Origin of the sequence: Kosakonia sp. CCTCC M2018092, assembly GCF_003864115.1 — a bacterium.
Taxonomy (GTDB): Bacteria; Pseudomonadota; Gammaproteobacteria; order Enterobacterales; family Enterobacteriaceae; genus Kosakonia; species Kosakonia cowanii.
On sequence record NZ_CP034225.1, the window covers coordinates 3,722,619 to 3,837,961 of the forward strand.

Annotated in this window: 96 protein-coding genes, 4 tRNA genes and 3 rRNA genes (2 of these 103 cut by a window edge); 34 read left to right on the forward strand and 69 right to left on the reverse strand. The window is 57.3% G+C overall.

Going from position 1 to position 115,343, the window contains the following annotated elements; genetic code table 11:
• Together fadE and EH164_RS17740 are read left to right on the forward strand one after the other, a co-directional pair.
• On the forward strand, positions 1–1,927 hold the 3' portion of the coding sequence (gene fadE / locus EH164_RS17735; RefSeq protein WP_124969591.1) for an acyl-CoA dehydrogenase FadE. It extends 521 nt beyond the left edge of the window; only the last 1,927 of its 2,448 coding nucleotides appear in the window; its start codon lies off the left edge, out of view; the stop codon is at positions 1,925–1,927.
• A gap of 109 nt (positions 1,928–2,036) precedes the next feature.
• Positions 2,037–2,807, forward strand: a complete 771-nt coding sequence (locus EH164_RS17740) for an amidohydrolase (RefSeq protein WP_094419436.1) — start codon at positions 2,037–2,039, stop codon at positions 2,805–2,807.
• A gap of 684 nt (positions 2,808–3,491) precedes the next feature.
• On the opposite strand, the gene EH164_RS17745 is transcribed toward EH164_RS17740, so the two are convergent.
• From EH164_RS17745 to EH164_RS17790, 10 genes are all read right to left on the reverse strand, one after another.
• Positions 3,492–5,093: a gamma-glutamyltransferase family protein gene (locus tag EH164_RS17745; protein ID WP_124969593.1), complete on the reverse strand. Its 1,602-nt coding sequence runs from the start codon at positions 5,091–5,093 to the stop codon at positions 3,492–3,494.
• Positions 5,094–5,102: 9 nt separating this feature from the next.
• Positions 5,103–5,978 carry an ABC transporter permease gene (locus EH164_RS17750; protein ID WP_023479468.1) on the reverse strand — a complete coding sequence of 292 codons (876 nt, stop codon included), beginning with the start codon at positions 5,976–5,978 and terminating at the stop codon, positions 5,103–5,105.
• Complete coding sequence (locus EH164_RS17755) at positions 5,978–6,922, reverse strand: ABC transporter permease (RefSeq protein ID WP_023479449.1); 945 nt, start codon at positions 6,920–6,922, stop codon at positions 5,978–5,980. Before EH164_RS17755 ends, EH164_RS17750 begins: the two co-directional genes overlap by 1 nt.
• A gap of 23 nt (positions 6,923–6,945) precedes the next feature.
• Positions 6,946–8,460 (reverse strand): ABC transporter substrate-binding protein, encoded by a 1,515-nt coding sequence (locus EH164_RS17760; protein ID WP_192869613.1) that lies wholly within the window; start codon positions 8,458–8,460, stop codon positions 6,946–6,948.
• Between the two features lie 11 nt (positions 8,461–8,471).
• Positions 8,472–9,539: an ABC transporter ATP-binding protein gene (locus tag EH164_RS17765; protein ID WP_023479459.1), complete on the reverse strand. Its 1,068-nt coding sequence runs from the start codon at positions 9,537–9,539 to the stop codon at positions 8,472–8,474.
• Complete coding sequence (locus EH164_RS17770) at positions 9,536–10,549, reverse strand: ABC transporter ATP-binding protein (protein ID WP_124969595.1); 1,014 nt, start codon at positions 10,547–10,549, stop codon at positions 9,536–9,538. Before EH164_RS17770 ends, EH164_RS17765 begins: the two co-directional genes overlap by 4 nt.
• Positions 10,546–11,262: a FadR/GntR family transcriptional regulator gene (locus tag EH164_RS17775; protein WP_023479491.1), complete on the reverse strand. Its 717-nt coding sequence runs from the start codon at positions 11,260–11,262 to the stop codon at positions 10,546–10,548. Before EH164_RS17775 ends, EH164_RS17770 begins: the two co-directional genes overlap by 4 nt.
• 469 nt (positions 11,263–11,731) lie before the next feature.
• Entirely contained in the window at positions 11,732–12,994 is a 1,263-nt protein-coding gene (gene hpxK, locus EH164_RS17780; RefSeq protein ID WP_124969597.1) for an allantoate amidohydrolase, read from the reverse strand.
• Positions 12,991–14,232, reverse strand: coding sequence for an alanine--glyoxylate aminotransferase family protein (locus tag EH164_RS17785; RefSeq protein ID WP_124969599.1), 1,242 nt, complete (start codon positions 14,230–14,232; stop codon positions 12,991–12,993). Before EH164_RS17785 ends, hpxK begins: the two co-directional genes overlap by 4 nt.
• A 169-nt stretch (positions 14,233–14,401) precedes the next feature.
• Positions 14,402–15,241: a MurR/RpiR family transcriptional regulator gene (locus tag EH164_RS17790; protein WP_124969601.1), complete on the reverse strand. Its 840-nt coding sequence runs from the start codon at positions 15,239–15,241 to the stop codon at positions 14,402–14,404.
• Positions 15,242–15,356: 115 nt separating this feature from the next.
• On the opposite strand from EH164_RS17790, the gene EH164_RS17795 reads away from it, so the two are divergent.
• From EH164_RS17795 to hpxZ, 4 genes are read left to right on the forward strand one after another with little or no spacing between them, the layout of a single operon-like run.
• Positions 15,357–16,940, forward strand: a complete 1,584-nt coding sequence (locus tag EH164_RS17795) for a gamma-glutamyltransferase family protein (RefSeq protein ID WP_124969603.1) — start codon at positions 15,357–15,359, stop codon at positions 16,938–16,940.
• 9 nt (positions 16,941–16,949) lie between these two features.
• Positions 16,950–17,138: an oxalurate catabolism protein HpxX gene (gene hpxX / locus EH164_RS17800; protein ID WP_124971559.1), complete on the forward strand. Its 189-nt coding sequence runs from the start codon at positions 16,950–16,952 to the stop codon at positions 17,136–17,138.
• Positions 17,135–18,511 (forward strand): AtzE family amidohydrolase, encoded by a 1,377-nt coding sequence (locus tag EH164_RS17805; RefSeq protein WP_124969606.1) that lies wholly within the window; start codon positions 17,135–17,137, stop codon positions 18,509–18,511. The genes hpxX and EH164_RS17805 overlap by 4 nt, the downstream gene beginning before the upstream one ends.
• On the forward strand, positions 18,508–18,891 hold the full coding sequence (gene hpxZ / locus EH164_RS17810) for an oxalurate catabolism protein HpxZ (protein ID WP_094419427.1): 384 nt from the start codon (positions 18,508–18,510) through the stop codon (positions 18,889–18,891). The genes EH164_RS17805 and hpxZ overlap by 4 nt, the downstream gene beginning before the upstream one ends.
• Positions 18,892–19,491: 600 nt before the next feature.
• Here hpxZ and cysH read toward each other — a convergent pair.
• The 3 genes from cysH to cysJ all read right to left on the reverse strand — a co-directional run bounded on the left by cysH (position 19,492) and on the right by cysJ (position 23,823).
• On the reverse strand, positions 19,492–20,226 hold the full coding sequence (cysH, locus tag EH164_RS17815; RefSeq protein WP_094419426.1) for a phosphoadenosine phosphosulfate reductase: 735 nt from the start codon (positions 20,224–20,226) through the stop codon (positions 19,492–19,494).
• A 76-nt stretch (positions 20,227–20,302) separates the two neighbouring features.
• Positions 20,303–22,015 carry an assimilatory sulfite reductase (NADPH) hemoprotein subunit gene (gene cysI / locus EH164_RS17820; protein ID WP_124969608.1) on the reverse strand — a complete coding sequence of 571 codons (1,713 nt, stop codon included), beginning with the start codon at positions 22,013–22,015 and terminating at the stop codon, positions 20,303–20,305.
• Positions 22,015–23,823, reverse strand: a complete 1,809-nt coding sequence (cysJ, locus tag EH164_RS17825) for an NADPH-dependent assimilatory sulfite reductase flavoprotein subunit (RefSeq protein WP_124969610.1) — start codon at positions 23,821–23,823, stop codon at positions 22,015–22,017. Before cysJ ends, cysI begins: the two co-directional genes overlap by 1 nt.
• A gap of 304 nt (positions 23,824–24,127) precedes the next feature.
• On the opposite strand from cysJ, the gene queD reads away from it, so the two are divergent.
• Positions 24,128–24,487, forward strand: a complete 360-nt coding sequence (gene queD, locus EH164_RS17830; protein ID WP_023479478.1) for a 6-carboxytetrahydropterin synthase QueD — start codon at positions 24,128–24,130, stop codon at positions 24,485–24,487.
• A gap of 45 nt (positions 24,488–24,532) precedes the next feature.
• On the opposite strand, the gene queE is transcribed toward queD, so the two are convergent.
• Entirely contained in the window at positions 24,533–25,204 is a 672-nt protein-coding gene (gene queE / locus EH164_RS17835; protein WP_124969612.1) for a 7-carboxy-7-deazaguanine synthase QueE, read from the reverse strand.
• A 183-nt stretch (positions 25,205–25,387) separates the two neighbouring features.
• Between queE and EH164_RS17840 the strand changes: the two genes are divergently transcribed.
• Positions 25,388–26,329: a YgcG family protein gene (locus EH164_RS17840; RefSeq protein WP_124969614.1), complete on the forward strand. Its 942-nt coding sequence runs from the start codon at positions 25,388–25,390 to the stop codon at positions 26,327–26,329.
• Here the strand turns inward: EH164_RS17840 and EH164_RS17845 are convergent.
• On the reverse strand, positions 26,315–27,004 hold the full coding sequence (locus tag EH164_RS17845; protein WP_124969616.1) for an N-acetylmannosamine-6-phosphate 2-epimerase: 690 nt from the start codon (positions 27,002–27,004) through the stop codon (positions 26,315–26,317). The two genes, EH164_RS17840 and EH164_RS17845, sit on opposite strands and share 15 nt — an antisense overlap.
• Positions 27,005–27,398: 394 nt before the next feature.
• On the opposite strand from EH164_RS17845, the gene EH164_RS17850 reads away from it, so the two are divergent.
• Positions 27,399–28,508, forward strand: a complete 1,110-nt coding sequence (locus EH164_RS17850) for an SDR family oxidoreductase (protein WP_124969618.1) — start codon at positions 27,399–27,401, stop codon at positions 28,506–28,508.
• 51 nt (positions 28,509–28,559) lie between these two features.
• On the opposite strand, the gene eno is transcribed toward EH164_RS17850, so the two are convergent.
• The 5 genes from eno to rlmD form a co-directional block, all read right to left on the reverse strand.
• Positions 28,560–29,858 (reverse strand): phosphopyruvate hydratase, encoded by a 1,299-nt coding sequence (gene eno, locus EH164_RS17855; RefSeq protein ID WP_023479467.1) that lies wholly within the window; start codon positions 29,856–29,858, stop codon positions 28,560–28,562.
• Between the two features lie 76 nt (positions 29,859–29,934).
• Complete coding sequence (gene pyrG, locus EH164_RS17860) at positions 29,935–31,572, reverse strand: glutamine hydrolyzing CTP synthase (protein ID WP_124969619.1); 1,638 nt, start codon at positions 31,570–31,572, stop codon at positions 29,935–29,937.
• Positions 31,573–31,924: 352 nt separating this feature from the next.
• Positions 31,925–32,716, reverse strand: a complete 792-nt coding sequence (gene mazG / locus EH164_RS17865; protein ID WP_124969621.1) for a nucleoside triphosphate pyrophosphohydrolase — start codon at positions 32,714–32,716, stop codon at positions 31,925–31,927.
• A gap of 60 nt (positions 32,717–32,776) precedes the next feature.
• Complete coding sequence (gene relA, locus EH164_RS17870) at positions 32,777–35,014, reverse strand: GTP diphosphokinase (RefSeq protein ID WP_023479480.1); 2,238 nt, start codon at positions 35,012–35,014, stop codon at positions 32,777–32,779.
• 52 nt (positions 35,015–35,066) lie between these two features.
• On the reverse strand, positions 35,067–36,368 hold the full coding sequence (rlmD, locus tag EH164_RS17875; RefSeq protein ID WP_124969623.1) for a 23S rRNA (uracil(1939)-C(5))-methyltransferase RlmD: 1,302 nt from the start codon (positions 36,366–36,368) through the stop codon (positions 35,067–35,069).
• 57 nt (positions 36,369–36,425) lie between these two features.
• Between rlmD and barA the strand changes: the two genes are divergently transcribed.
• Entirely contained in the window at positions 36,426–39,197 is a 2,772-nt protein-coding gene (barA, locus tag EH164_RS17880; RefSeq protein WP_124969625.1) for a two-component sensor histidine kinase BarA, read from the forward strand.
• Positions 39,198–39,387: 190 nt separating this feature from the next.
• Here the strand turns inward: barA and EH164_RS17885 are convergent, their stop codons facing one another.
• From EH164_RS17885 to syd, 8 genes are all read right to left on the reverse strand, one after another.
• Complete coding sequence (locus tag EH164_RS17885; RefSeq protein WP_124969627.1) at positions 39,388–40,530, reverse strand: glycerate kinase; 1,143 nt, start codon at positions 40,528–40,530, stop codon at positions 39,388–39,390.
• 87 nt (positions 40,531–40,617) lie between these two features.
• On the reverse strand, positions 40,618–41,958 hold the full coding sequence (gene gudD / locus EH164_RS17890; protein WP_124969629.1) for a glucarate dehydratase: 1,341 nt from the start codon (positions 41,956–41,958) through the stop codon (positions 40,618–40,620).
• A 20-nt stretch (positions 41,959–41,978) separates the two neighbouring features.
• On the reverse strand, positions 41,979–43,319 hold the full coding sequence (locus EH164_RS17895) for an enolase C-terminal domain-like protein (protein ID WP_124971562.1): 1,341 nt from the start codon (positions 43,317–43,319) through the stop codon (positions 41,979–41,981).
• A complete protein-coding gene (locus tag EH164_RS17900; protein WP_094419414.1) occupies positions 43,319–44,674 on the reverse strand; it encodes an MFS transporter in 1,356 nt (451 codons plus the stop codon). Before EH164_RS17900 ends, EH164_RS17895 begins: the two co-directional genes overlap by 1 nt.
• A gap of 380 nt (positions 44,675–45,054) precedes the next feature.
• Positions 45,055–45,504, reverse strand: coding sequence for a flavodoxin (locus EH164_RS17905; RefSeq protein ID WP_023479490.1), 450 nt, complete (start codon positions 45,502–45,504; stop codon positions 45,055–45,057).
• Between the two features lie 5 nt (positions 45,505–45,509).
• Positions 45,510–46,304: a tRNA pseudouridine(65) synthase TruC gene (truC, locus tag EH164_RS17910; protein WP_054804276.1), complete on the reverse strand. Its 795-nt coding sequence runs from the start codon at positions 46,302–46,304 to the stop codon at positions 45,510–45,512.
• On the reverse strand, positions 46,304–46,633 hold the full coding sequence (locus EH164_RS17915; protein ID WP_042712751.1) for a YqcC family protein: 330 nt from the start codon (positions 46,631–46,633) through the stop codon (positions 46,304–46,306). Before EH164_RS17915 ends, truC begins: the two co-directional genes overlap by 1 nt.
• A gap of 630 nt (positions 46,634–47,263) precedes the next feature.
• Positions 47,264–47,809, reverse strand: coding sequence for a SecY-interacting protein (syd, locus tag EH164_RS17925; RefSeq protein WP_124969631.1), 546 nt, complete (start codon positions 47,807–47,809; stop codon positions 47,264–47,266).
• Between the two features lie 68 nt (positions 47,810–47,877).
• On the opposite strand from syd, the gene queF reads away from it, so the two are divergent.
• From queF to xni, 5 genes are all read left to right on the forward strand, one after another.
• The gene (queF, locus tag EH164_RS17930) at positions 47,878–48,723 is read left to right on the forward strand and encodes an NADPH-dependent 7-cyano-7-deazaguanine reductase QueF (RefSeq protein WP_124969633.1); all 846 of its coding nucleotides are present in this window, start codon (positions 47,878–47,880) and stop codon (positions 48,721–48,723) included.
• Positions 48,724–48,812: 89 nt separating this feature from the next.
• Positions 48,813–50,177, forward strand: a complete 1,365-nt coding sequence (ppnN, locus tag EH164_RS17935; protein ID WP_023479465.1) for a nucleotide 5'-monophosphate nucleosidase PpnN — start codon at positions 48,813–48,815, stop codon at positions 50,175–50,177.
• A gap of 457 nt (positions 50,178–50,634) precedes the next feature.
• Complete coding sequence (locus EH164_RS17940; RefSeq protein WP_023479482.1) at positions 50,635–51,924, forward strand: HAAAP family serine/threonine permease; 1,290 nt, start codon at positions 50,635–50,637, stop codon at positions 51,922–51,924.
• A gap of 57 nt (positions 51,925–51,981) precedes the next feature.
• Positions 51,982–53,349: an L-serine ammonia-lyase gene (locus EH164_RS17945; RefSeq protein WP_124969635.1), complete on the forward strand. Its 1,368-nt coding sequence runs from the start codon at positions 51,982–51,984 to the stop codon at positions 53,347–53,349.
• A gap of 112 nt (positions 53,350–53,461) precedes the next feature.
• Positions 53,462–54,214: a flap endonuclease Xni gene (gene xni / locus EH164_RS17950; protein WP_124969637.1), complete on the forward strand. Its 753-nt coding sequence runs from the start codon at positions 53,462–53,464 to the stop codon at positions 54,212–54,214.
• A 33-nt stretch (positions 54,215–54,247) separates the two neighbouring features.
• Here xni and puuE read toward each other — a convergent pair whose 3' ends face one another.
• The 3 genes from puuE to EH164_RS17965 are packed head-to-tail and all read right to left on the reverse strand — an operon-like array spanning position 54,248 to position 56,673.
• The gene (puuE, locus tag EH164_RS17955; RefSeq protein WP_124969639.1) at positions 54,248–55,189 is read right to left on the reverse strand and encodes an allantoinase PuuE; all 942 of its coding nucleotides are present in this window, start codon (positions 55,187–55,189) and stop codon (positions 54,248–54,250) included.
• Positions 55,190–55,219: 30 nt separating this feature from the next.
• The gene (locus EH164_RS17960) at positions 55,220–55,957 is read right to left on the reverse strand and encodes an aspartate/glutamate racemase family protein (protein WP_124969641.1); all 738 of its coding nucleotides are present in this window, start codon (positions 55,955–55,957) and stop codon (positions 55,220–55,222) included.
• Positions 55,954–56,673 carry a GntR family transcriptional regulator gene (locus EH164_RS17965; RefSeq protein ID WP_124969643.1) on the reverse strand — a complete coding sequence of 240 codons (720 nt, stop codon included), beginning with the start codon at positions 56,671–56,673 and terminating at the stop codon, positions 55,954–55,956. Before EH164_RS17965 ends, EH164_RS17960 begins: the two co-directional genes overlap by 4 nt.
• 146 nt (positions 56,674–56,819) lie before the next feature.
• Between EH164_RS17965 and EH164_RS17970 the strand changes: the two genes are divergently transcribed.
• Positions 56,820–58,292, forward strand: coding sequence for an NCS1 family nucleobase:cation symporter-1 (locus EH164_RS17970; protein WP_094419406.1), 1,473 nt, complete (start codon positions 56,820–56,822; stop codon positions 58,290–58,292).
• Positions 58,293–58,338: 46 nt separating this feature from the next.
• On the opposite strand, the gene EH164_RS17975 is transcribed toward EH164_RS17970, so the two are convergent.
• Both EH164_RS17975 and dnaQ read right to left on the reverse strand, forming a co-directional pair.
• Positions 58,339–58,415: transfer RNA gene (locus EH164_RS17975), tRNA-Asp, on the reverse strand.
• Between the two features lie 134 nt (positions 58,416–58,549).
• Complete coding sequence (dnaQ, locus tag EH164_RS17980; protein WP_023479454.1) at positions 58,550–59,281, reverse strand: DNA polymerase III subunit epsilon; 732 nt, start codon at positions 59,279–59,281, stop codon at positions 58,550–58,552.
• On the opposite strand from dnaQ, the gene rnhA reads away from it, so the two are divergent.
• Positions 59,235–59,807, forward strand: a complete 573-nt coding sequence (rnhA, locus tag EH164_RS17985; protein ID WP_161629337.1) for a ribonuclease HI — start codon at positions 59,235–59,237, stop codon at positions 59,805–59,807. The two genes, dnaQ and rnhA, sit on opposite strands and share 47 nt — an antisense overlap.
• Here the strand turns inward: rnhA and EH164_RS17990 are convergent.
• On the reverse strand, positions 59,804–60,511 hold the full coding sequence (locus EH164_RS17990; RefSeq protein ID WP_124969645.1) for a class I SAM-dependent methyltransferase: 708 nt from the start codon (positions 60,509–60,511) through the stop codon (positions 59,804–59,806). The genes rnhA and EH164_RS17990 overlap by 4 nt on opposite strands.
• A gap of 33 nt (positions 60,512–60,544) precedes the next feature.
• Here EH164_RS17990 and gloB point away from each other — a divergent pair, with 33 nt between their 5' ends.
• Together gloB and mltD are read left to right on the forward strand one after the other, a co-directional pair.
• A complete protein-coding gene (gene gloB, locus EH164_RS17995) occupies positions 60,545–61,300 on the forward strand; it encodes a hydroxyacylglutathione hydrolase (RefSeq protein ID WP_124969647.1) in 756 nt (251 codons plus the stop codon).
• 73 nt (positions 61,301–61,373) lie between these two features.
• Entirely contained in the window at positions 61,374–62,744 is a 1,371-nt protein-coding gene (gene mltD / locus EH164_RS18000) for a murein transglycosylase D (protein ID WP_124969649.1), read from the forward strand.
• A 60-nt stretch (positions 62,745–62,804) separates the two neighbouring features.
• On the opposite strand, the gene EH164_RS18005 is transcribed toward mltD, so the two are convergent.
• Positions 62,805–63,605, reverse strand: coding sequence for an endonuclease/exonuclease/phosphatase family protein (locus EH164_RS18005; protein WP_071789488.1), 801 nt, complete (start codon positions 63,603–63,605; stop codon positions 62,805–62,807).
• A 215-nt stretch (positions 63,606–63,820) separates the two neighbouring features.
• Here EH164_RS18005 and yafC point away from each other — a divergent pair, with 215 nt between their 5' ends.
• Positions 63,821–64,717: a DNA-binding transcriptional regulator YafC gene (yafC, locus tag EH164_RS18010; RefSeq protein ID WP_042717373.1), complete on the forward strand. Its 897-nt coding sequence runs from the start codon at positions 63,821–63,823 to the stop codon at positions 64,715–64,717.
• 35 nt (positions 64,718–64,752) lie between these two features.
• On the opposite strand, the gene dkgB is transcribed toward yafC, so the two are convergent.
• Positions 64,753–65,556 (reverse strand): 2,5-didehydrogluconate reductase DkgB, encoded by an 804-nt coding sequence (gene dkgB, locus EH164_RS18015; RefSeq protein ID WP_124969652.1) that lies wholly within the window; start codon positions 65,554–65,556, stop codon positions 64,753–64,755.
• A 184-nt stretch (positions 65,557–65,740) separates the two neighbouring features.
• Between dkgB and EH164_RS18020 the strand changes: the two genes are divergently transcribed.
• Positions 65,741–66,286 (forward strand): helix-turn-helix domain-containing protein, encoded by a 546-nt coding sequence (locus tag EH164_RS18020; RefSeq protein WP_124969655.1) that lies wholly within the window; start codon positions 65,741–65,743, stop codon positions 66,284–66,286.
• 2 nt (positions 66,287–66,288) lie between these two features.
• Positions 66,289–67,569, forward strand: a complete 1,281-nt coding sequence (gene fabF / locus EH164_RS18025; protein ID WP_124969658.1) for a beta-ketoacyl-ACP synthase II — start codon at positions 66,289–66,291, stop codon at positions 67,567–67,569.
• A gap of 84 nt (positions 67,570–67,653) precedes the next feature.
• Here the strand turns inward: fabF and EH164_RS18030 are convergent.
• The 7 genes from EH164_RS18030 to gmhB form a co-directional block, all read right to left on the reverse strand.
• A tRNA-Asp gene (locus EH164_RS18030) sits at positions 67,654–67,730 on the reverse strand.
• 55 nt (positions 67,731–67,785) lie between these two features.
• A 5S ribosomal RNA gene (gene rrf, locus EH164_RS18035) occupies positions 67,786–67,901 on the reverse strand.
• Between the two features lie 195 nt (positions 67,902–68,096).
• Positions 68,097–71,003 (reverse strand): 23S ribosomal RNA (locus tag EH164_RS18040).
• 178 nt (positions 71,004–71,181) lie between these two features.
• Positions 71,182–71,257: transfer RNA gene (locus tag EH164_RS18045), tRNA-Ala, on the reverse strand.
• Between the two features lie 107 nt (positions 71,258–71,364).
• Positions 71,365–71,441: transfer RNA gene (locus EH164_RS18050), tRNA-Ile, on the reverse strand.
• A 73-nt stretch (positions 71,442–71,514) separates the two neighbouring features.
• Positions 71,515–73,056 (reverse strand): 16S ribosomal RNA (locus EH164_RS18055).
• The 16S, 23S and 5S rRNA genes sit together here with 3 tRNA genes alongside, the layout of an rRNA operon.
• 367 nt (positions 73,057–73,423) lie before the next feature.
• A complete protein-coding gene (gene gmhB / locus EH164_RS18060; RefSeq protein WP_023480388.1) occupies positions 73,424–73,990 on the reverse strand; it encodes a D-glycero-beta-D-manno-heptose 1,7-bisphosphate 7-phosphatase in 567 nt (188 codons plus the stop codon).
• A 192-nt stretch (positions 73,991–74,182) separates the two neighbouring features.
• Between gmhB and metN the strand changes: the two genes are divergently transcribed.
• From metN to proS, 6 genes are all read left to right on the forward strand, one after another.
• Positions 74,183–75,214 carry a methionine ABC transporter ATP-binding protein MetN gene (gene metN / locus EH164_RS18065; RefSeq protein WP_023480497.1) on the forward strand — a complete coding sequence of 344 codons (1,032 nt, stop codon included), beginning with the start codon at positions 74,183–74,185 and terminating at the stop codon, positions 75,212–75,214.
• A complete protein-coding gene (metI, locus tag EH164_RS18070; RefSeq protein WP_023480461.1) occupies positions 75,207–75,860 on the forward strand; it encodes a methionine ABC transporter permease MetI in 654 nt (217 codons plus the stop codon). Before metN ends, metI begins: the two co-directional genes overlap by 8 nt.
• Positions 75,861–75,900: 40 nt before the next feature.
• On the forward strand, positions 75,901–76,716 hold the full coding sequence (locus EH164_RS18075; protein WP_023480346.1) for a MetQ/NlpA family lipoprotein: 816 nt from the start codon (positions 75,901–75,903) through the stop codon (positions 76,714–76,716).
• 107 nt (positions 76,717–76,823) lie between these two features.
• Positions 76,824–77,231, forward strand: a complete 408-nt coding sequence (gene rcsF / locus EH164_RS18080; protein WP_124969661.1) for an Rcs stress response system protein RcsF — start codon at positions 76,824–76,826, stop codon at positions 77,229–77,231.
• On the forward strand, positions 77,228–77,935 hold the full coding sequence (tsaA, locus tag EH164_RS18085; RefSeq protein ID WP_124969664.1) for a tRNA (N6-threonylcarbamoyladenosine(37)-N6)-methyltransferase TrmO: 708 nt from the start codon (positions 77,228–77,230) through the stop codon (positions 77,933–77,935). The genes rcsF and tsaA overlap by 4 nt, the downstream gene beginning before the upstream one ends.
• A gap of 109 nt (positions 77,936–78,044) precedes the next feature.
• Complete coding sequence (gene proS, locus EH164_RS18090; protein WP_042713892.1) at positions 78,045–79,763, forward strand: proline--tRNA ligase; 1,719 nt, start codon at positions 78,045–78,047, stop codon at positions 79,761–79,763.
• Positions 79,764–79,812: 49 nt separating this feature from the next.
• Here proS and nlpE read toward each other — a convergent pair whose 3' ends face one another.
• Genes nlpE through EH164_RS18105 form a run of 3 tightly spaced genes read right to left on the reverse strand, consistent with a single transcriptional unit; the run spans position 79,813 to position 81,507 of the window.
• Positions 79,813–80,508: an envelope stress response activation lipoprotein NlpE gene (nlpE, locus tag EH164_RS18095; protein WP_124969667.1), complete on the reverse strand. Its 696-nt coding sequence runs from the start codon at positions 80,506–80,508 to the stop codon at positions 79,813–79,815.
• 31 nt (positions 80,509–80,539) lie between these two features.
• A complete protein-coding gene (gene arfB / locus EH164_RS18100; RefSeq protein WP_124969670.1) occupies positions 80,540–80,965 on the reverse strand; it encodes an alternative ribosome rescue aminoacyl-tRNA hydrolase ArfB in 426 nt (141 codons plus the stop codon).
• Positions 80,962–81,507 carry a YaeQ family protein gene (locus tag EH164_RS18105; protein ID WP_023480349.1) on the reverse strand — a complete coding sequence of 182 codons (546 nt, stop codon included), beginning with the start codon at positions 81,505–81,507 and terminating at the stop codon, positions 80,962–80,964. The genes arfB and EH164_RS18105 overlap by 4 nt, the downstream gene beginning before the upstream one ends.
• 194 nt (positions 81,508–81,701) lie before the next feature.
• Here EH164_RS18105 and EH164_RS18110 point away from each other — a divergent pair, with 194 nt between their 5' ends.
• Together EH164_RS18110 and rof are read left to right on the forward strand one after the other, a co-directional pair.
• The gene (locus EH164_RS18110) at positions 81,702–81,902 is read left to right on the forward strand and encodes a YaeP family protein (protein ID WP_023480353.1); all 201 of its coding nucleotides are present in this window, start codon (positions 81,702–81,704) and stop codon (positions 81,900–81,902) included.
• Positions 81,889–82,149, forward strand: a complete 261-nt coding sequence (gene rof, locus EH164_RS18115) for a Rho-binding antiterminator (protein WP_023480196.1) — start codon at positions 81,889–81,891, stop codon at positions 82,147–82,149. Before EH164_RS18110 ends, rof begins: the two co-directional genes overlap by 14 nt.
• Before the next feature lie 25 nt (positions 82,150–82,174).
• On the opposite strand, the gene tilS is transcribed toward rof, so the two are convergent.
• From tilS to rpsB, 20 genes are all read right to left on the reverse strand, one after another.
• Complete coding sequence (tilS, locus tag EH164_RS18120; RefSeq protein WP_124971565.1) at positions 82,175–83,470, reverse strand: tRNA lysidine(34) synthetase TilS; 1,296 nt, start codon at positions 83,468–83,470, stop codon at positions 82,175–82,177.
• A 63-nt stretch (positions 83,471–83,533) separates the two neighbouring features.
• Positions 83,534–83,923 carry a VOC family protein gene (locus tag EH164_RS18125; RefSeq protein WP_124969673.1) on the reverse strand — a complete coding sequence of 130 codons (390 nt, stop codon included), beginning with the start codon at positions 83,921–83,923 and terminating at the stop codon, positions 83,534–83,536.
• Between the two features lie 58 nt (positions 83,924–83,981).
• Positions 83,982–86,120, reverse strand: coding sequence for a lysine decarboxylase LdcC (locus EH164_RS18130; protein WP_094419398.1), 2,139 nt, complete (start codon positions 86,118–86,120; stop codon positions 83,982–83,984).
• A 110-nt stretch (positions 86,121–86,230) separates the two neighbouring features.
• Positions 86,231–87,190 carry an acetyl-CoA carboxylase carboxyl transferase subunit alpha gene (gene accA / locus EH164_RS18135; protein WP_124969676.1) on the reverse strand — a complete coding sequence of 320 codons (960 nt, stop codon included), beginning with the start codon at positions 87,188–87,190 and terminating at the stop codon, positions 86,231–86,233.
• Positions 87,191–87,202: 12 nt separating this feature from the next.
• Complete coding sequence (dnaE, locus tag EH164_RS18140) at positions 87,203–90,685, reverse strand: DNA polymerase III subunit alpha (RefSeq protein WP_124969679.1); 3,483 nt, start codon at positions 90,683–90,685, stop codon at positions 87,203–87,205.
• Between the two features lie 37 nt (positions 90,686–90,722).
• On the reverse strand, positions 90,723–91,319 hold the full coding sequence (gene rnhB, locus EH164_RS18145) for a ribonuclease HII (protein ID WP_124969682.1): 597 nt from the start codon (positions 91,317–91,319) through the stop codon (positions 90,723–90,725).
• Positions 91,316–92,464 carry a lipid-A-disaccharide synthase gene (lpxB, locus tag EH164_RS18150; protein WP_124969685.1) on the reverse strand — a complete coding sequence of 383 codons (1,149 nt, stop codon included), beginning with the start codon at positions 92,462–92,464 and terminating at the stop codon, positions 91,316–91,318. Before lpxB ends, rnhB begins: the two co-directional genes overlap by 4 nt.
• The gene (gene lpxA / locus EH164_RS18155) at positions 92,464–93,252 is read right to left on the reverse strand and encodes an acyl-ACP--UDP-N-acetylglucosamine O-acyltransferase (RefSeq protein ID WP_023480511.1); all 789 of its coding nucleotides are present in this window, start codon (positions 93,250–93,252) and stop codon (positions 92,464–92,466) included. The genes lpxB and lpxA overlap by 1 nt, the downstream gene beginning before the upstream one ends.
• A gap of 3 nt (positions 93,253–93,255) precedes the next feature.
• Positions 93,256–93,711 (reverse strand): 3-hydroxyacyl-ACP dehydratase FabZ, encoded by a 456-nt coding sequence (gene fabZ / locus EH164_RS18160; protein ID WP_023480493.1) that lies wholly within the window; start codon positions 93,709–93,711, stop codon positions 93,256–93,258.
• Positions 93,712–93,884: 173 nt separating this feature from the next.
• On the reverse strand, positions 93,885–94,913 hold the full coding sequence (lpxD, locus tag EH164_RS18165; protein ID WP_124969688.1) for a UDP-3-O-(3-hydroxymyristoyl)glucosamine N-acyltransferase: 1,029 nt from the start codon (positions 94,911–94,913) through the stop codon (positions 93,885–93,887).
• A 3-nt stretch (positions 94,914–94,916) separates the two neighbouring features.
• The gene (gene skp, locus EH164_RS18170) at positions 94,917–95,411 is read right to left on the reverse strand and encodes a molecular chaperone Skp (RefSeq protein WP_023480303.1); all 495 of its coding nucleotides are present in this window, start codon (positions 95,409–95,411) and stop codon (positions 94,917–94,919) included.
• Positions 95,412–95,525: 114 nt separating this feature from the next.
• The gene (gene bamA / locus EH164_RS18175) at positions 95,526–97,940 is read right to left on the reverse strand and encodes an outer membrane protein assembly factor BamA (RefSeq protein ID WP_124969691.1); all 2,415 of its coding nucleotides are present in this window, start codon (positions 97,938–97,940) and stop codon (positions 95,526–95,528) included.
• A gap of 31 nt (positions 97,941–97,971) precedes the next feature.
• Positions 97,972–99,321: a sigma E protease regulator RseP gene (gene rseP / locus EH164_RS18180; protein WP_023480377.1), complete on the reverse strand. Its 1,350-nt coding sequence runs from the start codon at positions 99,319–99,321 to the stop codon at positions 97,972–97,974.
• 11 nt (positions 99,322–99,332) lie between these two features.
• On the reverse strand, positions 99,333–100,190 hold the full coding sequence (gene cdsA / locus EH164_RS18185; RefSeq protein ID WP_076768871.1) for a phosphatidate cytidylyltransferase: 858 nt from the start codon (positions 100,188–100,190) through the stop codon (positions 99,333–99,335).
• 12 nt (positions 100,191–100,202) lie between these two features.
• The gene (gene ispU, locus EH164_RS18190; RefSeq protein WP_124969694.1) at positions 100,203–100,961 is read right to left on the reverse strand and encodes a (2E,6E)-farnesyl-diphosphate-specific ditrans,polycis-undecaprenyl-diphosphate synthase; all 759 of its coding nucleotides are present in this window, start codon (positions 100,959–100,961) and stop codon (positions 100,203–100,205) included.
• A gap of 186 nt (positions 100,962–101,147) precedes the next feature.
• Positions 101,148–102,344, reverse strand: coding sequence for a 1-deoxy-D-xylulose-5-phosphate reductoisomerase (gene ispC, locus EH164_RS18195; protein ID WP_124969697.1), 1,197 nt, complete (start codon positions 102,342–102,344; stop codon positions 101,148–101,150).
• A 98-nt stretch (positions 102,345–102,442) separates the two neighbouring features.
• A complete protein-coding gene (gene frr / locus EH164_RS18200) occupies positions 102,443–103,000 on the reverse strand; it encodes a ribosome recycling factor (protein ID WP_023480286.1) in 558 nt (185 codons plus the stop codon).
• 150 nt (positions 103,001–103,150) lie between these two features.
• Positions 103,151–103,876, reverse strand: a complete 726-nt coding sequence (gene pyrH, locus EH164_RS18205) for a UMP kinase (RefSeq protein ID WP_023480331.1) — start codon at positions 103,874–103,876, stop codon at positions 103,151–103,153.
• A gap of 145 nt (positions 103,877–104,021) precedes the next feature.
• Entirely contained in the window at positions 104,022–104,873 is an 852-nt protein-coding gene (tsf, locus tag EH164_RS18210; RefSeq protein WP_023480457.1) for a translation elongation factor Ts, read from the reverse strand.
• Positions 104,874–105,013: 140 nt separating this feature from the next.
• Positions 105,014–105,739 (reverse strand): 30S ribosomal protein S2, encoded by a 726-nt coding sequence (rpsB, locus tag EH164_RS18215; protein WP_023480483.1) that lies wholly within the window; start codon positions 105,737–105,739, stop codon positions 105,014–105,016.
• A gap of 309 nt (positions 105,740–106,048) precedes the next feature.
• Here rpsB and map point away from each other — a divergent pair, with 309 nt between their 5' ends.
• The 4 genes from map to EH164_RS18235 all read left to right on the forward strand — a co-directional run bounded on the left by map (position 106,049) and on the right by EH164_RS18235 (position 111,039).
• Positions 106,049–106,840: a type I methionyl aminopeptidase gene (gene map / locus EH164_RS18220; protein WP_023480350.1), complete on the forward strand. Its 792-nt coding sequence runs from the start codon at positions 106,049–106,051 to the stop codon at positions 106,838–106,840.
• Positions 106,841–106,993: 153 nt separating this feature from the next.
• Complete coding sequence (glnD, locus tag EH164_RS18225; RefSeq protein WP_124969700.1) at positions 106,994–109,669, forward strand: bifunctional uridylyltransferase/uridylyl-removing protein GlnD; 2,676 nt, start codon at positions 106,994–106,996, stop codon at positions 109,667–109,669.
• 34 nt (positions 109,670–109,703) lie between these two features.
• The gene (dapD, locus tag EH164_RS18230) at positions 109,704–110,528 is read left to right on the forward strand and encodes a 2,3,4,5-tetrahydropyridine-2,6-dicarboxylate N-succinyltransferase (protein WP_023480482.1); all 825 of its coding nucleotides are present in this window, start codon (positions 109,704–109,706) and stop codon (positions 110,526–110,528) included.
• Between the two features lie 121 nt (positions 110,529–110,649).
• The gene (locus EH164_RS18235) at positions 110,650–111,039 is read left to right on the forward strand and encodes a DUF3461 family protein (protein ID WP_023480393.1); all 390 of its coding nucleotides are present in this window, start codon (positions 110,650–110,652) and stop codon (positions 111,037–111,039) included.
• Between the two features lie 261 nt (positions 111,040–111,300).
• On the opposite strand, the gene cdaR is transcribed toward EH164_RS18235, so the two are convergent.
• From cdaR to dgt, 3 genes are all read right to left on the reverse strand, one after another.
• Complete coding sequence (cdaR, locus tag EH164_RS18240) at positions 111,301–112,458, reverse strand: DNA-binding transcriptional regulator CdaR (protein ID WP_023480257.1); 1,158 nt, start codon at positions 112,456–112,458, stop codon at positions 111,301–111,303.
• Between the two features lie 162 nt (positions 112,459–112,620).
• The gene (gene degP, locus EH164_RS18245; protein ID WP_124969703.1) at positions 112,621–114,060 is read right to left on the reverse strand and encodes a serine endoprotease DegP; all 1,440 of its coding nucleotides are present in this window, start codon (positions 114,058–114,060) and stop codon (positions 112,621–112,623) included.
• Between the two features lie 135 nt (positions 114,061–114,195).
• Positions 114,196–115,343 carry the 3' portion of a dGTPase gene (dgt, locus tag EH164_RS18250; protein WP_124969706.1) on the reverse strand. Its footprint extends 367 nt past the window's final position, so only the last 1,148 of its 1,515 coding nucleotides appear in the window; the start codon falls outside the window, past its right edge — the gene reads right to left on this strand; the stop codon is at positions 114,196–114,198.

The following is a 115,343-nucleotide window of genomic DNA, read 5'->3' on the forward strand; positions in this document are numbered from 1 at the left end:
CGGGCTGGAGTTCTCTGCTTACGCGCAATCTCGCGTACTGCAAAAACTCTCCGGCGTCTCCGGCATTCTGTCGATCACCGTCGGCGTGCCGAACTCCTTAGGCCCGGGCGAACTGCTGCAACACTACGGCACACAGGAGCAGAAAGATCACTACCTGCCGCGTCTGGCGCGTGGGCAAGAGATCCCCTGCTTTGCGCTGACCAGCCCGGAAGCGGGTTCCGATGCGGGTGCCATTCCCGATACCGGCGTGGTCTGCATGGGCGAGTGGCAGGGCGAGCAGGTGCTCGGCATGCGTCTCACCTGGAACAAGCGCTACATTACGCTGGCACCAATTGCCACCGTGCTTGGCCTGGCGTTTAAACTCTCCGACCCGGACAAACTGCTGGGCGGTGCAGAAGAGCTGGGCATTACCTGTGCGCTGATCCCGACCTCGACACCGGGCGTGGAGATTGGTCGTCGTCACTTCCCGCTTAACGTTCCGTTCCAGAACGGCCCGACGCGTGGGAAAGATATCTTTGTACCGATTGATTACATCATCGGCGGCCCGAAAATGGCCGGTCAGGGCTGGCGTATGCTGGTTGAGTGTCTCTCCGTCGGTCGCGGCATCACCCTGCCCTCCAACTCGACGGGCGGCGTGAAATCGGTCGCGCTGGGTATTGGTGCTTACGCCCATATTCGCCGTCAGTTCAAAGTGGCGATTGGCAAGATGGAAGGTATCGAAGAGCCGTTGGCGCGTATTGCCGGTAACGCCTATGTGATGGACGCTGCGGCGTCGCTGATCACCTACGGCATTATGCTCGGCGAAAAACCGGCGGTGCTGTCAGCGATTGTGAAATATCACTGTACCCACCGTGGTCAGCAGGCAATCATTGATGCAATGGATATTGCCGGCGGTAAAGGCATTATGCTCGGCGAAGGTAACTTCCTCGCCCGTGCTTACCAGGGTGCGCCGATCGCCATCACCGTTGAGGGCGCTAACATCCTCACCCGTACGATGATGATCTTCGGTCAGGGGGCGATTCGCTGCCACCCGTATGTGCTGGAAGAGATGGCCGCCGCGCAGAACAACGACGTTGATGCATTCGATAAGCTGCTGTTTAAACATATCGGCCATGTCGGCAGTAATGAGATGCGCAGCCTGTGGCTCGGCCTGACGCGCGGTTTAACCAGCGCCTCACCGACCGGGGATGCCACTAAGCGTTACTACCAACACCTGAACCGCCTGAGTGCCAACCTGGCGCTGCTGTCGGATATCTCAATGGCGGTGCTCGGCGGCAGCCTGAAACGCCGCGAACGCATCTCCGCCCGTCTGGGTGATGTGTTAAGCCAGCTGTTCCTCGCCTCGGCGGTGCTAAAGCGCTATGACGATGAAGGTCGCCAGGAAGCGGATCTGCCGCTGGTGCACTGGGGCGTGCAGGATGCGCTCTATCAGGCTGAGCAAGCGATGGTCGACCTGCTGGAGAACTTCCCGAACCGTCTCGTGGCGGGCATGCTGAGCTTTGTCATCTTCCCGACCGGTCGCCACTATCGTGCGCCGTCCGACAGGCTTGATCATAAAGTGGCGAAGATCCTGCAAACGCCAAATGCTACCCGTTCGCGCATCGGTCGCGGTCAATACCTGACCCCGAGCGAGCACAACCCGGTCGGGCTGCTGGAAGAGGCGCTGGTGGATGTGATGGCCGCCGACCCGATCCATCAGCGCATCTGTAAATCGCTGGGTAAAAACCTGCCGTTTACCCGCCTGGACGATCTGGCTAACCAGGCGCTGGCAAGCGGGCTGATTAACCAGGATGAAGCGGCGCTGCTGATTAAAGCGGAAGCGAGCCGTCTGCGCACCATCAACGTTGATGACTTTGAGCCGGATGCGCTGGCGACACAACCGGTGATCCACACGCCGGAAAAGCTGCGTAAGCCCGAAGCCGCCTAAGCGCCTGACGGCTCCCCTCCTCCTTCGACAAAACCCGCAACCCTGCGGGTTTTTTTCGTTTTTTAGCGTGCTACAGTGTGCCGATGCTGTCTGAAGGGGAGTCGCAATTGTGCCTGGATTAAAAATTACGCTGTTACAACAACCGCTGGCGTGGATGGATGGCCCGGCGAACCTGCGCCATTTTGATGTGCAACTGGAAGGGATTAGCGGGCGCGATGTGATTGTCCTGCCGGAGATGTTTACCACCGGCTTTGCGATGGAAGCCGCCACGCGGTCGTTATCGCAGGAAGAAGTGATTAGCTGGATGCGCGACAAGGCGCGGCAGACTAACGCCCTGATCGCTGGCAGCGCGGCGCTGCAAACGGATCGCGGGGCGGTGAACCGCTTTTTGCTGGTCGAGCCGCAGGGCGAAGTGCATTTTTACGATAAGCGCCATCTTTTCCGCATGGCGGATGAGCATCACCACTATCAGCCGGGCGAGACACGCGTGATATTCGAGTGGCGCGGCTGGCGCATTATGCCGCTGGTCTGCTATGACCTGCGTTTTCCGGTCTGGTCGCGCAACCGCGATGAGTACGATCTGCTGCTCTATGTCGCTAACTGGCCTGCGCCGCGCTCCCTGCACTGGCAGTCGCTGCTGCTGGCCCGCGCGATTGAGAACCAGGCCTGGGTAGCAGGCTGTAACCGCGTTGGCAGCGACGGGAATGGTCACCACTATCGCGGCGACAGCCGGGTGATTAGCCCGCAAGGGGAGATCGTCGCCAGCGCTGACGCGCACCTGGCAACACGCATTGACGCCGAGATGTCACTCACCGCGCTGAAAGAGTACCGCACCCAGTTCCCCGCCTGGCAGGATGCCGATCCCTTTACTCTGGAATAATTCGTAGGCCGGATAAGGCGCAGCCGCCATCCGGCAATGAGCCACAATGAAAATGCCGGATGGCGCGTACGCTTATCCGGCCTACACGGTTCCAGCGGCTTCGTTACCGTAGGCCGGATAAGGCATAGCCGCCATCCGGCAATCGGTGCCGCGGAGAGAATGCCGGATGGCGCGTACGCTTATCCGGCCTACACGGTTCCAGCGACTTCGTTACCGTAGGCCGGATAAGGCATAGCCGCCATCCGGCAATCGGTGCCGCGGAGAGAATGCCGGATGGCGCGTACGCTTATCCGGCCTACGCGGTTTCAGCAGCAACGGTTTTTTATTCGATACCTATCTTACAGCGGCGGTGTTGACCCCCGCTGAAATCGGCGAACCGAAGCGTGAATGACAAGGTCTGGACGCCAGGGATGGCGGACAGAGGCGAACCGAGACAGGATGTCGAGTCGAGCCGGCCGCAGTCAGGTACGCGGGAGGTGAGCGCAGTGCGCAGCACCGATTTCCTTGCGGGGCCGCGGGGATTGACAAGGGGAGCGCGGCCGCTTCCCTTGTCCCGTTCACCGCATAAGAGGTCAATGAAACTCCGCCACGCATGGTGAACGGAACTGTTCCACAAAATGCCATATGCCAGGCCCATTGCCGGATGGCGCTCACGCTTATCCGGCCTACCGAAGCTGCGCCCCCTTAACTCACAAGCGCCTGCCCATCTTTGCGGCTCTCGGTGGCGGCAACATACTGCCCCTCCGGCATCCGGTAAATAACCTGCGCGCCGCCGAAATTGTACCCCGCCTGCGGATCCTCAACGGTAATCTGATGCCCGCGATCGCGCAGCGCAGCGATCACATTGTGTGAGAAGGTCGACTCGACAATCACCTCCCGCCCGCGCACCACGCGCCAGCGCGGAGCGTCAATCGCCGCCTGCGGATTCTGCCCGTGCTGCATAATGCGCAGCGCCATCTGCATATGCCCCTGCGCCTGCATCGGCCCGCCCATCACGCCAAAGGACATCAGCGGCTTGCCGTCTGCCCCCATCGCAAAACCGGGAATAATGGTGTGGAACGGGCGCTTACTGCCCGCCAGCGCATTCGGGTGTTTCGGATCGAGCACAAAGCCGCAGCCACGGTTTTGCAGGCTGATACCGGTCTCCGGCACCACCACGCCCGAGCCAAAGCCCATAAAGTTGGACTGAATAAACGACACCATCATGCCGCTGGAATCCGCCGTTGAGAGATAGACCGTGCCGCTCTGCGTCGGCGAACCGTAGACAAAATCGGAGGCTTTATCGGGGTCGATCAGCGCCGCGCGGGTTTTCAGGTAGCTGTCGCTGAGCAGCAGGTCAGCGGCAAACTCAAGGTGATCTTCATCGGCGATATAGCGATCGAGATCCGCCAGCGCCAGCTTCATCGCCTCGATCGACAGATGCAGCGACTGCACCGAATCCGGATCGTAGCGGCCAATATCGCACTGTTCGAGAATGCCGAGGGCAATCAGCGTCGCAATCCCCTGCCCGTTCGGCGGCAGCTCCTGCACCGATCCACCGGCAAAGTCGCGCGACAGCAGCGAAACCCAGTTGGCTTCATGATTCGCCAGATCCGCTTCGCTCAGGTGCGCGCCGTGCTGCTTTGCAAAGGCGGCGATCTTCTGCGCCAGCTCGCCGCGATAGAAGGCTTCACCATTAGTCTCAGCAATCAGCTCCAGCGTGCGCGCCTGCGCCGGGTTACGGAAAATCTCGCCGATTTTCGGCGCCCGGCCTTCAGGGGCAAAGCACTCGCTAAAGCCCGGCTGATCTTTCAGCTTGTCATAACCGCGCTGCCAGAGATGGCCAATCAGCGGCGAGACGGGAAAACCGTTACGGGCATACTCAATTGCCGGTTGCGCGAGCGTGGTGAGCGGCAGCGTGCCGAAGCGCTCTGCCAGCGCCACCCAGCCGGAGACCGCGCCGGGCACCGTCACCGCATCCCAGCCAATTTCGGGCACCGCATCAAGCCCGGCAAAGAGATCCGCATGCCAGCTGGCGGGCGAGCGGCCAGAGGCGTTCAGCCCGTGCAGCTCTTTGCCATCCCAGATGATGGCAAAGGCATCGCTGCCGATGCCGCAGCCGGTCGGCTCGACCACCGTCAGCGCCATTGCCGCGGCAATCGCCGCATCCACCGCGTTACCGCCCTGCTGCAACATACGCATTCCGGCCTGCGCCGCCAGCGGCTGCGACGTTGCCACCGCGTTTTGCCCAATCATCGGCGCGCGGCGTGAAGCGTAACCGACGCTAAAATCAATCGCTTTAGTCATGCAAACTCCTTAGTCGTGGCGCGGATCGAGCGCGTCGCGCAGCCCGTCGCCGAGTAAATTGAATCCCTGCACGGTGAGGAAAATCGCCACACCGGGAAAAATCGACATCCACGGCGCCTGCTCGAGGAACCCTTTTGCCGTGTTAAGCATTGCCCCCCAGGAGGGGTATGGCGGCTGCTGCCCGAGGCCGAGAAACGAGAGGCTCGCTTCGGTAATGATCGCCGAGGCGATGGCGAGCGTGGCCTGCACCAGAATCGGCGACATCACATTGGGCAGCACATAGCGCACGATGATCCAGCGGTCCGGCAGGCCGATGGCCCGCGCGCCGTCGATATACTCTTCATTACGAATGGCGATCACCTGGCCGCGCGTCAGGCGGGCAAAGATCGGCATCGCCGAGAGGCCAATGGCGATCATCGCGTTGGTCAGGCTTGGGCCGAGAAACGCGCCGAGGGCAATCGCCATAATCAGAAACGGGCAGGCGAGCAGCGCTTCGATAAAGCGCGAAATCACCCCGTCCCACATCCCCTGAAAATAACCGGCCAGCAGGCCGAGCGGCACGCCAATCACCACGGCGATCACCACCGAGACGCAGCCCGCCAGCAGCGAGGTGCGTGCCCCCCAAACCATGCGCGAGAGAATGTCGCGCCCCAGCTCGTCGGTGCCGAACCAGTGGAGCACCGAGGGGGCTTTACGCACCGCCAGAAAATCGGCTTTGACCGGATCAAAGGGTGCGATCCACGGTGCCAGCAGCGCGATAAGCACAAAGATGCCGACAATCACCGCGCCAAGCACCGCGCTTTTGTTGGCGAGAAATTTCTTCAGCACCCGGTTTTCATTGCGCGGCAGCGTAGCCGCCGCACCGACAGAGGTGAGTTCCGCCATTATTCGCTCCGCATTTTCGGGTTGATCAACACATACAGCACGTCGGCCAGCAGGTTGAGGGCGAGAAAACCGATCGCCACCACCAGCACCACGCCCTGCACCACCGCGTAGTCGCGGTTGAAGACGGAATCGACAATCATCTTGCCGAAGCCGGGGATGGTAAATACCTGCTCGGTGAGCACTGCGCCGCCGAGTAATTCGCCGAACAGCAGCGTTGTCAGCGTGATCACCGGCACCAGCGCGTTACGAAAAGCGTGCTTCATGATCACCGCTTTCGGCAGCAGCCCTTTGGCGCGGGCGGTGCGGATGTAATCAGCTTTCAGCACCGCAATCATCGACGCGCGAGTGTGGCGCATCAGCGTCGCCGCAAGGCCAGTGCCGAGCACCAGCGACGGCAGCAGCAGCGTGCGCAGGTTTTGCAGCGGATCTTCCGCAAAGGGCACAAAGCCGGAAGCGGGCAGCCACTGCAAATTGACCGAGAAGATAAGGATCAGCAAAATCCCCAGCCAGAAGTGCGGCACCGAAATTCCCGAGATGGCGACGAAGTTGGTGCCGTGATCGATCCAGCTGTTCTTATTCACCGCCGCAAGGATGCCCATGCTGATGCCGACCAGCAGCGCGATGATCATCGCCAGCAGCGACATCTCCAGCGTCACCGGCAGCTTGGCGGCAATCAGATGGGTCACCGGCTCCTGCGTGCGTAAAGAGACGCCCAGATCCCCCTGCAACGCGCGGGTCAACCAGTGGAAATACTGCACCGGAATCGGCGCATCCAGGTTCAGCTCCGCGCGCAGATGAGCGATCACCGCCGGATCGCGCTCCTCGCCGAGCATGGCGGTGATCGGATCGCCGGGCAGCAGCTTCTGCAACCCGAACACCATCATGCTCACCAACAGCAGGGTTGGCACCGCGAGCATCAGGCGTTTGCAAATCAGTTCCAGCATGGTCTCTCCTTACGGCTGACGGGTTATTTGGCGAAGCTCAGTCCCGCCAGACGCACAATGCCGTCCGGGTAAGGGGTAAAGCCCTGCACTTTTTTGTTCAGCCCGAACAGGCGCGGTTCAAAGTAGAGATAGGCAATCGGCATATCCGTTTGCAGCTGTTTCACCACTTTTTCGTACAGCGCCTGGCGGGTGGCGGGATCGTTCTGCGTCCGCGCCTCGGTCAGCCATGTGTCAACCTGAGCATTGCTGTATCGGCCATCGTTGAGTGCGCCTTTGCTGTGTACAAAACCAAAGATGCTGCCATCAGGATCCGGGCGGCCGGACCAGCCGGAGAAGCTGAGCTGATAATCACCGCTCTGCTGTCTGTCGAGCAGGGTGGCAAATTCGGTCATTTGCAGGTTGATGTTGAAGCCCGCTTCGGCGGTCATCGCTTGCAGCACCTGGCCCACCTGCTGCGAGGTCGGGTTATTCGGCACCAGCAGCGAGACGGTCAGCGGCGTTTTCACCCCGGCGGCCTGCAACAGCGCTTTTGCTTTCTCCACATCCCGCGGCGCAACCGGCAGCTTGACGTGATACGGGCTGACCGGCGAGAAGGCCTGATTTGCCGGGGTGTAAAGCCCCTCGAATACCACCTGGTTGAGCGCCTCGCGGTCGATAGCCAGCGAGAAGGCTTCGCGCACGCGCGCATCTTTAAACGGATCGTTGGCCGGCACTTTGCCGTTATTGATATTAAACGTGATGCCCTGATAACCGAGGCCGGTCACCTTCGCCAGTTGCAGCTTGCTGTCGCCCTGCACGGTTTTCACGTCGCTGGCAGCAACGCCTTCCGTCAGATCGAGATCGCCCGCACGCAGGTTCGCCAGCCGCACCGAGGCATCCGGGATCGGCAGATAGACCACTTTGTCGAAGTGGTACGCGCCTTTGTTCCAGTAGTTATCGAAGCGCGTCAGCACAATGCGATCCTGCGCGACGCGGCTGTCGAATTTATAGGGGCCGGAGCAGACCGGGTGCGCGGCGAAATTGGCTTTCTTTGCCGCTTCCGGTGCCAGCATCGCGCCAGCGCGGTCGGTGAGCTGCATCAGCAGCGCCGAGTCCGGCGTTTTCAGATGCAGGGCGATCTGCATCGGCCCGGTCACTTCAACAGACTCCACCGACGAGAGTTCGCTTTTGCGCAGCGAGCCTGGCAGCGTCAGGGCGCGATCGAGGCTGAATTTCGCCGCCGCGGCATCAAACTTCTCGCCGTCGTGGAAGGTGACCCCTTCGCGCAGAGTCATGGTGAGGGTTTTGCCATCTTCGCTCCATGTCCACGCCGTGGCGAGGCCCGGCACCACCTTCAGGTTGGCGTCGACATCCACCAGCCGATCGCAGAGCGAGGCAAAGACAAAGCGCCCGTAGTAGGTGCGCGCCAGATGCGGATCGAGCATATCTGGATCGGCGCCGAGGCCCACTTTCAGCACACTTTCAGCGTGGGTCGGCAGCGCCGCGCCCAGCAACATAACGCTTCCCAGAACGGTCAACAGAGAATTTCGCACAATCATTATTGTTTCCTTTAACGGGACGAGTGAGAGGCTGCCTGTTCAAACAGCGCACGGCGGCGCAGGAAGGCGGCGGAAGGTGGAGCAATCTGGATAACGCTGCGATCGCGGTTAATCTCCTGCCAGCGATGGCAGGCCACCTGGCGACCGCCGTCGAGCAGCTGGTTAATCGGCTCAAGCTGGCGGCACTCATCGCTGACATAGGGGCAGCGGGTGTGAAAACGGCAGCCCTGCGGCGGATTGGCCGGGTTAGGCAGATCGCCCTGCAACAGCGGCGTTTGCCGCTCAAGGCCCGGCTGCGTCTGCGGCGCGGAGGCGATCAGCGCCTGGGTGTAGGGGTGCAGCGGTGCATCGAAAATCTCTTCAACCGTTGCCATCTCGACAATCTGCCCGAGATACATCACCGCCACGCGGTCGCTCATATGGCGGATCACCGCCAGACCGTGGGCGACGATAATCATCGTCAGGCCAAACTGCTGCTTAAGGTTCTCCAGCAGGTTGACCACCTGCGCCTGCACCGAGACGTCAAGCGCCGACACCGGCTCATCGCCGAGCAGCAGTTTCGGCCCCGAAGCCAGCGCGCGGGCAATGCCGATACGCTGGCGCTGGCCGCCGGAAAACTCATGGGGGTAACGGCGCGCCCAGGCGGCGGGCAGCCCGACGGTGGAGAGCAGTTCCGCTACGCGCAGCTGGCGATCGCTTTTGCCCATCTTCTGGTGCAGCCACAGCGGCTCGCCGACGATCTGCTCGACGGTCATGCGCGGATTGAGGGAGGCAAAGGGATCCTGAAAGATAATTTGCAGTTCGCGGCGCAGTTGGTTAACGCGCGCGCCGCTGGCATGGGTGATCGCCTCGCCCTGGTAATACACCTCGCCTTCGGAGGCGGCCAGCAGGCGCAGCAACAGGCGGCCGAGGGTCGATTTGCCGGAGCCAGATTCGCCGACAATCGCCAGCGTTTCGCCGGGGTAAACCGTCAGCGAGACGCGATCGACGGCGGTGACATACCGTTTTGGTGCAAAGAGGCGCGACGGCCCGGCAAAGCGTTTGCTGAGATCGTGGGCTTCAAGAATCGGTGTGCTCATGCGGTTTCTCCCAGCGCGATATGCTGTTCAAGGGGCGCGCGGAAACAGGCCACCAGGTGACCTGGCCCCTGCGGCTGTAAGGTCGGTTTTTCCTGATGGCAGCGCGTCTGCGCAAAGGGGCAACGGGTGGCGAAGCGACACCCTTTCGGCATTGCTTCCGGCAGCGGCACCGCGCCGGGAATGGTGGAGAGCGGGCCTTTGCGCGCGCCGAGGGATGGGATCGAGCCCATCAGGCCAATGGTGTAAGGGTGCTGCGGATCGGCAAAAATCGCCTCGACGCTCCCCTGCTCCACCACCTGACCGGCGTACATCACTGCCACCTGCTGCGCCACTTCTGCCACCACGCCAAGATCGTGGGTGATCATCAACACCGCCGTGCCGGTCTCGGCCTTCAGGGTGTTGAGCAGGACGAGGATCTGCGCCTGGATGGTGACATCCAGCGCGGTGGTCGGTTCGTCGGCAATCAGCAGACGGGGGTTATTAATCAGCGCCATGGCGATCATCACGCGCTGGCGCATACCGCCGGAGAGCTGGTGCGGGTAGGCTTTGAGGCGCATCTCCGGGGCGGGAATTTGGACTTTTTCGAGTATTTGTAGCGCCGCCGCCATCGCCTCGCTGCGCGAGACGTTCTGGTGGCGCATCACCGCTTCACTGAGCTGATCGCCTAACGTGAATGCCGGGTTAAGGGAGGTCATCGGCTCCTGAAAAATCATCGCCAGCGCGTTGCCGCGCAGGTCGGCATAGTCACGCGGGGCGAGCTGGCGCAGATCCTGGTCGCGAAAGTGCATCTCGCCGCTGACAATCTGCGCGCTGGTGGGCAGCAGCCCCATTAACGCCAGCGAAGTAATACTTTTCCCGCAGCCCGATTCGCCCACCAGCGCCAGCGTCTCACCGCGTTTTACGCTCAGAGAGATGCCATCTAATACGCTGACCGGCGATCCGGCAAACTGCACCTTCAGGTTGGTTATCCGCAGCACCGGCGCGGGATCGTGAAACGGGATCGTCGTCATGGCATATCGTCCTCAATGTGGATGGCCTGGATCAGGGCGTATTGCAGATCGAGCAGGTGCTCGCGCATCGCCATGGCGGCCGCGGCCGGCTTGCGATCGCGGATCGCCTGCATAATGCGGTGATGATGATCGTTATAGCGGTCGACCTTCGCCGGGGTACGCGCCAGCTCGCGCAGGTGGTGCCAGGCGGGTTCGCGGCGCACGGCGTCGAGGGTGTCGAACAGGCCAAGCAGCAGGCGGTTGCCCGCCGCTTCGGCAATCGCCCGGTGAAAGGCGCTGTCCCACAGTTCATTGAGATCCGGATCTTCAGCGCTGACGTTATCGATGCGCTCAAGCATGCGCTGCATCAGCGCCAGCTGCTCCGGGCTTGCCCGCAGTGCCGCCAGCCGCGCCAGGCCTGGCTCAATCTGTAAGCGCGACTCCATCACTTCCAGCATATTGGTCTGCTGAACCAGCCCCTGCAGCGCAACGGGCGAGGCAGGCGCGGTGGGGCCGGTAAAGGTCCCTTTACCCTGCTTGCGCCAGATGCGCCCCTCCTCCTCCAGCACGTCGAGGGCGCGGCGGATTTCGCGCCGCCCGACGCCAAACATTTCAGCCAGCTCGCGCTCTGTCGGCAGAGGAGTCCCTGGTGTTGACTCATACTGGTGGATAAGGCCACGAAGCTGTTCAAGCGCTGTGCTGGAGTTCGCCAGATAGCGTGAGGGTTTTTCCATATTGGTTCATCCGCGTTTTGCGTTATCTTTTTATTTCATAACAGCAAGTTATAGTTTTTATGCCTGCTGCCACTCAGAGTTTATTAAGCAATTTGCGAACCAATAGATCATTGGTTCAGTTATATTTTTGAAATATTTGTTAATACATTGATTTAAAGATGTTTATTTTTTGCCAGAAGTGGCGGGAAAAGCAGCGCGTACGAGGTAGAAAAAGGGACGATGCACAGTTTTTGTGCAACGTGCGCACCAAAAAAGAGCAAAACGTTCACAAATGCACCGCCCGATGGTGCGGTGCCTGCGAGGGGAGCGGGAGTTTGTATTGCCCGATGGCGCTGCGCTTATCGGGTCTACGGGTGCGGTGCCTGGGTGAGCCGGGTGTGTATTGCCCGATGGCGCTACGCTTATCGGGCCTACGGGTGCGGTACCTGGGTGAGCCGGGTGTTGTAGGCCTGATAAGGCGCAGCCGCCATCAGGCAATGGCGGAAGGACGCACAATAAGCTGCCCGACCGCAAGGCTGAAGGCGCGCAGCGCCTGGGCGACATCCTCCTCTGACACGCTCTCCGCCGGATGGTGGCTGATTCCCCCCGCACAGCGCACAAAGAGCATCGCCGACGGCCAGCGTTCGGCAATGGCAATCGCGTCGTGCCCGGCACCGCTCGGCAACAACATCGTGCGCCCCTGCACTTCCCGCACCGCGTCGGTTAACTGCGCGCGCAGAGCTTCATCGCAGGGCGTGGCGGCAATGGTATAAAAAATCTCATGGCTAAAACTCACGCCGCGCCGCGTCGCAATCACCTCTGCCTGCGCCAGCAGGCGTTGCAGCAGCGCGTCGCGCGCTTCATCCTGCGGGCTGCGAATATCGAGCGTCAGGCTTACCGCGCCCGGAATGACATTCACCGCGCCGGGTTCACACTGCAAGGTACCAACGGTGGCAACGATATCCGGCGCGAAGGCCTGGGTGGTCTGCTCAATAAACAGCAGCCATTCGGCGGCGGCGGCCAGCGCATCGCGGCGATGGCGCATCGGCACCGTCCCGGCATGGCCTGCTTCACCGGTAAAGCGGGCGTGCAGACGGTGCGCGCCGTTGATCGCGCTCACTATGCCGAGGGCGAGATCCTCCTGCTCCAGCACCGGCCCCTGCTCAATATGCAACTCAAGGTAGGCCGAGAAATCCGCCACCGGGCGCTGGGCGGCAAAAATCGCATCGGCGCTCAGCCCGGCCAGGGCTAACGCCTGCGCCACGCTGACTCCCTGCGCATCCTCGCAGGCAAGCCACGACGCGGGCCAGCTACCGGTCAGTCCACGGCTGCCGAGCAGGGCAATGTTAAAGCGCGTTCCCTCTTCATCAGCAAAGCCGATAATCTCAATCGCCTGCGCCCCGCGCAGCCCGGCGCGATTTAGCGCATCCACCACTTCAATCGCCGCCAGCACGCCGAGCATGCCGTCGTAACGCCCGGCGTTGCGCACCGTGTCGAGATGCGAGCCGAGCAGCAGCGCCTGCGCGCCCGGCTGCGCGGCCTCATAGCGCCCGCAAATATTGCCGACCGCATCCTGCCAGGTGTTCATGCCCGCCTGCTGCATCCACTGCGCGACCAGCGCGTTGGCCTGCAAATGCTCCGACGAGAGATAAACGCGGGTCAGCCCCTCGCTGCTTTCGCTTAATTGCGCCAGCGCGTCGCAGCGCGCCATTACCCGACCGGCGGCGCAGGCGGCCTCCTCCTGACTTATCATGCGCGCGCTCCTTCATAGACATCCCACGCCGCCTGCATCGCCGCGCCCTGCACGGTGCGAAAACCGAGGCGGTTGAGCACCGCTTCCAGCGCGGTGAGGGTTTGCAGGACGCAATCTTTGCGTGCGTTATAGCCCATGGTGCCAATGCGCCAGATTTTGCCCTGTAGCGGGCCGAAAGAGGTACCAATCTCAATATGGAAATCGTTCAGCAGGCGCTGGCGCACCTCTTCACCGTGCACTTCAGGCGGGATCACCACCCCGAGCACGTTATTCATCTTGTGACGAATGTCGCCAAACACGCCCAGCCCCATTCCCTGGATACCGGCGAGCAGCGCGCGGCCGTGCAGTTCGTGGCGGGCAATCAGGTTATCCATCCCCTCCTCCAGCATAATGCGCGCGCATTCGCGGGCGGCGAAAAGCATGCTGGTGGCTTCCGTATGGTGATTAAGGCGCTCCGGCCCCCAGTAATCCATCACCATGCCGAGATCGAAATAGTTGGAGTAGATCATCTCCTCGCTGCCATCCTCGTGGGCCTCGGTGCGGATCCCCTGCTCAACGCAGCGGCGGGCGCGGATCGCCGCCTCCATGCGCGGGCTTAAGGTGACCGGCGCGCTGCCGGACGGTCCGCCAAGGCACTTCTGCAACCCGGCCGAGACGGCATCCAGCCCCCAGGCGTCGCTCTCCAGCGCGTTGCCGCCAAGCGACGCGGTGGCATCGGTGTAGAACAGCACATCGTGGCGGCGGCAGATCTCGCCCAGTTGATCGAGGGGTTGCAGCATCGTTGTCGAGGTGTCGCCCTGCACCGTCAGCAGCAGGCGCGGCTTAACGCGCTTGATCGCTTCTTCAATCTGATCCGGGGTAAAGACTTCGCCCCACGGCACCTCGATGGTATGCACCTCGGCGCGGCAGCGGCGGGCGATTTCACAGAGCAGGTGACCGAAGCGGCCAAACACCGGCACCAGCACGCGGTCGCCGGGGCGAATGGCGGAGACAAGGATCGCCTCGATGCCGGCGCGCGAAGTGCCATCCACCAGCATCGTCCAGCGGTTTTCGGTGCGAAAGACGCCGCGATAGAGCGCCATCACCTCATTCATGTAGCCGGTCATCACCGGATCGTACTGGCCGATAAGCTGGCTCGCCATCGCACGCAGCACGCGCGGATCGGCATTGATCGGCCCCGGCCCCATCAGCAGGCGTTGAGGCGGGTTGATTTGTGAACTGTGGGAGAGATCAAACATTGGCACGTCCTTCATCCGGTCAATGAAACAAAAGGTTCTTATTTGCTATTTCTGCAACTAATGTGCCATAGACGGAGGAGGCGGGACTGCGGGGTAAACCACAAAATCAGGGGCACAGCGTGCCCCGCGAGGTGTCATCAGCGTGGTGCGAAAGCACCAAAAAAGTGCATCAGCGCGGCTCGAGTTCGTCGAGATCCTGATAGAGCGCGGCGATAGTGTGAATGCGCTGGCGCCCTTCGCTGAGGGTGGTGTGCAGCAGCGCGTTGGCGAGAAGATTTACCAGGCTCATGGCACTGCTGTAGCTGTCGAACGCCGAGACGCTCTCCAGCGGCAGGCCGATATGCCAGCGGCTAATGGCGTTCAGCCCGCTGGCCTGCGCTTCGCTCAGTACCAGCACCGGCACGCCACGGGCTTGCAGCGTCTCCAGCAGCGGACGCACACCGCGCGGACGGCGGCGAAACGCCACCATCACCACCATATCTTCCCCGGTGAGATCGACAATCTCCTCCGCCAGCGTCTGCCCCGGCTGCGGCATTACTGCCACCTGCCCGCGGCTTTGCAATAACTGCTGGCGCAGATGCAGCGCCACCGGCGCGCTGTTACGAAAGCCGATAATCACCACCCGCCGGGCAGCGCTCAGGGCGGCGATAATGGCGGCAAACTGCTCCGCATCGAGGCTGTTGATCCACTGGGTCAGGTTCGCCATCTCCTGCTTATAGTGGCGCGCCAGCAGCGTGTTGCCCTGCACCGCCTCGCGGCTTTCCGCCAGCGGCATCCCGCTCTGGCGCAGGGTGCGCAGCTCATCGCGCATCGCTTTGAAGTTGTCATAACCGAGCCGGCGAAACAGGCGGCTGACGGTCGCTTTTGACACGCCGCTTAAGCGGGCAAGCTCCGCGCTGTTGTAGCTCACCAGGTCGTCGAAGTGGTCGAGAATAAAGGCGGCCACCCGCTGCTCCTGCGGCGAGAGGTGGTCGTAACACGCGCGTAAGCGCATATCGAGCTGCTGCATAACGCCTCCTGCAACTTTTGTTTCAGCTAAAGCTGACACAGTGAAACGTATCGCGTCAATCTGGAACAGCTCTTGCTTAGCACTCTGCTATACCCGCAAAAAAGGAAGCGTGACGATGCAGAGTAATATGGCCCCCTCCGGTATGGCGGTAACGCCCCACCACCTTGCCAGCGAGTCGGCGCTCTCGGTGCTGCGCCACGGCGGTGATGCGATTGAAGCGATGGTTGCGGCGGCGGCCACCATTGCGGTGGTCTACCCGCATATGAACGGCATTGGCGGTGACGGCTTCTGGCTGATCGTGCCACCGAACGGCGAACCGCTGGCGATCGATGCCAGCGGCGCGGCGGGCCAGCACGCGACTACCGCCTTTTATGACGGGCATGCGCATATTCCCCATCGCGGCCCGCTGGCGGCGTTAACCGTGCCCGGCACACTGAGCGGCTGGGAGGAGGCGCTGGCGTTCTCCACCTCACTCGGCGGCGGGCAGCTTCCCCTTTCGCGCCTGCTGGCGGATGCCATTCGCTATGCCGCCGACGGTATTCCCGTTACCCAGTCGCAGGCCAGCGCCACCCAGGCGAAATACGCTGAACTGGTCGATGTCCCCGGTTTTGCCGACACCTTTTTACCTGATGGCAACGCGCCTTTGGCGGGGAGCCGCTTTTGCCAGCCGAAACTGGCGCGCACCTTAACCCGGCTTGCCACCGAGGGGCTGGACAGTTTTTATCGCGGCCCGCTGGCAACGATTATCGCCGCTGAAATGGCGGCCTTAGGCCTGCCGGTAACGGCGCAGGATCTGGCTAACCACCGCGCCCAGCGCCGCGTGCCGCTGCGGCTCGCGCACAGCCAGGGCGAGGTGTTCAACATGACGCCGCCCACCCAGGGGCTGGTGTCGCTGGCGATCCTCGGCATTACCGATCACCTGGCGATGGAACAGGCCAGTGAAGTGCAGACCATCCACCGAATTGTCGAAGCGACCAAAAAAGCCTTTGGCCTGCGCGACCGCTATATCACCGATCCGCGCCACGTCACGCTGCCGGTGCAGAGCCTGCTGGAGCAGGCACCGCTGGAACAGCTCGCCGCCAGCATCGATGAGCATCGCGCCGCCCCCTGGGGCCCAGGCAAAGGGCCGGGCGATACGGTATGGATGGGCGTGGTGGATAAAAACGGGCTGGCGGTGTCGTTTATCCAGAGCATCTATCACGAGTTTGGCAGCGGCGTAGTGCTGCCGGAGAGCGGCGTGCTGCTGCAAAACCGCGGCGCGGCCTTCAGCCTCGACCCGCAACATCTGCTGGCGCTGATGCCGGGCAAACAGCCGTTCCACACCTTAAACCCGGCGGCGGCGCGGCTTAATGATGGCCGCACCATGGTCTACGGCACGATGGGCGGTGACGGGCAGCCGCAGACTCAGGCGGCGATCTTTACCCGCCATGTGTTGCAGGGAATGGGATTGCAGGAGGCGGTCTGCGCTCCGCGCTGGCTGCTCGGGCGCACCTGGGGGCAGACCTCCGACAGCCTGAAGCTGGAGAGCCGCTTTAGCGAAGAGACGGCGCAGGCACTGCGCGCCATGGGGCATGAGGTGGAGTGGCTGCCCGGCTTAAGCGAGGCGACCGGCCATGCCGGTGCGATTGTGCGCCATGCCAACGGCATGCTGGAGGGGGCGTTTGATCCGCGCAGCAACGGCAGCGCGGCAGGTTTCTAAGGAGCGATGATGAACAACGACGTAACAGACTGGCCGGCATGGATCCGGCTGATGGAGCAGATACTTGAGGTGCCGCTTGATGACGCGCGCCGCGCGGAGCTTGAGGTGCAGCTGGCGCGCATCGCGGCGATGGCGCAGCCGTTAATGCAGTTTCCCCTTCCTCCTCGTCAGGAAGGCGCGGGAGAGTACCGCTTATGAATCTGTCGATTGAGGATATTCAGCGCGGGCTGCGCGAAAAGTGGTTCAGTGCGCACGAACTGGCGCAGCAGACGTTATCGCGCATCGACCAGCTTAACCCGGGCATTAATGCCTTTACTGAAGTCACCGCCCCGCGCCTGCTTGCCGAGGCGGCGCAGATTGATCGCCAGATCGCCGGAGGTAAAACGCTGCCGCCGCTGGCGGGCGTGCCGTTTGCGGTGAAAAACCTGTTTGATATTGCAGGCGTGACGACGCTGGCTGGTGCGGAGTTGTTTAGCCACGATCCGCCCGCCGCGCAGGATGCTTTTGCCCTGCGCCAGCTTCATCGCGCCGGGGCACTGCTGGCCGGAGCGCTCAATATGGACGCCTATGCCTATGGCTTCACCACCGAAAATAGCCACTACGGCGCGACGCGCAACCCGCGCGATCGCACGCGCGTAGCGGGCGGCTCGTCCGGCGGTTCAGCGGCGGCGGTCGCGGCGGGGATGGTCAATTTCGCTCTCGGCACCGACACCAACGGCTCGATCCGCGTACCCGCTTCTCTCTGCGGCGTGAATGGCCTGAAGCCGACTTTCGGGCGTTTGTCGCGCAGCGGCAGCCACCCCTTTGTGCCGAGCCTCGATCATATCGGCCCGCTGGCGCGCACCGTCGACGATCTGACGCGGGTCTATGACGCCTTGCAGGGGCACGATCCGGACGATCGCGCCCAGGCGGATCGCCAGACCGAGGGGGCGCTTACGCAGCTTACCCGCGACGATCCACTGCGCTGTGCGGTGCTGGAAGGGTTCTTCACCACCTGGTGCGATAACGATGCCAGGGGCGCCCTGAGTCAGGTGGCGCAAGCGCTGGCAGCAGATCGCGCGATGACGCTGCCGCAGGCGGAGCTGGCACGTTCGGCGGCGTTTGTGCTGACCGCGGCCGAAGGGGGAAATGCGTACCTGCCCGCCCTGCGCACGGCGGCGGATAAGTTTGAGCCGAACTCGCGCGAGCGCCTGCTGGCAGGAGCGATGACGCCGTCGGCGTGGTATACGCAGGCGCAGCGCTTCCGGGCCTGGTTTCGTGATGAAACCCTGGCGCTGTTTAAGGATGTCGATCTGCTGCTCGCTCCCGCTACGCCGTGCAGCGCCACGCAGATCGGGGACGCGACAATGCGCATTAACGGCTGCGACCTACCAGTGAAAGCGAGCATGGGGATGCTGACGCAGCCGATTTCGTTTCTCGGCCTGCCGGTGGTGACCGTGGCGCTGAAGAGTGAGCGCGGGCTGCCAATTGGCGTGCAGATTATTGGCGCGCCGTGGCAGGAAGCGCGCTGTTTACAGGCAGCATGGCGGCTGGAGCAAGCCGGGCTTCTTTATCCGCAGGAGGGGGCATGAATCGGGACAATATTGACCGCCCGCTGATCCTCAATGAGGTGACGGCGGCGTTTTATCGTTATGAGCAGGCGTTGATCAGTAATGATGTGGCGGTGCTGGATGAGCTGTTCTGGGATGACGGGCGCACGGTGCGTTATGGGGCGACGGAGAATCTGTACGGCATGGCGGCGATCCGCGATTTTCGCCAGGCGCGCCCGTCGGCCGGATTAGAGCGGGTGTTACGCAATACCACCATCACCACCTTCGGCGATGAGATGGCGGTGGCGAGCACCGAGTTTACCCGAGAAAACAGCGAGCGCATCGGCCGCCAGATGCAGACGTGGGTGAAGTTCCCGTTCGGATGGCGGATTGTCGCCGCCCATGTAAGTGTGATGCAGTAAGTGGTGCGGTTTGATTGCCGGATGGCGGCTGCGCCTTATCCGGCCTACAACACCAGGATCTTCATCGTAGGCCGGATAAGCGCCAGCGCCATCCGGCAGTGTGATGCGGTATGGCCGAGTGTTACAAAAACCGCAGTCGTTATTCGTAGGCCGGATAAGCGTTAGCGCCATCCGGCAGTGTGATGCGGTGCGGCCCGAGTGTTACAAAAACCGCAGTCGTTATTCGTAGGCCGGATAAGCGCCCGCGCCATCCGGCAGTGTGATGCGGTGTGGCCCGAGTGTTACGAAACCGCGGTCGTTATTCGTAGGCCGGATAAGCGCCAGCGCCATCCGGCAGTGTGATGCGGTATGGCCGAGTGTTACAAATACCACGGTCGTTATTCGTAGGCCGGATAAGCGTTAGCGCCATCCGGCAGTGTGATGCGGTGTGGCCCGAGTGTTACGAAACCGCGGTCGTTATTCGTAGGCCGGATAAGCGACAGCGCCATCCGGCAGTGTGATGCGGTCAGCCGGTGCAGTCTGTTTGCCGGATGCGGCTTTGCCTTATCCGGCCTACAACACCGGCAAAATCGCGGTGGCTATCCGACAACGGCTGAAGAGTTACCCTTCGTGCAGCCCGCATTCGCGTTTCAGGCCGAAGAAGCGCGTCTCCTCTTCTGCCATACCCGGCTCCCATTTGCGGGTGGTGTGGGTGTCGCCGACTGACAGATAGCCCTGATCCCACAGCGGATGGTACTTAAGCCCCTGCTTTTGCAGATACTGGTACACCGTGCGGTTATCCCAGTCGATGATCGGCAGCACTTTGAACACACCGCGCTGAATGCCCAGCACCGGCAGCGCTGCGCGGCTACCCGACTGCTCGCGGCGCAACCCGGCAAACCAGGTTTGTGCATTCAGATCAGCCAGCGCCCGGTTCATCGGCTCGACTTTGTTAATCTGGTTGTACTTCTCAATCCCCTCCACGCCCTGCTCCCACAGCTTGCCGTAGCGCGCTTCCTGCCAGGCCGGGCTCTGCTCGGCGCGATAGACCTTGAGGTTTAAGTTGAGCTTCTCTGTCAGCTCATCAATAAACTGGTAGGTCTCCGGGAAGAGATAGCCGGTGTCGGTCAGGATCACCGGGATATTCGGGCAGACCTGGTTGACCAGGTGCAGGCTGACCGCCGCCTGAATACCAAAGCTGGATGAGAGCACATACTCACCCGGCAGGTTCTCCAGCGCCCACGCCACGCGCGCTTCGGCGGTGAAGGTTTCAAGCTGGGCGTTGGTGTCGGCCAGCTGCTGGTCGCGTTCCTCTTTCGCCAGCGCGTTGAGCGCGTTCAGATCGAGTATGGACATAGGTTCCTCACAGTTTTATTGCCGGGTGGCGTGTTCAGTGCCGGATGGCGGCTTCGCCTTATCCGGCCTGCAACGCTTATTCCCAAAAATCGCGCGCCGGATCTAATACCGGGCGGATAATGCCGCTGCGCACGGTGAAATCGCCGAAGCCTTCACCCGCTTCGCGCTCCTGCGCCCAGCGCCCGACGAGGGTGTCGATCTCGCCGAGAATCTCCGGCTCGGTAATGTTTTCACGGTACATGCGCGGAATGCGCGTGCCGCTGCGGTTGCCGCCGAGATGCAGGTTGTAGCGCCCCGGCGCTTTACCCACCAGGCCAATCTCCGCCAGCATCGCGCGGCCACAGCCGTTCGGACAGCCGGTGACGCGCAGCACGATATGCTCGTCGCCAACGCCATGTTTCGCCATCAGCGCTTCCACTTTGTCGACGAAGGATGGCAGGAAACGCTCCGCTTCCGCCATCGCCAGCGGGCAGGTCGGGAAGGAGACGCAGGCCATCGAGTTTTCACGCTGCGGCGTTACCGCGTCCATCAGACCGTGGCTGCGCGCCAGCTGCTCGATCGCCGCTTTCTGGCTCTCCGGCACGCTGGCAATGATCAGGTTCTGGTTGGCAGTGATGCGGAACTCGCCCTGGTGGATCTTCGCGATCTCCAGCAGGCCAGTTTTCAGCGGACGTCCCGGATAATCCAGGATGCGGCCGTTTTCAATAAACAGCGTCAGGTGCCAGTTGTTGTCGATCCCTTTGACCCAGCCGATGCGATCGCCGCGACCGGTAAACTCATACGGGCGGATCGGCTCAAACTTGATCCCCGCGCGGCGTTCCACTTCCGCTTTGAAGGTCTCAACGCCGACGCGCTCAAGGGTGTATTTGGTTTTGGCATTTTTACGATCGGTACGGTTGCCCCAGTCGCGCTGAGTGGTGACCACCGCTTCCGCCACCGCCAGCGTATGCTCCAGCGGCAGATAGCCAAACTCGCTCGCCGTGCGGGCGTAGGTTTTCTTGTTGCCGTGCTCAATAGAGAGCCCGCCGCCGACCAGCAGGTTAAAGCCGACCAGCTTGCCATTCTCGGCAATCGCCACAAAGTTCATGTCGTTGGCGTGCAGATCGATATCGTTCTGCGGCGGGATCACCACCGTGGTTTTGAACTTACGCGGCAGATAGGTCTGGCCGAGGATCGGCTCTTCATCGGTGGTAGCGACCTTCTCCTGATCGAGCCAGATCTCCGCATAGGCGCGGGTGCGCGGCAGCAGATGCTCGGAGATCTTCTTCGCCCACTCGTACGCTTCGGCGTGCAGCTGCGATTCGAACGGGTTCGAGGTGCAGAGCACGTTACGGTTCATGTCGTTGGCGGTCGCCAGCGCATCAAGACCGACGGAGTGCAGCATCTGGTGCACCGGCTTCACGTTCTTCTTCAGAATGCCGTGAAACTGGAAGGTCTGGCGGTTAGTCAGACGGATGCTGCCGTAAATGGTGTTGTCATGGGCGAACTTATCGATCGCCTGCCACTGTTTGGTGGTGATAACACCGCCCGGCAGACGGCAGCGCAACAGCATTGCGTGGCGCGGCTCCAGCTTCTGCTCAGCGCGCTCGGCGCGAATGTCGCGGTCATCCTGCTGGTACATGCCGTGGAAACGGATGAGCAGGAAGTTGTCGCCGGTGAAGCCACCGGTCAGACCGTTATTTAAATCTTCGGCGATGGTGCCGCGCAGATAGTTACTCTCAAGCTTCATGCGCTCGGCATCGGCCAGTTTGCCTTCGACCACCAGAGGGCCGGGATGTTTTTCGCTCATTAGTAGACATCTCGCTGATAACGGCGCTCAACGCGCAGCTCACTTAAAAATTCATCCGCCGCTTCGGTATCCATGCCACCGAATTCGGCAATCACGTCCAGTAAAGCCTGCTCAACGTCTTTCGCCATGCGATTGGCGTCGCCGCAGACATAAATGTGGGCACCCTCATTGATCCAGCGCCACAGCTCTGCGCCCTGTTCGCGCAGTTTGTCTTGTACGTATATTTTCTCTTTTTGATCCCGCGACCAGGCGAGATCGATACGGCTCAGCACGCCCTCTTTCACATAGCGCTGCCACTCGACCTGGTAGAGGAAATCCTCGGTAAAGTGCGGGTTGCCAAAGAAGAGCCAGTTTTTGCCCGGCGCTTCATCGGCGGCGCGCTGCTGCATAAAGGCACGGAACGGCGCGATGCCGGTGCCAGGGCCAATCATAATGACCGGCGTTTCCGGGTTGGCCGGCAGGCGGAAGTGGTCGTTATGCTCGATAAAGACGCGCACTTCGCCCTCCTCTTCCACGCGATCGGCGAGGAAGCTCGACGCACCACCGGCACGCGGACGGCCTTCAATCTCGTAACGCACCACGCCGACGGTGACGTGCACTTCACTCTCCACTTCTGCCTGCGCAGAGGCGATGGAGTAGAGACGCGGCGTCAGCGGACGCAGCAGGCCAATTAGCGCGTCGGCATCCAGCTGCGCCGGGGAGAAGCGCACCATATCGACAATCGGCGTGGTCGCAGCGTAGTGCTGCAACTTCGCTTTATCGCCCACCAGCGGCAGCAGCGATTCGCTGCGCGTCAGGGTGGCGTAGTTCTCAACGATATTGGCGGTGTTAACGGTCAGCTCGAAATGCCACTGTAAAGCTTCAGCCAGCGGCAGGGTTTTACCGTCAACGGTGACCGGCTCGTCGCCCTTCAGCCACAGCAGCTCCACCAGCTCTTTCACCAGCGCCGGATCGTTCTGGTACCAGACGCCGAGCGCATCGCCAGGCTGGTAGCGCAGACCAGAGTCGCCGAGATCGATTTCGATATGGCGGACATCTTTTTCCGAGTTACGGCCGGTGATTTTCTGATTAACGGAGAGCGTCGCAGCGAGCGGCGCTTCTTTAGTGTAGGGGCTGGAGGTGACTTCATTCACCGCGCCGCTGGTGCTGGCTGCGGTCTGCGCAGGCGTGGCGGCCGGGGCGCGGGCTTTCAGTACTTCGACCACGCGCGCGCGCCACTCGGCGGCGGCGGCCTGGTACTCAACGTCGGCATCAACGCGATCGAGCAGACGCTCGGCGCCCAGCTCCGCCAGCTTGCTGTCGAAATCTTTCCCCGCCTGGCAGAAGAACTCGTAGGAGCTGTCGCCGAGGCCAAACACCGCAAAGGCGGTATCGGTAAATTTCGGCGCTTTTTTCGAAAAGAGGAATTTATGCAGTGCTACCGCTTCTTCCGGCGCATCCCCCTCGCCCTGCGTTGAGGCGACAATCACCAGCAGCTTCTCGTTGGCAATCTGTTTGAATTTATAGTCGCCCGCGTTGACCAGGTTGACGCTCAGTTTCGCCGCCAGCAGATCGTCGCGCAGCGCTTCAGCGACGCGGCGCGCATTGCCGGTCTGCGAGGCGGAGATCAGGGTAATCGATGGGGTTTCGGCAACGGGTTCGGCAGTAGCAATGGCCGCCGCGCCGGGCTGCTGATTGAGCACGCCCCAGAAATAGCCGGAAACCCAGGCGAGCTGGGTGGGAGTCAAATCGGTGGTGGCCGCCTGGAGGCGCGCCAGTTGCTCCGGGTTTAACGGGAGCAACGCGGAAGATGGGGCCTGGGTTGTCATGCGTCGTTATGTTCCAGTAGCAAAGCTGTTTTTATGTTTTGAAAAACAGAAGAGAAAGTAAGGTTAACGGCGGGGATAATAACAATTAAAGAAAGGTTGGAAATAATAAATAACCAAAAGGACTAACCTGTTTTAGCTATCATCCTTAACAGTAAAACAGGTTGAATAAGTGACTGAATTTTATTGATAAATCGGCTGCAACGTTAAGCATGTGCGGCGGTAATCGTTTTTAGCGGTTTTAGTTAATGCTAAAAAAGGTCATTTCCGCTACCATTCGGCGGTTTTTGTAGCCTGAGAGTGCATTATGTCGACCACCTTGTTTAAAGATTTCACCTTCGAAGCCGCGCACCACCTGCCCCATGTTCCTGAGGGACATAAGTGCGGCCGCCTGCATGGCCACTCCTTTATGGTGCGCCTGGAGATCACCGGCGAGGTAGATCCTTATACCGGCTGGATTATGGATTTCGCCGAGCTGAAAGCGGCGTTTAAACCGCTCTACGACAGACTGGATCACTACTATCTGAATGAGATCCCGGGGCTGGAAAACCCGACCAGCGAAGTGCTGGCGAAATGGATTTGGGATCAGATGAAGCCGGTTGTGCCACTGCTGAGCGCGGTGATGGTGAAAGAGACCTGTACCGCCGGATGCGTCTACCGCGGCTGATCCTCTGCGTAAAACAACAAACCCGCCGCTGGCGGGTTTTGTTTTTTAGGCGATGTTGAGATATTTGTGCGTCTGCATCGACAGCCGCCAGTTGCGCGCAATGCAGGTTTCAATGCACAGACGCGTGGCGTCCTCTTTCTGGCTGATCGGTTGCAGGGCGATAACCCGCTGCTTCTGATCGTGCAGCTGCGCCAGCAGTTCATCCAGCGCTTCGATATCGCGCATGCGCCCGACCGGGTGCTTGATCTCATCGGCGCGCTCCAGCGCCTGCTGCAACACATCATACCCGCCGCGCATATTCACCTTCGGCGAAACCGTCACCCAGGTGGAGTGGGAAGTGCGCACTTCGTGGGTGCCGCTGGTTTCGATCTGGCAGCTAAAGCCGTGCTTCTCCAGCAGTGCGGTGAGCGGGATAAGATCGTGAATGCAGGGTTCGCCGCCGGTGATCACCACGTGGCGGGCCGTCCAGCCCTGGCGCTCAATAATGGCGAGCAGATCTTCGCTGCTGGCCGCGCCCCACTTGTCGCTCTCTTTGGTCTTGGCAAGAATGCTGTAGAGCGACACCTCCCGATCCGCGAGCTTATCCCAGGTGTGTTTGGTGTCGCACCAGGCGCAACCAACCGGGCATCCCTGTAAACGAACAAAAATGGCGGGAACGCCGGTGAAGTAACCCTCGCCTTGCAGGGTCTGGAACATCTCGTTAATCGGGTACTGCATGCTGGCTCTTTATCGAAGTGAAAAAAGGGATTATTGCAGATAACCCGCCGCCGATCATGTGCCATTTGCGCTTTGCCGTAACATCTCCGGCGGGTGCTACGCCATTTATGGCGAATTGTCAGCGGCGAAAGAGTGCCGCTATGATGTGGCGAATCTCCCCCAGCCCTGCAAGGAAGTTGCTTTATGGCACGCGTAGTCACTTTATTGCTGCTGTTAGTGAGCGTGACGTTTCAGGCTCACGCGCTCCCGGTTCCGTCGATGCGCGGCTTCGTCAACGATCCGCACGCCCTGTTTGCGACCGAGGATAAGTTGTCGCTTATTAGCGAGGTCGCGGAGATTGACAGGCGAACTGGCGCGCAGGTCGCCGTGCTGGTGTTGCCCTCCCTTGAGGGGGAGGACCTCGAAACGTTTGCCACGCAAACCTTCAATACGTGGCGGCTGGGCAGTGCGCAGCGCAATGACGGCGTGCTGATCCTTGTGGCATGGCAGGATCGCCGGGTTCGCGTGGAGGTCGGGCGCGGTCTTGAAACCACCATCAGCGATGCGCTGGCAAGCCAGGTGATCAAAGAGCAGATGCTGCCCTATTTCCGGGAGGGGGATCTGCTCTCCGGCTTGCAGCATGGGCTGAAAGGGATTGATGCGCTGCTGAGCGGGCAACCGCTGCCGTCGCCCGCTTCCGCCTCGTGGGCATGGGTGCGCGGAAAGCTGGTCAACTTCTCTTACTGGCAAGGGTTGCCCTTTCTCGCCGTCGGCCTCTTTTTACTGATCCTCAAGCGTAAAAAGAGAACGGTGCGGGTGATCTTTTTTGGCTCGTTGTTGCTGACCCCGGCGCTCGCCATCACCTCTGAGTTTGTCTCCTGGGTAATGCCTTTTGTCTGGCTCAGCTTCTCTATCCCTTTTATCAGCATCTTTTCCGGATTGTTCCTCCTGTGGCTCTACCCGCAGCGCTTGCTGGCTGTCGGCGGCGGCACGATGCGCGATGACAGTGCAACCTGGACCTCGACCAGCACAAGCCACCTTCACCACCATTCAGGCGGCGATAGCGGTAGCCACAGCAGCAGCGACAGCTCAAGCTCCGGCGACGGCGGCTCCAGCGACGGCGGCGGCTCGTCAGATAGCTGGTGATCTTATTGCGTCGGTAAAACGGCGCGTGATCTGCTGCGGGCGAGTAATGGCACCGCCCACCACCACCGCATGGGCACCGAGTGCCAGGCAGCGCGCCGCGCGCTCGGGGGTATCAACATTTCCTTCGGCAATCACCGGAATGGCAACGGCTGCCAGCACGGCTTTGAGCAGGGCAAAATCACCCTCCGGCAGCGTATGGCCTTTTGTCTGCGGCGTATAACCGTAGAGCGTGGTGCCGACGCAGTCGAAACCGAGCTGCTCTGCGATTAGTGCCTCTTCAACGCTTGCGATATCCGCCATTAATAACAGCGCGGGCCAGCGGGCGCGGATCGCGGCGACCAGCTGTGCGAGGGTTTCGCCGCCGGGGCGCGGGCGCTGGGTGGCATCGAGCGCAATCATCCCTGGCGCGGCGGCTATTAACGCTTCCACTTCGCGCAGCGTGGGCGTAATAAACACCTCGCTATCGGGGTAGTCGCGCTTGATAAGACCAATCACCGGCAGTGCGACCTGCTGTTTGATAGCTTCAATATCCGCCACGCTGTTAGCCCGAATTCCCGCCGCGCCACCCTCGGCGGCTGCCAGCGCCATCCTCGCCATAATAAACGCGCTGTGCAGCGGCTCATTTTCCAGCGCCTGGCACGAAACGACCAGCCGGCCTTTTATTTGCTCTAACATCGTCGGCCTCCCTCTGACTGTTTAATGTTATATCTATTATTGTCGTTAAACGTGAAAGTGCCTGCCTGCGATTAGCGCATGCGAATCGTCTAATAAGATTTTTAAAGGGGAAAAAGGATGTAAGCAGAGATTATTTATTTTACATATGGAAATAATTTACGCTTTTATTTCACGCTGATGAAAGGCAATTAAAAACAAATAAAATCATTCACATAGATAATTTATTTATCTAGTCTGGATTTTTTCTCCGGCTTCGCTGTCCTATAAAAATCCCCCGCGACACTTTCCTTAAATTAAGCTTAATTTTTGCTTTTTCACGCCGTACGTTTATTTATCTGGCGTTTACTTTTCTGCTCCTACAATCCGCCCATTCAACAATAATGGGATAGCATGTATGACCACACTATTAATAACGGGCGCAACGGGTTTTCTGGGCGGGGCAGTATTAGAAAAAATCCTGCAGCGTAATGAAAAGGTCAATTTACTGTTGCTGGTGCGCGCTGCCGATCGCGAAAGCGGGCTGGCGCGCATTGTCACCAATATGCGCAAATTTAATCTTAGCGAGGCGCAGCTTGCCGCCCTCACCGCCAATGAGATCCTTTGCGGCGATTTGGGTGAGCCGGAGAGCTTTCTCGACGATCCGCGTCTTGAGCAGGTTACCCATGTGATCAACTGCGCGGCAGTGGCCTCATTTGGCAGCAATCCGCTGATCTGGAAAGTGAACGTCGAAGGTACGCTCGCCTTCGCGCGCCGGATGGCGCAGGTAACGGGCTTGCAGCGCTTTCTGCATGTCGGTACGGCGATGTCGTGTACTCCGGAGCCGGATTCGCTGGTGGCGGAAAATGCAGAGTTCCGTGAAAACGCGGAGCATCTTGTGGCATATACCCACTCCAAATCGACCATTGAACAGCTGATGCGCCAGCACTGCCCGCATCTGCCGCTGGTTATCGCCCGTCCCTCTATTGTGGTTGGACACACGTGCCACGGCTGCCAGCCGTCGACCAGTATTTTCTGGGTCTTCAGTATGGGGCTGATGCTGCAAAAATTTATGTGCTCGCTGGAGGATCGCGTGGATGTGATCCCGGTTGATTACTGTGCGGATGCCCTGCTGATGCTGCTGGAAAAAGAGATGGCACACGGGGAAGTGGTGCATATCTCCGCCGGGGAGGAGAATAGCGTGCGCTTTGCGGATATCGACAGCGCGATGGCGCAGGCGCTGGAGAAAGCTCCGATTGCCGATAACTACGCACAGGTGAGCTATGAAACACTGGTGAAGATGCGCCGCGAGCTGAAGGATATCTTCGGGCCGTGCAATGAGCGGCTGATGCTGAAAGCGATGCGGTTATATGGCGCCTTCGCCACGCTCAACGTGCGTTTCAGTAATGATAAGCTGCTGAGCCTCGGCATGCCGAAGCCGCCGCGCTTTACCGACTATATCGCCCGCTGTGTGCAGACGACGCGCGGATTGACCATTCCGCAGCAGATGGAAGTCGATTTTAAGTAAAAAAAATGCCAGTCATCCGACTGGCATTTCTCTAAGACAAACGCGCAGGGATTATGCCTGGCCTTTGATCTCTTTACGACCGTTGTACGGTGCTTTTTCGCCCAGCGCTTCTTCGATACGAATCAGCTGGTTGTATTTAGCAACGCGGTCAGAACGGCTCATGGAACCGGTTTTGATCTGGCCAGCCGCAGTACCTACCGCCAGGTCAGCGATGGTTGCGTCTTCAGTTTCGCCAGAACGGTGAGAGATAACGGCAGTGTAGCCCGCATCTTTCGCCATCTTGATTGCAGCCAGAGTTTCGGTCAGGGAACCGATCTGGTTGAATTTGATCAGGATGGAGTTAGCGATACCTTTGTCGATACCTTCTTTCAGGATCTTGGTGTTGGTTACGAACAGGTCGTCGCCCACCAGCTGGATTTTGTCGCCCAGCACTTTGGTCTGGTATGCAAAGCCGTCCCAGTCAGATTCGTCCAGGCCATCTTCGATGGAGACGATCGGGTACTGTTTGGTCAGCTCTTCCAGGAAGTGAGTGAACTCTTCAGAAGAGAAGGCTTTGTTGCCTTCGCCAGCCAGCACATATTTGCCGTCTTTGTAGAATTCAGATGCTGCGCAGTCCATCGCCAGGGTGATGTCTTTGCCCAGTTCGTAGCCTGCTGCTTTTACCGCTTCAGCGATAACAGCCAGTGCTTCGGCGTTGGAACCCAGGTTCGGCGCGTAGCCACCTTCGTCACCCACAGCGGTGTTCATGCCTTTAGACTTCAGCACTTTCGCCAGGTGATGGAACACTTCAGAACCCATGCGGATCGCTTCTTTAACGCTGGAAGCGCCAACCGGCTGGATCATGAATTCCTGGATGTCGACGTTGTTGTCAGCGTGCTCGCCGCCGTTGATGATGTTCATCATCGGAACCGGCATGGAGTATTTGCCCGGGGTGCCGTTCAGTTCAGCGATGTGCTCGTACAGCGGCTGGCCTTTAGAGGCAGCAGCAGCTTTCGCAGCAGCCAGGGAGACAGCGAGGATGGCGTTGGCGCCGAAGTTAGATTTGTTCTCAGTACCGTCCAGATCGATCATGATCTTATCGATGCCAGCCTGGTCTTTGGCATCTTTGCCAAGCAGCGCCTGAGCAATCGGGCCGTTAACTGCGCCAACTGCTTTGGTTACGCCTTTACCCAGGAAACGGGATTTGTCGCCATCGCGCAGTTCCAGCGCTTCGCGGGAACCAGTGGAAGCACCTGACGGAGCGGCAGCCAGACCAACGAAACCACCTTCCAGGTGAACTTCTGCTTCAACAGTCGGGTTACCACGGGAGTCGATGATTTCACGACCGATGACTTTAACGATTTTGGACATTAGGTTTTCCTCAGTACAAGTTAAACTAAAACTCCAGACAACAATGCACCCGTCGGGTGCACTGTCTTTGTATATTTTACTTCGCCTGGCGCTTTTGATACTCGCTGGCGGCTTTCACAAAGCCGGCAAACAGCGGATGTCCGTCACGCGGCGTAGAAGTAAACTCCGGGTGGAACTGACAAGCAACAAACCACGGATGGTTCGGCACTTCGATGATCTCGACCAACTGATCATCCCCGGAACGGCCCGCAACGCGCAGGCCCGCAGCTTCAATCTGTTTCAACAGCATGTTGTTGACTTCGTAGCGATGGCGATGGCGCTCAACAATCGTTTCTGAGCCATACAGCTGGCGAACCAGGCTCTCATCGCTAAGCTGGCACTGCTGCGCGCCAAGGCGCATGGTGCCGCCGAGATCGCTCTTCTCAGAACGCTGCTCAACGTTGCCCTCTTCGTCACGCCACTCGGTGATCAGCGCCACAACCGGGTACTTACAGTCTGGCACAAATTCCGTGGAGTTGGCGTTCTCCATCCCGACAACGTGGCGCGCATACTCAATCAACGCAACCTGCATACCCAGGCAGATGCCGAGGTAAGGAATATTGTTTTCACGCGCAAAACGCGCGGTGGCGATCTTGCCTTCTACGCCGCGGTAGCCGAAGCCGCCCGGGATCAGAATGGCATCGAGGCCTTTGAGGATCTCAACGCCGCGCGTCTCAACATCCTGCGAATCAATCAGCTTGATGTTGACGGTTACGCGGTTTTTCAGACCACCATGTTTCAGCGCTTCAATCACCGATTTGTAGGCATCCGGCAGCTCAATGTACTTGCCGACCATACCAATCGTGACTTCACCCGACGGATTCGCTTCCTGGTAAATCACCTGCTCCCATTCGGCGAGATTCGCTTCCGGGCAGGCTAAGCTGAATCGTTTACAAATATAATCGTCCAGCCCCTGAGATTTCAACAGGCCCGGAATTTTATAAATGGAATCGACGTCTTTCAGAGAAATCACTGCTTTTTCTGGAACGTTACAGAACAAAGCAATTTTCGCTCTTTCGTTGGCCGGAACGGCGCGATCGGAGCGGCAAATCAGGATATCTGGCTGAATACCGATGGAGAGCAGCTCTTTCACGGAGTGCTGAGTCGGCTTGGTTTTCACTTCACCGGAAGCGGCCATATATGGCACCAGCGTCAGATGCATGTAGAGGGTGCGCTCGCGGCCCACTTCTACCGCCATCTGGCGGATCGCTTCGAGGAATGGCAGGGATTCGATATCACCCACGGTACCGCCGATCTCAACCAGCGCAACGTCGTGGCCTTCGCCGCCGGCAATAATGCGCTCTTTGATGGCGTTGGTGATATGGGGGATAACCTGCACGGTCGCACCGAGATAGTCGCCGCGGCGCTCTTTACGCAGCACCTCGGAGTAGATACGACCGGTGGTGAAGTTGTTGCGACGGGTCATCTTGGTGCGGATGAAACGCTCGTAGTGACCCAAATCAAGATCGGTTTCTGCGCCATCTTCGGTAACGAACACTTCACCATGCTGGATAGGGCTCATTGTGCCCGGATCGACGTTGATGTACGGATCCAGTTTCATCATGGTGACCTTGAGGCCACGGGCTTCAAGAATAGCTGCCAGGGAGGCTGCGGCAATGCCTTTACCCAGAGAGGATACGACCCCGCCGGTCACAAAAATATAGTTCGTTGTCATGCTGAACCTGAGAAGTTAGGTTTAAAAGACGGTGGAATAACCAGGACGGGAAAGCAGTATACCGGATGATGAGTTGCGCCACAAACTTTCATTCCCCCTCCCCTTCTCTCTTCAGGCCGCATTAGCGTTAGCTCTCTTAGCTGACGCTGCTTGTACAACAATTCTGAACGTTTGCTGATTCGTGCTGTTGCCGCCCGGAAGCACTAAGGATAAGCCGAAGCGGCGTTAGCGGAAACGTTTCAACAAACGTAATGAGTGTGAAAATAGCCCCTTTCCAGCAAATGTTTTTGACGCAAATCAAGCGCTTGCTATTTAAAAAATCACACAAATCGCGCTTGTTACCACAAATGCCTTAAAGATCATGTTCCTGGCGCTTTACCTGCTGCCAGATAGTTTCCATTGTTTCCAGATCTACGCCGGTCATTTCCAGGCCGCGCTCCTGGACCACGCGTTCGACTTCGCGAAAGCGACGCTCAAATTTGAGGTTCGCTTTTTGCAGCGCCACTTCCGCTTTAACGCCCAGGTGACGAGAGAGATTAACGGTGGCAAAGAGCAGATCGCCCATCTCCTCTTCAACCCGCGCCTGGTCGACAACCGCCTGTTTGGCTTCATCCATCACTTCGTCGATCTCTTCATACACTTTGTCGAGCACCGGGCCGATGGTGGTCCAGTCAAAGCCCACGGTTGAGCAGCGCTTCTGGATTTTGTGGGCGCGCATCAGCGCCGGCAGGCTGTGTGGAATATCATCCAGCGCCGAGTGCTGCGCTTTCTCCGCCCGCTCGGCGGTTTTGATCTGCTCCCAGCGCTCAAGCACTTCGGCGCTGTTGCCCGCCTGCGCGTCGCCAAAGATATGCGGATGGCGGCGCTCCAGCTTGTCGCTGATGGCGGCGCAAATATCGTTGAAATCAAAACGCCCCTCTTCCTGCGCCATCTGCGCGTAGAAGACCACCTGGAAGAGCAGATCGCCAAGCTCGCCGCGCAGATCGTCGAAGTCTTCGCGCGAAATCGCGTCCAGCACTTCGTAAGTCTCTTCCAGCGTGTAGGGCGCGATGGTGGCGTAAGTCTGCTCTTTGTCCCACGGGCAGCCGGTTTGCGGGTCGCGCAGCCGTTGCATGATCCCGAGCAGACGATCGATTTGTGTCATGAAAAATCCTTGCTAAAAAGCGATCCTCCCCAGCGAGGAGAGGATCGGGTGAAGAGACGATCAGCCGCCGTGCAGACGACGGGCATCGATAACGTCAGGCACCTGATTCAGTTTGCCAAGCACGCGGCCCAGCACCTGCAGGTTGTAGATTTCGATATTCATATCGATGGTCGCCAGCTGCTCGCGGGTGTCGCTACGGCTGGCAACGCCCAGCACATTGACCTTTTCGTTAGCGAGAATGGTAGTGATATCACGCAGCAGCCCGCTGCGATCGTTCGCCGTGACGCGCACCACCAGCGAGTAGCCCGCCGAGTAGCTTTCGCCCCAGACGGCATCGACGATGCGCTCCGGCGCGACGTTGCGCAGCTCTTCCAGCTGATCGCAGTCGGCGCGGTGAATCGAGATGCCGCGCCCCTGGGTGATAAAGCCGACGATTTCGTCGCCCGGAATCGGCTGGCAGCAGCGCGCAATGTGGTGCATCAGGTTGCCAACCCCTTCCACTACCACGCGCCCGTTGTCTTTGCTGCGGTTCTGCGGTGCGTAGGTCTTCTGCTGCAACTGCTTGAGCGCAGCGGCATCCTGCTCCTCGGCACTCGGCTTGTTGAACTGCGCCTGCAGGAAGTTGACCATCTGGTTGAGGCGAATATCGCCGCCGCCAATCGCCGCCAGCAGCTCGTCCAGCTCGTTGAAGTTGTAGCGCGGCAGCAGGTGCTTTTCCGCCTCTTTCAGGCTGATGCCGAGGTGCGCCAGCTCGTCGTCGAGGATCTGGCGACCGGCAAGAATGTTCTTGTCGCGATCCTGCTTGCGGAACCAGGCGTGGATCTTCGAACGCCCGCGGCTGGTGGTGACATACCCGAGGTTCGGGTTGAGCCAGTCGCGGCTCGGGTTCGGCTGTTTCTGGGTGATGATCTCAATCTGATCGCCCATCTGCAGCTGGTAGGTGAAGGGCACGATGCGGCCGCTGATTTTCGCGCCGATGCAGCGGTGACCGACATCGCTGTGAATATGGTAAGCGAAGTCCAGCGGCGTGGAGCCAGCGGGCAGATCCACCACATCCCCTTTTGGCGTAAAGACGTAGACCCGGTCGTCGAAGACCTGGCTGCGCACTTCGTCGAGCATCTCGCCGGAGTCCGCCATCTCTTCCTGCCAGGCAATCAGCTTACGCAGCCAGGCAATGCGATCTTCGTGAGCAGAGCGCGCGCCGGTCGCCGTCGCGGTGCCCTCTTTGTACTTCCAGTGCGCGGCAACGCCCAGCTCGGCATCTTCGTGCATCTGGCGGGTACGGATCTGGATCTCAACGGTTTTACCGCCCGGCCCGAGCACCACCGTATGGATGGACTGGTAGCCGTTCGGTTTCGGGTTAGCGACATAGTCGTCAAACTCATCCGGCAGGTGGCGATAGTGGGTATGCACAATCCCCAGCGCGGCGTAGCAATCCTGCAACCGTTCAGCGACGATGCGCACGGCGCGGACATCAAACAGCTCGTCGAACGCGAGGTGCTTTTTCTGCATCTTGCGCCAGATGCTGTAGATATGTTTCGGGCGGCCATAGACTTCGGCTTTAACGCCTTCGGTCTTCATCTCGGCGCGCAGGTGGCCAACAAACTCATCGATGTAGTGTTCGCGATCGATACGGCGCTCGTGCAGCAGCTTAGCGATGCGTTTGTACTCTTCCGGGTGCAGGTAGCGGAAGCAGTAATCCTCCAGCTCCCACTTCAGCTGGCCGATGCCTAAGCGGTTCGCCAGCGGCGCATAGATGTTGGTACACTCTTTCGCCGCCAGCACGCGCTCATCTTCCGGCGCATCTTTCACTTCGCGCAGATGGGCAATACGTTCAGCAAGCTTGATGACCACACAGCGGAAATCATCCACCATCGCCAGCAGCATGCGGCGGACGTTATCCACCTGTTCGGAAGAGACGGAATCGGTATGGGTCGCTTTTAACTGGCGGATGGCGGCCATGTCGCGCACGCCGTGGATCAGCTCAACCACCGCCGCCCCGACGTTTTCGCGCAGCACCTCTTCGCTGACCACTTCCGCATCGGCGAGCGGGAAGAGCAGCGCGGCGCGCAGCGTGTCGGTGTCCATACTCAGCATCGAGAGGATCTCCACCATCTCGATACCGCGTGAAAGCAGGATCTCCGCCTGCGGATGCCCTTGAGTTTGACGCAGACAATAAGCCCAGGTTTCGGTTAAGCGTTCACACGACGGCTGACTGGTAATGCCCAGACTGGCGATCCATTTGGCCGGATCGAATTCACCCGCTTTGTTCAAATGCGCACTGCGTACCGCAACCATTGTCCTCTCCTTTCAGGGACCGGGCCTGCCGAATTCGGCAAGCCGAAATTAATCATTTGTGTTTCACAAACAACACCATCGATTCCAGGTGACCAGTGTGCGGGAACATGTCCAGCATCGCCAGCCGCTCAATCTGGTATCCCGCACTCAGCAGCGCTTCACTGTCGCGCGCAAGCGTGGCGGGATTACAGGAGACGTAGACCACCCGGCCCGGCGACAATTTTATAATATGCTGCATGACACCCGCCGCGCCCGCGCGCGCAGGGTCGAGTAAAACTTTGTCAAAACCCCGGCTCGCCCACGGCTGTTTTGTAACATCTTCCTCCAGATTTTCGTGAAAGAATGTCACATTGTGCAAACCATTCTGTTGCGCGTTCTCCTGCCCTTTCGCCACCAGCTCGGCAACGCCTTCCACGCCAACCACTTCCGCCGCGCGTTTCGCCAGCGGCAGCGTGAAATTCCCCATCCCACAAAAGAGATCGAGAATGCGGTCCTGCGGCTGCACATCGAGCCACTCCAGCGCACAGGCGACCATCTGCTGATTTACGCCATCATTGACCTGGATAAAATCCCGCGGGCTGAAGTGTAAGGGTAGCCCGTCAGAAGCGTAGCAGGGAGTCTGACCAGTGATCTGCTCAACAATATCGCTTTGCGGCGCGAGATAAAGCGCCAGATGATGGGAATGCGAAAAGCGTTCCAGTTTTGCTCTGTCGGCGGCGTTTAACGGTGCGGTGTGACGCAGCACCATCAGCGGGCCATTATCCGCGTCGACCAGCTCGACATGCCCAAGCTGGCGAGCGCCGCTTAATTCCGCCAGGCAGTCGCGCAGCGGCGTAAGCAGTGCTTCAAGACGGGGCACCAGCACCGGGCATTGTGTGACATTGACGATATCGCTGTCGCCCGCTTTGCGAAACCCCATCTCCAGACGCTGCGCTTTCGGCTGCCAGCTCAGGCTTAAGCGCGCGCGGCGGCGATATCCCCACGGCTCACCGGCGATCACATCGTCGACATCCTGCTTCATCAGGCGTGCCAGCGCGGCGCGTTTGCTGCGCTGTTGCAGCTCCACGCTGGCATGCTGCTGCTGGCAGCCGCCGCAGACGCCAAAGTGCGGGCAGCGCGGCGCTACGCGCTCCGGGCTGTCGTTCAGCCGGCGGCTCACTTCGCCACGGGCAAACTGGCGCTTCTCCTCTTTAAGGATAATTTCCGCCGTCTCTGCGGGTAACAAACCGGGAATAAACAGGGCTTTACCATTGTGACGCGCCACCCCCTGCCCAAACGGGTCAAGGTCGTTTACTGTTACGGTTATTTTTTGACGAGTCGTCACGCGTCGTTTTGCAGAGTAGAATTGCGCCATTGCGGTGAAAAATCTCAATTACTGATCAATGGCCCCATTCTCCCATAACGGAATTCCATGACCAACTACAGCTTGCGCGCACGCATGATGATTCTGATTCTGGCGCCCACCGTACTTATCGGTGTGCTGCTCAGCGTCTTTTTTGTCGTCCATCGCTATAACGATTTGCAGCGTCAACTGGAAGACGCCGGAGCCAGCATTATTGAGCCGCTGGCGGTCTCCAGCGAATACAGCATGACGTTGCAGGATAAGGACGCCATCGGCCAGCTGATTAGCGTCCTGCATCGCCGCCACTCCGATATCGTGCGGGCCATCTCGATCTACGACAATAAGAACGCGCTCTTCGTCTCGTCGAACCTGCAACTCGAGGGCGACTCCCTCAAACTGCCCGCCAATCAGCCCTTCCCGCGTAAACTGAGCGTCACCCGGCGCGGCGATGTGATGATCCTGCGCACGCCGATCCTTACCGAAGGGTTTGCGCCCGCCAGCTCCTCGCTGCCAGCGGATAAGATCACCGGCAACTTGCTCGGCTATGTGGCGCTGGAGCTGGATCTCAAATCGGTGCGTTTGCAGCAGTACAAAGAGATCTTTATCTCCAGCCTGATGATCCTCTTCTGTATCGGCATTGCGCTGATTTTCGGCTGGCGGCTGATGCGCGATGTCACCAGCCCCATTCGCAATATGGTCAATACCGTCGACCGCATTCGCCGCGGCCAGCTCGATAGCCGCGTCGAAGGGTTTATGCTCGGCGAGCTGGATATGCTGAAAAACGGCATCAACTCGATGGCGATGTCGCTGGCGGCCTATCACGAAGAGATGCAGCACAATATTGACCAGTCCACCTCCGATCTGCGTGAAACGCTGGAGCAGATGGAGATCCAGAACGTCGAGCTGGATCTGGCGAAAAAGCGCGCCCAGGAAGCGGCGCGCATCAAATCCGAGTTCCTCGCCAATATGTCCCACGAGCTGCGTACGCCGCTTAATGGCGTGATTGGCTTTACCCGCCTGACGCTGAAATCGGAACTCAATCCCACCCAGCGTGACCATCTGCTGACCATTGAGCGCTCTGCCAATAACCTGCTGGCGATCATCAATGACGTTCTCGACTTCTCCAAGCTGGAAGCGGGCAAGCTAATTCTGGAGAGTATCCCCTTCCCGCTGCGCAGCACGCTGGATGAGGTGGTGACGCTGCTGGCGCACTCGGCCCACGATAAGGGGCTGGAGCTGACATTGAGTATCAAAAACGATGTGCCGGATAACGTCATCGGCGATCCGCTGCGCCTGCAGCAGGTGATCACCAATCTGGTCGGTAATGCGATCAAGTTTACGGAAAACGGCAATATCGACGTGGTGGTGGAGAAGCGCGCCATCAGCAATAACAAAGTGCAGGTGGAGATGCAGATCCGCGATACCGGCATCGGCATTCCCGAGCGCGATCAGTCGCGGCTCTTCCAGGCATTTCGTCAGGCGGACGCCAGTATTTCGCGTCGCCACGGCGGCACCGGGCTGGGGCTGGTGATCACCCAGCGGCTGGTCAATGAGATGGGCGGCGATATCTCCTTCCACAGCCAGCCCAATCGCGGCTCGACCTTCTGGTTCCATATCAATCTCGATCTTAACCCGAATGCTATCAGCGAGATGCAGCCGACCCGCTGTCTGGTCGGCAAGCGTCTGGCCTACGTGGAGCCAAATGCGACGGCGGCACAGTGTACGCTCGATGTGCTGAGCGAAACGCCGCTGGAGGTGATCTACAGCCCGTCGTTTTCCGCGCTGCCGCAGGCACACTACGACATGCTGTTGATGGCGATCCCGGTGACCGTGCGCGAGCCGCTGAGTATGCAGCATGACCGCCTGGCGCGTGCCGCGGCGATGACCGACTATCTGCTGCTGGCGCTGCCGTGCCACGCGCAGGTTGACGCCGAATCGCTCAAACAGGATGGCGCGGCGGCCTGTCTGCTGAAACCGCTCACCTCGACGCGCCTGCTGCCTGCGTTAACGGAATATTGCCGCATCACACGGCTGGCGGAGCTGCCCGCGCCGGATGAGAGCAAATTGCCGATGTCGGTGATGGCGGTGGATGATAACCCCGCCAACCTGAAGTTGATTGGCGCTCTGCTTGAGGATCAGGTTCAGCAGGTGGAGCTGTGCGAAAGCGGCCAGCAGGCTCTTGAGCGGGCGAAGCAGATGCAGTTCGATCTGGTGCTGATGGATATTCAGATGCCGGAGATGGACGGGATTCGCGCCTGCGAATTGATCCGCCAGTTGCCGCACCAGCAGCAGACGCCGGTGGTCGCCGTCACCGCCCATGCGATGGCCGGGCAGAAAGAGAAGCTGCTCAGCGCCGGGATGAATGACTACCTGGCGAAGCCGATTGAAGAGGAGAAGCTGCGTAACCTGCTGCTGCGCTACAAGCCCGGCCACAGCGTCGGCCCATGGTTGACGCCGCTGGAGCCGGAAGCGGAGCAGACGCCGGTTATTACCGTGGATGATGAAACGACGCTCGACTGGCAGTTAGCGCTGCGTCAGGCGGCGGGGAAATCGGATTTGGCGCGCGATATGCTGCATATGCTGGTCGAGTTCCTGCCGGAGATCCGCAATATGGTTGAAGAGCAGTTGGTCGGTGAAGCGCCCAGCGGGCTGGCGGAGGGGATCCATAAATTGCACGGCAGCTGCGGCTATAGCGGCGTACCGCGCCTGAAAAAGCTTTGTCATTTAATTGAGCATCAGTTGCGCAGCGGCGTGCGCGCCGAAGATCTGGAGCCGGAGCTTCTCGAATTGCTCGACGAGATGGACAACGTAGCGCGCGAAGCGCACCGGTTGATTGGTTAAGCGCGATCCCATTGCCGGATGGCGCGTAAACGCTTATCCGGCCTACGCGGTTTCAGCAGCTTCGTGACCGTAGGCCGGATAAGCGCAAGCGCCATCCGGCAAAACCAAAACCCCCGGCATATCGCACCCGTAGGCCGGATAAGGCGCAAGCGCCATCCGGCACAACCAACCATCAGGCATTCGGCACGCCTTACCGCAACTCCTGCCCCGCTTTTAATACCGCCGCCACATTGCGCGCGGTGAGGCGCACATTCTCCCCGGCGTTGGCTAATGCCTCGTCGAGGGAGCAAATGGTGTAAATCACGCTGAACACCGCGTCGATGCCGTGATCGTGCACCACGCCAACATCGGCGGTCAGGCTGCCGGCAATGCCGATCACTGGAATATCATACCGTTTGGCGACCTTCGCCACGCCGACCGGCACTTTGCCGTGCACGGTCTGGCTATCGATTCGCCCTTCGCCAGTGATCACCAGATCCGCATCGGCCACATGCTTATCCAGCGCCAGCGCATCGGTCACAATCTCAATCCCCTGGCGCAGCTCTGCCCCGCAAAAAGCATACAGCGCCGCGCCCATACCACCCGCCGCGCCACCGCCGGAGAGCGTTAACACATCGCAATCGAGATCGCGGGCGATGACCTGCGCGTAGTGCGCCAGCGCTTTATCCAGCCGCGCGATCATCTCCGGCGTCGCCCCTTTTTGCGGGCCGAACACCGCCGAGGCCCCCTCTTTACCGGTAAGCGGATTGGTGACATCGCAGGCGACATCGATGCGGCACTGCGCCAGGCGACGATCCAGCTCGCTAATATCAATGCGCGCCAGGCGCTCCAGCGCCGCGCCGCCTGCGGCGATCTGCTCCCCCTGCTCATCGAGCAGCTTTGCGCCCAGCGCCTGCACCATCCCCGCGCCGCCATCGTTGGTCGCGCTGCCGCCAATGCCGATAATGATCTGTTTCACGCCCGCATCGAGCGCATGGCGGATCAGCTCCCCGGTCCCCCAGGAGGTGGTGATTAACGGATCGCGCTTCGCCGTGGGCACGCGCTCCAGCCCGCTTGCCGCCGCCATTTCGATAAACGCCGATTGCTCATCACCGGAGAGGCCATAAAAGGCGTCGGCCTCCTCGCCAAGCGGCCCTTTAACCGTCACCTTCACCACCCGCCCCTCGGTGGCGGCGACCATCGCTTCAACCGTCCCTTCCCCGCCGTCCGCCACCGGGATTTTCACGTACTCAGCGTTGGGGTACACCTCGCTAAACCCCGCTTCAATGGCGGTCGCCACCTCCAGGGCCGTTAAACTCTCTTTGTAGGAGTCCGGTGCGATGACAATTTTCATAAGCCGTCCTTACGCATATTCACCACGGTAAGCATACACCTTGCAGGCAGCGGGAAATGCCAGCCCCCGCAAGGAGTGGCAATTTCATTAACGCACCATGCAGGGACGCTTGTTATCAAATTTCCAGTCGGGGATCAGGTACTGCATGCCCATCGCATCGTCGCGCGCGCCGAGCCCATGCTTTTGGTACAACGCGTTGGCCTTCATCACCCGATCCATATCCAGCTCAACGCCAAGACCCGGCGTGGTTGGCACCTGCACCATCCCGCCTTTGATTTCAAACGGCGCTTTAGTCAGGCGCTGGTTGCCCTCCTGCCAGATCCAGTGGGTGTCGATAGCGGTGATCTTGCCCGGCGCAGCGGCGGCGACATGGGTGAACATCGCCAGCGAAATATCGAAGTGGTTATTGGAGTGGGAACCCCAGGTGAGGCCGAATTCATGGCACATCTGCGCCACGCGCACCGAGCCCTGCATGGTCCAGAAGTGCGGGTCGGCCAGCGGAATATCGACCGATTGCAGCGACAGGGTGTGGCCCATCTGCCGCCAGTCGGTGGCGATCATATTGGTGGCGGTCGGCAGCCCGGTGGCGCGGCGGAACTCCGCCATCACTTCACGCCCGGAGAAACCCTGCTCGGCACCGCACGGATCTTCGGCATAGGCAAGCACGCCTTTCAGCTGCTTGCCGATAGCAATTGCCTCATCGAGCGACCACGCGCCGTTCGGATCGAGGGTGACGCGCGCCTGCGGGAAGCGTTTTGCCAGCGCGGAAATCGCTTCCGCCTCTTCCATCCCGGCCAGCACGCCGCCCTTCAGTTTGAAGTCGTTAAAGCCATATTTCTCATAAGCCGCTTCTGCCAGGCGCACCACGCGTTCCGGCGTCATCGCCTCTTCATGGCGAATGCGATACCAGTCGCACGCATCATCCGGCTGGCTCTGGTAAGGCAACGGCGTCTTTTTGGCATCGCCGACAAAGAAGAGGTAACCGAGCATCTCTACTTCGCTGCGCTGCTGGCCTTCGCCGAGCAGGGAAGCGACATTCACGCCAAGGTGCTGACCGAGCAGGTCGAGCATCGCCGCTTCGATACCGGTGACCACGTGAATAGTGGTGCGCAGATCGAAGGTTTGCAGCCCGCGCCCGCTGGCATCGCGATCGGCGAAGGTGTTGCGCACGCTGTTGAGCACATTTTTGTATTCGCCCAGCGTTTTACCGACCACCAGCGCGGCGGCCTCCTCCAGCGTCTGGCGGATCTTCTCCCCGCCGGGGATTTCGCCTACCCCGGTATGACCAGCGTTATCTTTAATGATCACGATATTGCGGGTGAAGAAAGGTGCGTGCGCCCCGCTCAGGTTCATCAACATGCTGTCGTGACCGGCAACGGGAATAACCTGCATCGATGCCACAACGGGCGTGGAACTGTAAGTACTCATAATGGTGTCCTTTTGCTCTTTTAATGCCGTCCAAAAACGGGGCGTTTTTTATCAAACGTCCAGCCAGGAATGAGGTACTGCATCGGGCCTGCGTCGTTGCGCGCACCGCCCGGCAAGGTTTTATAGATCGCGTGCGCTTTCTCAATTTGCGCCCAGTCCAGCTCAACGCCAAGACCCGGCGCGTCCGGCACGGTGATTTTGCCCTCGCGGATCTCTAAAGGCTCCTTCGTCAGGCGCGCGTCGCCCTCCTGCCAGATCCAGTGGGTATCAATCGCCGTTGGCGTACCCGGTGCAGCGGCGGCGACATGGGTAAACATCGCCAGCGAAATATCGAAATGGTTGTTGGAGTGGCAGCCCCAGGTTAAGCCCCAGTCATCGCACAACTGCGCGACGCGCACCGCACCGGAGAGGGTCCAGAAGTGCGGATCGGCAAGCGGAATATCGACCGCGTTGAGCATCACCGCATGGCCCATCTCGCGCCAGTTGGTGGCGATCATATTGGTGGCGACCGGCAGACCGGTGGCGCGGCGAAACTCCGCCATCACTTCACGCCCGGAGAAACCCTGCTCCGCGCCGCAGGGATCTTCCGCGTAGGTCAGCACATCGTTCAGCCCTTTGCAGAGGCGGATCGCTTCGTCGAGCAGCCACGCGCCGTTGGGATCGACGGTAATACGCGCATCGGGGAAGCGCTTTTTCAGCGCGCGCACGGTGTCGATCTCCTGCTCGCCCGGCAGCACGCCGCCCTTTAGTTTGAAATCTTTAAAGCCGTAACGATCCTGTGAAGCTTCGGCAAGGCGCACCACCGCTTCGCTGCTCATCGCCTCCTGATGACGCAGTTGGTACCACTCATGGCTGCCCGGCGTCGCGTCCAGATAGGGCAAATCGGTTTTCGTGCGATCGCCGACATAGAAGAGGTAGCCGAGCACGGTGACGGCATCGCGCTGTTTGCCCGGCCCCAGCAGTTCGCACACCGGGACATTAAGGGTTTTGCCGAGCAGATCGAGCAGCGCTGCTTCCAGCGCTGCCACGGCGTTAACGCGCAGCTCAAAGGTCCACGCGCCGTTACCGAAGGTGTCGAAATCCGCCGCCTGGTTGCCTTTGTGCACCCGCTGCACCACTTTGTTCAGCCGGGCGATCTCTTGTCCCACCACCATTGGCGTGGCATCAACCAGTGTTTGATAGATCACCTCGCCACCCGGCGCTTCACCCACGCCGGTATGCCCGGCGCTGTCCGTCAGCACCACGATATTGCGGGTGAAGTAAGCGTTATGTGCGCCGCCGATATTCATCAGCATGCTGTCGTGCCCGGCCACCGGGATCACCTTCATGTCGGTGATGACGGGCGTGGCTTGTGTATTCATCATTCGCGTCCTGTTACGGGTTTAAGTTCGATGCGTTTGATATTGCCCACCAGCACCAGGTAACTGAGTACCGCCACCAGCGCATGAACGCCAACGTAGATCAGCGCGCCGTTAAACGAGCCGGTGGTGCCGACGATGTAGCCAATCGCAATCGGCGTGACGATGCCGGAGATATTGCCGAACATGTTAAACAGGCCACCGCTCAGGCCACTGATCTCTTTCGGCGCGGTATCCGCCATCACCGCCCAGCCGAGCGCACCGATCCCTTTGCCGAAGAAGGCCAGCGCCATAAAGGCGATAATCAGGGTTTCCGAATCGGTGTAGTTACAGAACACCATACTCATCGAGAGCAGCATGCCCAGCACGATCGGCGTTTTACGCGCCACGTTCAGCGATCCGTAGCGGCGCATTAACCAGTCGGAGATCACCCCGCCAAGCACGCCGCCAACAAAGCCGCAGATCGCCGGGATCGAGGCGACAAAGCCCGCTTTCAGGATCGACATGCCGCGCGCCTGCACCAGATAGACCGGGAACCAGGTGATAAAGAAGTAGGTTAAGGCGTTAATGCAGTACTGCCCGAGGTAAACGCCGATCATCATGCGCGAGGCGAGCAGCTGTTTGACCTGGCCCCACTTCTGCGCAAAGGGCACTTTCTGCTGATTGTTTTTCAGATCCATATTGATCAGCGCCCCGCCCTCGGCGATGTACTCCAGCTCCTTTTTGTTGACGCCCGGATGCTGGTTCGGTTCGTGGATCATTTTCAGCCACAGGAAGCTGATGAAGATCCCAAGCCCGCCCATAAAGAAGAAGACGTGCGACCAGCCCACTTCATGGGTCAGCCAGCCCATAATCGGCGCGAAGATCACCGTGGCGAAGTACTGCGCCGAGTTGAAGATGGCGACCGCCGTGCCGCGCTCCTGCGCCGGGAACCAGGCTGCCACTATGCGGCTGTTGCCCGGGAACGACGGCGCTTCTGCCAGGCCGACCATAAAGCGCAGGGTAAAGAGCGCGATGATGATGCCAAAGCCGCTGAAGAGATCGACGAACCCTTGCAATAGGGTAAAGAGCGACCAGGTGAAGATGGACCAGAAGTAGACGCGTTTCGAGCCGAAGCGGTCAAGCAGCCAGCCGCCCGGGATCTGGCCAATCACATAGGCCCAGGAGAAGGCGGAAAAAACATAGCCCATACCGACAGGATCAAGGCCGATGGCCTTGGACATTTCCGAGCCAGCAATCGATAGCGTAGCGCGATCGCCGTAGTTGAAGGATGTGACGATAAATAGCATCACCACGATCCAGTAGCGGGCGTTGGTGCGCTTTTCAGCGCCGCTCGCCGCCTGGCTTAATGCACTCATGGTTGTACTCCCGAAGCATAGATGTTCTTTTCAACATGCATCCTGTACGGCGCAACCTGTAGGGGAAGACAGAACGCTGTCGCTCTTTTTATGCCGCAGCCCGTCGCGTTTTCACTCCACGGCGGGCGGCTTTATTAACTGGCTCAAGGAGTATAAAAAGCGGCCTGGTAACTCTCACCGTGCATCAACACAACATTCGGCGGCAGCTCAGCGCGGGTTTGGGGCATTAGCCCAGGACGATGGGGGGTATTTCACGAAAATTGAAACAGACGATAAACGGCGGGGTAAAAGCGCGGGTCAGGTGCGAAGAGTGTGAATGGCGTCGCTTGACGGTTAATAAAAAGAGGCTAACCCTCCCGGCGCGCGGGAGGGAAACGGGCCTATTTCAGCAGGCTTGCCCACTGCTCAACCCACGGGTTGGAGACGCTTTCCGGCTCCGGATCTTCGCTGGCGTCAATCAGCAGCACTTCGCCGATGCGCTGCGCGCCCTGCTCCTGCAACAGCGCATCAAATTTTTTCCCGCCGCCGCAGAAGTGGCTGTAGGTGCTGTCGCCCAGCGCAATCACGCCGTAGCGCAGTTCGGGCTGATAACCGACGGTGTCGCGCAGGTAGTGAAACAGCGGCGCGATGCTGTCCGGCAGATCGCCCTGGCCGGTAGTGGAGGTGACCACCAGCGCATAGTTGCCTTTGTTGCTCTCCCACTGCGCCGCTTCGGGATCTTCATACACCTTTGCCGTGTGCCCCTGGGCTTCCAAAATCGCCTGGGCTTCTTCCGCTACCAGCAGCGAATTGCCGTACATCGTGCCGACAAAAATGCCTATATTCGCCATGCTTATCACTCCTTGCGTGATTCCAGATTGCCCTCATCCTGACCGCTGAGCCCGCTAAACTCAACCCTTTCATTCTCAGGGAGAAGGCCCCGCCAGCCGAACTGATCCAGCGCCTGCATCCACACCGCATCGAAGCCGGCGCGCAGCGTCAGCGCCTCGCCGGTAAACGGGTGCGTAAGGCTTAACTGGCTGGCGTGCAGCATCAGGCGGTTGAGGCCGAAATGCGCCGCCGCGCTGCGGTTTTGCCGCAGATCGCCATGCTTGCTGTCGCCAATAATCGGGTGGCGCAGATGGGAGAGATGGCGGCGAAGCTGGTGTTTGCGTCCGGTTTTCGGCTCCAGCTCGACCAGCCCATAGCGCGTAGAGGGAAACTTACTAATCGCTACCGGTAATTCGGTCGTGGCAAGGCCGCGATAGTGGGTTACGGCAGGCTGCGGATCTTTGTCGGTGCGGGCGAATTTATCCGCCACTTTGTCCAGCTCTTCGACCAACGGATAGTCGAGCAGCGCCTCCTCCATCAGCCAGCCGCGCACAATGGCGTGGTAGCGCTTCTGCATTTGATGCTGCTCAAACTGCTGGGATAAACGCCGCCCCGCTTCGCTGGAGAGCCCCATCAGCAGGACGCCGGAAGTCGGCCTGTCGAGACGATGGGCGGTAAAGACATGCTGCCCAATCTGGTCGCGCACGGTCTGCATCACCACCACTTTTTCATCGCGGTCGAGCCAGCTGCGGTGTACCAGCCAGCCGGAGGGTTTGTTGACGGCGACCAGCCACTCATCCTGGTAGATTATCTCCAGCATCAGTGCGTTTCGTCGCTAAACAGCGCGTCAAGCTGCTGGAGATGAACCAGCATCGCATCGCGGGAGGGGTGTGTCGCCTCAAGGGCCATTTCATAATAGGGCGCGATAGCAAACGCCTGCGGCAGCGCCTGCTTGCTGTCGAGCAGCGCGTGCATACGTGGGATCAGCACCCACTGCAGCCACTCAAAGGGTGCGAGGGTGTCCATGCAGAAGGGTTGCGTGCTTTCAAAGGCGCTCAGCGCCGGGGCAGTGGTCTGCCAGAGATCGTGCTCGCGCAGCTGCGCTTCAATCAGCTGAAGCTGCTGGCGCACGCGTTGATGTTGAGTCATAAAAGCCCCCGTTTAATCAGACTGGCGCGCAGCATAGCAAAGAGCGGGAGAAATAAAAAAAGGGAGCACTGTAAAAACAGTGCTCCCGGTTCGTTTCGCAGCTATCCGGCTACCCGTGTGCTCCCTGCTCATCCATGAAAACTTTTCCTGCGGTCTCCTGACCCGTTCATCCTTAAACAGCGCATCATGCTCACACCACCCCGATGTGACCTGGCCTTATCCTTAAAGCGTGTCCTGGATCCTCCTGATCTACCGTCCATCCTGACCGGCTCTCATTCTCCGTCCTGGAGGTGTCCTTTAACGCACTCCGGCGATATCCTCTCACTTCGTCCTGAAGTCTGTCCGTGAAGCACCTTCCCGGTGTGTCCAGAAACAACATCATCCTGATGTACGTCTCTTAGTCAGACTCCGTGTCGACAAGAGATAGAATTACGTATTACGGCCGGTCTTACAAGGAGACTTAACGACAAAGCTCTGCCGTAATACGTTATTGACCCCAGGGATTATCGTATTAACATCATGATTTCTAATTGTTTAAATAAAGATAACTCACGTGAGTTATAGAATACGAACAGCCGATCTCCTACAGGCTTTGTAAGAGATCTCTCACACGGGATGTAGGCGATGGGCTTACACGACGGGTTCAAGCTGGGTGAGGAAAGCGGGCAGATCGCTGGCCAGACGCGTGCGTTTACGTGTCCCGAGCGTCTCCTGCATCACCTCGCCGCTCAGGTTACAGACTGAGATGACATCCAGCTCGCTATCGAGCGTGGCAATAAAAAGTGTAGGCGATAATTTGAGCCTTTTCTGCGTCACCAGGTGCCCAATCAGATTTTCCTGTACCCGGACAAAATCCGCTTCGCTCCAGGTTTGCAGCAGCGTCAGGCTGATATTGCCCAGCCGCGCGGTCATATCACCGGCAAACTGCGTAGTATAAAACGCATGGATCGGCGGTTGTACCACAATCTCCATCGCCTGTTCAACGGGGTGGACGTTCTGCTGCGCCGTAAAAGGCTGCGGCTGCCAGAAAACGGCGTCATCGGTAGAGGAGATAATGCAGGGCGAAGGAACGCCATACAGATCTTCACTCTGTGGCCAACTGCCGTGCGCCGCATGCCACGCATCGCAATAACGTTCCGTAAAGGCTTTCAGCGCCTGAGCCGTCTCTTTTTCCACCGATTTCTCTCTTTACTTAAGCCAGGATAAACTTGCGCCATAGTTTACCTGCAAAATGGCGATGAAACATGTCTTCTTATGATAACCACCAGGCGCTTTCGGGCCTGACGCTGGGCAAAACCACCGACTACCGCGACACCTATGACGCCAGCCTGCTGCAAGGCGTGCCGCGCTCGCTCAACCGCGATCCCCTCGGGCTGAAAGCCGATAACCTCCCCTTCCACGGCGCGGATATCTGGACGCTGTACGAGCTCTCCTGGCTCAATGCCAACGGGCTGCCGCAGGTCGCGGTCGGCCAGGTGGAACTGGATTACGCCAGCCTCAATCTGGTGGAGTCTAAAAGTTTTAAACTCTATCTCAACAGCTTTAACCAGACCCGTTTCGCCAGTTGGGATGAAGTACGCAGCACCTTGCAACGCGATCTCAGCGCCTGCGCGCAGGGTGCGGTAAGCGTCACGCTCTATCGTGTTGATGAGCTGGAAGGCGAACCGGTTGCCCGCTTCGCGGGTCTCTGCATCGACGATCAGGATATCGCTATTGATAACTATGAGTTTGATGCTGCGCTGTTGACCGACGCCGCGAGTGATGAGGTGGTGGAAGAGACGCTGGTTAGCCATCTGCTGAAATCCAACTGTCTGATTACCCACCAGCCGGACTGGGGCTCGGTGCAAATTCAGTATCGCGGGAGCCAAATCGACCGGGAAAAACTGCTGCGCTACCTGGTCTCGTTCCGCCATCACAATGAGTTTCACGAGCAGTGCGTTGAGCGCATTTTTACGGATATCCAGCGCTTCTGCCAGCCGGAATCCCTCAGCGTGTACGCGCGCTACACCCGTCGCGGCGGCCTCGATATCAACCCGTGGCGCAGCAATACAGACTTCGTTCCGGCAACCGGGCGGCTGGCGCGCCAGTAAAACATGCGTTGGCAGGTTGTTAAACGTCATAAGCCAGGGCTATTGTAATCAGCAGGGAAGATAAAATTTTCGTCCCGTAAGGAGTTCACTTGATTACACATATTAGCCCGCTTGGCTCGATGGATATGTTGTCGCAGCTGGAAGTCGATATGCTTAAACGCACGGCCAGCAGCGACCTGTATCAACTGTTTCGCAACTGTTCGCTCGCTGTACTGAACTCAGGGAGCCAGACCGACAGCAGCAAAGAGCTGCTCTCCCGTAACGAAAGTTTTGATATCAACGTTTTGCGCCGTGAACGCGGCGTAAAGCTGGAGTTGATTAACCCACCGGAAGAGGCGTTTGTCGACGGGCGACTGATCCGTGCGCTACAGGCCAACCTCTTTGCCGTGCTGCGCGATATCCTGTTCGTGAACGGCCAGATCCATAACGCCAGTCGTTTTCAGCATCTTGATGTGGAGAGTTCGACCCATATCACCAACCTGGTCTTCTCGATTCTGCGTAACGCCCGTGCACTGCACGTCGGCGAAGCGCCGAGCATGGTGGTCTGCTGGGGCGGTCACTCGATTAACGAAACCGAGTACCTCTACGCGCGCCGCGTCGGCACCCAGCTTGGCCTGCGCGAGCTAAATATCTGCACCGGCTGCGGGCCGGGGGCGATGGAAGCGCCGATGAAGGGCGCGGCGGTCGGCCACGCGCAGCAGCGTTATAAAGAGGGGCGTTTTATCGGCATGACCGAGCCGTCGATCATCGCCGCAGAGCCGCCAAACCCGCTGGTTAACGAGCTGATTATCATGCCGGACATTGAAAAACGTCTGGAAGCGTTTGTACGTATCGCCCACGGCATCATTATCTTCCCGGGCGGCGTCGGCACGGCGGAAGAGCTGCTCTACCTGCTGGGTATTTTGATGAACCCGGCGAACAAAAATCAGGTACTGCCGCTGATCCTCACCGGGCCGAAAGAGAGCGCTGACTACTTCCGCGTGTTGGATGAGTTTATCGTTAACACGCTGGGCGAAGCCGCGCGCCGCCACTACACCATCATCATCAACGATGCGGCCGAAGTGGCGCGCCAGATGAAAAAGGCGATGCCGCAGGTGAAAGAGAATCGTCGCGAAACCGGCGATGCCTACAGCTTCAACTGGTCGATTCGCATTGCGCCGGATCTGCAGGTGCCGTTTGAGCCGACCCATGAAAATATGGCCAACCTGAAGCTCTACCCGGATCAGCCCGTCGAAGTGCTGGCAGCGGATCTGCGTCGCGCCTTCTCAGGTATTGTGGCGGGCAACGTCAAAGAGCACGGCATTCGTGCGATTGAAGCGTTCGGCCCGTACAAAATTCATGGTGACAGCGACATGATGCGCCGGATGGACGATCTGTTGCAGGGCTTCGTCGCCCAGCACCGCATGAAACTCCCCGGATCGGCCTATATCCCCTGCTACGAAATCTGCGCCTGATACTCCCTTTTCACCGGGCGGCCATAAGCCGCCCTTATACCTTCCCGCCTTTCCCGCCGTAATTCCCCTACCCTGCACAAGGTAATGATCCACTCCAGTTGGCTTAAAAGTCGATAAATCACTGCTAATGGGATGATCCACAGCGCTTTTATCGTCTTTGGCCGCTGTGAGTTTGATCGCATATCTGGCGGGTGATAGCCTTCGCGCCCATAAATCTCAGATGATTTTTGATAAACAGACATATGGTCTAAATATGCCCACTTAAGAAGTGGATTATCGCAATTGCGATCCTGATCACTGATAGAGTCATAACATACATGTATCTTTCCGCCGCAAATAATTGCGGTAAGAAATTATAAAAATAGCCGCAATCAACCGGATAAAATATTACCGCTGGCGTGAATGACAAACGATTTGTCTAAATGGCAGCTTTTTGATTTTCCCAGGAGATTTACCAATGGAAACGACTCAAACCAGTAATCTGGCTTCAACCGGAACGCGGAGCGCATGGCGTAAGACCGACACCATGTGGATGCTAGGCCTCTACGGTACCGCGATTGGCGCTGGCGTACTGTTCCTGCCCATCAACGCTGGCGTAGGCGGACTGATTCCGCTGATCATCATGGCGATCCTTGCCTTCCCAATGACCTACTTCGCACACCGCGGCCTGACCCGCTTTGTGCTCTCCGGTAAAAATCCCGGCGAAGATATCACCGAAGTGGTGGAAGAACATTTTGGTATCGGCGCAGGTAAACTGATTACCCTGCTCTACTTCTTCGCCATCTACCCGATTCTGCTGGTTTATAGCGTGGCGATCACCAACACTGTCGACAGCTTTATGACCCACCAGTTGGGCATGACGCCGCCGCCGCGCGCTATTCTCTCCCTGATTCTGATCGTCGGTATGATGACCATCGTGCGCTTCGGCGAGCAGATGATCGTTAAAGCGATGAGCATCCTGGTGTTCCCGTTTGTTATCGCCCTGATGCTGCTGGCGGTCTATCTGATCCCGCAGTGGAACGGCGCGGTGCTGGAAACCCTCTCCTTCAACAGCGCGTCTGCGACCGGCAATGGCCTGTGGATGACCCTGTGGCTGGCAATCCCGGTAATGGTCTTCTCCTTTAACCACTCGCCGATCATCTCCTCTTTCGCCGTGGCGAAACGTGAAGAGTACGGCGCAGAAGCAGAACGTAAATGCTCGCGCATTCTGGCCTTCGCCCACATCATGATGGTGCTGACGGTGATGTTCTTTGTCTTCAGCTGCGTGCTGAGCCTGGCACCGGCCGATCTGGCCTCGGCGAAAGAGCAGAACATCTCGATTCTCTCCTACCTGGCTAACCACTTTAATGCGCCGGTCATCGCCTGGATGGCACCGATCATCGCGATGATCGCCATCACCAAATCCTTCCTCGGCCACTACCTCGGCGCGCGTGAAGGTTTCAACGGTATGGTGATTAAATCCCTGCGCGGCAAAGGCAAAACCATCGAAATCAACAAGCTGAACCGCATTACCGCGCTGTTCATGCTGCTGACTACCTGGGCGGTTGCGACCTGGAACCCGAGCATCCTCGGCATGATCGAAACGCTGGGCGGCCCGATTATCGCCATGATCCTCTTCCTGATGCCGATGTACGCCATTGCCCGCGTTCCGGCGATGCGTAAATACAGCGGCCATATCAGCAACGTCTTCATTGTGATTATGGGCCTTATCGCTATCTCCGCGATTTTCTACTCCCTGTTCAGCTAATCTCTGCGCGCCGTCCAGCCGGGCGGCGCGATCCCTCTTTGTCATGGATAACGCGTTATGATCAGCGTATTCGATATTTTTAAGATCGGTATCGGTCCCTCCAGCTCGCACACCGTCGGCCCCATGAAAGCCGGCAAACAGTTCACCGATGATTTGATTGCCCGCGGCCTGCTGCGCGACGTCACCCGCGTGGTGGTTGACGTTTACGGCTCGCTCTCCCTGACCGGCAAAGGCCACCATACGGATATCGCCATTATTATGGGGCTGGCCGGGAACCTGCCGGATAGCGTCAATATTGATGCGATCCCGGGCTTTATTCAGGATGTGAATACGCACGGCCGCCTGCTGCTGGCGAACGGCGAGCACGAAGTGGAGTTCCCGGTCGATCACTGCATGAATTTCCATGCCGACAACCTCTCGCTGCATGAGAACGGTATGCGCATCACGGCGCTGGCGGGCGAAACGGTGCTCTACAGCCAGACCTACTACTCGATTGGCGGCGGTTTTATTGTCGACGAAGCGCACTTCGGCCAGACCACCAGCGCGCCGGTGGAGGTGCCTTACCCCTATAAAAACGCAGCCGATTTGCAGCGTCACTGCCAGGAAAGCGGGCTTTCCCTCTCCGGCCTGATGATGAAAAACGAGCTGGCGCTGCACAGAAAAGAGGAGCTGGAGCAGCACCTGGCGCGTGTCTGGGAAGTGATGCACGGCGGCATTGAGCGTGGCATCAACACCGAAGGCGTGCTGCCGGGTCGACTGCGCGTGCCGCGTCGTGCCGCCGCGCTGCGCCGCATGCTGGTCAGCAGTGATAAAACCACCACCGATCCGATGGCGGTTGTCGACTGGATCAATATGTTCGCGCTGGCGGTCAATGAAGAGAACGCCGCCGGTGGCCGCGTGGTGACCGCGCCAACTAACGGTGCCTGCGGTATTGTCCCGGCGGTGCTGGCCTATTACGACAAGTTTATCCGCGAAGTGAACGCTAACTCGCTGGCACGCTATCTGCTGGTCGCCAGCGCCATCGGTTCGCTTTATAAGATGAATGCCTCGATCTCCGGCGCAGAAGTGGGCTGCCAGGGGGAAGTGGGCGTCGCCTGCTCAATGGCGGCTGCGGGTCTGGCTGAGCTGCTCGGTGCCAGCCCGGCGCAGGTATGCATTGCGGCGGAAATCGGTATGGAGCACAACCTCGGTCTGACCTGCGATCCCGTCGCCGGCCAGGTGCAGGTGCCCTGCATTGAGCGTAATGCCATTGCCTCGGTTAAAGCGGTCAACGCTGCGCGTATGGCGCTGCGCCGCACCAGCGAGCCGCGCGTCTGCCTTGATAAAGTGATCGAGACGATGTACGAAACCGGGAAAGATATGAACGCCAAGTACCGCGAAACCTCCCGCGGTGGGCTGGCGATGAAGGTCGTTACCTGCGATTAACCTGCCTGACAGATGCCTCGTTTTGCGAGGCATCTTCCTGAATAGTCACCGTTTCATAGCCTCGTAAAGCGGGCAATGTTACCCTTAGCGCTCGCTTACAAGGAGGGTATCCGTGGCTCATCTGCTTATTGTCGACGCACTCAATCTTATCCGCCGTATTCATGCGGTGCAGGGTTCACCCTGCGCGGAGACCTGTCTGCACGCGCTCGAGCAACTGATTGTGCATAGCAAGCCGACCCACGCGGTGGCGGTGTTCGATGATGAAGCGCGCAATCAGGGCTGGCGTCACCAGTTGCTGCCGGACTATAAGGCGGGCCGACCGCCGATGCCGGAGCCGCTGCATCAGGAGATGCCCGCCCTGCGCGCAGCGTTTGAGCAGCGCGGCATTCGCTGCTGGGCGACGCCGGGCAATGAAGCCGACGATCTCGCCGCCACGCTGGCGGTAAAAATGGCGCAGGCGGGGCAAGAGGCGACGATTGTCTCGACGGACAAAGGCTACTGCCAGTTGCTCTCGCCCACCATCCGCATCCGCGACTACTTCCAGAAACGCTGGCTCGATGCGCCGTTTATTGACCAGGAGTATGGCGTTACGCCGCAGCAGTTGCCGGACTACTGGGGGCTGGCGGGCATCAGCAGTTCAAAAGTGCCGGGCGTCGCCGGGATCGGGCCGAAAAGCGCCACCCAGTTGCTCAGCTCTTTTCCCACGCTGGAAGCGCTGTATGACAATCTTGCCGAGGTGCCAGAGAAGTGGCGGCAGAAGCTGGAGGCGCATCGCGAGATGGCCTTTATCTGCCGGGATGTGGCGCGTCTGCAAACGGATCTACAGCTTGATGGCAACCTGCAGCAGCTGCGCCTGACGCGCTAAGCTTCGCCCGCGCACTGGCGGGCAGCAGGCCGGTTACGCTTTATAGGGGTGATGTTTCAGCCAGTGCTCGGCGATCTCCTGGCGGCGGCAGATCCACACCTTGTCGTGGCGCTGCACGTAATCAAGAAAACGTTGCAGGGCACGAAACCGCCCCGGTCGCCCCAGCAGGCGGCAGTGCATGCCGATCGACATCATCTTCGGTGCCGTTTCGCCTTCGGCATAGAGCACATCGAAGCTATCTTTCAGGTAGGTATAAAACTGCTCGGCGGTGTTAAAGCCCTGCGCGGTGGCAAAGCGCATGTCGTTGGCATCCAGCGTGTAGGGCACAATCAGATGCGGTTTCTCGCCGACGGTGGTCCAGAAGGGCAGATCGTCGCCGTAGTAGTCGCTGTCATAGAGAAAATCACCCTGCTCCACCACCAGCGCGCGAGTATTTGGGCTGTCGCGCCCGGTATACCAGCCGAGCGGGCGTTTGCCGAACAGCGTTTGCAGGATCTCAACCGCCTGCTGCATGTGCTGGCGCTCGGTCTGGATATCGAGATCCTGATAGTGGATCCAGCGCCAGCCGTGGCTCACCACGTCATAATCCGCCGCCTTGATCGCCTCAACGATTGCCGGGTTACGTGCCAGCGCCATCGCCACGCCAAACACCGTTAACGGCAGGCCGCGCTGCTGAAACTCCTGATGGATGCGCCAGAAACCGGCGCGCGAACCATACTCATAGAGGGAGTCCATCGACATATGGCGCGCCGGGTAGCTGGCCGCGCCGATGATGTCGGAGAGAAACTGCTCCGAGCCGCTGTCGCCGTGCAGAACATGGTTCTCGCCGCCCTCTTCAAAATTAAGCACAAACTGCACGGCAATACGCGCGCCGCCCGGCCACTGTGCGTGCGGCGGTTTGCCAGCGTAGCCCGCCATATCGCGCGGGTAGTCGGCAGTAAAGTGCCAGAAGGGAGTCTCGGTTGCTGCTTGCATGCTGATTCGACCTCTTAACCGGGGCCGCCTTCAGCTGAGCATATCGAAGCATCCTGAAAGCGGCTTTTTATTGGGATACGCGAGATCGCCATATTTACTGGTGCCGAAACCGAGGGCGAGCAGGGATTCAACCATTTTGACCGCCGCCGTTACACCGTCGATCACCGGGATGCCCAACTCCTGCGTCAGCTCCCTGGCAAGATTCGCCATGCCGCCGCATCCCAGCACAATCGCCCCGCTTCCATCCTCGCGTTTGGCTTGTATACAACGCTCGCGTACCTTTTGCTGAGCAAGACCCGTGCCATCTTCCAAAGCCAGCACCGGTAAATCGATGGCGTGCAGCGCGGCGCAGTGATGTTCAAAGCCATACTGACGCAGTAAATGGCGGGCGATGATCACCGTGCGCGGCAGCGTGGTGACAATCGAGAAGCGCGTCGCCACCAGCGTCGCCATATGCATCGCCGCTTCGGCAATGCCGATAACCGGGCCGCTCGCCAGCTCGCGCGCAGCCAGCAGTCCCGGGTCGCCAAAGCAGGCGATTACGTGCCCCTGCGCGCCCTGTGCTTTGCCCTGCTTTACCTGCTCCAGCACGCCGATGGCGGCAATTGCTTCATCGAAATGGCCCTCAATCGATTCCACGCCCTGCGTCGGGCAGCTGGCGAGAATGGTTGTGCCCGGCGAGGCGATGCGGCGCGCGGCGCTGGCTATGGTTTCGGTCATCTCCGGGCTGGTGTTGGGGTTGATGACTTGTATACAAAATGCGCTCATTGCGGCTCTCCTTGGGTGCCAAACAGGCGGGTAAAATCGGGCAGCGTTTCGCCGCTTCGCTCAAAGCGCAGGCTGGAAACAATGTGGTCGAAGTGGTGCGCCATGGCGTGCTCGAGGCCCGCCAGGTCTTTGTTACGTAACAGTTCGATCAGCTTATCGTGATCGTGACAGCGGCAGCCCTGCTGCCACGGCGCGCCCCAGGCGGCAATCACCAGCGAGGAGCGCTGCGTCAGAGTGGTGATAATGTCGGTCACAACCGCATTGCCCGATATCGCCTGCAATTGAATGTGGAAAGCCGCCGAGTGGCGAATGGCCGCCGCGCCATCATGCTGCTGGTGCGCAGCCTCCTCCTCGGCAATGATTGCCTCCAGCGCTACCAGATGCGGTGGTTGCAGATGCGCCAGCACCTGCGGCAGGTTGGCGCACTCGATCATTTTGCGCGTGGCGAAGATCTCTTTTGACTCATCGATGCCAGGATTCGCGACAAATGCACCGCGCCTGGGCGCGATGGTGATCATTTGCACCGTTGCAAGGCGCGTGAGCACTTTACGAATGCCGGTGCGGCTGACGCCAAATACCTCCGCCAGCGCCTCTTCCGGCAGCTTACTGCCCGGCGGCAACTGGTGCTCAACAATGGCCGTTAACAGCGATTGCCAGATGAAATGCTCTCTCTCTTCCCGATCCGCAGGCGCCTGTAGCCCGGTGTAATGGTTCATAACCTGATTCCTGTGTGACGCAGCATTGCCTTTTTTGTATACGTTTTTTATCCATCTTGTATACAAAAAATCCAAACCTGGCCTGGTTAATGCAATAGCCGATAGCAGACCTGTGAACGCTATCGCTATTTAAAGGAGCAGATTCCATGCCAAACCCTGAACCGCAGTACGATGCTCGTTATAGCCCAAGATTGACCAACGAGGACCTTGCCCCGACTCGCCAGCAAAACTGGACCTGGTACAACATCTTTTCGTTCTGGATGTCCGATGTGCATAGCATGGGCGGCTATGTGGTTGCCGCCAGCTTCTTTGCCTTAGGGCTCGCCAGCTGGCAGGTGCTGCTCTGCCTGTTGGTGGGGATCTGTATTGTGCAGCTCTGTGCAAACCTGGTGGCGAAGCCGAGCCAGATGACCGGCGTGCCCTATGCGGTGATTTGCCGCCAGGCATTTGGCGTCTTCGGTGCCAATATTCCGGCGGTGATCCGCGGGCTTATCGCCTTCGCCTGGTACGGTATTCAAACCTATCTCGCCGCCAATGCTCTGATGCTGGTGGCGCTGAAATTCTGGCCTTCGCTCGGCGCGCTGACAAGCAGCCACTTTCTGGGGCTGTCGACGCTGGGCTGGATCTGCTTCGGCATTATGTGGGCGCTACAGGCGCTGGTTTTCTGGCACGGAATGAGCGCGATCAAACGCTTTATTGATGTCGCCGGACCGGCGGTCTATGTGGTGATGATGGCGCTGGCGGGCTGGATCCTCTACCAGACCGGTTTTGACGGCATCTCCTTTACCCTTGCCAGCAAAACGCTGACGCCGGGTGAGCAAGCGTGGCAGATGATCACCGCCACGGCGCTGGTAGTCTCCTACTTCTCCGGCCCGCTGCTCAACTTTGGCGACTTCTCCCGCTACGGTAAAAGCATGCAGGCGATCCGCCGCGGCAACCGCTGGGGTCTACCCTTCAACTTCCTGCTCTTCTCGATTGTGACGGTAGTTATTGTCTCGGGAACGCAATCGCTGTTTGGCAAAATGATCACCGATCCAATTGAAACCGTCAGCCACGTCGGCAGCGATCTGGCGATGGCGATTGGCCTGCTGACCATGATTACCGCCACCATCGGCATTAATATCGTGGCCAACTTCGTCTCGCCGGCCTTTGATTTTTCTAACTGCGCGCCGCAGAAGATCAGCTTCCGTACCGGGGGGATGATTGCCGCGGTCGGCTCTGTGCTGCTGACGCCGTGGAACCTGTTCCAGTCGCCGGAGTTGATCCACTACACGCTGGATGTGCTCGGTGCCTGCATCGGCCCGCTGTTTGGCATTCTGCTGGCAGACTTCTACCTGATTAAACGCGGCAAGGTGTTTGTCGACGATCTCTTTACCGTCTCCCCGAACGGGCGTTACTGGTACAAAAACGGCTTTAACCCTAAAGCGATTGCTGCGCTGCTGCCGTCGGTGATGGTAGGCCTGGTGATCAGCTTTATTCCGGCGCTGCATGAAGTGGCAAACTTCAGCTGGTTTATCGGCGTCTTTCTCGGTGCAGGCTGCTACTGCTGGCTGGCGCGTCATGAGCGCGCGGGCGTGGAGAGCGGATTTATCGCGCAGCGCGCGGTGGTGAAGGAGTAGAAACGACGAAGGCCTGAATCATTGCTGATTCAGGCCTTCTGAATAGTGGCGGAACGGACGGGACTCGAACCCGCGACCCCCTGCGTGACAGGCAGGTATTCTAACCGACTGAACTACCGCTCCGCGTTGTGTTCCTGTTAGGGAACGAGGCGCATATTACGTATTGCGCCTGGTGCCGTCAACGCTTTTTCTCTTGTTTTGAATCGTTTGCTGCAAAAATCGCCCACGGGCTGATTTTTCACGGTTAATAAATGAATTTAGCCGCGCCAGAGGCAACTTCCGCCCTTTTTCTGTACTAAATCGAGGCGCGATTCATGGGCCATCAGCTCTTCATCACTGGCTAAAACAACCCGCAGTTTGTTTGCCTGGCGCACAACGCGCTGGATCCCCGCTTCGCCTGACTGATTCTGACTCTCGCCCTCCATCGAAAATTTTATCGATGTCTGGCCGCCGGTCATCATCAGATAGACGTCGGCAAGAATTTGGGAGTCGAGAAGTGCGCCGTGCAGCGTTCGCTTGCTGTTATCGATTTCGTAACGCGAGCAGAGCGCATCGAGGCTGTTACGCTTGCCCGGGAACATCCTGCGCGCCAGCGCCAGGCTGTCGGTAATTTTGCAGAAGGTTTCAGTTTTCGGAATTCCACGGTTCAGCTTGCTGAACTCATAATCCATAAAGCCGATATCAAACGAGGCGTTATGGATCACCAGCTCCGCGCCGCGGATATAGTCGATAAACTCATCGGCAATATCGCCGAAGGTCGGCTTATCCAGCAGGAACTCGTCGGCGATGCCGTGAACGCCAAACGCTTCCGGGTCCACCAGCCGATCGGGCTTCAGGTAGACGTGATAGTTATTGCCGGTCAGGCGGCGGTTTATCACCTCTACCGCACCGATCTCAATGATCTTATGCCCTTCGTAGTGCGCACCGATTTGGTTCATACCGGTGGTTTCGGTATCGAGGACGATCTGTCGTGTAATTGCAGTGCTCATAGCGGCCATTTATGTCAGACTTGTCGTTTTCAACTCAGGAAGTCTACCAGAGATGCTCAAACAGGTAGAAATTTTCACCGACGGATCGTGCCTCGGCAATCCGGGACCGGGTGGATATGGCGCCATTTTACGTTATCGCGGACATGAACGGACCTTCAGCGAAGGCTACCGTTTAACCACCAACAATCGCATGGAGCTGATGGCAGCGATTGTCTCCCTTGAAGCGCTGAAAGAGCACTGCGAAGTGGTGCTCAGCACCGACAGCCAGTATGTGCGCCAGGGCATTACCCAGTGGATCCACAACTGGAAAAAACGCGGCTGGAAAACGGCGGATAAGAAGCCGGTTAAAAACGTCGACCTGTGGAAGCGGCTCGATGCAGCGCTCAGCCAGCATCAAATCCGCTGGGAGTGGGTAAAAGGCCACGCCGGGCATCCGGAAAACGAACGCTGCGATGAGCTGGCGCGCGCGGCGGCGATGAATCCCACCCAGGAAGATGTCGGTTACCAGCCGGAAACCCTGGCTTAAGACTGCCGTGTCGCGCCAACGGCCTGCGGCACGCGCGCTCGTGAGCGGCTCTGCTTTAACGGGTTGAGCGTCAGCGGAATGGTGCGTTTGCGAGCCACAATCAGCTGCATACAGCCCAACGCTGGCAGATGCGCGCTCAGCAGCTTTCCGCCCTGCTTCGTCCAGGGCAACACGCGAAAGCGGCTATAATGAAGCACTTCAAAATTGAGCAGCGAGAGCCAGTCAAACTGGCGCGTGAGGGTGAACATTCGGCTTTTGACCGCCGGTGAGCGGCGCGCAAACGGCACCGCTTTGCAGACGCCTAACAGGCTAACGGGATTAAACCCGCTCATCACCAGCCAGCCGTCGTCAATCAGCACGCGATCGACCTCCTGCAACAGCCGGTGGGGATCGGGGCACCAGGGCAGCGTATGGGCCAGCAGGCAGGCATCGACCGACTTCTCTGCAAACGGCAAAGAGAGCGGATCCGCGCGCACCTGCGCCGGTTCGCCTGCCAGCGAGACATTAACCTGGTGGGAGATCGCGCAGCTTTCAAGGTTGATTTCCGCGCTGAGGTTGCCAATCTTAAGCAGGTGAAAACCATACATTTTCGCCAGCCACGGTTTGAGCTCCTCCTCCAGCGCCTGGCGGTAATAAGCACCTTTTGGGAGTGCGCCCCAGCTTACGGGCGCGACGAGTTTTCGGGGAGTCCTTGCCGGCTTCATTACAACCTTCCGCTACGCTTTGAGAGGTAATTTATGAATCTTAACAGTATTCCCGCGTTTCAGGACAACTACATCTGGGTGTTGAGCGAGGATGACGGGGGCTGCCTGATCGTCGATCCGGGCGAGGCCGCCCCGGTGCTGCGCGCCATTGAAGAGCACCAGTGGCAACCCGAAGCTATTCTGCTGACGCATCACCATAACGACCATGTCGGCGGTGTGCAGGCTCTGCGTGACGCTTTCCCTGATGTAGTGGTTTATGGGCCAGCAGAGACACAACATAAGGGCGCTACACAGGTCGTTGCCGAAGGCGATACGGTCACCGTTTTAGGCCAGGATTTCTCGGTCTTCGCCACCCCAGGTCACACTTTAGGACATATCTGTTTCTTCAGTTTCCCTTACCTTTTTTGCGGCGATACGCTCTTCTCTGGCGGCTGTGGAAGATTATTCGAAGGGACGGCAACGCAGATGTATCAATCCTTCTGTAAAATTAACGCCCTTCCCGACGACACGGTGATTTGTTGCGCACATGAATACACTTTAGGGAATATGAAGTTTGCGATCAGCGTGTTGCCGCAAGACAGAGACGTTCAGGAATACTATAAGAAAGTGAGTGAGTTACGTGCTAAAAACGAAAAAACACTCCCTGTAATTCTGAAAAATGAGCGGAAAATAAATTTATTTTTACGCACGGAAGATGCTGATTTAATTGAAGTAATAAATCAAGAACGCGTATTGCAACATCCAGAGGAGCGTTTCGCCTGGTTACGGGCAAAGAAAGATGCTTTCTGACATTGCGGGTTGCCTTTTGAAAACATCGCCGTTATCATCGCTCGTCTTTTAAGCAACTACTATTGACACACACATGAAGGCAAAAGCGATATTACTCGCCTCTGTCCTGCTCGTGGGGTGCCAGGCGTCGCAGCGCGACGGTTCGGTACAACAGCACGCACAGAGCCTTTCTGCAGCTGGTCAAGGGGAAGCTGGGAAGTTCACAAGTCAGGCACGCTGGATGGACGACGGAACACTCGCCGACCAAACGGATAGCAACTTGTGGGCCTCTATAAGCGACGAGCTAAAGATGGGAATTCCGGAAAACAGCCGGATTCGCGAACAGAAACTGAAGTATTTAAACAATAAGAGCTATCTCCACGATGTAACTTTACGGGCAGAGCCGTATATGTACTGGATAGCTGGGCAAGTTAAAAAACGTAACATGCCCATGGAACTGGTACTACTACCCATAGTGGAGAGCGCTTTTAACCCGCACGCAACGTCTGGTGCCAATGCCGCAGGCATTTGGCAAATCATTCCGAGCACAGGGCGAAATTATGGTTTAAAACAGACACGCAGCTACGATGCGCGTCGTGACATTGTGGCCTCTACCACGGCCGCACTCGACATGATGCAGCGTCTTAACCGTATGTTTGACGGCGACTGGTTACTGACCGTTGCCGCCTACAACAGCGGTGAAGGCCGCGTGCTGAAGGCAATTAAAGCGAACAAAGCGCAGGGGAAACCCACCGATTTTTGGTCGCTGTCATTGCCTTATGAAACAAAGATTTATGTGCCTAAGATGCTGGCGTTGAGCGATCTTCTCAAAAACAGCAAACGCTATGGCATTAATCTGCCGACGCCGGACGAAAGCCGTGCGCTGGCGCGTGTCAGGCTGAGTAGCCCGGTAGAAGTGGGTCAGCTGGCTGAAATGGCGGGAATTTCCGTCAACAAACTGAAGGCCTTTAACGCAGGCGTTAAAGGTTCGACGTTGGGTTCAGCCGGTCCACAGTACGTGATGGTGCCGAAGAAACATGCAGATCAGCTGCGTGAATCGCTGGCATCCGGCGAAATCGCCGCTGTACAGCCGACGCTGGTTGCGGATAACACCCCGCTCTCCAGCAAGAGCTACAAGGTTCGCTCAGGCGATACGATCTCAGGCATCGCGTCACGCCTCGGCGTAAGCGCGAAGGATCTGAAGCAGTGGAATAATCTGCGCGGCGCGAACCTGAAGGTGGGTCAAAACCTGACGGTTGGTGCAGGCAGCAGCGCACAACGTCTTGCCAGCAACAGCGATAGCATTACCTATCGCGTGCGCAAAGGTGATTCGTTGTCGAGTATCGCGAAACGTCACGGCGTGAACATCAAAGATGTGATGCGCTGGAACACCGATACCTCGAATCTGCGGCCGGGCGATCAAATCACGCTCTTCGTGAAGAACAGCGCGACGCCGGACTCCTGACCTGAAGCAATAAAAAAAGCACCGTCTCCCCACGGTGCTTTTTTTTATCTTTTTTTCGCCCTACTTGCCGGAAGGGAGCGGGCTGAACTCTACCAGCAGCGGGTTGTGATCCGATGCGCGGGTCACCAGCACCGACGCCTCATCAACGTTTAAGCCACGATAGAAGACAAAATCGAGCGGTCGGCCAAAGGCTCGCCTGCGGTTATCGTCGGTGAATCGTACCTGCCGCAGCGCCATTTCGCGTGCGAAACGGTAGAGGGCGTTCATGCGCGGGCGGCTCCAGGCGTTAAAATCCCCGGCCATAATCACCGGGCCATCGTGACGACCAATCTGGTCGCCAATCGGCAGCAACTGCTTGCTGTAAACATCGACACCGAGACTGAAGTTGACCGCATGAACATTCACCACCATCAGATTACGGCTGTCCGGCAGCGGGTAGACCGTCACGAGGGCTGACTTTGCCAGCCGCAGAATCGGCTCACGCTCGCGCAGAGGGCAGCAGTAGACCGGATGGGCAGAAGAGAGCGTCATCACGCCTGAGGGGTGCTGAGGCAGCACAAAGGCGGGAACCTGATCGGCAGCAAGGTAGTTGCTGGTTGCGAAACTCACCAGTTCAGGCGTCGTCTGCGCTTCCTGCAACAGAACCAGGTGTGCATCTTTGCCGAAACTTTGCAGCACCGAGAGCCACTCCGCCCGCTGCTGCTTGAAGATGTTCCATACCAGTACGCGGATCTTTTCATCCTGGCTAAGAGGAACCCCGGCAGGTAAAGCCTGACCAATACTGGCGAACGATCCCGGCGGTAAAATGCGCTCCGCAGGTTGTCCGGCAACATATCGCATAGCGTAAGTATTTTTCGCCACTTCGGCTTTAAACCTCTTCGATTTCCGCGCCCGAAAAAGGGGCGTCATTCAGTTATAGGGATTGTAGACCATAGTTTCAACGAATAATCACCAGAAAAGCGCCAGCTTGTATAGGTGCCATTGACCTTTAGGCCGCGCGATGGCGTTGCGACACGCGGCGTGGTTAAATACACGCGCATGAATAATCTCGTTGAAATGTTGCTACAGAGGCAATAATGAAAACCACCTCGGAAGAACTCGCCATTTTTGTCGCGGTCGTGGAGAGCGGCAGTTTTAGCCGTGCGGCTGAACGTCTTGGTCAGGCAAACTCTGCCATTAGCCGGGCGGTGAAGAAGCTGGAGAATAAGCTCGGCGTTAACCTGCTCAATCGCACCACTCGCCAGCTTAGCCTCACTGAAGAGGGCGAGCGCTATTTCCGTCGCGTACAAACGGTGCTGCAGGAGATGGCGGCGGCGGAAAATGAGGTGATGGAGAATAAATCGGTGCCGCGCGGCACGCTGCGTATCGATGCCGCCACGCCGGTAGTGCTGCATTTTTTAATGCCGCTGATTAAGCCGTTTCGTGAACGTTACCCGGAGATCAGCCTGTCGCTGGTCTCGAGCGAAACCTTTATCAACCTGATTGAACGTAAAGTGGATGTTGCTATTCGCGTCGGCAAGCTGACTGATTCCAGCCTGCGCGCGCGTCCGCTCTTTAAGAGCTACCGCAAAATTATCGCTTCGCCCGAATACCTTGCCCGTTACGGTACGCCTGAAACGGTTGAGGATTTGCAAAACCATGTCTGCCTCGGCTTTACGGAGCCGGTATCGCTGAATACCTGGCCGGTGGCTGCGGCCGATGGGCAACTGCTGGAGGTAACGCCTACGCTTGCCTCTAACAGCGGTGAAACCCTTAAACACCTCTGCCTGAGCGGCAACGGTATCGCCAGCCTGTCGGATTATATGATTGATAAAGAGCTGGCGAGCGGCGAACTGGTTGCGCTGATGTCAGACAAACTGCTGCCGGTAGAGATGCCCTTCAGCGCCGTCTACTATAGCGATCGGGCGGTGAGCACGCGTATTCGCGCCTTTATCGACTTTGTCAGCGAGCATGTGCCGCAGACGGGCAGATAAAAAAAACGGGAGCCAGGCTCCCGTCACGTTGCTGATTAATCCCACTCAGGCGCAAGCCCTTCCGGGCTGACCAGCCGGTCGTTGCAATCCAGCGCGGCGATGGCGGCTCTGTCATCCGCATCCAGTTTGAGCGTCTTCGCTTGCAGGTTGCTCGCCAGGTTTTCGCGTTTGGTTGAGGATGGAATCACTGCGTATCCCTCTCCCATCGCCCATGCCAGGATCACCTGCGCTGGCGTTGCGCTGTGCTTTTGCGCTATGCCAGCAATCGTGGCATCTTTCAGTGCTTTACCATACGCCAGCGTCATATAGGAGGTGATGTGGATCCCGTGCTCTTTTGCCCACTGTGCCACTTTACGGTTTTGCAGATAGGGAGAGAGCTCAATCTGGTTAGTGGCAATGTTTTCCGCCCCAACAGCCGCAATCGCCTGCTCCATCAACCCAATCGTGAAGTTGGAGACGCCAATCTGGCGCGTTAGCCCCTGCGCTTTGGCGTTCATCAACTGCTGCATCGACTCGGCAACCGGCACCGCTGCGCCCGGCGACGGCCAGTGAATCAGCGTCAAATCAACATAGTCGGTGCCTAACTTCTTCAGGCTCTCTTGCAGGCTTGGGATCAGCTGCCCTTCGCCCAGGTTTTCAGTCCAGATTTTGGTGGTGATAAACAGCGATTCCCGCGCGACGCCACTCTGCGCCAGCGCTTCACCAATGGCGGCTTCGTTACCATAAATCTGCGCGGTATCAATCACGCGATAGCCCAGTTCAAGGGCGGTCTTCACCGAGGCGATTACCGCCTCATCGGTTAAACGGAAGGTCCCCAGACCAAATGCAGGGATAGACATATCAATTCCTCTCTCATTATTTCTTAACAGATGGCTTGATTATGGTGAGTTGAGCTCGGGGGAAAAAGAGGCGGGAATGCAGAGGATATTTGCCGCAGCGGCAATAGTGCTAAAAGTAGTGACTTGCATATTGAAAGTCACTATGTCACTTTGTTGCGGCATGTTTACTACAGCAGATACCAATATGAAAAATGAAGCGCTTTACCAGGCTCCCTGCCCTATTGCCCGAAGTCTGGGACGCATTGGTGATAGCTGGAGCATGATTATCCTACGCGACGCCTTCGCAGGGTTTACCCGTTTTGATGAGTTCCAGAAAAACGCCAATATTGCGCCGAACATTCTCTCCCGGCGCCTGAAGGAGCTGGTTGAAGAGGGGTTGCTTGAAAAGGTGAGCTACAGCACAACCCCGCCGCGCTATGAATATCACCTCACGCCGTTAGGCTATGATTTTCGTCCAGTCATCATCGCGCTGGCGCAGTGGGGAAACCGCCATTTCTCACCTGAAGGCCCACAGATGATGCTGGTTGAGCGGGAAACCGCGCGCCCCGTTGAGGCGATCCTCGTCGATAAAGTCACCGGCGAAGCCATAACCCCTGAAAAGTACGCCATGGTGCCAGGCCCGGCAGCGTCGCCGGTTCTCCACTATCGTCATCAATATTTGCAACGTAAGCAGGCCGGGGAGACGTCGCTGAAATATGCGCCACAATTAGAGATGAATAAGGAGGAGTAAATATGAGCATTTCGCAAAAGCGCGTCGTTATAACCGGTATGGGCATCGTCAGCCCGTTGGGCTGTGGCCTTTCCCACGTCTGGTCATCATTGGTTGAGGGCAAATCAGGTATTTCCCGCCTTGACGACGAAATGGTCGACGATATTGCCTGCAAAGTGGCAGGCCAGGTCCCTTCGATTGAAGAGGATCCGCATCACGGTTTTGATCCCTTAAGCACGATCCCGGCGAAAGAACGCAAAAAAATGGATCGTTTTATTGAGTTTGCACTGGTGGCAGCGAAAGAAGCGCTGACGCAGGCAAACTGGGTTCCGCAGGAGGAGGCGCAGCGCGATCGAACCGCAACGGTTATTGCCACCGGGATCGGTGGCTTCAGCGAGATCACCAATGCGGTGCGCACCACAGATTCGCGCGGGCCACGCAAGCTCTCTCCGTTTACCGTTCCCTCTTTCCTCGCTAACCTTGCAGCTGGCCATGTCTCTATCAAGTATGGTTTTCGCGGCCCGATCGGTGCGCCCGTTTCGGCCTGTGCGGCCGGCGCGCAGGCAATTGGTGATGCCGCGCGGTTGATACGCAGCGGTGAGGCCGATATCGCCTTATGCGGCGGCAGTGAAGCAGCGATCCATCGGGTCAGCCTTGCGGGATTTGCGGCGGCGCGCGCGCTGTCGAGCGGTTTTAACGATCAACCGACAACGGCTTCACGCCCATTTGATCGCGATCGTGATGGATTTGTGATGGGTGAAGGTGCCGGGCTGCTGGTGATTGAATCGCTCGAACATGCTCTGGCGCGCGGCGCGACGCCGCTGGCGGAACTGGTAGGGTATGGAACAAGCGCGGATGCGCATCATCTCACTGCTGGCCCGGAAGACGGTAACGGTGCCGCACGGGCGATGGAAGCCGCGATCCGGCAGGCGGGCATTTCAGTCTCCGACATTCAGCATATTAATGCTCATGCGACGTCTACTCCGGTTGGCGATAAAGGCGAACTGGCAGCGATAAAAAGTGTGTTTGGTGCGGATAGTAGGGTAGCAATCACCTCCACTAAGTCAGCGACGGGGCATCTTTTGGGTGCGGCGGGCGGTATTGAGGCGATTTTCACGATTCAGGCGTTACGTGAACAGATTGCTCCACCGACGCTCAATTTACATCATCCGGATGAGAAGGCCGATGGGTTAAATCTGGTGGCGCTTTCCGCGCGACCGCTTGAGATTCGCTACGCGATGTCGAATGGGTTTGGCTTCGGCGGGGTGAATGCCAGTTTGCTGTTAAAGCGCTGGGAAGAGTAAATGACAGGGCCGTTTGGCCCTTTTTTCACAAATTGCAGACGAAAAAAAACCGTATCTCGTGAGAGATACGGTTCTTAAAATAAGTGGCGGAACGGACGGGACTCGAACCCGCGACCCCCTGCGTGACAGGCAGGTATTCTAACCGACTGAACTACCGCTCCACCGAATTTTTCTACAACCACCGGTTTGTTGCCCCGGTTTACTGCTTAATTTGATGCCTGGCAGTTCCCTACTCTCGCATGGGGAGACCCCACACTACCATCGGCGCTACGGCGTTTCACTTCTGAGTTCGGCATGGGGTCAGGTGGGACCACCGCGCTAGTGCCGCCAGGCAAATTCTTTGTGCCCGGAACGTCTCTTTTACCCTGATGCGGCGTTGGCTGCGCTCGTAAAGTCAGTCACATACTTCAGTATGCTCCTTCCTTTCCGTCACTTGCCGCCTTGCCTCAGTGCAAAAGCGTTCGTTCCTTCAAATCTGGTATCAGCTGAAAATCTGTCTCTCACCGCCAAAACATCTTCGGCGTTGTAAGGTTAAGCCTCACGGTTCATTAGTACCGGTTAGCTCAACGCATCGCTGCGCTTACACACCCGGCCTATCAACGTCGTCGTCTTCAACGTTCCTTCAGGAGACTTAAAGTCTCAGGGAGAACTCATCTCGGGGCAAGTTTCGTGCTTAGATGCTTTCAGCACTTATCTCTTCCGCATTTAGCTACCGGGCAGTGCCATTGGCATGACAACCCGAACACCAGTGATGCGTCCACTCCGGTCCTCTCGTACTAGGAGCAGCCCCCCTCAATTCTCCAGCGCCCACGGCAGATAGGGACCGAACTGTCTCACGACGTTCTAAACCCAGCTCGCGTACCACTTTAAATGGCGAACAGCCATACCCTTGGGACCTACTTCAGCCCCAGGATGTGATGAGCCGACATCGAGGTGCCAAACACCGCCGTCGATATGAACTCTTGGGCGGTATCAGCCTGTTATCCCCGGAGTACCTTTTATCCGTTGAGCGATGGCCCTTCCATTCAGAACCACCGGATCACTATGACCTGCTTTCGCACCTGCTCGCGCCGTCACGCTCGCAGTCAAGCCAGCTTATGCCATTGCACTAACCTCCTGATGTCCGACCAGGATTAGCTGACCTTCGTGCTCCTCCGTTACGCTTTAGGAGGAGACCGCCCCAGTCAAACTACCCACCAGACACTGTCCGCAACCCGGATTACGGGTCCACGTTAGAACATCAAACATTAAAGGGTGGTATTTCAAGGTTGGCTCCACGCAGACTGGCGTCCACGCTTCAAAGCCTCCCACCTATCCTACACATCAAGGCTCAATGTTCAGTGTCAAGCTATAGTAAAGGTTCACGGGGTCTTTCCGTCTTGCCGCGGGTACACTGCATCTTCACAGCGAGTTCAATTTCACTGAGTCTCGGGTGGAGACAGCCTGGCCATCATTACGCCATTCGTGCAGGTCGGAACTTACCCGACAAGGAATTTCGCTACCTTAGGACCGTTATAGTTACGGCCGCCGTTTACCGGGGCTTCGATCAAGAGCTTCACCTTGCGGTTGACCCCATCAATTAACCTTCCGGCACCGGGCAGGCGTCACACCGTATACGTCCACTTTCGTGTTTGCACAGTGCTGTGTTTTTAATAAACAGTTGCAGCCAGCTGGTATCTTCGACTGGTTTCAGCTCCGCGAGCAAGTCGCTTCACCTACGCACCAGCGTGCCTTCTCCCGAAGTTACGGCACCATTTTGCCTAGTTCCTTCACCCGAGTTCTCTCAAGCGCCTTGGTATTCTCTACCTGACCACCTGTGTCGGTTTGGGGTACGATTTCGTGTTACCTGATGCTTAGAGGCTTTTCCTGGAAGCAGGGCATTTGTCACTTCAGCACCGTAGTGCCTCGTCATCACGCCTCAGTGTTAAAGTGAACCGGATTTACCTGGAACACACACCTACACGCTTAAACCGGGACAACCGTCGCCCGGCCGACATAGCCTTCTCCGTCCCCCCTTCGCAGTAACACCAAGTACAGGAATATTAACCTGTTTCCCATCGACTACGCCTTTCGGCCTCGCCTTAGGGGTCGACTCACCCTGCCCCGATTAACGTTGGACAGGAACCCTTGGTCTTCCGGCGAGCGGGCTTTTCACCCGCTTTATCGTTACTTATGTCAGCATTCGCACTTCTGATACCTCCAGCATGCCTCACAGCACACCTTCAACGGCTTACAGAACGCTCCCCTACCCAACAACACATAGTGTCGCTGCCGCAGCTTCGGTGCATGGTTTAGCCCCGTTACATCTTCCGCGCAGGCCGACTCGACCAGTGAGCTATTACGCTTTCTTTAAATGATGGCTGCTTCTAAGCCAACATCCTGGCTGTCTGGGCCTTCCCACATCGTTTCCCACTTAACCATGACTTTGGGACCTTAGCTGGCGGTCTGGGTTGTTTCCCTCTTCACGACGGACGTTAGCACCCGCCGTGTGTCTCCCGTGATAACATTCTCCGGTATTCGTAGTTTGCATCGGGTTGGTAAGCCGGGATGGCCCCCTAGCCGAAACAGTGCTCTACCCCCGGAGATGAATTCACGAGGCGCTACCTAAATAGCTTTCGGGGAGAACCAGCTATCTCCCGGTTTGATTGGCCTTTCACCCCCAGCCACAGGTCATCCGCTAATTTTTCAACATTAGTCGGTTCGGTCCTCCAGTTAGTGTTACCCAACCTTCAACCTGCCCATGGCTAGATCACCGGGTTTCGGGTCTATACCCTGCAACTTAACGCCCAGTTAAGACTCGGTTTCCCTGCGGCTCCCCTATACGGTTAACCTTGCTACAGAATATAAGTCGCTGACCCATTATACAAAAGGTACGCAGTCACCCCATAAAAGAGGCTCCCACTGCTTGTACGTACACGGTTTCAGGTTCTGTTTCACTCCCCTCGCCGGGGTTCTTTTCGCCTTTCCCTCACGGTACTGGTTCACTATCGGTCAGTCAGGAGTATTTAGCCTTGGAGGATGGTCCCCCCATATTCAGACAGGATACCACGTGTCCCGCCCTACTCATCGAGCTCACAGCAAGAGTGCTTTTGTGTACGGGGCTGTCACCCTGTATCGCGCGACTTTCCAGACGCTTCCACTAACACTCAGGCTGATTCAGGCTCTGGGCTGTTCCCCGTTCGCTCGCCGCTACTGGGGGAATCTCGGTTGATTTCTTTTCCTCGGGGTACTTAGATGTTTCAGTTCCCCCGGTTCGCCTCGTTAACCTATGTATTCAGTTAACGATAGTGCAACGGATTGCACTGGGTTTCCCCATTCGGACATCGCCGGCTGTAACGGTTCATATCACCTTACCGGCGCTTTTCGCAGATTAGCACGTCCTTCATCGCCTCTGACTGCCAGGGCATCCACCGTGTACGCTTAGTCGCTTAACCTCACAACCCGAAGATGTTTCGTAAAACATCATCAGTTGCGAAAATTTGAGAGACTCACGGAACAATTCGCATTGTTCTGTGTTTCAATTTTCAGCTTGATCCAGATTTTTAAAGAGCAAAACTTCGCAGCACACACAGAATGTGTACTCTGAAGTTTTCTTGTGACGAACAGTGAGGATGGTGGAGCTATGCGGGATCGAACCGCAGACCTCCTGCGTGCAAAGCAGGCGCTCTCCCAGCTGAGCTATAGCCCCATCGTAGTTAAACTCTGTACCTTGAATTCGTTTCCGGGCGCGGCGTGATGGAGCGAAGCATACGTAATGTATGTGAGCTTCAGCACAACAAAGCACGGGAGCGAATTTGGTAGGCCTGAGTGGACTTGAACCACCGACCTCACCCTTATCAGGGGTGCGCTCTAACCACCTGAGCTACAAGCCTGCAGAGATTTTCACTGCTCGTTATTTTTCATCAGACAATCTGTGTGGACACTGCAGGGAAAGGTTCTTTAAGGTAAGGAGGTGATCCAACCGCAGGTTCCCCTACGGTTACCTTGTTACGACTTCACCCCAGTCATGAATCACAAAGTGGTAAGCGCCCTCCCGAAGGTTAAGCTACCTACTTCTTTTGCAACCCACTCCCATGGTGTGACGGGCGGTGTGTACAAGGCCCGGGAACGTATTCACCGTGACATTCTGATTCACGATTACTAGCGATTCCGACTTCATGGAGTCGAGTTGCAGACTCCAATCCGGACTACGACGCACTTTATGAGGTCCGCTAGCTCTCGCGAGATTGCTTCTCTTTGTATGCGCCATTGTAGCACGTGTGTAGCCCTGGTCGTAAGGGCCATGATGACTTGACGTCATCCCCACCTTCCTCCAGTTTATCACTGGCAGTCTCCTTTGAGTTCCCGGCCGGACCGCTGGCAACAAAGGATAAGGGTTGCGCTCGTTGCGGGACTTAACCCAACATTTCACAACACGAGCTGACGACAGCCATGCAGCACCTGTCTCACAGTTCCCGAAGGCACCAATCCATCTCTGGAAAGTTCTGTGGATGTCAAGACCAGGTAAGGTTCTTCGCGTTGCATCGAATTAAACCACATGCTCCACCGCTTGTGCGGGCCCCCGTCAATTCATTTGAGTTTTAACCTTGCGGCCGTACTCCCCAGGCGGTCGACTTAACGCGTTAGCTCCGGAAGCCACGCCTCAAGGGCACAACCTCCAAGTCGACATCGTTTACGGCGTGGACTACCAGGGTATCTAATCCTGTTTGCTCCCCACGCTTTCGCACCTGAGCGTCAGTCTTCGTCCAGGGGGCCGCCTTCGCCACCGGTATTCCTCCAGATCTCTACGCATTTCACCGCTACACCTGGAATTCTACCCCCCTCTACGAGACTCAAGCCTGCCAGTTTCGGATGCAGTTCCCAGGTTGAGCCCGGGGATTTCACATCCGACTTGACAGACCGCCTGCGTGCGCTTTACGCCCAGTAATTCCGATTAACGCTTGCACCCTCCGTATTACCGCGGCTGCTGGCACGGAGTTAGCCGGTGCTTCTTCTGCGGGTAACGTCAATCGACGCGGTTATTAACCGCATCGCCTTCCTCCCCGCTGAAAGTACTTTACAACCCGAAGGCCTTCTTCATACACGCGGCATGGCTGCATCAGGCTTGCGCCCATTGTGCAATATTCCCCACTGCTGCCTCCCGTAGGAGTCTGGACCGTGTCTCAGTTCCAGTGTGGCTGGTCATCCTCTCAGACCAGCTAGGGATCGTCGCCTAGGTGAGCCGTTACCCCACCTACTAGCTAATCCCATCTGGGCACATCTGATGGCAAGAGGCCCGAAGGTCCCCCTCTTTGGTCTTGCGACGTTATGCGGTATTAGCTACCGTTTCCAGTAGTTATCCCCCTCCATCAGGCAGTTTCCCAGACATTACTCACCCGTCCGCCACTCGTCAGCGAAGCAGCAAGCTGCTTCCTGTTACCGTTCGACTTGCATGTGTTAGGCCTGCCGCCAGCGTTCAATCTGAGCCATGATCAAACTCTTCAATTTAAAGTTTGATGCTCATCGAATTAAACCGTAATGAATTACGTGTTCACCCGTGAGACTTGGTATTCATTTATCGTCCGAGGACGTTAAGAATCCATGTCACCTGAGTGCCCACACAGATTGTCTGATAAATTGTTAAAGAGCAGTTGCGACGCGCTTCAGCGCTCTGTCGCGAGGTGGCGTATATTACGCTTTCCTCTTTCAGAGTCAACCCTGAATTTCAGGATTTTTTCTCTTCCGACTTAACGTCGCTGCAAGCTGTTGTTTGCTTAGCGCCGTGTCGATGGAGGCGCATTATAGGGAGCCTACGAGGAATGACAAGCGGAAAAATGCATTTTTATTTCAACCGCTCATCTTTTCAACATAACGGCTATTTTTGGTGCTTTTTAATCGCTGCAGGCAGCTCCGCAAGGCTATTTAGCACCCAATCTGCACTTTTTTCAGCCTCTGGCGTTACTGGCTTACCGGTACGCACCAATACTTTCGTGCCGACATTAGCTGCCGCACCCGCCTGCATATCTTCCATTTTGTCGCCCACTATATAAGAAGCAGCCATATCAATGTGCAGGAAGTCACGCGCAGAGATCAGCATCCCCGGCTGCGGCTTACGGCAATCGCACTCCTGGCGATACTCCTCTACGCTCGCTTCAGGATGATGCGGGCAATAGTAGATACCATCAAAATCGACATCGCGATCGGCAAGAGACCAGTCCATCCATTCGGTCAGCGTCTCAAACTGCGCTTCACTATATAACCCACGCGCAATACCGGACTGGTTGGTGACGAGCACCAGCGCATAGCCCATCGCTTTTAATTCACGCATGGCATCAATGACGCCATCGATAAACTCGAAGTTATCGATCTCATGAACATAGCCGTGATCGATGTTAATCGTGCCGTCACGATCGAGAAAAATAGCGGGTACTAAAGTTGCCAAAGGTTTACTCCTGATAAAGGCCGTGTTGCGCCGTAGTATCTCATGTTTCGCTACGCAGGAAAGTGCTCATCATAACAGCGCGACATTGATTTAGACGTCTGGATGCCTTACCATCCGCTCTGTTTACGGCTTTTTCCCGTAACCGGCAGAACAAAATGCCACGGCTCACTCTTATACGATAAAAATAATCTAATGATTAAACTTTCGAATATCACCAAGGTGTTCCAGCAGGGAAACCGCAAAATTCAGGCGTTAAACAACGTCAGTCTGCACGTACCTGCTGGCCAAATTTATGGCGTGATTGGCGCATCCGGCGCAGGGAAAAGTACGCTGATTCGCTGCGTAAACCTGCTTGAGCGCCCATCACAAGGCAGCGTGCTGGTCGACGGTCAGGATCTGACCCAGCTCTCTGAAGCGGAATTAACCAAAGCGCGCCGCCAAATCGGCATGATCTTCCAGCACTTCAACCTGCTCGCTTCCCGCACGGTGTTCGGCAACGTGGCGCTGCCGCTGGAGCTGGATAACACCCCGCGCGAAGAGATTAACCGCCGCGTTAAAGAGCTGCTCGATTTGGTCGGCCTCGGCGATAAACACGACAGCTACCCGGCCAACCTCTCTGGCGGCCAGAAACAGCGTGTCGCCATCGCTCGAGCGTTAGCCAGCAACCCAAAAGTGCTGCTGTGCGATGAAGCCACCAGCGCCCTTGACCCGGCGACCACCCGCTCGATTCTTGAATTATTGAAAGACATTAACCGCCGCCTGGGACTGACCATTCTGTTGATCACCCATGAGATGGACGTGGTGAAGCGCATCTGCGACTGCGTGGCAGTGATCAGCAACGGCGAATTGATTGAGCAGGATACCGTCAGCGAAGTCTTCTCCCATCCGAAAACGCCGCTGGCGCAGCAGTTTATTCAGTCGACCCTGCATCTGGACATCCCGGAAGACTATTTACAGCGTCTGCAGCCTGAGCCGCAGGCGGATAGCGTTCCGATGCTGCGCATGGAGTTTACCGGCCAGTCGGTCGACGCTCCGCTGCTGTCGGAAACCGCCCGTCGTTTCAATGTGAATAACAACATTATCAGCGCGCAGATGGATTACGCCGGCGGCGTGAAGTTCGGCATTATGCTGACCGAAATGCACGGCACCGCGCAGGATACGCAGGCGGCCATCGCCTGGCTGCAAGAACACCATGTAAAAGTAGAGGTACTCGGTTATGTCTGAGGCAATGATTTGGCTCTTCGCCCGCAGCATCTGGGAAACGTTGTTTATGACCTTTGCCTCTGGCCTGCTCGGTTTTGCCGTCGGCCTGCCGTTCGGCGTATTACTTTACGTGACCCGCCCCGGCCAGATTATGCAAAACCTCACGCTCTATAGCGCGATTTCTGCCACGGTCAATATCTTCCGCTCCATCCCCTTCATTATTCTGCTGGTGTGGATGATCCCCTTTACCCGCGTCATCGTTGGCACCTCAATCGGCCTTTACGCGGTGATCGTGCCGCTAACCGTTGGCGCAGCGCCGTTTATCGCCCGTATGGTGGAGAATGCCTTGCTTGAACTGCCGGCAGGTCTGATTGAAGCATCACGCGCAATGGGCGCCACGCCGATGCAGATCATCCGTAAGGTATTGCTGCCGGAAGCGCTGCCGGGGCTGATCAATGCTGCAACCATTACCCTTATCACGCTGGTCGGTTACTCGGCGATGGGTGGTGCCGTGGGCGCGGGCGGTCTTGGCCAGTTAGGTATTCAGTACGGCTATGTCACCTACAACCCATTAGTGATGAACACGGTTTTAGTATTGCTTGTGGTTTTGGTTTACTTAATTCAATTCGCGGGCGATCGTATCGTCCGGGCTGTGACGCACAAATAACGTTACACAACATAACGACTCTGACAGTAAGGAATAACTGATGGCTTTTAACTTTAAGACCTTTGCCGCCGTTGGCGCGCTGATCGGCTCCCTGGCGCTGGTCGGCTGCGGCCCGGATGAAAAAGATCCGAATCACATCAAAGTTGGTGTGATTGTTGGCGCTGAGCAGCAAGTTGCCGAAGTGGCGCAAAAAGTAGCAAAAGAGAAGTATGGCCTCGATGTTGAGCTGGTCACCTTTAACGACTACGTGCTGCCGAACGAAGCGCTGAGCAAAGGCGATATCGACGTTAACGCCTTCCAGCATAAGCCGTATCTCGATCAGCAGATCAAAGACCGCGGCTTCAAACTGGTGCCGGTCGGCAACAGCTTTGTCTACCCTATCGCTGGCTACTCGAAAAAAATCAAAGCGATCTCCGAGCTGCAGGATGGCTCTCAGGTTGCCGTTCCTAACGATCCGACCAACCTTGGCCGTGCCCTGCTGCTGCTGCAGAAAGAGGGTCTGATCAAACTGAAAGATGGCGTTGGCCTGATGCCGACGGTGCTGGACGTCACTGAAAACCCGAAAAACCTGAAGATCGTTGAGCTGGAAGCCCCGCAGCTGCCGCGCTCACTGGACGATGCGCAGATTGCGCTGGCGGTGATCAACACCACTTATGCCAGCCAGATTGGCCTGACCCCGGAAAAAGACGGCATCTTTGTTGAAGACAAAGACTCCCCGTACGTGAACCTGATCGTTGCGCGTGAAGATAATAAAGACGCGGAAAACGTGAAGAAATTTGTGCAGGCGTTCCACTCTGACGAAGTCAGCGAGGCTGCCAACAAAGTCTTTAACGGCGGCGCGGTGAAAGGCTGGTAATCTCATCAGTCTGTAATATCATTCAGGGCGGGCGAAAGCCCGCCTTGTCATTTGGGCACGCCCTTGTTTCAATACGGCGTTAAGAAAATTTTTGTGAGGATACTTTTATGCGTGCTTTCCCGATCTGTCTATTAGCACTCACGCTGAGCGGCTGTTCGTTGCTAAGCAGATCACCTGTCGAACCCGTGCAGAGTAACGCAGCGGAACCCAAAGCAGAGCCGCAAAAAGCGAAAGTCTCGCGCGCCGCTCCCGTTCGCATCATTACTAACGCAGAAGAGCTGGTCGGCAAGCCGTTCCGCGATCTCGGTGAAGTGACCGGCGAATCATGCCAGGCCAGCAACCAGGATTCACCGCCGAACATCCCTACCGCCCGTAAACGCCTGCAGATCAACGCCTCGAAAAAAGCCAAAGCGAATGCCGTCCTGCTGCATAACTGCGAAGTTACCAGCGGCACGCCAGGCTGCTACCGCCAGGCGCTCTGCGTCGGCTCTGCCCTGAATATCTCGAACAAATGAGTCATTTTGCTTTCGAGCAAATCGGCGTTATTCGCTCACCCTATAAAGAGAAGTTTGCTGTCCCGCGCCAGCCAGGTCTGGTGAAACACGGCGGCGGCGAACTTCACTTGCTGACGCCTTACAACCAGCCCGATGCGGTTCGCGGTCTGGAGGCGTTCAGCCACCTTTGGGTGCTGTTTGTTTTTCATCAGACGATGGAAGGCGGCTGGCGTCCGACGGTGCGGCCCCCGCGCCTCGGCGGCAACGCCCGCATGGGCGTCTTTGCCACCCGCTCGACGTTTCGCCCCAACCCGATCGGCATGTCGCTGGTTGAGCTGAAGGGCATCCGCTGCCATAAAGATCAGGTTATCCTGCAACTCGGCAGCCTCGATCTGGTTGATGGTACGCCGGTGGTCGATATCAAACCCTATCTCCCCTTTGCAGAAGCGCTGCCCGATGCGCAGGCAAGCTATGCTCAGCACGCCCCCGCCGCGAGTGTCGCTGTGACCTTTACAGCTGAGCTTGCACCGTCGCTCGCCCTGCTGGAGAAACGCTATCCGCACTTTGCCGCGTTTGTGCAGGAGGTGCTGTCGCAGGATCCGCGCCCGGCCTACCGCAAAGAGGAGGAGCCGGGGAAAACCTACGCCGTCTGGCTGCATGATGTAAATGTCCGCTGGCGCGTTGTCGACGGCGGTTTTGAAGTGTTTGCCCTTGAACCACGCTAATTTTGAGCCCCTCTCTTTTGGCATCTCTGCCGGGCTGATAAACTAAACCACTTTTTTGTGTCAGGCCGCCTCCGGCCTGCTCCAATTGTCCAAATGGAACCGTAACAACATGCGTACTAGCCAATACTTGCTCTCTACTCTGAAAGAGACGCCTGCCGACGCCGAAGTGATCAGCCACCAGCTGATGCTGCGCGCCGGGATGATCCGCAAACTGGCCTCCGGGTTGTACACCTGGTTGCCGACCGGTCTGCGCGTCCTGAAAAAAGTCGAAAACATCGTGCGTGAAGAGATGAACAACGCCGGTGCGATTGAGGTGTCCATGCCGGTCGTGCAGCCAGCCGACCTGTGGCAAGAGAGCGGTCGCTGGGAGCAGTACGGTCCGGAACTGCTGCGTTTTGTCGATCGCGGCGAACGCCCGTTCGTGCTCGGCCCGACCCACGAAGAGGTGATCACCGATCTGATCCGCAACGAGCTGAACTCCTACAAACAGCTGCCGCTGAACTTCTTCCAGATTCAGACCAAATTCCGCGATGAAGTGCGCCCGCGTTTCGGCGTGATGCGCTCGCGCGAGTTCCTGATGAAAGATGCTTACTCTTTCCATACCTCTCAGGAGTCGCTGCAAGAGACCTATGACGCGATGTACGCCGCGTACAGCAAAATCTTCAGCCGTATGGATCTCGATTTCCGCGCGGTACAGGCGGATACCGGCTCCATCGGCGGTAGCGCATCCCATGAGTTCCAGGTGCTGGCGCAGAGCGGCGAAGATGATGTGATCTTCTCTGACTCCTCCGATTTCGCCGCCAACATTGAGTTTGCCGAAGCGCTGGCACCGAAAGCGCCACGCGCTGCTGCCACGCAGGAGATGACGCTGGTCGATACGCCGAATGCGAAGACCATCGCCGAGCTGGTTGAGCAGTTCAACCTGCCGATTGAGAAGACCGTTAAAACCCTGCTGGTGAAAGCCGAAGAGGGTGCCAGCGCGCCGCTGATTGCGCTGCTGGTGCGTGGCGATCACGAGCTGAACGAAGTGAAAGCGGAAAAACTGCCGCAGGTTGCCAGCCCGCTGACCTTCGCCACCGAAGAGGAAATCCGCGCGCTGGTCAATGCTGGCCCGGGTTCGCTCGGCCCGGTTAACCTGCCGATCCCGGTAGTGATTGACCGCACCGTTGCCGCCATGAGCGACTTCTCTGCGGGCGCGAACATTGATGGCAAACACTACTTTGGCATCAACTGGGATCGCGACGTGGCGACGCCGGAAGTGGCGGATATCCGCAACGTGGTAGCGGGCGATCCGAGCCCGGATGGCAAAGGCACCCTGCTGATCAAACGTGGTATCGAAGTGGGTCATATCTTCCAGCTCGGCACCAAATACTCTGAGGCGCTGAATGCCGCCGTGCAGGGTGAAGATGGCCGCAACCAGATCCTGACCATGGGCTGCTACGGTATCGGCGTGACGCGCGTTGTCGCGGCGGCGATTGAGCAGAACCACGACGATCGCGGCATCATCTGGCCGGATGCGATTGCTCCGTTCCAGGTTGCCATTCTGCCGATGAATATGCACAAGTCCTACCGTGTGCAGGAGCTGGCGGAAAAACTCTATGCCGATCTGCGCGCGCAGGGTATTGAAGTGCTGATGGACGACCGTAAAGAGCGTCCGGGCGTGATGTTTGCTGATATGGAACTGATCGGCATTCCGCACACCGTGGTGATTGGCGATCGCAACCTCGACAATGACGATATCGAATACAAATATCGTCGCAGCGGCGAGAAGCAGATGATTAAAACCGGCGATGTGCTGGATTACCTGGTGAAAGCCATCAAAGGCTAAGCCAATAAAAAAGCCCCGTTAAACGGGGCTTTTTTTATGTTATCAACGGTTACTCATCGCAGCCTTTATCCGCGCTGAATTTGCCTTTGTTGTTCGTCACCAGCACTTTCTGCGCCGCACCGGTATCCGGGTTCGGCTCCAGCGCAAAATGCCCCTCCACCACCAGCAGAATCGGCTTCAGCTCCGTGCCGCGTGCCGCCGCATAATCGCGCTCAAGCTGCGCGTTGCTGGCGACCGCCACCTCTTTTCCGGTCGCACAATCGGTAAAGACCGCCGCATCCGCCATATATTTGTACATGCCGCGCATCGCCATCGGCGTGGTTGGCAGTGGCGCTTTCACCGGTTGCAGGGTGTAGTTGAGCGACGACTTAATCGGGTTGCCCTCCTGATCCAGCATCTCCAGTGCTTCACCCTTCGCACGGAAATAGGTCTTTTCGCCATGGCTATCGGTGAGGACTAATTTGTCCGCCGTGCGCGCCCAGTTGCCATAGGCACCGAAGACCGATGGCGCTTTCCCGCCCTGGTAATGCTGGTTCATTACCCAGCTGCCATCTTTTTGCAGAAACAGTGAGGTTTCAATACCTTCACAATCCGCGCAGGGCAACACACCGCGCCAGCTCTGCTGCATCGGTTTCAGCTCTTCGACCTGGGTCGGCTGCACCATTTCCGTCTCGTTACGGTTATTACAGCCGAAAAGGGCAAAGAGGGTACACCCTGCCGCGACGGCTAAAATCGCTCTGTTCACACTCGTTTCCTTATGCTTGTTTCCGTTGTCTTTATCCGCCGTCATGACGACGGACCTTGCCACGTAGCGCTTTGACCGTCGACTTTTGTGACTTCGTCGATAACCGCCGCTCTTTCGAGGCGCGGGTCGGGCGCGTGGCCCGGCGGCTTTTCTGCACTACGGTTAACTCTTTAATCAGCGCCACCAGGCGGGCTATCGCCGCTTCGCGATTCATCTCCTGGCTGCGGTACTCCTGCGCTTTGATAACGATCCAGCCATCCTGGCTTATCAAATGGTGCGACGCCTCCAGCAGGCGCGCCTTGTAATACTCTGGCAGGCTGGAGGCGCGAATGTCAAAACGCAGATGAATAGCGGTTGAGCTTTTGTTGACGTGCTGGCCGCCCGCACCCTGCGAGCGCACGGCGGTGATATCCAGCTCATCCTCAGGCAGCGAGACGGAGCGGGAGATCTCAATCATGGTTGCTGCCAGGTTTCAAAATGGAACTCCACGTTTTGCGTGGCATCAGAGAGCCAGATTGCGCCATCCTGCAGCGTCGCCTGCAGATTCATGGTGCGATCGTCGGCAAATGCGCTGAGCGCTGCCAGCTGTGCGTCATCCAGATACCAGATACTTAAATTGCTGAAGGTTGCACAGCGCGCCTGGTTTTGCTGCCACCAGATATTTGCCGCCCGTGAGTTATAGGTAAACAGCGCCACCTCTTTTGCCTGGTTGCACGCCTTCTTCAGCCGCTTTTCATCAGGCAGGCCAAGCTCGATCCACAGATCGATCCCGAGATAGTCGTTACGCAGCCATGCTTCCGGCTCATCATCAGCGCTCAGCCCGCGCGTAAACTGCAAACGCTCGTCGGCATACTTTATCCAGGCCAGCAGGCGCAGCATCATGCGCTCCTGCGTTTCGGAAGGATGACGGGCCAGCGTCAGGGCGGCGTCTAAAAACTGGTTCCGATCCAGATCGGCCACATTCACCGTCGCCTTATAAATTGTCGCTTTTAACGCCATTACATCCTCCTTCATAAAATGGCCGCCATTGTAGCGAAAATAAGCATAAAGCGCTGTTATCTCTTGCCGCGAGCGTTATTCATCACTCTGATAATGGTAAACAAGCTATGGTATAGTCACCTTGCTAAAGAGAGGTTAACTTCGTAGGCTTAGTGTTATCTCACAGTAAAGCCGGGAGACTGGCAGGAGGTGATGTGGATAATTATTGTGAGCTAGTGCGCAAACGTTATGCGGAAATCGCCAGCGGAGATGTAGGGTATATCCCGGACGCGCTGGGGTGCGTATTGAAGGTCTTGAATGAAATGGCGTCGGATGACACCCTTTCAGAGTCGGTCAGGGATAAGGCAGCTTATGCTGCCGCGAACTTACTGGTGAGCGATTATGTCAATAAATGATGCCTATCAACCCATCAATTGTGATGATTATGACAATCTTGAACTCGCCTGCCAGCATCATCTTTTATTGAAGCTGGAAATGAAAGATGGCGAGGTTCTCAGCGCCAAAGCGAACGATCTGCTGTTGCGTAAAAACGTTGAGTATCTGGTGATTGACGCCGCCGGGGAGACCCGTGAACTGCGTCTGGACAGAATTGCCAGCTTCAGCCATCCCGAAATCGGCACCGTTGTGGTGAGCGAGTCCTGAACACCGCGGGCAGCGTCGCTGCCCGCTATCTTTGCCACACCAGACGCACGCCCGTCTGCCCTGCCTCTTTTACCCCTTCCCGCGTTACAAACCGATCGGCCGCCGCAATCAGCGTATCGCCATAAAAGAGCAGCGGCGTGGCATCGCGTTGCCACGGGGGAACGTCCAGCTCCTGCCAGATTTTTTTCAGCTTCCGCCCGCCGTGACGACCCACAATGTGGATCAGGCCGGGTGCCTGAAAGCGCACGGAAACCGCTTCATCGACAGCGGGCGCGCGTAAATCACCGCCAGAGGCCAACGACAGCGTTCCCAATCCCTGCGGCAAAGTGAGCGTGGCAAAAGGCGCAGGCCAGGCAAGCTCGGCATCACGCGGATGCGCGGTGCGTTTCACCCACCATAAACACCCCTGATAGCGCCGCACCTCATCGTCGCCAACGCGCAGACACGGCACCGCATCTTCCCGGGCGAGTGCCACCTCCTGCCACAGGCGATCGAGCATCGCCCGCGAAGGCATCATCGCCCCGCGCTGCGCCAGCCAGCGGCGCAAAAGCGCTCGCCGCCGTGCATCGCTGTAAGCGGTGAGAGGCGCAATCGTCAGCGCCCCCTCTGCGGTGGTCACTGTTGATAACGACTCCGCCAGCAGTTCATCGAGTAACTGTTCCTGTTCGCCGCAAAGCGCTGCACTGCGCGCCGCCGCATCGGCAAAGTGCGGCCAACGGGCGTTTAACAGAGGAAGAATTGCCTTGCGCAGGAAGTTGCGATCGAAGCGCGTGTCGGCGTTGCTCTCATCCTCGATCCAGCTGAGATGATGATCGCGCGCCCACTGCTCAAGCGATGCCCGGCTCTGGTTGAGCAACGGGCGGAACAGCTGCGTATCGCCAAACGGCAAACTCTGCGGCATCGCGGCCAGCCCGGCCGGCCCGCTGCCGCGTTTAAGCGCTAACAGCACCGTTTCAGATTGATCGTCGAGATGCTGCGCGGTGACAAGCACTTCACCCGGCAGCAGTGCATCACGAAACGCCTGATAGCGGGCGGTACGCGCCTGCGCCTCTATCCCCTTCCCCTCATCCACCAGCATGACACGAACAAGTGAAAGCGGGATCTGCCAGCGCTCACACAGTGATTCGCAGTGCGCCGCCCAGCGATCGGCATTCGGGCTTAAGCCGTGATGCACATGAATTGCGCGCAGCTGCACGTCGGGGCGATCTTCGCGCCAGAGCCGCAGTTGATGCAGCAAAACGGTGGAGTCGAGCCCGCCGCTGAACGCCACCAGAAACTGGCGTGATTCGGTCGGCAACGAGAGAAGCAGTGGCGTGGTCATAGTGAGTGTTAACACGGGAACAATGCCCGGCACGTTACCGGGCATTCACAGAAGTGGCAAGCCTTACTGCTGGTAAAGCTCCAGCGGCAGGCCATCGGGATCGTTAAAAAAGGTGAAGCGTTTGTCGGTGCAAGGGTCGATGCGAATCTCTTCACACGCCACGCCGTGCGCGGTGAGGTGCGCAACCGCCTGATCAATATCGTCGACGCTGAATGCCAGATGGCGCAGCCCGCAGGCTTCCGGCCGGCTGGCGCGCGCGGGCGGGAACGGAAAGGAGAAAAGCTCGATAACGTACTGCCCGTTAAGCGCCAGATCGCCTTTCCATGAGTCGCGCGCTTCGCGATAGACTTCACTGAGCAGCGTAAAGCCGAGGATGTCGCAGTAGAAAGCTTTGCTCTTTGCATAATCCGTCGCAATGATGGCGATATGGTGAACCTGTTTTAAACCCAGCATAATCTCTCCTTTTTTTGATGCCAGAACGTTACGCCCGCCGCGAAACGCCCGCAACCATTCAGCGCGTTTTTAGGACTCTGACGTAATAACACCCCTCTTCGTCCCGTTTTGCACCGTGAATATCCGTTTCGAATCCTGGATAGTGGCGGCCAATGGCGCAGAGCATCAGCAGGAAATCGAGCACTGCCCGGCTCTGCTCGGTGATCATCTCGCCCGGCATCACCAGCGGCACGCCCGGCGGATAAGGCAGGATCATATTGGCGGAAACGCGGCCGATTAACGCTTCCAGCGCCACCGTTTCGACATCGCCACGCACCTGTCGCTGCCACGCCTGATGCGGCGTCAGTTTCATCTCCGGCAACACGTCGAAGGCCTGCAACATCAGGCGCGGCAGATCGTGCTGGCGGATCAGCTTATGGATCCCCTGCGCCAGATCCTGAATACGCATATTGCGGTAGAAGTCGGGATCTTCCGCATAGAGATCCGGCAGCATATTACGCACCCGCAGGTTGAGATCGTAGGCGCGCTTAAACTCCATCAAACCGCGCAACAGACCCATCGCCCGCGTTTTATCAATGCCGATACTGAAGAGAAACAGCAGGTTATAAGGCCCCGTTTTCTCCACCACTACGCCGCGCTCATCGAGGAACTTCGCCACCAGCGCCGCCGGGATCCCCTCGTCGCCCATATTGCCGACCTCATCCATACCCGGGGTCAGGATCGTCACCTTCACCGGATCGAGGAACATATGATCCTCATCGGCCTCACGAAAACCGTGCCAATCCGCGCCGGGCGCCACCGGCCAGCACTCTGCTTCATCAATCTCTTCCGGCTGCCAGATATCAAAGAACCAGCCATCGGCCTCCTCTTTCAGCCGCTGTACCTCTTTGCGGAAGTGGAGCGCGCGCTCCACGGAGCGGTTAATCAGCCGCTTTCCGGGGTTGCCGCGCAACATCGCCGCCGCCGTTTCGATGGAGGCGACCAGCGGGTAACTTGGCGAGGTGGTGGTATGCATCATAAAGGCTTCGTTGAAAGCATCTTCGTCATATTCACCTTTGATATGAATCAGCGATGCCTGCGAGAAAGCGGCCAACATTTTGTGCGTCGACTGAGTTTCATAGAAGACTTTTCCCGGCACGCGCTCGCCGCTCATACCGCTTTTCCCGGCGTAGATCGGGTGGAAATTGGTATAGGGCACCCAAGCGGAGTCGAAGTGAATCGACGGCACATCCAGCGTCTTCTTGATCCAGTCGGTGTTGTAGAGCAGGCCGTCATAAGTGGAGTTAGTGATCACCGCATGCACCGGCCAGCTTGCGCCCGGCGTGGCAACGATCTTCTGCTCAATGCTGGCTGAGGTAAACTCGCGGCGCGGAATGCCCCCGAGAATGCCCAGCGCGTTGCGCCCCGGTTTCAGCCACAGCGGCGTGACATCGCTCATCATCAGCAGGTGAGCCAGGGATTTGTGGCAGTTACGGTCGATAAGCAGCGTACTGCCGGTTGGTGCGGCGTACATGCCGACAATCTTATTTGAGGTGGAGGTGCCGTTCGTCACCATATAGCTCTGCTCGGCACCAAAGGTGCGGGCGATATACTCCTCCGCCTCAAGATGCGGGCCGGTGTGATCGAGCAGCGATCCGAGCTCCGTCACCGAGATCGAGACATCCGCTTTCAGCGTATTGCCGCCAAAGAAGTCATAGAAGAGGCAGCCGACCGGGCTTTTCTGGTAAGCGGTGCCCGCCATATGCCCTGGCGTACAGAAGGTGTACTTCCCCTCCTTTACGTAGGTAAACAGTGCCCGGGTAAAGGGCGGCGTAATGTTTTCCAGGTACTCTTTGGTGTATTGCGCGATGCGCGTGGCAATATCGTCGGCTACGCTCAGCGCATATTCGAAGAACCACAGCGCCATGCGCATATCCTGGGCGCTGACATCCATCGTCGAGTGGGTGTTGATAAAACCGTAGAGCGGGAGGTATTCGTTAAGCTGGTTGATCTCGCAGCACAGGTCGAGGTTGTACTCGTCCCAGTCAAAGATCACGCCGCAGATACGGGGGTTGTGTTCAATAAATTTCAGTAAGTCGGTGCTGTTTCTCGGCCAGATGATCTGAAAACCCTGCGCCTGTAAGGCCTGTTCCAGCTCCTTAATCGGCTCATCTTTGTAGAAAACGCCATGGGGTCCCATGATGGCAATAATATTCACAACTACCTCCGTTAAAAACCTTAGCTAAGCATAGTTGAGGTAAATGGCAGGTATAAAAAAAGCCGCACCAGAGGTGCGGCTCATTATCACTTTTACACAGCGCTTCGCTATCAGGCGTAGCCGTAGCTCATCAGACGCTGGTAACGGCGGTTGCGCAGATCTTCTTTGCTCAGCCCTTCCAGATCGGCGAGATCCGCCAGCAGCTGTGCTTTCAGTGAAGCGGCAATCGCTTCCGGGTTGCGGTGCGCGCCGCCCAGCGGTTCCGGAATGATAGAGTCGATCAGTTTCAGCTCTTTCAGACGCGGTGCAATAATGCCCATCGCATCGGCCGCCAGCGGTGCTTTGTCCGCGCTTTTCCACAGAATCGAGGCACAACCTTCCGGCGAGATCACCGAGTAGGTGCTGTACTGCAGCATATTGACCTTGTCGCCAACGCCAATCGCCAGCGCGCCGCCGGAGCCGCCTTCGCCAATCACGGTGCAGATAACCGGCACGCTCAGGCGAGACATTTCACGCAGGTTGCGGGCAATCGCTTCAGACTGGCCGCGCTCTTCCGCGCCCACGCCCGGATAAGCACCCGGCGTGTCGATGAAGGTGATGATCGGCATGTTAAAGCGTTCCGCCATCTCCATCAGACGCAGCGCTTTACGATACCCTTCCGGCGCTGGCATACCGAAGTTGCGGCGAATCTTCTCTTTCGTTTCACGGCCTTTCTGATGACCAATGATCATCACCGGGCGTCCATCCAGACGCGCGATGCCGCCAACGATAGCTTTATCGTCAGCATAGGCGCGGTCGCCGGCCAGCTCGTCAAATTCGTCGAACGCCAGGCGGACATAATCCAGGGTGTATGGACGCAGCGGATGGCGGGCTAACTGTGCAACCTGCCAGGCACCGAGATCGGCAAAGATTTTACGTGTCAGCTCTACGCTCTTTTCACGTAGACGATGCACCTCTTCGTCGATGTTAATATCCAGTTTTTCATCCTGACGGCCAACGGCGGTCAGAGAATCGATTTTCGCTTCCAGCTCAGCAATCGGCTGTTCGAAATCAAGGAAATTCAGACTCATAGTATTCCTGTATTAGTCAAACTCCAGTTCCACCTGCTCCGAACCAATGAGGCCACGCAGATCGTTAAGTAAACGATCGCTCGGAGAGACACGCCAGGTTGCGCCAAAGCGTAACCGCGCGCGCGCATCCGTCCTCTGGTAATAGAGATGTACTGGAATGGTTCCCGAACGGTGGGGTTCCAGAGACTGACGGAGTCGGTTTAAAAGCTGGTCATCAATTTGCCTGTCCGTCAGCGATATAGCAAGCCCGCGGGCATATTTTTCACGGGCCTCGTCAATGTCCATGACTTCACGGGCGGTCATTTTAAGCCCACCGCTGAAGTCATCAAAGCTGACCTGTCCGCTGACGATGAGTATGCGGTCTTTTTCCAGCAACTGCTGGTATTTATCCAGCGCGTCAGTGAACAACATCACTTCAAGACGCCCGGAACGGTCATCCAACGTACAGATGCCGATACGATTGCCGCGCTTGGTGACCATAACCCGCGCAGCAATGACGAGCCCGGCCGCCGTGGTGACCTTCCCACGTTCGGTCGGATGCATGTCTTTCAGCCTGTAGCCTCCGACATAGCGCTCTATCTCTTTTAAATACTGGTTGATCGGGTGTCCCGTCAGGTAAAGCCCCAACGTCTCCCGCTCGCCCTCAAGCTGAACCTGCTCCGGCCACGGCTGGCAGCTGGCGTAGGATTGCTCAATCTGCTCCGGCTCTTCCGCCAGCACGCCGAACATATCCGCCTGGCCGATCGCCTCCGCTTTCGCGTGCTGATCGGCGGCTTTCAGCGCATCGCCCAGCGAGTTCATCAGCGCGGCGCGGTGCGGGCCAAGGCGGTCGAACGCCCCGGACATAATCAGCTTTTCCAGCACCCGGCGGTTAAGCTTTTTGATATCGGTACGCGCACAGAGATCGAACAGCTCGCGGAAATAGCCGCCGTTGTTACGCGCTTCGATGATCGCTTCAATCGGCCCTTCGCCCACGCCTTTGATCGCGCCAATACCGTAGACGATCTCGCCGTCGTCGTTGACGTGGAAGTGGTAGAGCCCGGAGTTAATGTCCGGCGGCAGGATCTTCAGCCCCATGCGCCAGCACTCATCCACCAGCCCGACCACTTTCTCGGTGTTGTCCATATCGGCAGTCATTACCGCCGCCATAAACTCGGCCGGATAGTGCGCTTTCAGCCACAGGGTCTGATAGGAAACCAAAGCATAGGCGGCGGAGTGCGATTTGTTAAATCCATACCCGGCGAATTTCTCTACCAGGTCAAAGATTTTAATCGCCAGCTCGCCGTCAATACCGTTTTTCTTCGCGCCATCTTCAAAAATGGAGCGCTGCTTGGCCATCTCTTCCGGCTTCTTCTTACCCATCGCACGACGCAGCATATCCGCGCCACCGAGGGTATAACCGGAGAGCACCTGGGCAATCTGCATTACCTGTTCCTGATACAGGATAATGCCGTAGGTCGGCTCCAGCACCGGTTTCAGGCTCTCGTGCTGCCACTGCACGTCCGGGTAGGAGATCTCTTCGCGTCCGTGTTTACGGTCGATAAAGTTATCTACCATGCCCGACTGCAGCGGACCGGGGCGGAACAGCGCCACCAGTGCGATCATATCTTCGAAGCAGTCCGGCTGCAGACGCTTAATCAGATCCTTCATGCCGCGGGATTCAAGCTGGAAGACCGCCGTGGTCTCCGAGCGTTGCAGCATGTCAAAGCTCTTCTTGTCTTCAAGCGGAATGGCGGCGATATCCAGCGGCGGCTCGCCCTGCTTCTCGCGCCGGGCGTTGATCATCTCCAGCGCCCAGTTGATGATGGTCAGCGTACGCAAGCCGAGGAAGTCGAACTTCACCAGGCCCGCGTATTCCACATCGTTCTTATCAAACTGGGTAACCGGATGCTGCCCGGCTTCATCGCAGTAAAGCGGTGCAAAGTCAGTAATTTTGGTTGGCGCGATCACCACACCACCGGCATGTTTACCGGCGTTACGCGTGACCCCTTCCAGCTTGCGCGCCATGTCGATCAGCGCCCGCACCTCTTCATCGGCTTCGTAGATCTCCGGCAGTTGCGGCTCTGCTTCAAAGGCTTTTGCCAGCGTCATGCCCGGATCGGGCGGCACCAGTTTGGAGATACGGTCGACAAAGCCATAGGGGTGGCCCAGCACGCGACCAACGTCGCGGATAACCGCTTTCGCCGCCATGGTACCAAAGGTGATGATCTGCGACACCGCGTCGCGGCCATACATATCCGCCACGTGTTCGATTACCTGGTCACGTTTCTCCATGCAGAAATCGACGTCGAAGTCGGGCATCGAGACACGTTCCGGGTTAAGGAAACGTTCGAACAGCAGGTCAAACTCCAGCGGATCGAGATCGGTGATCTTCAGCGCATAGGCAACCAGCGACCCGGCACCGGAACCACGGCCAGGCCCAACGGGCACGCCGTTATCTTTCGACCACTGGATAAACTCCATAACGATCAGGAAGTAGCCCGGGAAGCCCATCTGGTTAATAACCTGGAGCTCAATATCAAGGCGCTCATCGTAGGGTGGGCGTTTCTCGGCGCGCACTGCCGGATCGGGGAAGAGGAATTCGAGTCGCTCTTCCAGCCCCTCTTTCGATTTCACAACCAGGAAATCTTCAGTGGTCATATCCCCGGTCGGGAACTGCGGCAGGAAGTACTCGCCGAGGCGCACGGTGACGTTACAGCGTTTAGCAATTTCGACGCTGTTTTCCAGCGCTTCCGGAATATCGGAGAAGAGTTCGCACATCTCCTCTTCGTTGCGCATATATTGCTGCGGCGAGTAGTTACGCGGGCGTTTGGGATCGTCGAGGGTAAAGCCGTCGTGGATGGCGACGCGAATTTCATGGGCGTCAAAGTCGCCCTCTTCGAGGAAGCGGACGTCGTTGGTGGCGACAACCGGCAACCCCTGCGCTTCCGCCAGCGCGACCGCCGCGTGCAGGTAGTTCTCTTCGTCCTGACGACCGGTGCGGATCAGCTCCAGATAGTAGCGATCCGGGAAATGGGTTTTATAGAAATCGAGGCACTGCTCGACCAGCGCGCTGTTACCGCGCAGCAGGCTTTTGCCGACGTCGCCCATTCGCGCGCCGGAAAGCAGGATCAGCCCTTCGTTAAGCTCAATTAGCCAGTCGCGATCGATATAAGGGCCCGCCGCGCCGTAGCCGCGCTGGTAGGCGCGAGAAATCAGCAGCGTCAGGTTCTGGTAGCCGGTATTGTTGGCGGCGAGGACGGTAAGCTGCGTCAGCTCGTCACCAATCAGATCGCACTGCACGTGGAAGTCAGCGCCGACGATGGGCTTGATCCCGGCGCCGTGCGCCGTTCCGTAGAACTTCACCAGACCGCAGAGGTTGGTGAAATCAGTGATCGCCAGCGCGGGCGAGCCAAGGGCGGCCGCCTTCTTCACCAGCGGCCCGGTTTTCGCCAGCCCGTCAATCATGGAGTAGTCGCTATGCACCCGCAGGTGTACGAAACGTGGTTCAGCCATTATTCAATTCCAGCCTGTAGTTTCACGTTCTTAAGAGTCAGGAGACGAGACCCAACGCGCGCCTGACCGGCGCAAAGCTGCGTCGGTGATGCTCGGTTGCGCCATGCTCCGTCAGCTTTTCCAGATGAAAAGCCGTGGGATAGCCTTTATGTTGTGCAAAGCCATACTGCGGGAAGATCGCATCCAGCGCGGCCATTTCGGCATCGCGCGTGACTTTGGCGATAATCGACGCCGCGCTGATTTCTGCCACACGACTGTCGCCTTTCACCACCGCCATGGATGGCATGGCAAGCGCCGGGCAACGGTTGCCGTCAATCAGCACATACTCTGGCGTGATAGCAAGCCCGGCGACCGCGCGCTGCATCGCCAGCATCGTGGCGTGCAGAATATTAAGCTCATCGATTTCGTGCGGCTCCGCGCGGCCGAGACTCCAGGCCAGCGCTTTCTCTTTAATCTCAGCGTAGAGCGATAAACGGCGTTTTTCGGAGAGTTTTTTGGAGTCGTTGAGACCCACAATTGGCCGTGCAGGATTGAGGATCACCGCCGCCGTCACGACCGCGCCCACCAGCGGGCCGCGCCCTACTTCATCCACACCCGCAACAAGATGCGTGTGCGGATAGACAAACTCAATCATTTTGCTAACTCCAGTACCGCGTCCGCCGCCTGCTCATCGGCATTACAGCGGATGCGCTGATGCAGCTCGCGAAACAGGTCATGCATTTCATGGCGGGTTTCACTGTTCGCCAGCAGCGGTTCCAGTGCGGCTGCCAGCGCCTGCGGCTGACACTCCTCCTGCAACAGCTCTTTAACCACTTCGCGCCCGGCGAGCAGGTTCGGCAAGGAAACATAAGGCGTTTTCACCAGACGTTTCGCCAGCCAGAAGGTGAAGGGCTTCATACGGTAGCCGACCACCATCGGGCATTTCGCCAGCATGCACTCCAGCGCCGCAGTGCCGGAGGCCAGCAGCGCGGCATCGGAGGCGATCATCGCTTCCCGCGCCTGGCCATCAAGCAGGTGCACCGTCAAATCAGGCGCGACTTCCGCTTTGATGCGCTCAAACTGCTCGCGGCGTTTCGCATTGACCAGCGGAACCACGACTTCCAGCTCCGGATAGCGCTCACGCAGCAGCTGTGCGGTACGCAAAAAGTCGGCGCTGAGCATCTCGACTTCTGCACCACGGCTGCCGGGCAGCAGCGCCAGGCAGCGCGCCTGCGGGCTAATTCCCAGATGCACGCGCGCCGCATTTTTATCGGGATCGAGCGGCATGGCATCGGCCATGGTGTGTCCGATAAAGCGGCATGGAACGTTAAACCGGTCGTAAAACGCTTTTTCGAAAGGGAGAAATGCCAATACCAGATCGGTGGCTTTACCAATTTTGAAAACGCGCTTTTGTCGCCACGCCCAGACTGACGGGCTGACGTAGTGAATCGTTTTGATGCCGCGTTTTTTTAAATTACCCTCAAGGGTAATGTTAAAGTCCGGCGCATCAATCCCGACAAACACATCGGGTTGCAGCTCGCTGAATCGACGGGTCAAATCAGCGCGGATATGCAGCAGGCGACGCAGACGGCCAAGCACTTCGACGATCCCCATCACCGCCAGCTCTTCCATCTCATACCAGGCTTCACACCCTTCAGCCTGCATACGCGGGCCGGCAACGCCAACAAAACGGGCGTTGGGCACGCGCGCTCTCAGTGCGCGGATAAGACCGGCACCAAGAATATCGCCGGAGGTTTCTCCGGCGACAAGGGCTATCGTAAGCGGACGCTTGTCGACCATTAACGGATCAGGCCACGCGTCGAGCGCTCGAAGAACTGCATAAACGCATCAACTTCCGGGTGCTTCGCGGCAAGCTCGGCAATTTCCGGTTTTGCTTCGTCGAGCGTTTTACCGCTGCGATAGAGCAATTTGTACGCGTTACGGATAGCCACCAGCGCTTCGCGGCTGAAGCCACGGCGTTTCAGGCCTTCGATGTTCACGCCATACGGCGTGGCATGGTTGCCCTGAGCAATGACATAAGGAGGTACGTCCTGCGCGACGCCGGAGCAGCCGCCAACCATCACGTGCTCGCCAATAATGCAGAACTGGTGAACCGCCGTCATACCACCGATGATCGCATAATCACCGATTGTGACGTGGCCGCCCAGCGTTGCATTATTCGCGAGGATGCAGCGGTTACCGATAATGCAGTCATGCGCAACGTGCGAGTTGATCATCAGTAAGTTATCGCTGCCCACCTTCGTCAGTCCAGCGTCCTGTACTGTGCCACGATGGATGGTGACGCTTTCGCGAATGCGGTTGCGATCGCCAATTTCCACACGGGTCGGCTCGCCAGCATATTTAAGATCCTGGTTCACTTCACCGATGGAGGCGAACTGATAAATCTCGTTATCACGACCGATTTTGGTGTGGCCGTTAACAACAACGTGAGATTTCAGTACGGTACCTTCGCCGATTTCGACGTGAGGTCCCACAATACAAAACGGGCCAATATGAACGTTGGCGCCAATGACGGCACCCTCTTCAACAATGGCGGTAGGATGAATAAAGGCGGTTTTATCAATCACGTATCAGGCCTCCCGGCTACGTGCACACATCATAGTAGCTTCACAAACAACTTTACCGTCAACCATAGCAACCCCTTTAAAGCGGGTCACGCCACGGCGCGTTTTCTCGAAAGTGACTTCCATGATCATCTGATCGCCAGGCACAACCGGGCGCTTAAAGCGCGCTTCGTCGATGCCGGCGAAGTAGTACAGCTCACCCGGTTCCAGTTTACCGACGCTTTTAAACGCCAGAATACCGGTTGCCTGCGCCATTGCTTCGAGGATCAGCACGCCCGGGAAAATCGGTTTGCCAGGGAAGTGGCCCTGGAAAAACGGTTCGTTTACCGTAACATTTTTGACTGCGCGCAGAAAACGACCCTCTTCAAAATCCAGCACACGATCTACCAGTAAGAACGGGTAGCGGTGCGGCAGAAGCTCCAGGATCTCTTCAATGTGCAGAGTATGAGTGTCAGTAGTCAAAATACTCTTCCTGTCTAAATATACAAAAAAGCAATAATAACACGGCCCGCGGCATTCCTGAGAACGCCAACAGGCCGGGGAGTATATACACTTTATGCGTCGAGTTGCAGAGGCGTTTTGTCGCTTTTTCTGTTAACCCGAACGCTTTTGTGTACAAGCGTCAGGTGAATGAATTACTCGTCTTGTTGATTTATCTTGCGTTCGACAGCTTTCAAACGCTTACTCATCTCGTCGATATTCATCACCAGGGCTGCGGTTTTTCGCCACGTTTTATTGGGTTGTAACGGAATGCCGGAAGAATAAATGCCTGGCTCAGTGATAGGACGCATCACCATACCCATCCCCGTTACCGTAACCTTGTCGCAAATTTCCATATGCCCGTTGATTACGCTGGCTCCGCCAATCATGCAGTAACGGCCAATTTTCAGGCTGCCTGCCATGATGACGCCACCGGCAACGGCGGTATTGTCGCCAATCACAACGTTATGTGCAATCTGACACTGGTTATCAATAATTACGCCATTACCGATACGGGTGTCGTCAAGCGCGCCGCGGTCGATGGTGGTACATGCGCCAATCTCGACGTTATTGCCGATAATCACGCGACCAAGTTGTGGGATTTTCACCCAATTTCCGCGATCGTTAGCATAACCAAAGCCGTCCGAACCTATTACCGTCCCCGATTGAACCAGGCAGTTCTCACCGATTTCAATCTCATGGTAAATAGATACGTTGGCCCAAAGACGCGATCCTGCGCCAATTTTCGTATTTTTCCCCACGAAGCAGCCCGGGCCGATCACGACGTTATCGCCGAGGGTCACCCCGGATTCAATCACCGCATTCGCGCCGATAGAGACATTGCTGCCCAGCGTCGCGGTCGAATCGATAACGGCTCCCGGCGCGATGTTCTGCGCAGGCTGCGGCGTGGTATCAAGAATTTGTGCCATACGCGCGTAGGTCAGATAAGGGTTCTTCACGACCAGTGCGGCGCTGTGGGCAAAAGGAAGATCGTCCTGCGTCATTACAACGGCAGAGGCCTGGCATGCGGCCAGGTGTTCACGGTATTTAGGATTTACCATGAAAGTGATGTGACCTGCTTCGGCAGATTGCATGGACGCAACGCCGGTGATGACGATATCGCCATCACCGTGTAATTCTGCATCCAACTGCTGAGCTAAATCAGCGAGTCGAATTGAAGGCATTACTTATTTAACCTGTTTCAGTACATCAGCGGTGATGTCTTTTACATCATTGCTGTTGTAAATAACGGCATTGGCAGGGATAACCAGATCCACACCCTGATCGGCAGCGACTTTCTTCACTGCGGACTGGATACGGGTGACCAGCTTGCCGCGCTCTTCGTTAGAGCGGCGAGCCTGATCCTGCTCAAAAGCCTGCGCTTTCTGAGCGAATGCCTGGCGACCGGAAGTGATATCTTTTTCCAGCTTGCTGCGCTCGCTCGCTTTCATGGTAGAACCGTCGCGCTGCAAACGCTGTGCTTTTGCTTGCAGGTCGGACTCCATGCTCTGCAGTTCGTTGGCCCGGCCGCCGAATTCGTTTTTCATGGTCTGAGAAACGCCGGAAGTCTGTGCGACCTGCTGTAACAGGTTACCCATATCAACAATCGCAATTTTGTCAGCAGCCTGAGCCGACGCGGCCATTGCCAGACTTAAACCTGCAGCTAATAACAACTTTTTCACAATTAACTCCTTACCATCCCGTTTGTACCCGGAGGTACAGCTCTTTGCGAGGCTGGGCTTCTTCGAAGCCGCAGCCATCACTACACTGCTTGCGCATTCCGTTGCAGTGCGGCGTTACCAGGTTTTACCGATGTTAAACTGGAACTGCTCCGCTTTGTCTCCATCGTACTTTTTAAACGGCTGGGCGTAGGAGAAGACCAACGGCCCCAATGGGGACATCCATTGTAGTGCGATACCGGCAGACATGCGGATATTGCTCGGATCGCTATAATCCGGAATACCCAGCGCTTTCATCTCCGCGGTATTTTGCCAGTTCGTATCCCAAACGCTGCCCGCATCCCAGAAGAAGGAGGTACGTACAGAGTTAGCATACTTCTCGCTGATAAACGGCGTTGGCGTGATCAGCTCGGCGCTGACAATACCCATTGCGTTACCGCCCACCGCATCGTCAGACTTACAGAATTTCGACGTGGTAGTGTTACAGTTTTCCAGACCGCTGCCGCCGTAGTAGACCGCTTTCGGACCAATGTTATTGGACTGGAAGCCGCGCACGGTGCTGGAACCACCTGCATAGAAGTTCTCATAGAACGGCATTTCTTTGCTACCGATACCGTCGCCATAGCCCCAACGTGTACGACCCAGCATCACCCATTTGTGATCGTCGTCAATCGGGAAGTAGGACGCAGTGTCGACAGTGACTTTATAGAACTCGTTATCGGAGCCCGGAATTGTCACTTTACCGTTCAGGTTGACGCGTGAACCTTTCGTCGGGAAGTAACCGCGGTCAAGGTTGTTATACGTCCAGCCATAGTTGAAGGTGAAGTCATCCGCCGAGTAGCCGTTGCTGTCATCCCTGGTGCTGGCATTCTGCCCCACGGAATCGAGATAACGCCACATCGCGATCTGCGGTTGCATCTTCGACAGGCTGTTGTGCACGTAGCCTAAGCCGGTGCGCAGCGTGTTGTATTCGTTAATCGGGAACCCGAGCGTGCCATCCAGACCATAACTTTTGTTGGTGTAGGAGGAGAGGTCCGCGTCGTCCGCTTTAAAGTCGTTGTAGAACAGACGACCGCCGAGGCTCACGCCATCAACCGTAAAGTACGGGTTGGTGACCGAGAGTTCCGAGTAGGTCTGGTAGTCGTTCTTGGTGCCGCTGATGCCGACAGAGTAACCGGTACCTAACCAGTTATCCTGCTGCACGCCGACCTGGAAGCTAACGCCGCTTTCAGTGCCGTAACCGACACCAAAGTTGAAGCTGCCGGTGTTACGCTCTTTGACTTTGTAGACCACATCAACCTGATCCGGGCTGCCCGGAACGCGCTGCGTTTCGCTATCTACGGTTTCAAAGTAGCCGAGACGGTTCAGACGCTCTTTACCCTGATCGACCAGATCGCTGCCGAGCCATGCCCCTTCCATCTGGCGCATTTCGCGACGCAGAACGGTATCTTTCGAGGTGTCATTGCCTTCAAAGCGGATCTTACGCACGTAGAAACGGTTACCCGCATCGACGTTGATATGCAGCTTAACGGTCTTATCAGCGTCATTAATCTCAGGCTGAGACTGCACGCGCGGATAGGCATAACCATAGCGACCCAGAAGCTTTTTAATATCGTCTTCCATTTTGGTCACTTTGGTGCCGTTGTAGAGCTCGCCCGGCTGAATTTTGGTCAGGCCTTCAATTTCCGCTGAGTGGCCCGCCAGATTGCCGGCAACCTGCACGCCAGAAAGCTTGTACTGATCGCCTTCGGTGACGTTAACGGTAATGTAGATGCCTTTTTTGTCCGGCGTCAGGCTAACCTGCGTCGAATCAATGTTGAAACGGGCATAACCGCGATCCAGGTAGTAGCTGCGCAGGGTTTCAAGATCGCCCGCCAGCTTCTGCTTCTGGTATTTACGATCGCCGACCACGTTCCACCATGGCACTTCATCGCGCAGCTGGAAGTTAGAGATCAGCTGTTCGGTCGAAAACGCGTGATTACCGACGATATTGATCTGCTGGATCTGCGCGGAGACACCCTCCTGGAAGACCAGCTTAAGATCGACGCGGTTACGCGGCAGCGGCGTGACGACAGCTTTTACGCTGGCGCTGTATTTACCGACGCTGTAGTAGAAATCTTCCAGCCCTTTTTCAATATCGGAGAGGGTGGTGCGATCCAGTGATTCGCCAACACGCACGCCAGAAGCCTCGAGGTTCTGTTTCAGCATGTCATCTTTTACCGACTTGTTGCCGGAGAAGGTGATGCTGGCGATTGTCGGGCGTTCTTTCACCTGAACGAGAAGGGTATCGCCATCACGCAGGACACGAACATCCTCAAAGTTGCCAGTGGCAAACAGTGCGCGAATGGTGTTACTGATGTCTTCATCATTCACCGTATCGCCTGGACGTACTGGCATACTGAGGAGGGCCGCACCAACGGCGACACGCTGTAGGCCTTCGAAATGAATATCCTTCACTACGAACCCCTCAGCACCGTATACGGTGGCGCTGCTAAACAGCAGCGACGCTATGAGCAACTTTTTCATCGCCATCGTTATTATGCGTTCTTCCTAACAAACTCTCTTACAAGCGAGAGAAATCATTGAAAAGTGCAAGCCCCATTAACAACACCAGCAAAATAGAGCCAATGCGATAACTAAAGTCTTGAACTCGCTCGGATACCGGTCCGCCTTTCAGCTTCTCAATCGCTAAAAACAGCAGATGTCCGCCGTCTAAAACGGGGAGCGGGAACAGGTTGATAATGCCTAAGTTCACGCTTATCAAAGCGAGGAACATCAGGTAGTAAATCAACCCGAACTCTGCTGACATCCCAGCCCCCTGGGCGATAGAGATCGGCCCACTGAGGTTGTTCAGTTTTACATCACCGGTGATCAATTTCCCCAACATACTGACCGTCAGCTTCATCAACTGCCAGGTTTTACCCGTGGCTTCGGCGATGGCGCTGAAAGGCCCGTACTGGCGTACTGTCTTATATTCATCCGGCAGCGGGATAATTTTGGGCACTACGCCCGCAAAACCCTCTGCCTTGTTACCGGGTTTCGTATCCGGTACCAGTGTTACGGACAAGGGAGTCCCCTGCCTGTCCACTTCTAATGCTAACGCCTTACCGGGGTTGTCCCGCACCAGCGTGACAAAGGTCGTCCACTGCGTTAACTGCTGACCCTCGACTTTAACGATCCTGTCGCCTGCTTGCAAACCTGCTTTGCTGGCGGCGGAACCGCTCTGGACTTCGGCGAGTACCGGTTCCAGCTGCGCAGTGCGCGGCCGAATCCCCAGCGACATCACCGGATCGTCCTTGTCAGGCGCAAAGGTCCAGTGGCGCAGGTCCAGCACTTTATCCTGTCGATTGTTACTGCCGAAAGGTGCCACGCTGACGGTCGTCTGACTGTCACCGATTTTTGACACCAGCTGTAAGCGCACTGCATCCCAATCAGGCGTTTCGATACCGTCAATGGCTTTAAGTTCCGTGCCGGGTGCAATTTGCGCGCTTGCAGCGATAGAGTTGGGCGTTATTTCACCAATTACCGGGCGAACGCCAGGAACGCCGATGATAAACACCAGCCAGTAAGCGAAGATAGCGAAGATGAAGTTGGCGATGGGACCCGCCGCGATCACCGCGGCGCGCTGGCCGACGGTTTTATTGTTAAACGCGAAGTGGCGCATCTCCGGGGCGACCGGCTCGACGCGCTCATCGAGCATTTTGACGTAGCCGCCCAGCGGGATCAGAGCGATAACGAATTCGGTGCCCTGTTTATCAAAGCGGCGCCAGAGCGCTTTCCCAAAACCAATGGAGAAGCGCTCGACGCGGACGCCGCAACGGCGAGCAACCCAGAAATGGCCAAATTCATGCACCGTGATCAAAACACCAAGCGCAATAATGAACGCCGCCAGATTCCAGAGAATGCTCAGCATAAAACCTTCCGTCAAATCGTCCTGAAAACCAGCAGTAACAGACAGGCAAATACGGGAACCGCCGCCGTCAGGCTGTCAATGCGATCCAGTATACCGCCGTGGCCTGGAATAAGATGACCACTATCTTTAATGCCGGCTTCGCGCTTGAACATGCTCTCGGTTAAATCGCCCAGCACCGAAGCAAGCGCGGCCACCACAGAGCAGATCAGCAGCGTCGAGTGCGCCACTTCAAGGTTCGCCCATGCGCCGTAACCCCAGGAGATGATCCCTGCGGTCAGCAGTCCGCCGAGGAAGCCTTGCCAGGTTTTACCGGGCGACACTTTCGGTGCCAGCTTATGTTTGCCAAACAGTTTGCCAAACATATAAGCGCCCGAATCTGCGCCCCAGACCAGGATCATGACGTAGAGCAACCAGATTGCGCCGCTGTAGGGGTTGACCTCATAGTGCCAGACCCGCAGCGCCAGCATGCCCCAGAAGAAGGGAATGATGGTGAGAACGCCAAACAGCAGGCGCAGCGCCTTAGAGTTGCGCCATAGCGCCGCAGAGGCCGGGTAACCCAGCACCAGCCCCAGTGCAGCAAGCCACCACACCAGAGAGGCCCAAAGCGAGCCTTCAACCAGCGGCTGGTGAACGTTGTGATGATACTCCGGCAGCGTAAACAGCATCAGCGCTAACAGCAGCCCGCAGAGCACTGCCAGCCAGACGCGCTGTGTGCGCGAGGTTAAGCCGCTAAGCTGACCCCATTCCCACGCGGCGAGCATGCAGACGGCGAGAGTGATAATCGCAAATCCCACAGGAGGCAGCAAAAAAAGCGCCGCGATAACAATGGGTATCAATACAAACGCAGAAATCAGGCGATACTTCAGCAAAAGCAACCCCCATCAGGCTTTGTCGCCACCAGGCTCGGTACCACCGAAACGACGCTCTCGATTAGCAAAGGCATTCAGCGCACCTTCAAAGTCTTGTTCATCAAAATCAGGCCAAAGAACATCAGTAAAGTAAAGTTCGGCATAGGCAATTTGCCAAAGTAAAAAGTTACTTATGCGATGTTCGCCGCCCGTCCTAATCACTAAATCAACGGGAGCCAGCTCATGCATGCAGACTTGCTTATTCAGCGTCTCTTCATCTATTTCGTCCGGGCGCAACAGCCCTTCCTGCACTTGCTCAGCTAAATGCCGAACTCCCTGAACGATATCCCAGCGCCCACCGTAGTTGGCGGCGATATTTAACGTTAGCCCGCTGTTCTGGGCGGTTAACGTTTCCGCTTTGCGGATTCGCTCCTGCAAACGCGCATTAAACCGGCTGGTATCGCCAATAATGCGTAAACGAACATTATGGCGGTGCAGGCTTTTCACTTCGCTATCCAGCGCCCACACAAACAGTTCCATCAGCGCGCTCACTTCCTGCGCCGGACGGTTCCAGTTTTCGCTACTAAAAGCATACAGCGTCAGCGCGTCGATACCATTGTTGGCGGCAAAAGAGACTGCGCGGCGAACGGATTTCGCTCCCGCTCTGTGTCCAAAGGCACGGAGTTTCCCCTGCCTTTTTGCCCAGCGACCATTGCCATCCATAATTATCGCTACATGGCGGCAGCCATGCGTTGGCAAATTTTCGCTTATCGGTTGGTTAGCAGACAACATAACGCGTTTTAGTCCCTGAAAAGGATTTAGCGGTACTCAGGAATACAAAAGCCTTCACACAAAAAAGCCGCGCAAACCACGGCTTACACAATTCGCCAAAATAAAAAGCGGCAATTTTGTGGCGCAGACTATATCACTGAAGCCCTACGCTAACAAATAGCACCGTCACTCCGGACAGCATTATCACTAGCTTGCGAAGCGCATCACTTGTTTTTGCGCAATCTCTCGTGCCAGTACATCGACGGCCAGAACGTCATCAATACTCTGCGGTTCGCGTAAATCCATCTGTTCAAGCACAGAGAGATTGAGAGCGGCAATATCAGTGAAACGAATAGCGGATGCCAGGAAAGCCGAAACGGCTATCTCATTAGCTGCGTTGAGCGCAGTTGTCGCCGCCTGACCCTCGCTGGAGGCGTCAATCGCCAGCTTCAGACAGGGATAACGATCGAAATCGGGGGCGGCAAAACTTAATGCGCTCAGCTTGCAGAAATCAAGGGCGTTGACACCTGACGACACACGCTCCGGCCAGGCCATCGTGTGTGCGATGGGTGTTCGCATATCCGGCTCACCCAACTGCGCCAACACACTGCCATCCTGATAACGCACCATGGAGTGGATCACCGATTGCGGGTGAATCAGCACTTCCATCTGGCGGGCAGCGGCATTAAATAACCAGCGTGCTTCAATGTATTCCAGACCTTTATTCATCATGGTGGCGGAATCAACGGAGATTTTACGCCCCATCGACCAGTTCGGATGGCGACAAGCCTGATCCGGCGTCATCAGCGCCAGATCCGCCATCGGCGTCTCCCGGAATGGGCCACCAGACCCGGTAAGCAGAATAGACGATACGCCATTCTGTTCGAGATCAGCGTACCCCAGGTTATGCTGGATTGGTTCCGGCAAACTCTGAAAAATCGCATTATGTTCGCTGTCGACCGGCAGCAGTTGCGCCCTGCTCTCTTTCACCGCCTCCATAAACAGGCGGCCACAGGTAACAAGTGACTCTTTATTGGCAAGCAGTACGCTCTTACCGGCACGAATAGCGGCAAGCGTTGGCAATAATCCAGCCGCGCCGACGATAGCAGCCATCACCTGATCGACCTCATCAAGCGCCGCCATCTCACAGGCGGCCTGCTGGCCGCTCAGCACTTCCGTACGGCTGCCATGCTCGCTCAGGGTACGCTGTAACTGCTGCGCGCTGTCAGCGTCATCCATCACCGCATAGCGCGGAGAGAATTCGAGGCACTGCTCCACCATGCGCGCGACATTTTTTCCCGCGACCAGCGCGGTGACGGTGAAACGATCGGGATTATGACGAACCACAGCAAGCGTGCTGCAACCTATGGAACCCGTTGAGCCCAGAAGAGTTAAATGCTTCATGAAACGCTCGCAACGTTGCAAGGGGGGGAAAGCAAAAACGCCGTCAGCAAGCCGCTTGCACGGCTCTCTGGACGGCGTTTTAGTCGTTTTTTATCGAATCAGAACTGCATCAGTTCCGCTTCTTTATCCGCCAGCGCCGCGTCAACTTTCTTGATCGCAGCGTCGGTCAGCTTCTGCACGTCATCCTGAGAACGGCGGTCATCATCTTCGCTGATCTCTTTGTCTTTCAGCAGCGCTTTAACTTTGTCGTTAGCGTCACGGCGCACGTTGCGCACGGCAACACGGGCCTGTTCAGCTTCACCGCGCACTACTTTGATCAGATCTTTACGGCGCTCTTCGGTCAGTGCCGGCAGCGGAACGCGAATATCGCTGCCCGCAGAGCTTGGGTTCAGGCCCAGATCGGAGGTGAGGATCGCTTTTTCAACGGCCGGGCTCATCGAGCGATCGAAGACGTTGATTTTCAGAGTACGGGAGTCTTCTACCGTTACGCTGGCCAGCTGACGCAGCGGCGTCGGCGTACCGTAATATTCCACAACGATGCCGTCCAGCAGGCTCGGAGAAGCGCGGCCGGTACGGACTTTGCTGATTTGGGTTTTGAAGGATTCTACGCATTTTTCCATGCGTACTTCAGCATCTTTTCTGATATCGCTAATCACGTTACGGATCCTTGAAATCTTGTCGCAGACAGGCCATACGGCGGTTGTGCTAAGTATAGCCTTGTTCCCATGATGGCATCGTAAAGATGCCGGAACGCTCTGCTGGATAAATTAAAGCGGAATCTTACCTTTATTTATTGCTTACGGGAATTATTCCGTAATCAATGTGCCCTCTTTTTCGCCCATTACCACGCGGCGCAGCGCGCCTGGTTTGTTCATATTGAACACGCGAATCGGTAATTTATGGTCGCGAGCGAGGGTAAAGGCGGCCAGGTCCATCACTTTCAGTTCTTTATCAAGCACTTCAGTATAGGAGAGGCGCTCGCAGAGTGTGGCGGTCGGATCCAGCACCGGATCGGCCGTATAGACGCCGTCAACTTTGGTCGCTTTCAGCACCACATCGGCTTCGATTTCGATACCACGCAGGCAGGCTGCGGAGTCGGTGGTGAAGAAGGGGTTACCGGTACCGGCGCTAAAAATCACTACGCGGTTATTACGCAGCAGGCTGATTGCTTCTGCCCAGCTGTAGTTGTCACACACGCCGTTTAACGGGAATGCGGACATCAGGCGCGCGTTCACATAGGCACGATGCAGAGCATCACGCATTGCCAGGCCGTTCATCACTGTTGCCAGCATACCCATGTGATCGCCCACAACACGGTTCATGCCCGCTTTCGCCAGGCCCGCACCACGGAACAGGTTACCCCCGCCAATGACTACGCCAACCTGAATACCCAGTTCAACCAGTTCTTTAATTTCCTGCGCCATACGGTCAAGAATGCTTGCGTCGATACCGAAACCTTCAGAGCCCTGAAGCGCCTCGCCACTCAGCTTAAGCAGAATGCGTTTGTAGATGGGTTTTGCATTGGTAGCCATGTTTCTTTCCTGAGACTGTGAACAATTAGACGGGTTTAATCTGGCGCTATGATACGTCGCCTGTCAGCGCTAACACTAGTGTGCTGGCTGTTTTTCAGATGAAGGACATAAAAAGAAGCCGCCCTCAGGCGGCTCCTTTTATTGATTAAGACTGCTTGGACATGGCAGCAACTTCTGCTGCGAAGTCAGTCTCAACTTTCTCGATGCCTTCGCCCACTTCGAAGCGGATGAAGCCAGTCACGTCAGCGTTGTGCTCTTTCAGCAGCTGGCCAACGGTTTTGCTCGGGTCCATTACGAAAGGCTGGCCGGTCAGAGAAACTTCGCCGGTGAATTTCTTCATGCGGCCTTCAACCATTTTCTCTGCGATCTCTTTCGGCTTGCCAGACTGCATGGCGATGTCCAGCTGAACCTGGTACTCTTTCTCAACAACTTCAGCAGACACGTCTTCCGGCTTAACGAATTCCGGCTTGCTTGCAGCAACGTGCATAGCCAGCTGCTTAACCAGCTCCTGATCTGCGCCTTTCGCCGCAACCAGAACACCGATACGCGCGCCGTGCTGGTAAGAGCCCAGTACTTCGCCTTCCAGGGAAGAAACGCGACGGATGTTGATGTTTTCACCGATTTTAGCAACCAGTGCAACGCGCTCTTCTTCGAACTGCGTTTTCAGAACTTCAACGTCGGTGATTTTGCCAGCAACAGCAGCGTCCAGAACTTTGTTAGCAAATGCCTGGAAACCAGCATCTTTAGCAACGAAGTCAGTCTGGCAGTTAACTTCCAGAATGATGCCGTAGGTGCCGTCGATTTTGGTGATGATCACGCCGTCAGCAGCAACGTTGCCCGCTTTTTTCGCCGCTTTGATCGCACCGGACTTACGCATGTTCTCGATTGCCAGCTCGATGTCGCCGCTTGCTTCGGTCAGCGCTTTTTTACAGTCCATCATGCCTGCGCCAGTACGTTCACGCAGCTCTTTTACCAGGGATGCGGTAATTTCAGCCATTCTTTAATCCTCGGGAGAGATATGACCTGCCCGGTTCCAGGAACCAAACAGGCTTGAAAGTGAAAAAGGGGGCCATAAACAGGCCCCCTAACCAAACTCGGTACTACCTGCTCAATAAGGGGCTCAGAGAGCGTGCCTTATTACTCAGCTTCTACGAAGCTTTCTTCCGCCTGAGTAGCCAGATCAGAAGAACGGCCTTCACGAACGGTAGCAGCAACGGCATTCAGGTACAGGCTAACAGCACGGATTGCATCGTCGTTACCCGGGATAACGAAGTCAACGCCGTCCGGATCGGAGTTGGTATCAACGATAGCAAATACCGGGATACCCAGGTTGTTTGCTTCTTTGATTGCGATGTGCTCGTGGTCAGCGTCGATAACAAACAGTGCGTCCGGCAGGCCGCCCATGTCTTTGATACCGCCCAGGCTGTTTTCCAGCTTGTCCAGCTCACGAGTGCGCATCAGCGCTTCTTTCTTAGTCAGCTTGTCGAAGGTGCCGTCCTGAGACTGAGTTTCCAGGTCTTTCAGACGTTTGATGGACTGACGAACGGTTTTCCAGTTAGTCAGCATGCCGCCCAGCCAGCGATGGTTCACGAAGAACTGATCGCAATTCTGAGCTGCTTCTTTCACCGCTTCGCTTGCAGCGCGTTTAGTACCAACGATCAGGATCTTGCCTTTACGAGCAGAGATCTTGTTCAGCTCAGCCAGGGCTTCGTTGAACATCGGTACAGTCTTCTCAAGGTTGATGATGTGAACTTTGTTACGCGCGCCGAAGATGAAAGGCTTCATTTTCGGGTTCCAGTAACGGGTCTGGTGACCAAAGTGAACACCAGCCTTGAGCATGTCGCGCATGGAAACAGTTGCCATGATTAAAACCTCTATATAAAAGTTGGGGTTATGCCTCCACGTATCCCATATTACCGACCCCGAAGGGCACCCCGGAATATGTGCCGATACGTGTGTGTTATTACACAAAGTGAGATTTGTGGCTCCCATTCCAAAACAGGAACGGAAGTCCGGCGCGCTTTATATCACAAAAGCGAACAGGACACCAATAGTTGTTACCGCAGCGTGCTGTTAACGATTCTCAATTTGGCACAACGCTTGCCCGACTGTTACCATTGACAGCACTACTCCTGGTATAGTCGAAAAAATCGACACTGATGGACACTTCTCATGGCTATCTCTATTAAAACACCTGAAGAAATTGAAAAAATGCGCGTTGCCGGCCGTCTCGCCGCCGAAGTGCTTGAAATGATCGAACCGCACATTAAACCCGGCGTCAGCACCGGCGAACTGGACCGCATCTGTAACGATTACATCGTCAATGAGCAACACGCAGTTTCGGCCTGCCTGGGCTACCACGGCTTCCCGAAATCGGTCTGTATCTCAATTAATGAAGTGGTTTGCCACGGCATCCCGGATGACGAAAAGCTGCTGAAAGATGGCGACGTGGTCAATATCGACGTCACCGTCATTAAAGATGAGTATCACGGCGACACCTCGAAGATGTTTATCGTCGGTAAACCGACCATTCTTGGCGAGCGCCTCTGCCGCGTCACCCAGGATAGCCTCTACCTGGCGCTGCGCATGGTAAAACCGGGTATTCGTCTGCGTACCCTCGGTGCAGCTATCCAGAAATATGTTGAAGGCGAAGGCTTCTCCGTGGTGCGCGAATATTGCGGTCACGGTATCGGTCGCGGCTTCCACGAAGAGCCGCAGGTGCTGCATTACGACGCTGATGACGGCGGCGTGGTGCTGAAAGCCGGTATGACCTTTACCATCGAGCCGATGGTTAATGCCGGTGATTACCGCATTCGTACCATGAAAGATGGCTGGACGGTGAAAACCAAAGATCGCAGCCTCTCTGCGCAGTATGAGCACACGATTGTTGTCACTGAAACCGGCTGTGAGATCCTCACGCTGCGTAAAGATGACACCATCGAGGCTGTGCTGACCGCCGCCTGATAGCGCCTCTCTGCCTGTCATCACGGTCCGCTTCGCGGGCCGTTTTTTTTGCCCGCTTCCCGGTCGGGTCATACATATAAACGACTTTTCATTTCCATCCATCTCTTTTACTTTGTTTTGCAGTGGATCCGCACGCCAACTGGGTGGCTAATCATGAGCAATATCTCTTCCGAACAATTTGTCAGCAGCGTTCAGCCCACCCTTCCCGGCCAGCCTGAACATCCCGGAGTGTGGCCCGCAGAGGAGTTGCACTGCGCCACCATCAAAGCGCGCATCGATGCTTTTCAGCAGTGGCTGGGGCAGGTGTTTGACGCCGGGATCTCGGCCGAGCAGTTAATTGAGGCGCGCACCGAATTTATCGATCAGCTGTTGCAGCGCTTGTGGCTGCAATATGGCTTTGGCGATGCGGGGGATACCGCGCTGGTGGCCGTTGGCGGTTATGGCCGCGGCGAGTTGCATCCCTTATCCGATATCGATCTGCTGATCCTCAGCCGCAATAAATTGCCGGATGAGCAGGCGCAAAAGATCGGCGAACTGCTGACCCTGCTGTGGGATGTGAAGCTGGAGGTGGGTCACAGCGTGCGTACGCTGGATGAGTGTCTGCAGGAGGGATTATCGGATCTTACTGTCGCCACTAACCTTATCGAGTCACGCCTGCTGGTCGGCGATGTCGCGCTGTTTCTGGAACTGCAAAAACATATCTTCAGCGACAGTTTCTGGCCGTCGGAGACCTTCTTCCCGGCGAAAGTGGTGGAGCAGAACGAGCGCCATCAGCGCTATCACGGCACCAGCTATAACCTTGAGCCTGATATTAAAAGCAGCCCCGGCGGCCTGCGCGATATTCATACCTTACAGTGGGTCGCGCGCCGCCATTTTGGGGCCACCTCGCTTAATGAGATGGTCGGCTTCGGCTTTCTGACCGAAGCGGAACGCAACGAACTGAATGAGTGCCTGCATCTGCTGTGGCGCATTCGCTTCGCCCTGCATCTGGAAGTGACGCGCTACGATAACCGTCTGCTATTCGATCGCCAACTCAGCGTGGCGCAGCGTCTCAACTATGTCGGCGACGGCAATCAGCCCGTTGAGCATATGATGAAGGATTTCTTCCGCGTCACGCGCCGCGTGTCGGAACTCAACCATATGCTGCTGCAACTCTTTGATGAGGCGATTCTGGCCCTGACGCCTGACGAAAAACCGCGCCCCATCGATGATGAGTTCCAGCTGCGCGGCACGCTTATCGATCTGCGCGATGAGACGCTGTTTATCCGCGAGCCGCAGGCGATTTTACGTATGTTCGCGATTATGGTGCGTAACAGCACCATTACCGGCATCTACTCCACCACCCTGCGTCACTTGCGCCATGCGCGCCGCCATTTAACCCAGCCGCTCTGCTACATTCCGGAAGCGCGCACTATCTTCCTCAGCATGCTGCGCCATCCAGGCGCGGTGAGCCGTGGATTGCTGCCGATGCATCGCCACAGCGTGCTGTGGGCCTATATGCCCCAGTGGTCGCATATTGTCGGCCAGATGCAGTTCGATCTTTTCCATGCCTATACCGTCGATGAGCACACCATTCGCGTATTGCTGAAGCTGGAGAGTTTTGCCAAAGAGGAGACGCGCAGCAAGCACCCGCTCTGCGTAGAGCTCTGGCCGCGGCTGACGCACCCGGAGCTGATTCTGATTGCGGCGCTGTTTCACGATATCGCCAAAGGGCGCGGCGGCGACCACTCGGTGCTGGGGGCGCAGGATGTGCTGAAGTTCGCTGAGCTTCACGGCCTGAACTCGCGGGAAACGCAGCTGGTCGCCTGGCTGGTCCGTCATCATCTGCTGATGTCGGTCACCGCCCAGCGCCGTGATATTCAGGATCCGGAGGTGATTAAGCAGTTTGCCGAAGAGGTGCAAACGGAGAACCGCCTGCGCTTCCTGGTCTGCCTGACGGTCGCCGATATCTGCGCGACCAATGAAACGTTGTGGAACAGCTGGAAGCAGAGCCTGTTGCGCGAACTCTATTTCGCCACCGAAAAACAACTGCGCCGCGGGATGCAGAACACGCCGGATATGCGCGAGCGCGTGCGTCACCACCAGTTGCAGGCGCTGGCGCTGCTGCGCATGGATAATATAAATGAGGAGCGGCTGCACCAGATTTGGGCGCGCTGTCGTGCTAACTATTTTGTCCGCCACAGCCCAAACCAGCTCGCCTGGCACGCGCGCCATCTGCTGCAACACGATCTGACCAAGCCGCTGATCCTGTTGAGCCCGCAGGCGACGCGCGGCGGAACCGAGATCTTTATCTGGAGCCCGGACCGCCCCTATCTCTTTGCCGCCGTCTGCGCCGAACTGGATCGCCGCAATCTCAGCGTCCATGACGCGCAGGTCTTTACCACCCGCGACGGCATGGCGATGGATACCTTTATTGTGCTGGAGCCGGACGGCAGCCCGCTCTCTGCCGATCGCCACGAGGCGATCTGTTTCGGCTTGAAACAGGCGATCACCCAGCATACCTGGCAGCCGCCGCAGCCGCGTCGTCAACCGGCCAAGCTGCGCCACTTTACCGTCGATACCGAAGTGAATTTCCTGCCGACCCATACGGACAGAAAATCGTTCCTGGAGTTGATTGCGCTTGACCAGCCAGGGCTACTGGCGCGTGTTGGGCAGATTTTTGCCGACCTTGGAATTTCGCTGCACGGCGCAAGAATTACAACCATTGGCGAGCGAGTAGAAGATTTATTCATAATCGCTACCGCCGACCGGCGTGGCCTTAATAATGCGCTGCAAAAGGAGGTACAACAACGGTTGACAGAGGCCCTCAATCCAAACGATAAAGGGTGATTATTTTTTTACACAAGATGGAAAGAGTTTAACAATGCAGCAGTTACAGAACGTTATTGAAGCCGCTTTCGAGCGCCGCGCAGAAATTACCCCGGCCAATGTCGATACCGTGACCCGTGAAGCGGTCAACCAGGTTATCGCCCTGCTTGACTCCGGCGCGCTGCGTGTCGCAGAAAAAATCGACGGCCAGTGGGTCACCCACCAGTGGCTGAAAAAAGCGGTTCTGCTCTCTTTCCGCATTAACGATAACCAGGTTATCGACGGTGCGGAGAGCCGCTACTTCGATAAAGTGCCGATGAAGTTCGCTGATTACGACGAAGCACGTTTCCAGAAAGAGGGTTTCCGCGTGGTGCCGCCAGCGGCAGTGCGCCAGGGCGCGTATATCGCTCGTAACACGGTATTGATGCCTTCTTATGTGAACATCGGCGCTTACGTTGATGAAGGCTCTATGGTTGATACCTGGGCAACCGTCGGCTCCTGCGCGCAGATCGGTAAAAACGTTCATCTCTCCGGCGGCGTGGGTATCGGCGGCGTACTGGAACCGTTGCAGGCAAATCCGACTATTATTGAAGATAACTGTTTCATCGGCGCGCGCTCCGAAGTGGTTGAAGGTGTGATCGTTGAAGAGGGTTCGGTTATCTCGATGGGTGTTTATATTGGTCAAAGCACCCGTATTTACGACCGCGAAACGGGCGAAGTGCACTATGGCCGCGTACCGGCAGGCTCAGTGGTGGTGTCAGGTAACCTGCCGTCGAAAGATGGTAAATACAGCCTCTACTGTGCGGTTATCGTGAAAAAAGTAGATGCGAAAACCCGCGGCAAAGTTGGCATTAACGAACTGCTGCGCACCATCGACTAAGCCTTTTCCCTCTCCCCGTGCGGGAGAGGGTGATATAGCCCGCCTTTTTTGCATACGTCAGTGGCGAAAATAGATTTTTTCGTTAATTATTCATAGGTTATGTTGAGCTTAAGGGTCCGCTATGTACGACAATCTTAAAAGTTTAGGCATTACCAATCCCGATGAAATCGATCGCTATAGCCTCCGCCAGGAAGCGAATAACGACATCCTGAAAATCTATTTTCATAAAGACCGGGGCGAGTTCTTCGCCAAGAGCGTCAAGTTCAAATATCCGCGTCAGCGCAAAACCGTGGTCGCCGATGGCGTAGGCCAGGGTTATAAAGAGGTGCAGGAGATCAGCCCTAACCTGCGTTACGTGATTGATGAACTGGATCAGATCTGCCAGCGCGATCGCACTGAAGTGGATTTGAAGCGTAAGATCCTTGACGATCTGCGCCATCTCGAAAGCGTTGTGACCAACAAGATCAGTGAAATCGAATCGGATCTTGAGAAGCTGACGCGCGGGAAATAAGTTTTATCAGCCGCCATCTGGCCTGCGTTACTGCACAGTCACGTAGGCCGGAAAAGCGCAGCGCCATCCGGCAAAAAAGCAGCGCGTAGGCCAGATAAGCACCTCACCCCTATCAAACCGGCACGATCATGTAGGCCGGATAAGCGCAGCGCCATCCGGCAAAAAAGCAGCGCGTAGGCCAAATAAGCGCCCCACTCCTATCAAACCGGCACGATCGCGTAGGCCGGATAAGCGCAGCGCCATCCGGCACAAAAACAAACCTCAATGCTGTTCATCCAGCTGCAACGCCACATAGAGCAACAGCCTGTCGTCAAAATTCCCCAAATCCAGCCCGGTAAGCTCCGAAATACGATTAAGGCGATACTCCAGCGTATTACGGTGGATAAACAGCGCTTTTGACGTCGCCAGCGGCTGCACATTGTGGCGAAACCACGCCGTCAGCGTGCGGCGCAGCAAACCATTATTATCCATCGCTTTCAGCCGCGTTAACGGGCGCGCCAGCTCGTTGGCCTGCCAGCCGCCGCGCAGGCTGTCGAGCAGCACCGGCAGCATCAAATCCTGATAAAAATAGCTGCGGCTCTCCGGCATTCGCTGTTTACCGACCATCATGGTGGTACGCGCCGTACGATAGGAGCGCGCAATACTGCCGGGGCCGGTAAAGTAGTTACCCAGCGCGACGCGAAAACGCAGTTGCCCATTCTCTTTCATCCGCGTAATTAACTGCTCAACGCGCTTGCGGTGATCTTCTGCGTCCCAGCGGCCAAACGGGTTCAGCGCCGGTTTCAGCACCACCATTTCGGTCAGCGAGACGATGGCGATAAGATTATTGCGCTCGGGCGTGGTGAGGGCATTTTGTAGCTGCTGAAGTTCCGCCATTGCGCTGTCGACGCCCAACTGGCCGCTATCGACCTCCACCACCGCCACCACGCGCGGCTGATTAAGATCGATACCTAAACGCTGCGCCCATTCGGTCAGCGCTGGCGTGTGCTCCTCTGCCTGAATCAGGTTCATCACCAGCTCTTCGCGCAGTCGGCTATCCTGCGCCAGCAGATGCATCAGCCGCGACTGCTCCAGCATCATCTCCGCCGTCATACAGACCAGCTCGCCATATTTACGCAACGTTTCGGGTTCGCCGGTCAGGCCGATGACGCCGACAATCTCCCCTTCCAGGCGCAGTGGCAGGTTGATGCCCTGGCGCACGCCGTGCAGATGGCGCGCCACCGCATCGTCGATATCGACCACGCGCCCCTGCGACAGCACTAGCAGCGCGCCTTCGTGCAATTCACCAATACGCTCACGATCGCCGCTGCCAATAATCCGCCCACGCGCATCCATCACGTTAATGTTTGTATCGATGATACGCATGGTACGCGCCACGATATCCTGTGCCATTTTGGTATCAAGATGCCAGCCAGCCATGTAACCCTCCCCGGTGCAGAGGCCAAGCATATGGCAGAAAATTGGCCCGCGCATTGTGCGGATGCACAAAGCGGCAGCGAGAAGTGTGGAGTTGTGGAAGGGTTCACAAAAAGGGCGGGAAGCCCCTCTTCCCCGCTGCGGAGAAGAGGGTTTTACAGCGGATTACTGCATCAGCAGGTAGATAGAGGTGTCGCCGCGCTGGATGTTCAGCGCCAGCACCGATGGTTTGCTGTCGAGAATTTTGCGCAGTTCAGCAATGTTTTTCACCGGCTGCTGGTTCGCGCCGAGGATCACATCACCTTTTTTCAGGCCGATTTGCGCCGCCGGGCTATTCGGTTTCACCGCATTCACCACCACGCCGCCATCTTTGCCTTTGTTGCTCATCTCCGCCCCTTCGATACCGCTGAAGATGGTGCTGGATTCAACCTGGTTCTGGCTGCTCTGCTGCAATTCAAGGGTCACGTTGACCGGTTTGCCGTCGCGCAGCATCCCCAGCGTAACTTTGCTGCCAATCGGCATTGAACCCACTTCTGCGCGCAGCGCCGCAAAGCTGCTGATCGGTTTGCCGTTGAGGGTGGTAATCACGTCACCCGCTTTGACGCCTGCTTTCGCCGCGGCAGAGTTCGGCATCACCTGGCTGACAAACGCCCCGCGCTGGGCATCGACTTTCATCGCTTTCGCCAGCTCAGAGTTCAGCTCGGTGCCCATAATCCCCAGTTCACCGCGGCGCACCTGGCCGTACTGCACCATCTGGCTGGTGAGGTTTTTCACCATGTTGCTCGGGATAGCAAAGCCGATACCGATGTTGCCGCCGTCCGGCGCAAGAATGGCGGTGTTAATCCCAATCAGCTCGCCGTTGAGGTTAACCAGCGCGCCGCCGGAGTTACCACGGTTAATGGCGGCATCGGTCTGAATAAAGTTTTCATAGTTTTCCGCGTTCAGGCCGCTTCGGCCAAGCGCCGAGACAATCCCGGAGGTGACGGTTTCGCCAAGACCAAACGGGTTACCAATCGCCACCGTGTAGTCGCCGACGCGCAGCGCATCGGAGTCTGCAAGCTTAATGGCGGTAAGGTTTTTCGGATCCTGAATCTGGATCAGCGCGATATCGGAGCGCGGATCTTTGCCCACCACTTTGGCGTCAAATTTGCGCCCGTCGCTGAGCTGCACTTTGATGGTGCTGGCGTTATCGACCACGTGGTTGTTGGTAACAACGTAGCCTTTCGCGGCGTCAATGATTACGCCAGAGCCCAGCGCCATGAATTTCTGCTGCTGGCCACCGCCGCCCTGTCCATCCGGTGCACCGCCACCCTGGCAGAAGGGGGAGCTCTGGAACGGCGAACCGTCCTGGCAGAAGGGTGAGTTATCACCAAAGAATTGCTGGAAGTTGCGCGGCATGCGCGGTGTGTTCACTGTGGTGCTGCCTTCAACGTTAATGCTCACGACTGACGGCATCACCTTTTCCAGCATCGGTGCGAGGCTTGGCATCTGCTGCGATGTTGCGGTGGTTGACGAGGCTGTTTCTGCTGCCGTCGCAGACAGAGGAGACAGCGCAAAACTTAAACTTAAAGCCAGTGCACTCATTGCTAACGTCGTTTTTTTCATCTCTCTCAATCTCTTTTCTGATTAACGCGAACTGCTGTGTATGTGTCACTCAGAGTCGATTTATAGCGTGAAGTTCAGGCCTTAAGCCTCTGGAAAAAGTAAAAAAATATTGTCGTTCTTTACAATTCAGCGGGATTATTCCACCGCCATTAAACGACGATATTCATCCCATGAATAAAGATCCGTCATTCCGCTAATATAGTCCTGAATTAATCGACAACGGTGATAATACTCCAGCACCGAATAGTCTTCGTCATCGGGCGATAATTTGCTTACCGCTTCGACGTAGGCTAACCGGTGGCGCGTCGACAGTTTCTGGAACAGGCGCGATTCAATTGGGAAACGGCGCAGACGCTCTTTTTCCACCAGCTCGGTAAAGTCCGCCAGCGATAATTGCAACAAGGGTCGATAAATTTCCAGCAGCCCACTGATAACGCGGTAGCCCTGTAACTCCAGTTGCTCCACGTCGGGGTGGCTGAATACCTGTTTAATGGCGACGTTTTTATATAATTCAAGCAGCTGGCTGAAGCTGCTGTCATCTTCCAGCAGCGCGTGGTTGAATTCACCGCTAAAGATTTGCGGCAGGTTGTCAATAAAGCGCTGGGCGGCATAAGGCACCAGCTTATTAAGCGTGTTGACGCGCAAATACATAAAGAATTGATCTTCGGCGCTGCGGCTCATCGAATTAGCGCGCGATTTATCCCACGCATTTTCGACAACCTGAGCAAACAGCGATCCCTTTTCATGCTCGCCCCACGCTTCATAAAGATGCTGATAAAGCTGTTCGGCGGAAAATATTCGCTTCTCAACCGCATCTTCGAGATCGGCCACGCAATAGGAGATGTCATCCGCGGCTTCCATTATCCAGGTCAATGGAAAACGGCTATAGGTATCGAGGTTTAACTCTTTACGCAGCCGCTCGACGTACGCCTCTTCGGAGAAATAGTAGCCGGGCTTTTTCATTAAATAGCTGTGGGAAGCGGGCGGATCGCCGACCCACCACGCAGGACGGGTATATTTTAAAATACAGCCGACCTGCGCCCAGGTCAGATTCATGCGCATCAAGGTATGCACCATACGAATACCCTGCGCGTTCCCTTCGAAGTGGCTTAAGTCGTGACGCACCTTACTGCGCAGCGCGTTGAGCTTTCCCTCCCCTTCGCGCAGGCGCAGGGCCATCACTTCGCAGCGATCTTCAGCCAGAGGCTCGCCGAGGGCATCATCCGGTGCCAGCCGCTGGCGGAACCAGTCATTAATCGCCGCTTCACCAAAGTGGCCGAACG

What these genes read in the sequence shown, in the direction of transcription:
- EH164_RS17745 (WP_124969593.1), bottom strand. Translation starts at nt 5,093, where the DNA reads ATGACTAAAGCGATTGATTTTAGCGTCGGTTACGCTTCACGCCGCGCG.
- EH164_RS17750 (WP_023479468.1), bottom strand. Translation starts at nt 5,978, where the DNA reads ATGGCGGAACTCACCTCTGTCGGTGCGGCGGCTACGCTGCCGCGCAAT.
- EH164_RS17755 (WP_023479449.1), bottom strand. Translation starts at nt 6,922, where the DNA reads ATGCTGGAACTGATTTGCAAACGCCTGATGCTCGCGGTGCCAACCCTG.
- EH164_RS17760 (WP_192869613.1), bottom strand. Translation starts at nt 8,460, where the DNA reads ATGATTGTGCGAAATTCTCTGTTGACCGTTCTGGGAAGCGTTATGTTG.
- EH164_RS17765 (WP_023479459.1), bottom strand. Translation starts at nt 9,539, where the DNA reads ATGAGCACACCGATTCTTGAAGCCCACGATCTCAGCAAACGCTTTGCC.
- EH164_RS17770 (WP_124969595.1), bottom strand. Translation starts at nt 10,549, where the DNA reads ATGACGACGATCCCGTTTCACGATCCCGCGCCGGTGCTGCGGATAACC.
- EH164_RS17775 (WP_023479491.1), bottom strand. Translation starts at nt 11,262, where the DNA reads ATGGAAAAACCCTCACGCTATCTGGCGAACTCCAGCACAGCGCTTGAA.
- hpxK (WP_124969597.1), bottom strand. Translation starts at nt 12,994, where the DNA reads ATGATAAGTCAGGAGGAGGCCGCCTGCGCCGCCGGTCGGGTAATGGCG.
- EH164_RS17785 (WP_124969599.1), bottom strand. Translation starts at nt 14,232, where the DNA reads ATGTTTGATCTCTCCCACAGTTCACAAATCAACCCGCCTCAACGCCTG.
- EH164_RS17790 (WP_124969601.1), bottom strand. Translation starts at nt 15,241, where the DNA reads ATGCAGCAGCTCGATATGCGCTTACGCGCGTGTTACGACCACCTCTCG.
- EH164_RS17795 (WP_124969603.1), top strand. Translation starts at nt 15,357, where the DNA reads ATGCAGAGTAATATGGCCCCCTCCGGTATGGCGGTAACGCCCCACCAC.
- hpxX (WP_124971559.1), top strand. Translation starts at nt 16,950, where the DNA reads ATGAACAACGACGTAACAGACTGGCCGGCATGGATCCGGCTGATGGAG.
- EH164_RS17805 (WP_124969606.1), top strand. Translation starts at nt 17,135, where the DNA reads ATGAATCTGTCGATTGAGGATATTCAGCGCGGGCTGCGCGAAAAGTGG.
- hpxZ (WP_094419427.1), top strand. Translation starts at nt 18,508, where the DNA reads ATGAATCGGGACAATATTGACCGCCCGCTGATCCTCAATGAGGTGACG.
- cysH (WP_094419426.1), bottom strand. Translation starts at nt 20,226, where the DNA reads ATGTCCATACTCGATCTGAACGCGCTCAACGCGCTGGCGAAAGAGGAA.
- cysI (WP_124969608.1), bottom strand. Translation starts at nt 22,015, where the DNA reads ATGAGCGAAAAACATCCCGGCCCTCTGGTGGTCGAAGGCAAACTGGCC.
- cysJ (WP_124969610.1), bottom strand. Translation starts at nt 23,823, where the DNA reads ATGACAACCCAGGCCCCATCTTCCGCGTTGCTCCCGTTAAACCCGGAG.
- queD (WP_023479478.1), top strand. Translation starts at nt 24,128, where the DNA reads ATGTCGACCACCTTGTTTAAAGATTTCACCTTCGAAGCCGCGCACCAC.
- queE (WP_124969612.1), bottom strand. Translation starts at nt 25,204, where the DNA reads ATGCAGTACCCGATTAACGAGATGTTCCAGACCCTGCAAGGCGAGGGT.
- EH164_RS17840 (WP_124969614.1), top strand. Translation starts at nt 25,388, where the DNA reads ATGGCACGCGTAGTCACTTTATTGCTGCTGTTAGTGAGCGTGACGTTT.
- EH164_RS17845 (WP_124969616.1), bottom strand. Translation starts at nt 27,004, where the DNA reads ATGTTAGAGCAAATAAAAGGCCGGCTGGTCGTTTCGTGCCAGGCGCTG.
- EH164_RS17850 (WP_124969618.1), top strand. Translation starts at nt 27,399, where the DNA reads ATGACCACACTATTAATAACGGGCGCAACGGGTTTTCTGGGCGGGGCA.
- eno (WP_023479467.1), bottom strand. Translation starts at nt 29,858, where the DNA reads ATGTCCAAAATCGTTAAAGTCATCGGTCGTGAAATCATCGACTCCCGT.
- pyrG (WP_124969619.1), bottom strand. Translation starts at nt 31,572, where the DNA reads ATGACAACGAACTATATTTTTGTGACCGGCGGGGTCGTATCCTCTCTG.
- mazG (WP_124969621.1), bottom strand. Translation starts at nt 32,716, where the DNA reads ATGACACAAATCGATCGTCTGCTCGGGATCATGCAACGGCTGCGCGAC.
- relA (WP_023479480.1), bottom strand. Translation starts at nt 35,014, where the DNA reads ATGGTTGCGGTACGCAGTGCGCATTTGAACAAAGCGGGTGAATTCGAT.
- rlmD (WP_124969623.1), bottom strand. Translation starts at nt 36,368, where the DNA reads ATGGCGCAATTCTACTCTGCAAAACGACGCGTGACGACTCGTCAAAAA.
- barA (WP_124969625.1), top strand. Translation starts at nt 36,426, where the DNA reads ATGACCAACTACAGCTTGCGCGCACGCATGATGATTCTGATTCTGGCG.
- EH164_RS17885 (WP_124969627.1), bottom strand. Translation starts at nt 40,530, where the DNA reads ATGAAAATTGTCATCGCACCGGACTCCTACAAAGAGAGTTTAACGGCC.
- gudD (WP_124969629.1), bottom strand. Translation starts at nt 41,958, where the DNA reads ATGAGTACTTACAGTTCCACGCCCGTTGTGGCATCGATGCAGGTTATT.
- EH164_RS17895 (WP_124971562.1), bottom strand. Translation starts at nt 43,319, where the DNA reads ATGAATACACAAGCCACGCCCGTCATCACCGACATGAAGGTGATCCCG.
- EH164_RS17900 (WP_094419414.1), bottom strand. Translation starts at nt 44,674, where the DNA reads ATGAGTGCATTAAGCCAGGCGGCGAGCGGCGCTGAAAAGCGCACCAAC.
- EH164_RS17905 (WP_023479490.1), bottom strand. Translation starts at nt 45,504, where the DNA reads ATGGCGAATATAGGCATTTTTGTCGGCACGATGTACGGCAATTCGCTG.
- truC (WP_054804276.1), bottom strand. Translation starts at nt 46,304, where the DNA reads ATGCTGGAGATAATCTACCAGGATGAGTGGCTGGTCGCCGTCAACAAA.
- EH164_RS17915 (WP_042712751.1), bottom strand. Translation starts at nt 46,633, where the DNA reads ATGACTCAACATCAACGCGTGCGCCAGCAGCTTCAGCTGATTGAAGCG.
- queF (WP_124969633.1), top strand. Translation starts at nt 47,878, where the DNA reads ATGTCTTCTTATGATAACCACCAGGCGCTTTCGGGCCTGACGCTGGGC.
- EH164_RS17940 (WP_023479482.1), top strand. Translation starts at nt 50,635, where the DNA reads ATGGAAACGACTCAAACCAGTAATCTGGCTTCAACCGGAACGCGGAGC.
- EH164_RS17945 (WP_124969635.1), top strand. Translation starts at nt 51,982, where the DNA reads ATGATCAGCGTATTCGATATTTTTAAGATCGGTATCGGTCCCTCCAGC.
- puuE (WP_124969639.1), bottom strand. Translation starts at nt 55,189, where the DNA reads ATGCAAGCAGCAACCGAGACTCCCTTCTGGCACTTTACTGCCGACTAC.
- EH164_RS17960 (WP_124969641.1), bottom strand. Translation starts at nt 55,957, where the DNA reads ATGAGCGCATTTTGTATACAAGTCATCAACCCCAACACCAGCCCGGAG.
- EH164_RS17965 (WP_124969643.1), bottom strand. Translation starts at nt 56,673, where the DNA reads ATGAACCATTACACCGGGCTACAGGCGCCTGCGGATCGGGAAGAGAGA.
- EH164_RS17970 (WP_094419406.1), top strand. Translation starts at nt 56,820, where the DNA reads ATGCCAAACCCTGAACCGCAGTACGATGCTCGTTATAGCCCAAGATTG.
- dnaQ (WP_023479454.1), bottom strand. Translation starts at nt 59,281, where the DNA reads ATGAGCACTGCAATTACACGACAGATCGTCCTCGATACCGAAACCACC.
- EH164_RS17990 (WP_124969645.1), bottom strand. Translation starts at nt 60,511, where the DNA reads ATGAAGCCGGCAAGGACTCCCCGAAAACTCGTCGCGCCCGTAAGCTGG.
- gloB (WP_124969647.1), top strand. Translation starts at nt 60,545, where the DNA reads ATGAATCTTAACAGTATTCCCGCGTTTCAGGACAACTACATCTGGGTG.
- mltD (WP_124969649.1), top strand. Translation starts at nt 61,374, where the DNA reads ATGAAGGCAAAAGCGATATTACTCGCCTCTGTCCTGCTCGTGGGGTGC.
- yafC (WP_042717373.1), top strand. Translation starts at nt 63,821, where the DNA reads ATGAAAACCACCTCGGAAGAACTCGCCATTTTTGTCGCGGTCGTGGAG.
- dkgB (WP_124969652.1), bottom strand. Translation starts at nt 65,556, where the DNA reads ATGTCTATCCCTGCATTTGGTCTGGGGACCTTCCGTTTAACCGATGAG.
- EH164_RS18020 (WP_124969655.1), top strand. Translation starts at nt 65,741, where the DNA reads ATGAAAAATGAAGCGCTTTACCAGGCTCCCTGCCCTATTGCCCGAAGT.
- fabF (WP_124969658.1), top strand. Translation starts at nt 66,289, where the DNA reads ATGAGCATTTCGCAAAAGCGCGTCGTTATAACCGGTATGGGCATCGTC.
- metN (WP_023480497.1), top strand. Translation starts at nt 74,183, where the DNA reads ATGATTAAACTTTCGAATATCACCAAGGTGTTCCAGCAGGGAAACCGC.
- metI (WP_023480461.1), top strand. Translation starts at nt 75,207, where the DNA reads ATGTCTGAGGCAATGATTTGGCTCTTCGCCCGCAGCATCTGGGAAACG.
- EH164_RS18075 (WP_023480346.1), top strand. Translation starts at nt 75,901, where the DNA reads ATGGCTTTTAACTTTAAGACCTTTGCCGCCGTTGGCGCGCTGATCGGC.
- rcsF (WP_124969661.1), top strand. Translation starts at nt 76,824, where the DNA reads ATGCGTGCTTTCCCGATCTGTCTATTAGCACTCACGCTGAGCGGCTGT.
- tsaA (WP_124969664.1), top strand. Translation starts at nt 77,228, where the DNA reads ATGAGTCATTTTGCTTTCGAGCAAATCGGCGTTATTCGCTCACCCTAT.
- proS (WP_042713892.1), top strand. Translation starts at nt 78,045, where the DNA reads ATGCGTACTAGCCAATACTTGCTCTCTACTCTGAAAGAGACGCCTGCC.
- arfB (WP_124969670.1), bottom strand. Translation starts at nt 80,965, where the DNA reads ATGATTGAGATCTCCCGCTCCGTCTCGCTGCCTGAGGATGAGCTGGAT.
- EH164_RS18105 (WP_023480349.1), bottom strand. Translation starts at nt 81,507, where the DNA reads ATGGCGTTAAAAGCGACAATTTATAAGGCGACGGTGAATGTGGCCGAT.
- rof (WP_023480196.1), top strand. Translation starts at nt 81,889, where the DNA reads ATGTCAATAAATGATGCCTATCAACCCATCAATTGTGATGATTATGAC.
- tilS (WP_124971565.1), bottom strand. Translation starts at nt 83,470, where the DNA reads ATGACCACGCCACTGCTTCTCTCGTTGCCGACCGAATCACGCCAGTTT.
- EH164_RS18125 (WP_124969673.1), bottom strand. Translation starts at nt 83,923, where the DNA reads ATGCTGGGTTTAAAACAGGTTCACCATATCGCCATCATTGCGACGGAT.
- accA (WP_124969676.1), bottom strand. Translation starts at nt 87,190, where the DNA reads ATGAGTCTGAATTTCCTTGATTTCGAACAGCCGATTGCTGAGCTGGAA.
- dnaE (WP_124969679.1), bottom strand. Translation starts at nt 90,685, where the DNA reads ATGGCTGAACCACGTTTCGTACACCTGCGGGTGCATAGCGACTACTCC.
- rnhB (WP_124969682.1), bottom strand. Translation starts at nt 91,319, where the DNA reads ATGATTGAGTTTGTCTATCCGCACACGCATCTTGTTGCGGGTGTGGAT.
- lpxB (WP_124969685.1), bottom strand. Translation starts at nt 92,464, where the DNA reads ATGGTCGACAAGCGTCCGCTTACGATAGCCCTTGTCGCCGGAGAAACC.
- lpxD (WP_124969688.1), bottom strand. Translation starts at nt 94,913, where the DNA reads ATGCCTTCAATTCGACTCGCTGATTTAGCTCAGCAGTTGGATGCAGAA.
- bamA (WP_124969691.1), bottom strand. Translation starts at nt 97,940, where the DNA reads ATGGCGATGAAAAAGTTGCTCATAGCGTCGCTGCTGTTTAGCAGCGCC.
- rseP (WP_023480377.1), bottom strand. Translation starts at nt 99,321, where the DNA reads ATGCTGAGCATTCTCTGGAATCTGGCGGCGTTCATTATTGCGCTTGGT.
- ispU (WP_124969694.1), bottom strand. Translation starts at nt 100,961, where the DNA reads ATGTTGTCTGCTAACCAACCGATAAGCGAAAATTTGCCAACGCATGGC.
- ispC (WP_124969697.1), bottom strand. Translation starts at nt 102,344, where the DNA reads ATGAAGCATTTAACTCTTCTGGGCTCAACGGGTTCCATAGGTTGCAGC.
- pyrH (WP_023480331.1), bottom strand. Translation starts at nt 103,876, where the DNA reads ATGGCTACCAATGCAAAACCCATCTACAAACGCATTCTGCTTAAGCTG.
- tsf (WP_023480457.1), bottom strand. Translation starts at nt 104,873, where the DNA reads ATGGCTGAAATTACCGCATCCCTGGTAAAAGAGCTGCGTGAACGTACT.
- rpsB (WP_023480483.1), bottom strand. Translation starts at nt 105,739, where the DNA reads ATGGCAACTGTTTCCATGCGCGACATGCTCAAGGCTGGTGTTCACTTT.
- map (WP_023480350.1), top strand. Translation starts at nt 106,049, where the DNA reads ATGGCTATCTCTATTAAAACACCTGAAGAAATTGAAAAAATGCGCGTT.
- glnD (WP_124969700.1), top strand. Translation starts at nt 106,994, where the DNA reads ATGAGCAATATCTCTTCCGAACAATTTGTCAGCAGCGTTCAGCCCACC.
- dapD (WP_023480482.1), top strand. Translation starts at nt 109,704, where the DNA reads ATGCAGCAGTTACAGAACGTTATTGAAGCCGCTTTCGAGCGCCGCGCA.
- EH164_RS18235 (WP_023480393.1), top strand. Translation starts at nt 110,650, where the DNA reads ATGTACGACAATCTTAAAAGTTTAGGCATTACCAATCCCGATGAAATC.
- cdaR (WP_023480257.1), bottom strand. Translation starts at nt 112,458, where the DNA reads ATGGCTGGCTGGCATCTTGATACCAAAATGGCACAGGATATCGTGGCG.
- degP (WP_124969703.1), bottom strand. Translation starts at nt 114,060, where the DNA reads ATGAAAAAAACGACGTTAGCAATGAGTGCACTGGCTTTAAGTTTAAGT.